This window comes from Arachidicoccus rhizosphaerae (assembly GCF_900107765.1).
In the GTDB taxonomy this organism is placed as follows: domain Bacteria; phylum Bacteroidota; class Bacteroidia; order Chitinophagales; family Chitinophagaceae; genus Arachidicoccus; species Arachidicoccus rhizosphaerae.
The window spans coordinates 1-115,343 of the sequence record NZ_FNQY01000013.1 but is presented as its reverse complement, the minus strand read 5'-3'; the positions used below and the strand labels follow the sequence as shown (position 1 = coordinate 115,343).

Here is a 115,343-nt window from a genome sequence, read left to right as displayed (position 1 = left end):
CATAATCATAAACGGCACTCAGGCCATCATAGATTTCTGAACTCGAGAAAACAAAACCATATTCTTTTGCATGCGAAATGATCGCCTGGAATTTTCCTTCTTGTTGGGTACTCATAAGGCAAATATAAATAAGAGTTTAATTACTATTCATCTTTTGTGTAAAATTTCGGAGGCCGGTTAAAAAATTCCCTTAAGAAAAGCTGAAGGACAGTAAACAGACCTGCTTAAAAGCCAAAAGCGAAGACGTTTAAATGAACATCTTCGCTTTTGGCTTTTAAGGTTGTATGAAAGTAACGAAACCGTGTCAAAATTACTGTTTACCGTACCCCGTTATTAATGGACTTTTGAATATACATGATGATCATCATGATAATCCTGTTCTGTCTTACTGAGTGTGGAGGATAAGTATTCGTCCAGAGAGACCTTCTGCAATTTTTCTATTTTGGCGTTTTCCTTGGCCAGTTGCGCCATTTTAACCTGTTCCAGCTTTTTATTCCGGATTTTAACCGCCAAATACAGTAAGCCGGTAGCAATAACCAGGATAATAAATATAGCCAGTGTAACATTCAGGCCTACTGATACCATGCAAGTGGCGGCAGCGATGAAAAATACGGTAACCCCCACCAGGGTACCTGCCACCTGAGTAGCATTCAGCCCGATATCCAGCAGTACATGGTGGACATGGGTTCTGTCAGCATGGAAAGGAGAAAATCCTCTGAGGATTCTGGTAGTAAATACTCTGAAAGTGTCATAAACCGGAACAATAATCGCAGCCAGTGCAATAACGATAGAACCGTTACCGCCTTTAAATAATCCACTCAATGGTGAAGTGGCCGGTAAAAGGCTCATTTTAGAGACAAAAGAGATGGCCATAACGGAGGCCAGAAATCCGAGTATCAGAGATCCGGTATCCCCCATAAATATTTTTGCCGGCGCAATATTATATCTGAGAAAGCCAGCTACAGCACCTGCGATAGAGAAGCAGAGCATGGCAGAACCAATATTTTTATTCACGGCGAACAGTACGCCCAGGAAAGTAAAGAGCAGCATACTTAAAGAACCGGCCAGTCCGTCTACTCCATCAATCAGGTTAAACGCATTGGTTACGAAAGTGATACCTATAACAGATAATAAAAAGCTGAGTAAATAAGGTAATTCATGAATCCCTAAGAAACCCTGGAGGTTCTCCAGGCGAATCCCTGCCAGATACACCACAATAATGGCTGCCACCAACTGAGCCAGAAATTTCTTATACGGATCAATGGCAACCAGATCATCCTTAAGACCGGTCACAAATAACAGAAAGCTAGCCCCTAAAATGCAGTTCCAGCCTGTAAAATAAAAACCCACATTAAAAATACAAGAGACAAATATAAAGGCCGAAAAGATGCCGATGCCCCCAAGATTAGGTGTAACATTCACATGTTTTTTCCGGTGGTCAGGCTTATCCAGCAGCCTTTTTTTCTTGGCTACGAAGATAATATTCGGGATAGAGAATATGGTAATCCCCATAGCCAGCAGGAACATAGCGATGTATATATAGACTACTGATTGTGATAGGTCAAAATATTTCATTAAGTCTAACTATTAACGTAACTAAGGCAATAATTATATCTATTACTCTTCTATTAAGAATTGATAAAAACACAATTTACGTGCCGTATTTCCCTCTTAATATTTATATAATACCATCGAAAAGGGTCGAAAAATGTTGATATATGCAAAAATATACTAAATAACCCAAACAGTTACAAATTTTTACAGAAATCCCAAATTTCTTCCAACCTAAAGGAACGCAATTTTTTTGAAAGTCGCTACACCATCCTATTAAATTGCTCGAATAATAATCTTATGATCACATTGAGGCCGGAATTCACCGTTGGTTTAGTTCCCTGTATTTGGGTATTGCCCTAGATTGCAATACTTTTGTGAGATAATAATTACGTAGCATGAATTCAACCAAACGTTATCTCATTACAGCGGCATTACCTTATGCCAATGGACTTAAACATATCGGGCATCTGGCTGGCGCCTACCTGCCGGCAGATATCTATGTTCGTTACCTCAGGGCGCAGCAAAGAGAAGTTCTTTTTGTCTGTGGCAGCGATGAACATGGGACCGCCATCCCTATTCAGGCCAAAAAGGAAGGCACTACAGCTCAGGCTATTATAGATAAATACCATCCGATTATCCGGCAGAATTTCCAGGATTTACTCATCAGCTTTGATATCTATCACCGGACTTCAGCTCCTATTCATCATGAGACGGCCAGTCAGTTTTTTAAAGACCTTAATGACAAAGGTGATCTGGAAGTCAAAGAAAGTGAGCAGTATTATGATGAGCAGGCACAGACCTTTTTAGCCGACCGGTTCATTCAGGGTACTTGCCCTAATTGCGGATTTCCACAAGCCTTTGGAGATCAATGCGAAAAATGCGGAACCTCCTTAAGTCCGGAACAACTAATTAATCCTGTTTCCACCCTGAGCGGACACAAGCCCGTTAAAAAAGCGACCAAGCACTGGTACCTGCCGCTAGACAAGCATGAAGCCTGGCTGCGGGAATGGATTTTAGGCGACCATAAAGACGACTGGAAGGGCAATGTTTTAGGTCAGTGCAAAAGCTGGCTGGACGGCGGACTGCAGCCACGGGCTGTCACCAGGGATCTGGACTGGGGCGTAAAAGTACCGGTAGAAGGTGCGGAAGGTAAGGTACTTTATGTATGGTTCGATGCCCCCATCGGTTATATCAGTGCCACCAAGCAATATTGCAAAGACCATGGCATGAATGCAGATATATTATGGAACGACAAGGATACCAAACTTGTACACTTTATCGGAAAAGATAATATTGTATTCCACTGTATTATTTTCCCGGTCATGCTGAAACTTCATAATAATATCCTGCCAGATAATGTCCCTGCCAACGAATTTGTCAACCTGGAAGGTGATAAAATGAGTACCAGCAGAAACTGGAAGCTGGAAATGCAGGATTATATCGATGATTTCATTAATAAGGAAAATGGCGGTCCGGCCATGGCCGATGTATTAAGATACTATCTGACGACCATTTTGCCGGAAAATAAGGACAGCGAGTTTACCTGGAAAGGCTTCCAGGATGCCAACAATAGTGAACTGGTCGCCATATTTGGCAACTTTGTCAACCGTAGTTTCGTGCTGATGCACAAACTCTGCAACGGCAAAGTCCCCCCTTTACATGCCACCCGCCTGGATGCAAAAGATGAGCAGCTCATTAAAGACATTGAGGATGCCAAAATCAAAATCGAACAGGCAATAGAGCACTATAAGTTCCGGGAGGCATTATTTGAAGTCATTGATCTGGCCCGCAAAGGCAATCGCTATATGCAGGAAAAAGAGCCCTGGATCCTGGCCAAAAGCCTGGAATCCAATCCGCTCAATCAACAACTCATCGATAATTGTCTGCACTTATGTCTGCAGTTAACCGCCAATCTGGCTATTTTCATTCATCCGTTTTTGCCGCACACGGCAAAGACCCTGTGTCATATGATGAAAGTAGTAGACAAAATGCTGGAATGGAAAAACGGAGGCCGGATTAAATTACTCAGTGTAGGCTATAGCCTCAGAGCGCCGGAACTCTTATTCCGTAAAATTGAAGACAGTGAAATTGCCACCCAGCTGGATAAACTGAAAGCCGGAGCCAGGGCTGCTGAGGAGGCTAAAGCTAAAACGGCCGCTTTACTGGCCGGTGGAAAGCCGGATGCGGCCCCGGAAAAAGCAGACCAGGACAGCCCGAAAGCAGAAATTCAATTTGATGATTTTGCTAAAATTGATCTCAGGGTGGGTACCATTAAATCCGCCGAACGCATCCCGAAGGCAGACAAGCTGCTCAAGCTGGAAGTAGATATGGGCAGTGAAGTCAGAACCATTTGTTCAGGGATTGCCGCGTATTTTTCTCCCGAAGCTATTATTGGCAAACAGGTGACGGTAGTAGCGAACCTGGCTCCCAGGAAAATGAGAGGCATTGTCAGTAACGGTATGATTTTAATGTCGGAAGACCAGAACGGTCAGCTGGTCTTTGTCAATCCGGATCAGGCAGTTCCTAATGGCAAAACAGTAAATTAGGTATAATCTGAAGCCGCATAAAAAAAGCTAAGTTGTTATTTGGAACAGCTTAGCTTTTTTTATGCTTACTCGTATGATCTTTAAGAATGGGATAAGTGAAGCGCCTTTGATTTAGCCTTATAAAGCGAATAAACCCCGAAAAGTATGGCGGAGAATACCAAGGTAGAAAGCAGGCTATAAGGAAAATAAAAAGGAAATCCAGCGATATAACAACCCTTCAGCCCATCTGCTGTCATTGGATAAAATCCGGCAAAGGCCCAGACACTTAAATTCGATAAAATATAAAAAATGGTAGGAGCAACCAGAGAAGCGATTCCTACAGAGACAATGCCGGGCTTTTTCACCCCGAAGCCTATAACAGTCAGTAAGGCGAACAATATATAATTGATCAACTGCCCCTCATAAAAACCCGGTGTGGACCAGGCTCCCAGTTTAAATAAAACTTCAACCACAACATCACAGATAAAGAAACTCAAAAGCGGCAGCAAAAAGGCGTATTTTTTATCCTTTTTAAATACCACGCCTCCGAAAATTGCCATGGCATACATAGGAGTCACCCCATAGATACCGGCCGGCATGGGAATCAGTCGCATAATAAGCGCAACAGCGATTAACAGGCAAAAACAAACTACAATTTTTGATCTTTTTTCCACAATAATAAATTTAAATAAAGTATCCTTTACAAAATTAGGAACAAAAGCAGGGAATGCCAAGAATTCTTTAAGAGTTACCAAATAATCAATTGAATATCAATCACAAGTACAGAATGTCCAATAAAAAAACCTCCGTTTAATTTAAAAATCAAACGGAGGTTTTTTATGTTATGTCTGCTTGTATTAAGCTTCAGCTGGCGCTTCGGCTTCATTTGCAGCGTCATCTGCTTTAGGTGCTTCAGCGGCTGGAGCTGCTTCAGTAGCTTTTTCTTCCACAACTTCTGCATCCTGGATGGCTGTTTCAGTTGCTTCAGTAGCTTTTTTTGCAGTGCTACGGCTACGACGTGTTCTTTTTGCTGGTTCCTGATTCTCACCGGCTGCAGCTGATTTACCGTACACTTCATTGAAGTCAACCAGTTCAATCATTGCTTTTTCGCCATTATCACCAGGACGGATACCTAATTTGATGATACGGGTGTAACCACCTGGGCGATCACCGATTTTAGGACCCACTACTGTGAAAAGTTCCTTCACCGCTGCTTTATTCTGTAAGAAAGAGAATACCAGACGGTGATTGTGACTGATTTGCGCTTCAGAAGCGTTCTTCTTCGTCTTTGTAATCAAAGGCTCAACGTATTTACGTAATTCCTTTGCTTTTGCCAGCGTAGTTACAATTCTTTTGTGTGTAATCAGCTGAGCGGCCAGATTAGAAAGAAGGGCATCTCTGTGCGCTTTCTTGCGACCTAAATTGTTTTGTTTATCTCCGTGACGCATTTTAATTGAATTTTATACCTACACCGTGTCAAGGAATGTAAGCACCGGCCTTGAGGCCTATTGAATAAATAATTATTATTAATCGTTTACTTCCACACCCATACGGATCAGATCCATACCGAACTGCAGACCTCTTTCATGTAAAACCTGCTCAATTTCAGTTAAAGATTTCTGACCGAAGTTACGGAACTTCATCAGATCTTCCTGTTCGTATTGAACCAGCTCACTTAAAGAATTGATTTTAGCTGCTTTCAGGCAGTTAAAGGCACGTACGGAAAGATCCAGATCTTCCAGTGGAGTCTTTAACACTTTACGCAACTGTAATACAGTTTCATCAACAACGTCTTCTTTTTTATCTTCTTTGCTATCAAAGGTGATATTTTCGTCCGTGATGATCATTAAATGCTGGATCAGAATGCGGGAAGCCTGTTTAACGGCATCTTCAGGATGAATGGTACCGTCAGTAGTAACATCCAGTAACATTTTTTCATAGTCAGTACGCTGTTCAACACGGTAGTTTTCAATAGCGACTTTTACATTCTTGATCGGCGTATGGATAGAGTCAATGGCGATATAACCAAATGGAGCATCTTTCACCTTGTTTTCTTCGGAAGGAACATAACCGCGGCCTTTGGCAATGGTCAGTTCAATATCCAGTTTAGAAGATGGATCCAGAACACATAATACGAGTTCAGGATTCATCACTTCAAAGTTAGGAGTCGCTTCACCGATATTACCGGCAGTAAACTCTGATTTACCTTTAATGGATAAAACGACTTTTTCAGGACCTAAATCCTGTTCCACCGTTTTTTTAAAGCGTACTTGCTTAAGGTTCAGAATCAATTCTGTAACGTCTTCTGTAACACCAGGGATAGTTGCGAACTCGTGATCCACACCATCAATTTTGATTCCGACGATCGCATAACCTTCCAAAGAGCTTAATAAAACTCTGCGCAGTGCGTTACCGATGGTTAAACCAAAACCGGGTTCCAACGGACGAAATTCAAATTTACCATCAAAATCATTGGCCTTCTGCAATACGATTTTATCTGGTTTCTGAAAGTTTAATATTGCCATATTAAAACTTGATTTTATTGAACTTTCGGGCTTTTAGTAAAGCCCGAAAGATATTTGTTTTAGAAAAGATTGTGCGAATATAAAGAAATGGTACCAAAACCATTTCCGCCGATCATTATTTAGAGTACAACTCGACGATCAGCTGTTCTTTGATGTTCTCAGGAACGCTTTCTCTTTCAGGGAAAGTAATGAAAGTACCTTTCTTTTCTGCTTCGTTCCAGTCTAACCAGCTGAATTTAGGGTTTTTACCACGGATCTGACTAGTCAGGGAAGCGTTTGCTTCACTTTTTTCTTTCAGACCAATGCTATCACCTGGTTTCAGACGATAAGAAGGAATATTGACCACTTCACCGTTTACAGTGATGTGTTTGTGGCTTACCAGCTGACGGGCAGCAGGACGAGAAGCAGCCAGACCCAGACGATAAACAGTGTTATCCAGACGGGCTTCCAGTAATTTGATCAGGTTTTCACCAGTGATACCTTTCAAACGGTTGGCATCATCAAATGTATTACGGAACTGACGCTCTAATACACCATAAGTGTATTTTGCTTTTTGTTTTTCTTTTAACTGTGTAGCATACTCACCCAGTTGTTTACGCTTACGGTTAGCACCGTGCTGACCGGGAGGGTTGCTGTTTTTACCTAAATACTTACCATTACCTAAAATGGGTTCACCGAAAATACGGCAGATTTTGGTTTTTGGACCTGTGTAACGAGCCATAAAAATTAAATTGTTTTGCGATTTTTTATTGACGATGTGTTATCTGTAAAAATCTAAAATGAATAGCACACCCTATGTTCAAGTTAAGAAGCAGAAGCCTGCTTTAGCGGGCTTCTGCTTAAAAAATATAATTCGATTATACTCTTCTCTTTTTAGGAGGACGGCAACCATTGTGTGGTAACGGAGTAATATCTTTGATGATATTGATCTCAATACCGCTCTGAGATAAAGAACGAATAGCTCCTTCTCTTCCTGATCCCGGACCTTTTACATATACATCGACTTTTCTTAAACCAGCATCCACTGCAACTTTAGCAGCATCTGCAGCTGCAGTCTGAGCAGCATAGGGTGTGTTCTTTTTAGAACCACGGAAGCCCATTTTACCAGCAGAAGACCAGGAGATGACCTGTCCTTGCTTGTTGGTTAAAGCGATAATAATGTTGTTAAATGTTGCACTGATATGTGCATCACCATGTGCATCCACCTTTACGATTCTTTTCTTCGCGGCGGCCTTTGCACTCTGTTGTTTTCCTTTTGCCATTTTTTTTGTTTGTAGGTAGTCTTCTAAAAATGATGCCCCTCCTTTTCTCTTCTTAGCCTAAGGCTGAAAAAAGAACTATCCGGTGGCTTTTTTATAAACACAAAATTTCAAATCCCAAACAGATGTAAAATCCATTTGAGATTTGAAACAAAGTTTAAGATTATTTCTTAGGCGCCTTTTTCTTACCGGCAACGGTTTTACGCTTACCTTTACGGGTACGACTGTTAGTACGGGTGCGCTGACCACGTAAAGGCAATCCTTTACGGTGACGCAGGCCACGATAACAAGCGATATCCAACAGACGTTTGATGTTCATCTGGACCTCACTACGTAAAGCACCTTCTACTTTGATTTCATTGTTGATGATGTTACGGATAGCAGTCTGCTCATCATCATTCCATTCACTGACTTTTTTGTTAGGATCAATACCTGCAGTGTTCAGAATATATTGAGCTGTTGAACGACCAATACCAAAAATATAGGTCAATCCGATTTCGCCTCTTTTATTTTTTGGTAAATCTATACCGGCAATACGAGCCATAAATTAATTAAGAATTAAAAATTAAAAAAATCTTATCCCTGACGTTGTTTAAATCTGGGATTCTTTTTGTTAATAATGTAAAGACGTCCCTTTCTGCGAACAATTTTGCAGTCGGCGCTACGCTTTTTGACAGATGCTCTAACTTTCATTAGTGTTTTTATTTACAATTTTCTAAAACCCATTTAATATACCGGATACTTTTAATAAAGTGTTCCAGTGTTTGAACAGTGCCCCATGCACTGTTGTTACCGTATTATTTGTACCGGAAAATAATCCGGCCCCGGGACAAATCGTAGGGACTCATTTCTACACCCACTTTATCACCGGGCAGAATACGGATGTAGTGCATTCTCATTTTCCCTGAAATGGTCGCTAATATCTCGTGTCCGTTTTCTAACTTCACTCTAAACATTGCATTGCTTAGCGCTTCGAGAATTACTCCATCCTGTTTTATAAGTGGTTGTTTCGCCATACTATTTTTGGGAGCGCAAAGATACAATTAATAGGTGGAATAATAAAAAATTATTCCTCAAAATATTTATATCCGGCGCAAGTTCTTGAATTTCAAGCGCAAATTTAGGGTAAAATCATTAAAGATTAAAATTAATTTAAGATTAATTTTAGAATTTAGTCATTTAGCCTCCAGCTCGCTTTTTGGACCTTTGATCTGGTTTCAGGGAATCCAGCCAGCTGAATTGCTTTACCGTTACTGACGCCCTGCCTGTAGCCCCATGGCGCTCCCCTGCTTCCTATTTATAGGGAGATGAATTTACGAAGGAGGCCGCGCATGACCTTCCTGGATAGGAGGATTAAGCCGGGTATTTACGGATTCCCTTCTCTCAATTCAACTGGGGTTCAATTAGACCCCGTCATAATGGATAAAATCAAGCCATAACGGTTGATTTTTGAATTTAACCAATTAATTTTGCTCCGGCGTTTCAGTTCTACATCTTTTTGATGTAATTTCACGCCCTCATTATTAAGCAAAAAGATGTGCAACAATATAATGTGCACTATTGAAAAATGATACCATTATGGCCGAAGTAATTAAAATGCCGCGATTAAGCGACACCATGACAGAAGGAGTAATTGCCGCCTGGCATAAAAAAGTGGGTGACCCTGTAAAAAAAGGCGACTTACTCGCTGAAATAGAAACAGATAAAGCCACCATGGAACTGGAAAGCTATAAAGAAGGCACCCTGTTACATGTAGGTGGCGGCGACGGCAGCAAATTACAAGTAGATGATTTACTGGCCATTATAGGCAAAGAAGGTGAAGATATCAGTGGACTGATCGGTGGAGGCAACGCGTCACAGCCTGCTGCATCCCAACCAGCCGCCGAAGCACCAGAGCAGCAGACTGCCAGCCCGGCACCAGCGGCTCAGGCTCAGGCACAGCCCCAACAGGCAGCAGCCCCTGCCCTTGATCTGGCAAATATGGAAGAAGTGGTACTGATGCCACGTCTGAGTGATACCATGACGGAAGGCGTTATTGCTTCCTGGCAGAAAAACGTCGGAGATGACGTTAAAAAAGGCGATGTACTCGCAGAAATTGAAACAGATAAAGCCACCATGGAGCTGGAAAGCTACAAGGATGGTAAATTATTATATCAGGGAGCACCTGCAGGAGAAAAAATTGAAGTGAACCACCTGCTGGCCATCATCGGCGGTGACAATGTAGATGTAGACGCTATCGTAAATGCAGCGAAAGGTGGTACCACCCAAGCAGCCGCACAGCCGGCAGCCCCAGAGACGACCCCTGCAGCACAGCCAGCTACTACCGCTGCACAGCCAGCAGCACCGGCAACAGCCGCTGCAAGCCCTGCTCCACAGCAAGTCGTAAACGAAGGCCGCATTTTTGCTTCTCCGCTGGCCAAAAAACTGGCTGAAGAAAAAGGTGTTGACCTTAAATATGTAAAAGGTTCCGGTGATAATGGCAGAATCATCAGAAGTGATGTTGAAAGCTTTACACCAGGTGCCGCTGCTGCGCCAGGTGCCGCCGCCGCTCCTGCTGCAGCGTCCACTGCTAGCCAACCAGCCGCTCAGGTTTTTGCCGGTCAGGAATCTTTTGAAGAAGTACCGGTATCCCAGATGCGTAAGACCATTGCGCGTCGTCTGGCAGAGAGCAAATACTCCGCACCGCATTTTTATCTGACCATGGCCATCAATATGGACGCAGCTGTTGCAGCCCGCCCTAAACTGAATAAAGAAGGTCAGGCTAAAATCAGCTTTAATGATATCGTACTGAAAGCGGTTGCCGTTGCCCTTAAAAAGCACCCTGCCGTCAACAGCAGCTGGTTAGGTGACAAGATCCGCATCAACCACCACGTCAACATCGGTGTTGCCGTAGCCGTTGAAGATGGTCTGCTGGTACCGGTGGTACGTTTTGCAGATACCAAACCGCTGACCGTTATCTCTCAGGAAGTGAAGACATTCGCTAAAAAGGCCAAGGATAAAAAACTCCAACCTTCTGACTGGGAAGGAAGCACTTTTACAGTGAGCAATCTGGGTATGTTCGGTATTGATCAGTTTACCGGTATTATCAACCCCCCAGACGCCTGTATCCTTGCTGTCGGTGGTATTTCTCAGGAGCCCATCGTTAAGGATGGTCAGATTGTAGTGGGAAATATCATGAAAGTAACCTTAAGCTGTGACCACCGCGTGGTGGACGGCGCTTCCGGTTCTGCTTTCTTACAGACCCTGAAAGAATTATTAGAAGAACCATTGAGAATGCTGCTCTAAAAGCAGCTGACGCTACAAATAACTTTAGGGCATGATTACAAGTTCCTGCCCCAAGTTCAAGAGTAAGTTCATCCCCGCTCAGTTTTGAGTGGGGATGTTTTTTTTATCGATAATTGCTACCTTTAAAAGGAAAAAATTCAGCAGCCGCTAACAGGCGGTTTATCCTGCTGAATAAACGAAAAATAACTCCCGAAACAAATGGGTTTAAACCGAAGTAAATTAAAAACAATTAGAAAATGAAATGCAGGATTACCGAAGGAACGCTAGAACATCTGGATGATATTGCCCTTATTTTTGATCAATACCGCGTATTCTATAACGCAGCCAGTGACATCAGTAGCTGTAAGCAATTCTTGCAGGAAAGATTCAGCCAAAAGGATTCAAAAATATTTATTGCGGTATCTGATACAGCAAACATACTCGGATTTACCCAACTCTATCCTACATTTTCATCTGTCAGCATGAAAAGAGTATGGATTTTAAACGATTTATTTGTGCGGGCCGAAGTAAGAAAATCGGGAATAGGAAAATCCCTGATTGAACATGCCATTGCATTTGCAAAAAAAGATGGCGCCGTTCGCCTTTCCCTGAGTACCGCCCAGGATAACCCTGCTCAGTTTTTATATGAAGCAATTGGATTTAAGCAAAGCGGTTTTAAATTTTACAACTATTCACTCTGACGCCATGTGGAAGGTTGCATCATTTTTACCGGATTAATCAGAACAGGAGGTGTTGTTTTCTTAAACAATAAGCAGGCAATCCTATTAAGGCATAAACACGCCCCACAGCACTCTTAAAGAGCATAAGATCACCAGGATACCAACGCAGATATACATGGTTTTAATGGGCAGCTTTCCGGAAAGCTTGGCGGCAAATGGTGCAGCCAGCATACCTCCGAAAATAAGGCCTGCAATGACCTGAAAATGCATCTGGCCGAAAACAATTATAAAAGTAGCCGTGCTGCCAATAGAAGTAAAAAACTTGGTAAAAGTGGAAGAACCAATGGTGTAAAGCGGATCTCTGCCTCCGGAAATAAGCGTACTGGTTACCAGCGGTCCCCAGCCACCGCCAAAAGCGTCTAAAAAACCTCCTACAAAAGCCACCGGTCTGACATTTACAATCTTGCGATGTCTTTGCAGTTTTAAATTCTTAAAGGCTTTTTTGACAATCTTAAATCCCAGATAAAAGGTATAGACAGCAATGATGGGCCTTAAAATATGACCAAACTCTTTACCCATCGTACCAATAAAGAGTGCACCCAGAATCGCACCGATGGCCCCCGGGATGACCAGGGCTACCCATAGCTTTTTATTGACATGCTTATACTTATAATGGCTGATGCCGGCCGTGCCTACCGAGAACATTTCTGCCATATGTACGCTGCTGCTGATGCCGGCAATAGGTATCGGCAGATTGGAGGAAAGTAAAAAAGTGGTAGATAATACGCCATAGCCCATTCCCATGGCTCCATCCACTAACTGGGCAAAAAACCCTGCAGCAAACATCCAGAAAAACTGCTGATCCAGACTGCCGGACAGGTAATCCAGGCTTTTATTGACCCAGTGCACCGGCAAGACATAGCCAAACAACCAATAGCCGAAAAGCATGGTTGCCAGAAAGCCCAGGGCAAAAAGCCCTGCTTTTTTCCAGAAACTGGCTCTCAGAATCCATGGTTTTTCCTGCTGCGTTTTATGGCTGGGATTGACCAAACCCTGGGTAAGCTGATTTAATGCCTCTACCTTATGCTGAAAATCACCGCTTAGGGTTTTCCTGAATTTCTGCAGATTATCCAAAGAAGTTTCTAGTTCTCCAGGCAATCCATCCTGCAGCACCGTCTTGAGCCTTTTGGCCAAAGTGGGCGATTTGCCATTGGTGGAAATTGCTATTTTGATACTCCCCTTTCTCACGATGGAGCCCAGGTAGAAATCACAAAGACTGGGCTTGTCGGCAACATTGATCAGTTTGCCTTTGGCGCGCGCGTCCAATCTGATCTTTTCATCCAGGACAATATCAGCTGTTGCAATAATTGCAATATCACAATGATCAAGGTCCGAAGGCTCATAAGCCTTTATCTGGATCTGAACATTGGGATGTTTACTTACATAAGCCTTAAATGCGTCACTGACCTCCAGCGCTACCACCTGAATATGGGTAGCCGGCGCATTGGTCAGTACCGCTGTGACCTTTTCCAGCCCAACATTTCCCGCACCCACAAGTAATAGCCTGAGCTGTTCCAGTTTTAAAAAAACCGGGAACAACGGATTGGGGACCGAGTCTGTCGGAACAGGCGGCGTCAGGGTGACGGCAGGATTTTGTTCGGCTAACATAAAGCGAATTTAAGCCAATATTTTTCTGAATGCAAAATCCCCGAAACTTTCATTTTCAAGTTTTTCTACGACAAATCGGCCAAGGAGTTCATCCACCGTTGCCAGCATCTCAGCTTCGTCCAGGTTTTCCTTATATAGTTTATTACAACGGAATCCCAGCGCGTCTGCTCCGATGTGCATATTATAATGACCCAGTGAGGTTCCGATAAAAGCGATCTCCGCGATATAAGGACGGGCACAACCGTTCGGACACCCGGTCATTCTGATGGAAATGGCCTCATTTTCAAGATGATGCTTCTGTAAAATCGGTTCAATTTTATCCAGTAAGGTCGGTAAGTATCTTTGAGACTCGGCGAGGGCCAGGGCGCAGGTGTTCAGGGCCACACAGGCAATGGCGTTTTTACGGATCACGGAGGCGCTATCTGTAAACTGAGCCACCCCGTATTTTTGCAAAATAACTTCAATGAACGCCTTATCCGCTTCAGCCACATCACTGATCACGATATTCTGGTTACACGTGAAACGAAAATCAGCTTTGCCGCTTTCTGCAATTTCATAAAAAGCTGTCTTATAGAGTCTGTTATTCTCCGAATCATCCAGTATACGGCCATTTTCAATAAAGGCGGTATAGAACCACTTATTTAAATGGTTCTTCGCCCAGCCGTAGCTATCGATTCTCTGGGTAAAAACATAGGGTTTTAATGGCTGAAAAGTAACACCGCTTCTTTTCTCCACTTCTGCTTTATACGCATCCACACCCATACGGTCAATGGTATATTTCAGGCGGGCCAGTTTACGGTCCTCTCTGTTCCCAAAATCACGCTGTACCGTAGCGATTTCATATACTACTTTATCCAGATCTTTCTTATCGATATACCCGAATAAAGAAGCTACTCGTGGATAGGTGGACGGATTACCATGGGTGGCTCCCATACCGCCGCCGGCTCCTACATTATATCCGATCAATTGGCCGTTTTCTACTATAGCGATTAAGGCACAGTCATTGGCAAATACATCCACATCATTTTGAGGTGGGATGGCTATGGCGATCTTAAATTTACGGGGCAGGTAACGATCTTCATATAAAGGATCTTCCTCTACCTTTTCCGCTACTTTTTCGCTGCCGACAAAGACCTCATAATAGGCCCTGGTCTTAGGCTTCATAAAATTACTTAAATGGACGGCCGTCTGATAAATCTCTTCATGAATCGGTGACACGTCCGGATGAGCGGAAGCCAGCACGTTACGGTTCACATCGCCGCAGGCGGCAATGGAATCCAGTCCGACGCGGTTAAATTCCTGGTGTGTAGGACGGGCGTGATGCTTTAAAATTCCATGTAACTGCACCGTCTGACGGGTGGTAATCTTAATCGTACCGGTAGAATAGTCACCTGCAACGTGATGCAGACCTTTCCACTGTTCCGCCGTTAATTTACCACCTGGCAGTCTGAGACGCACCATAAAGGACCATAACCTGTCCAGTCTTTTGGCGGCTCTTTCTTCTCTTCTATCCCGGTCATCCTGCAGATACATGCCATGGAATTTCACCAGGGCCTTGTCATCTTCTCTGATGGCCAGCGTATGTTCATCGGCCAGACTCTCCAGTAAGGTTCCTCTAAGTCCTCTGCTGGCCTTTTTTATTTTCTCAACGTGTGATTCTTTATTGCTCATTGCTATGCTTATGCTATCGTGTTTCTAATATTGCTGTAATAATCTTTTTGAACGGGCGGAACATATCCTTAATTCAGGATATGCTCTTTATCCATTCGGATATCCATTAGTAGACATCTTTTAAGAATCTGCCTTCTTCTTTAAGGGCGTCCAGGTATTTGGTGGCCTCTACGAAAGAGAGTTCTTTTTGTGTGGCGATGATCTCTGTCAACGCTTTTTCCACATCAAAGCTCATGGGTTCCTTGGCTCCGCAGATATAGATATAAGCTCCGTTTTCTAACCATTCAAAAAGTTCTGCACCGCGCTCTCTCATCTTATCCTGTACATACACTTTATTTTGCTGATCTCTGGAGAAAGCCCCATTAAACTCAGTCAGGACACCAGTTTCCAAAAACGCCTGAATTTCAGTCTGATACAGAAAATCGCTGGCAATATGCTGATCACCGAAAAACAGCCAGTTTCTGCCTTCTGCTCCGGCGGCGTCCCTTTCGAAAAGAAATGACCTGAAAGGAGCCACACCGGTTCCGGGTCCGATCATGATGACGTCTTTGTCTTCCGGAGGTAATTTGAAGCCTTTATTAGGATGGATATAGAACTGAACTTTGGTTTCTACCGGTACATCTATCAGATAACCGGAGCAAAGTCCCGTTTCCTTTTTATCGCCCACATAAAACTGATCACGGGCGACTGTGATGTGGATTTCATCTCCATGGGCCTCGGGGGAGGAAGAGATGCTATAGAGTCTGGGCGCGATGGGTTCCAGAATCTGTAATACCTGCTGAAAATCTTCCTGGTTGTTTTTAAGCGGATAGATTTTAAGCAGATCCACCAGACTCATGCGGGTATCAGGAATTTCCTGACCGGCAATATCAGCATATTTACGTACCACTCTTTCCGGCAGATATAGTAACTGCGCTTTTAAAGAGAGTAATTCTTCAATGCTGTGCGTCTGATCCCTCCAGGCAATGGTGGACTGCGCGTCCACTTCCGTGAGCGAAAGTATTTCTTCTACGACTGCTTTTGGATTTGGCGGAACAAGACCCAAGGCATCCCCTGGCGCATACAACAAATCCTCAGCCTCTATTTCTATATGATGGGTTCTTTTAGCAGAATCCCGGTCATTTAAATTAAAGTTCGTAATAACTGTTCCTTCATAAATCTTTTTATGACTTCCTGCTGCAGGCGCTTTGGCAAGCGCTTTAGCGCTGGGAGCAGCTGCTCCCCCGTCACTTCCGGCTAGCAGGCCGAGTGCAGCATCCAGCCAGCTGTCTGCATAACTCGCATAATCCGTATCACATTTCTGCAGGGGGACTTTTCTGGTACCACCTCTGAGTTCCAGTTGTTTATCCACATCCTCGCCTGCCTGGCAGAACAGCGGATAGGAACTGTCTCCTAAGGCCATTACCCCAAACTGCAATTTATCGAGTTTTAAATTGGCATCATGTACCGCATTATAAAATTTAACGGCGGTAATAGGGGGTTCCCCATCCCCCTGAGTGCTAATGACCAGCAACAAATATTTCTCTTTGGCCAGGTCAGTTAACTTATATTGTTCTACAGAAACCAATTTGGTTTTAATCCCTCTTTTTTTGGTAGCTGCAGCAAATTTTGTAGCGACAGATTTAGCATTTCCTGTTTCTGAAGCGTATAATAGGGTCAATTTATCTATCTGGGCGGAGCCGGCCACTTCAGCGCTGGAGGATCCCCCCGCCATAGCACCTGCTTTACCTGCAGCCAGACTTCTCTGGTCTAACAGACCGGCTAAAAAGCCGTTCATCCAGACCAATTCATCGTGGGTGGCCTCTTTAATAAGCTGACTAAAAATATCTTTTTTGGCTTCTACTAACATGACTGAAACTTTATAATAATGATGTTGAAATTAAGGTTTAGGCGCTGCGCTTTTTGTTATTAATCACCTCAACTGCGCGGCTGGTGGAGGGTCTGAAAAAGGATTCTAGCTGATCGGCCGGTAAAGGACAACACCATCCATACTGCTGATGGAGTTCGGGGACCCTGCCAATAATTAATAAGGAAGGAGAAATGAAGGATTGTTGGGTCGGACGCCCCGTAAGCGATTTGAACTGATAGCTGGCAACCTGCTGATAAGGCGTGGTGGCCTGCTGAATAATGCAGATATATTTATCTGCATCAATGCCGTTTTCTTTCAGGCGGCTGGCTAACTCGTACCAGTTCTCCCCGGTCATATAAAAAACCAGGGTATCTTCCGTACGGGCCAGTTCCTGCCAATAGCCTTCTGTTACCGGATAGCGTTCAGAATAGGTCTGAAACCGGACGCCTCTTGCATACCCTCTGGCCGTCAGCGGTATCCCCGCATAGGCCGAGGCTCCGGAAGCAGCCGTTATACCTGGTACAATCTGATAAGCAATGCCTGCCTCTTTTAGGCTTTCCAGCTCATCGAGCACGTTTGAGAAAATGGCCACATCCCCACCTTTTAAACGCACCACCCTTCTGCCTTGTAAAGCGTACTTAACGATTAACTGATCAATTTCCTTTTGTGCCACAGAACCGCTTTGGGTTCTGCCTTCCTTTCCTACGAAAATAATTTTAGCCCCTACCCGGACATGCGTATCTAAAATATCCTGGTTGACCAGTCGGTCGGTTATAACCACGTCCGCTGCAGCCAGTAACCTGGCAGCCTTGAGTGTCAGGAGTTCCGCGTCACCAGGACCGGCGCCGACCAGTGCCACCCGGATCTGCGTTTCAGAAGTCCCGTGCACTGCATTTGCCCTTTTCTCTCCTGCGACCCTTAATTTCATTTGAATAGAATGCTAATAATGATGATAATAATGATTTCTTTGGCCCTTGTTTTCCTGATCTGCCTTACTGTAATAAGGCGGCGCCTACGGTAACAAAGCTGGTCTGATCCACAAGGATAGCTCCGCCGGACTCCCTGATTTCGCTGTATGCATCGTAAGCCAAAGGAGAAGCAGTTTTTAGTTTTACCTCAACGACTTCATTGAGATCCGCTTTGCTTACTTCAGTTATCTTTTCTAACTGGTTAACATCCAGCTTATACTTAATTTCTTTCACCATGGCCGGCACTACTTTGCTGCCATGCTGCAGGAAGTATTTCTGCCCTACGGTCAATGGTTTTTCGTCCATCCAGCAGACAATTGCATCAATATCCTGACCTACTTTTAAGCTATCGTCTTTTTTAACGATACTGTCTCCCCTGCTGATATCGACGTCCTGGTCCAAGTGCAGAACAACGCTTTGGGGGGCAAATGCTTCTTCAACTTCTTTACCGCCAAGCTCTATTTTTTCAATCGTTGCCTCAACACCTGAAGGATATACCACTACCTGGTCTCCTTTTTTGTAGATGCCGCTTTCAATCTTCCCTGCGTAACCGCGGTAATCATGTAGATCTTCCGTCTGAGGACGGATGACATACTGTACCGGGAAGCGCGCGTTTGTCAGATTAACCGAACTCTTTACTTCTACATTTTCCAGATAATCCAGCAGTATAGGCCCCTGATACCAGTCCATTTTGGTAGAAGCGTCTACAATATTGTCTCCTACCAGTGCACTGATTGGCACATAGGACACATTATTCAGTTTTAGGACTTCCGCTACTTTTTTATAATCCTCAACGATATGATTATAGGCAGCCTGGTCATAATTCAGTAAATCCATTTTATTAATGGCCACTACCACATGTGGTATATTTAACAGGGAGGCAATCAGTGAATGCCTTCTGGTCTGCTCCACTACCCCGTTACGGGCGTCTACCAGAATTATAATGAGATCCGCGTTTGAGGCGCCCGTCACCATGTTTCTGGTGTATTGGATATGCCCGGGCGTATCAGCGATAATAAATTTTCTTTTGGGTGTTGAAAAGTATTTATAGGCCACATCAATAGTGATGCCCTGTTCCCTTTCCGCCCTGAGACCGTCGGTTAACAGTGCCAGATCGACTGTACCGTCTTTGCGGTTCTTGCTGCTGCGCTCGATGGCATCCAGCTGATCTATCAGTATGTTTTTGCTATCATATAACAGGCGCCCGATCAGGGTACTTTTACCATCATCCACACTGCCTGCCGTTAAAAATCTAAGTAAATCCATTGCTTTTTTTTTGTAAGTTTTAAATGCGTTGAAGCGCTCCTTTTTTGAAAACCGGTTTTAGAAATAACCATTCTTTTTCCTGTCTTCCATAGCTGCTTCAGAGAATCGGTCATCAATTCTTGTTTCTCCGCGTTCACTGGTCCTGGTAGCAATGATTTCACTGATGATATCATCTATGCTATAGGCCTCAGAAGCAACGGCCGCTGTACAGGTCATATCTCCTACTGTACGGTAACGCACTCTTCTGGTTGAGATCTTATCGTTTTCATCTATCTGAATATAAGGAGAAACCGCAATCAGTGCATTTTGATACTCCAGCACTTCTCTTTCATGGGAGAAGTATACGGAAGGCAACTGAATATTCTCCCTTTTAATATAATTCCAGATATCCAGTTCCGTCCAGTTACTAATCGGGAATACCCTTACATTCTCTCCTTTATGGATTTTACCATTATAAGTATGCCAAAGCTCCGGACGCTGCAATTTGGGATTCCACTGACCAAAATCGTCTCTGACAGAGAAGATTCTTTCCTTGGCTCTGGCCTTTTCTTCATCTCTTCTGGCACCTCCGATACAGGCGTCAAATCCAAATTCTTCAATTGTATCTAATAAAGTGAAAGTCTGCAGTTGATTTCTGGAGGCAAACTTGCCCTTTTGTTCCGTTAAGTGCTTAGCCTTAATGGTGTCCTCTACTTTGCGTACGATTAACTTTTCTCCTATTTGTTCAGCGAGTTGATCTCTGAAAGCCAGTGCTTCAGGGAAATTATGTCCGGTATCAATATGTACCAGGGGAAAAGGAAATTTACCGGGTCTGAAAGCTTTCAAGGCTAAATGTACCAGGGTAATGGAATCCTTTCCACCACTAAACAATAAAGCAGGTTTTTCAAACTGTCCTGCTACTTCACGAAAAATATGGATGGACTCTGACTCTAGTTGATCCAAATAATCCAGTTGATATTGACTCATAATATACTTAAAAAAAATGTCGAATTGTTGTTACGTTTATTTAAGAATGGACATGCAGGCCGCATTCTTTTTTGCTGTTATCTTCCCACCACCATCTGCCGGCCCTGAAATCCTCACCCGGACGGATGGCTCTGGTACAAGGTTCACATCCAATGGAAACAAAGCCTTTATCATGCAGGCTGTTATATGGGATATTATGCTCATTGATATACGCCCTGGTCTGATCTGTTGTCCAGTGAAGGATCGGATGAAACTTTAAAAGTTCATGGGTGCCGTCCCATTCCAGCTGCTCCATTGCTTGTCTGTTCTGAGAATGTTCGGCTCTAAGTCCGGTAATCCAGACTTTTTTGCCTTTGAGTGCTCTGCCCAGTGGTTCCACCTTTCGAAGGTAGCAGCATCTTTTACGAAGCTCAGGTGAAATATAAAAAGCATTAGGACCTTCCTTTTCAACGAATGCTTCCAGCTCCTCATGAGCCGGATAATAAGGCTTTATATGGGTGTGGTATCTTTCATTGGTACTGCTCCAGACAGAATAAGTTTCCTTAAACAGTCTGCCGGTATCCAGGGTAAAGATATCAATGGCTAATCCCTCTGACAGGATCATATGGGTGATGGCCTGGTCCTCAAAACTAAAGCTACTGGAGAAAACCACCTCGCCCGGGTAGGTCTCTGCCAGTAGACGCAGTGCCTCTATCTCACTTAGTCCACCAATTTTATAGGCTAATGTATCCCAACTGTTCGCCATTGTATAAACGCGCTTAAAAATTAAATAAATAAACAAAATATCTGGGGACTCCGCAACACCCCGGTAGTACTACATTGCCAAAAGTCTACCATATTTGTGGACAAAATTAGAGATAAAACGAACAGCGGCAAAATAAATATTACAAATTTATACGCAAACCTTTGCGTAGAATTATGTATTAAATTGATTTGCAAAATGTTATCTATAATAAAAAATAAATTAAGTGAACATTTGTAAGTAGAAAATGCTAGCTTAACAGTGGCAAAATAATCCTGAACGTCGTCCCTTTCCCGATTTCACTGTGCCGGACAAAGATGCTGCCATGATGATACTGCTCTACAATACGCTTCGTTAAGGCAAGCCCCAAGCCCCAGCCTCTTTTTTTAGTGGTAAACCCTGGATTGAATACCTTTTTGAACTGGTTATGGGCGATGCCTTTGCCGCTATCCTGGATATCCATCAGTATCTGGCGTTCATTTTTTTGAAGCGTTATATGAATCTGTCCTTTACCGCCCATGGCATCCAGCGCATTTTTTAATAAATTTTCTATGACCCAGTCCATGAGCGGCCCGGATATATCTGCCATATAGGGCGGTTCGGTTGCCTGCAGACTAAACTGCACGCCTGCCCCGGCCCTTTTCTTGATATAATTCATCATCTTATCTGCCTGCCGGGCCAGATCGGCCGGTTCCAGTTTAGGCGTGCTGCCGATTTTTGCAAAACGGTCGCTGATTAACTTCAGCCGGTTAATGTCGGTAGTCATTTCAGACAGTATCCCCAATTGCTGATCTACTCCCGCCGGGCGCCTTGCAGCAGGCTGTGTATTTTGTCCATTTTCTGCATGCTGCTCCTCATAATTGGCTTTAAGAATTTCTGACCAGCCTTCCAGGCTAGTGAGCGGCGTACCTAACTGGTGCGCCGTTTCTTTGGCCATGCCCACCCAGAGCCTGTTTTGTGCACTCTTATTGGAGACCCTTTGAATGATAATCAAAACAAGAATGAACAATCCTACAATAATCAGCTGGATAACCGGAAAATAGCGCAATTCTTGTTGCAGCCTGCTCTCCCCGTAATAATATTTAAGTGAAGCGCTGCTGTCCTGATCCAGGGTCAGCACAATAGGCGGATGCATTTTTTTAAACCCGGCAAGCTTGCTTTTAAGATAATCACTGCCGGCAGCCACACGATGGGTATCCAGGTTTAAATAGTTACCGGTTATACTGTCCCCAGCCGTTGTTTCTATAATGGGAATATCTTTATTTTCTGAAGAAATCTTTACTGCGAGGTTCAGATTTGTCTCCTCGGAAGCGTTCGCAATGGTTCTTTGTGCTTCTACCCAGGTTTCGACTCTCTGCTTTTCTATTTTCCCCAGTTTAAGGGACAGGTATCTGGAATAGACCAGGCTGCCTGATACGATCACCAGAGCAATCAACACCAGCAGTATTTTCCAATTTAAACCAAGGGTCATCTTCATCCCCCGAAATTAAGGCAAATCAACAGAACCTAAAAAAGTTACGTATGTAGAAAAAAGGCGACCGCTTATTATTATCCAGGTGACCAAAAACGATAACAAACTGATAATCAAAGGCCATCAATCCCTTCTTTTAAGTTTTCCCGATTGCGTAATCCTTTTTCCCGATTTGATAAACAGCCAGGGTGCATGCCCCCCTATCTTTGTGTTCACAACACAAGTAACATATCACAATTTCGAATAGAGGTGGCGACCTAGTCTTAGAACGCCACTAAAAAAAATCTAAAATCAGACTTTATGGTCTGATTTTTTAATTTATACAACAGTCTGTTTTTTTGTTAGCATGATTTTGAAATTCCTTATAGCGTAAACCATTTTCCGGATTTGATAAATAATTGATTTACAATTATCTCATCTTTGTGTCCACGAGAACAACATATCACACAATTTGAATAGAGGTGGCGCGCTATTCCTAGCGCGCCACTAAAAAAAATCTAAATCATCACTTTTAGTGGCGTTTTCCCAATTTTTCAATTTTAAATTTTATTCTTAAAAAGTACCAGTTCTGGCACTATATCGACATTATTGAAAAGAATGTCATTAACTAACGAAGATGTCAATTCTATTTCCCCTCAGGATCAGATTCTGTCTCAAAATCTATGATTTCAAACAATGAGCCAGCCACAACAAGACTATCCCTGCCAACTTTATAAGTACGATAAAATAGCCAACCAATGCATAAAAAGAATGTAATAATGGATGATGACAATGTTTTTTAAACTCCCGGGCAAAAGCCGTTGCTCACAGGTAATTGAGCTTCGTGGTGATGACTGGTAAAGGCAAAAAAACGGTTTAGGTTAGGTAGGATTATTAGTAAAAACTTTTTCTGTTATTCATCCGGCAGACCAAAATGCTGGGGGTTTTACTTTCCTCAAAACAAGTTTTCATGGCGGAGGCGAAACCAAATGACACCATCGCATTTGTGATCAGGTCAACAGCGATCTTAATTAATTGATACTAAGATATAAGTACTTAATATAAATAATTAACATATATTATAGCGACGGATTTATTCTAAAAAACATGTATCTTTGTTGTATCATTTTGGGAGGATACTATGACTATAAAAAGACAAGAAAACAATAAAATCAGTGCCTCAATGCGGAGCCTGAACCGTCGCCTTGAAAAGACACTTCATGAGGCGCTTAAAGTCCAGGCAAACCTTAACGTTCCATTCGTTTTTAGAGACAGCCGTTGTGTTCGGAAAAACCAATTTATTCATCGGTACCCAGATGGTAAAATATTTTTGATTCAACAAGACAGGCGTACTTCCAAAGAAGTTGTTCTAAAACAACTATAACGCCTATTAATGAAACCTAATCTATATGTTATCGCAGGTCCCAACGGAGCGGGCAAAAGCCTATTTTCTGCCACTCTTGTGGACACAGACTTCGAAGTATTCGATGGCGATAAATATATTAGCCGGCTACAGCACCAGTTTCCAGAAATCGGTAGCGATGTTCTCAATAACCGGGTAAACGAAATAGATTTCCAGGAAGCCAAGGAAAACGCCATTCACGCTCAGGGGAATTTTGCATTTGAAACCAATTTCAGTTCAGAGAATCCAACCTTTTCCGTTAGACAGTTCAAAGCGGCAGGCTATAATGTACACCTAGTATTTATGGGTGTTGACACGCTGGAAGAGTGCATTCAAAGAGTCGACATCAGGGTCAGATCGGGCGGACACAAAGTCACTGAAGGCTCCATTGAATACAACTTCAAACATGGATATAAAAATCTATACGCTTATTATGCCGTATTCGACACGGTCACCTTATACGAAAATTCTATTGCAGCTCGCGATGCTCAGACCGTACCTCAAAAATTACTTTTCTTAAAGAAAACGACCGTTAAGGTCTATCACAAGGAATTACCTTCATGGGCACAAAAATTCCTTCAGGTTATCCTACCTAAAAGCAAAAAAATCTCTTAGTTTAATTTTATTGCAAATCAAACATACAACCTTACGTTGCCTGAGTTTATAGTTTCTCTGATTACATTGAACCCACTACATTTGGGCATCTATTCTGGCATGTTGACTCACCCTCAAAACCGGGTTGTAGCCTTCTGTGCATAAAATTCCTTTTTACATTGTTGGCAGATTCTTATAATGGGAATTTTCGAACTCATTTTAGTAGTATTTAGTTGTACTTATGTGCAATTAAGTGTATTTAAGCGACATTATTTCACCCCTATTTTTGCTCTGTTAACAAAAAATACGGACCGAGGGACATATAGGGGACAAACCGGACATAAACTACAATAAAAATTAATATATTTCACAAAATGCCGAACGCCAGTAAAACTTAATTTACAGGCGTTTACTTATTAATGCTTATATTTATTTCTTAATTTTTTCGGTTTTTATTTTCCGATACAGAATTTAAGCAGCAGCGAACTATTTCCTATCTCGTAATCCTTTTTCCTGAATTGATAAATCCAGCAAAAAATTACCTCCTACTTTTGCTCAAGCGACGTTTAATAATCACAATTTGAATAGAGGTGGCGACCTAGTCTTAGAACGCCACTAAAAAAAATCTAAAATCAAACGCTTCACCTGCCCATTATCGGTAGCATAAAGCGTTTGATTTTTTAATTAGATCCAGAAAATATCAACCTAAAAAGTGTAGGTTGGTGATTTTACATCATGGTAGAAAAGAAAAGTCCATTTTCCGGCTTCTCCCTCTGCCCACCACTGCTTTCTGAGTTCCATGCATTTTCTTCCGTCATAATCATATTTGGCTACAAATCGATTGCGCATCTGTCCGAGCTGCGGTGCATCATCCGCCCCGAAGAAAATGGTCTGACCTGCTTCTTTAAACCAGAATACCTGGTGGTATTTACTATGAGCTCCTGTTACCTGATAAGTAATATAATCATCCAGTATGCCATCTCCATCAAGCAGCACTACCTTTGGGTGATTCTTTAGGATTTCAAACTGGGCTGCATGATAAGAAGGATTCTCACCGCTTAATCCATATTCCAGCTCTTTGGCCTGTAAATAATAGGTAGCCTCCGGAAAAGCTAAAGATTCCCTGCCGTCTGCCGCTGTCATTTTAATGCCGCCTGCATGGTCTTTATGTAGATGAGACAGTAGGACCTTGGTCACTTCTGATGCTCCGATGCCATGGGACTGCAGGATCTGATGAATCTGCATCTGTCCGTCTTTTGAAAACCCTAGGCCGGTATCCAGTAGCAATATGTCCTTGTCGGTTATGATTAAAAAAGGCTGAATTTCAACGAGTAAGCTACCAACTGGTCTTTTTTGCAAATCATCTTTTGCAGGATCAAAGGCAATAAATTTTTTACTGCTGTCAATGGTAAAAGCTCCTTCTGATAAGGGTATTATTCTCATGGGGCAAAAATAAATCAATAATACCAACCACTGCTTAGTTTTAGGACCGGATTTACAATTTAAGACGGAGCTTTTCCTTGGAATTTCGGACGAACCGTTAACTTTCGGTAAATGGTGGCTACCCTTAGGTAAATACACCGTGTTTTAGCTGCTTAGTTCGTAACTTCGTCATATGCCTTTTGAATTACATGCAGACTATAAACCCTCAGGGGATCAGCCCACGGCCATTCGTCAGTTGACGGAAGGAATCCAGGCGGGAGAACAATTTCAGACACTTCTCGGCGTAACGGGTTCGGGTAAAACCTTTACCATGGCTAATGTGATCCAGAATATCCAGCGCCCGACCCTGGTATTAACCCATAACAAGACCCTGGTGGCGCAGTTATATGGAGAATTCAAACAGTTTTTCCCACATAATGCGGTGGGTTATTTTGTCAGTTATTACGATTATTATCAGCCGGAGGCCTTTATGCCCGTCAGTAATACTTATATAGAAAAGGATTTAAGTATTAATGAGGAGCTCGACAAGCTTCGGTTACAGGCCACAGCCCAGCTTTTGAGCGGTCGCCGGGATATTGTCATTGTAGCCAGCGTCAGCTGTATTTATGGTATCGGTAATCCGGCGGAATTTGAAAAAGGTATTATCCGCCTGCATGTAGGCCAGGTTATTCCCAGACAGGCTTTCTTACATGCGCTGGTCAACTCCTTATATGTCCGCACCCAGGTAGATTTTACCAGGGGCAGTTTCAGAGTCAAAGGCGACACGGTAGATATTAATTTGCCCTATGTGGATTATGGTTACCGAGTTACATTTTTCGATGATGAAATTGAATCCATTGAGACCATCGATGTGATTACCAACCAGAGGATGCTCAAAATGGATAATGCCGCGATTTTCCCGGCCAACTTATATCTGGCTCCAAAAGAGATGATGCAGCAGATTACCTATGAGATCCAGGATGAACTCAAAGCTCAGGTTGAATACTTTGAAGGTATTGGCAAATTAGTAGAAGCTCAACGCATCCGGGAGAGAGTAGAATATGACCTTGAAATGATGCAGGAACTGGGTTATTGCAACGGCATTGAAAACTATTCCCGCTTTTTTGACCGCAGGGAGCCTGGAAGCAGGCCGTTTTGTCTTTTAGATTATTTCCCGGATGACTTTTTATGTATCCTGGATGAATCGCATCAGACTATCCCGCAAATATCCGGCATGCACGGCGGAGACAGAAGCAGAAAACTGACACTGGTGGAATACGGCTTCAGGCTGCCCAGTGCCATTGACAACCGCCCTCTTAGTTTTAGTGAATTTGAATCCATGATCGGACAGACCGTATTTGTATCCGCTACCCCCGGTAATTATGAACTGGAGAAAACCGGTGGCGTTGTTGTGGAACAGGTAGTCAGGCCAACGGGTTTACTGGACCCTCCAATTGAGATTCGCCCCAGCCATGACCAGGTGGATGACTTGCTGGATGAGATTGACCAGCAGGTTAAAAAAGGCGGGCGTGTATTAGTAACGACGCTTACCAAAAGGATGGCGGAAGAAATGGACAAATACCTTAAAAAAATCAATATCAATTCTAAATATATCCATAGTGATGTGGATACGCTGGACCGCGTTGAGATACTGCGTCAACTAAGGCTGGGAGAAATAGATGTTCTGGTAGGTGTCAACCTGCTTAGAGAAGGCCTAGATCTGCCGGAGGTCACGCTGGTCGCCATACTGGACGCCGACAAAGAAGGTTTTCTGAGAAATGAGCGGTCATTAACACAGACCTCGGGCCGCGCCGCCCGTAATGCGGAGGGCAGGGTTATCTTCTATGCCGATAAAATGACCATGAGCATGCAAAGAACCATTGATGAGACCAACCGCAGACGGGAAAAACAAATAGCCTATAATCTGGAGCATCATATAACCCCAACAACCGTTGCCAAAAGCAAGGAACAGGTATTTGCCCAGACAGCGGTACTCGATATTAAAGGTTTTGATGAGCACAGGGCTGGTGCCATCGGCTATAATGAGGATATTATAGAACATAAGGTTTCTGACTACGCTGTCGACCCGACTAAGCGCACCATTCCCTTTTTGGAAAAGGCCATCAAGAAGGTCAAAAAAGATATGGAGAAAGCAGCCAAGGAACTTGATTTTATTGAAGCTGCCAGACTAAGAGATGAAATGTTTGCGCTGCAAAAGGAATTAAAGGCCAAGAAATAACAGGTGCCCCGTCCCATTCCATCTGGTAAAATTATATGGAGTTGTCTTTACATTCATTTTTTAAAATCTCCTCCAACTCCACCATAGAAATATGTTTTTTCAGAATATTCCCATTTTCATCAATTAAAAAATTGAACGGGAAAGTATTAATATTTAAATCTTTTGCAATAGCTCCGTTTATATCCAGATATTGATCCCAAGGCAGGGCATATTTAGAAACAACCGATTTCCAGGCCCCTATTTTAGCTGAAGCGTCGGTAGAAATACTATTGATATCGAAACCTTTGTCATGATACTTTTTGAACAATTGCTTGAGTTTTCCAAATTGTGCGATACAAGGTCCGCAGTTGCTATACCAGAAATCTATCAGCAGGAGTTTAGGATGAACTTCTGTTAGCCGGGACAAATCATAGGAGACTATTTTATTATTACCGTCCGATAGTTGTATTTTTGGAAAAGAGCTACCGATCGCCACCCGTTTAGCCTTGTCAAATATATTTTTTGTTTTTATTCCTAGATCAGACTGTTGAAGGTTGCTGTTCAAACTTTTTAAAGCGCTGTTCAGCTCCGGGGAATAACCCCGGATTCTGACTCTTTGATTCAAGTATAAAAGTCCAACATAAGAATCCGGATATTGAACAATAAAGTTTTTTATAGTGGAGTCCTTTTTAAAACTAATTTTATCTAATGCGATTTTCAAGCTATCTAATACGCTTTGAGGCGGGTGGCCCTGATAGACATTTTTAATCAATTTACTTCTCCGGGAAAAATAGACTGCCGTTTCATGTTGGTCAATAAAAGCTAGTTTCTCATTTAATATTTTATTTTGCCGGCCCAGTATACTTGTATCCAGCGGAAGGGCTCCGAATTGCAATTCGTTTAATTGCAGTTCCTGGTCATGCCCGGGTAATAACACGAAATTGCCTGTTAACATACTATCGTTTACCCAGATAAAAGCCAGATATGGATGTAACTGAGGCACTACTCCCTGAACGGTAGCCTCTGCTTTTTCTATTGCCCAATGCCTAGCTGAATCTTTATTCGAATAAACACCGATTATCATCAATTTGGCATATCCGGACTGAGTATCAGATAATCGTATTTTCAAGGAATAACGACCTGGTTGTGAAAAACATAGGGAATGAACGCAAAAAATAAAAATCAGGCTAAATAAAAAATTCTTCTGCATCTTAAAAAGTTTTCCGTTTAATCGTCCCCTGGCCAGTACCCATAATTTCGATAATATCCTAAATATGCCTTCGGGTCGGCGATAATAGCTAATCGCTTAATAGCATCAATCCACCCGCTTACACATCAAATCCTTTATGAGGTGCCCTCTCTCCCATCATGGTGACCTCAAAGGTATTGCTAGGAGTTGGGATATTATTTAGCACAAATGCGTCATATACCGCTTTTCTGACTCCAAAGTAAACACTGTAATAGTCCGCCTCCATCTGTCGCGGATTTTTAGGATCATAGGGTTTGATTTTAATTCTGGGCCAGACCACAAGGACCGGACCGTCCCCGGTTAATTCGGTGACCTTTACATCAGGAGCCGGGTCACTAATCACAGTAGCAATAGTTTTCATGGCTTCTATCGCGACCTGCCTTGCTTTATCAACATTCGTATAATCAGCCACCGGCACTTTAATATCAATACGCAAATTATCCTGGTCTGTATAGTTATTGATCACACCGGTACTTAATGCGCCATTTGGCAGTCGTATGGTCTTATTTTGAGACGTCAATACGGAGGTATAGACAATCCCGATCTCTATTACCAGTCCGAACTGACCTTGCGCCTCTATTAAATCCCCTACTTTAAAAGGTTTTAAAATCAGAATCATAACACCGCCCGCAAAGTTCCCTAAAGTTCCGTTTAAGGTACTGCCCAGTGCGATTCCTGCTCCTGCTAAAAGCGCTGCAAAACCAGTTATACTTATGCCAAGAATGCTGATAACGGTGAGGATCAAAAATACCATCATACTGATTCTGACAATAGAAGTCAGAAAAGTCTGCAGCGAGCTGTCTATGTTTCTCTTCTGTAATAGCTTTATAAAAAGGCGGCCGACCCATTTAATGAGCCAGTATCCTACAAATCCAATGATCAGAGCCGCGATGATTTTAGGCAAATACAACATACTCATATCTTCCCAAACCCGCAGATCCTTAAATCCACCAACGACCTCCTTCGTAGTTGATTTCCCCAGTTCACTTACGCTTTGCAATAAGAGTGTATTTATCATGTTGCTTATGGTCTTTTCCGGTGAAATGTTACCAGGCCCCCTTATATGGATCAAAGACTTCTAAAAGGGAAGTCTCGTATTTTACAAATATAAAGATATTTTTTTACCTCACATAAGCACGGGACATATAACCCCCTACTAACCAGGCAGCTGCTGTATATCCCAACATTAGGCTAACCAAAAGAGGCTGTAAGAATACAGCCCCGGTTGTTGGTTTTATACATGAGAATTTAATTCCATTTGATTAAAAAGGCCTTATCAGGCCACTTCTTCTTGCTATCCTGCCTACCTTAATTTTAGGCAGTTAAATCAGACCCTTGCTAATTAACAGGAGCTAAAGGCCGCCTTTCACCCATACTTTTACTGTTTATCAAAATTGGCTTTAACCTGATCCAGATGATGAATAAATTTCTGAATATCCGGATCATACCCGTACCGCTCCTCGCTGAGTGGCTTACCCTCCAGGTCCAGGAACATATATAAGGGTTGAGAAATAAGCCCGAAGGCGGACTGTTCATAATCCAGATTTTTACTGCCGACATCGGCAATCACCTTGCCCGACCTGCTGGTATAAACCTGATCTGGCGGCAAAGCCGTTTTTTCATCCGTATATAAACTGATAATCACAAAATCATGCTTTAACCTTTTAAGCACATCGGGGTTACTCCAGACCTCATTCTCCATTTTGCGGCAATTGGTACAGGAATGCCCCGTAAAGTCAAGCATGACCGGTTTATGCAGAGCTTTGGCCGCTGCCATGCCTTCCTGCAGATCAAAATAGGCAGTAAGACCTAAAGGCATGTGCAGTCTGTCGATATATAACTTAGGAGGTGTTGCCTGCAGGTTATCTTTACTACTGGCGACAGCACCACTAGTTCCTATATCTTCCAACTTATATTGTAGTTGATTCAGATCAAAATCCTGAGTAGACGGCGGAGGTAATAAACCACTCATGGTTTTAAGTGGAGCGCCCCACATACCGGGAATCAGATACATACCAAAGGTCAGAAAGCAAATAGCAAAAAACAGTCTGGGTATACTGATAAATTTAAGATCACTGTCATGCGAAAACTTCAGTTTTCCCAACAGATAAAAACCGGTGAGCAGCGCCAGCACGATCCAGAGGGCGAGGAAGATTTCCCGGTCCAGCAGATGCCAGCCATAAATCAGATCCACCATGGATAGAAATTTCATGGCCATGGCCAACTCAATAAAACCAAAGACTACTTTTACACTATTCAGCCAGCCACCGCTCTTAGGCAAAGCATGGAGCATGGATGGGAAAAAGGCAAATAGGGAAAAAGGAATGGCCAACCCAACACTCAGGCCCAGTATACCCATGACAGCAGAAATACCTGCTGCAGCAGAATTAGCGGTTGCTACCTGCGGCAACAAACTTCCTATGAAAGGACCTGTACAGGAAAAAGAGACAATCACCAGGGTAAGCGCCATAAAGAAAGTGCCGATCATCCCTCCTTTTGAAGCCTTCGCATCCGCCTTGGTCGCCCAGCTGCTGGGAAGGGTCAGTTCAAAACCGCCAAAAAATGAAATGGCAAAAATGACAAATATGGCAAAGAAAATCAAATTGGCCACTGCACTGGTGGCAATCGTATACATAACACTATCCCCGAATATCTTTGTCAGTACAAAGGTCGGAATGGTATAGATTAAAATAATAGAAATGGAATAACTCAGGGCATTACGGATTCCTTCTGCTCTTGACTTACTTCTTTTTAAAAAGAAACTGACGGTCACAGGAATCAAAGGAAAGACGCAAGGGGTAAATACAGCCACCAGACCGAATAGAAGGCCTAGCCAGAAAATCTTAAGCATTGACGTATGCGCTGGGGTGCCCGCCGCACTTTGATCATTCGTTTTTTGACCGACAGCCATACCGGCAACGACGGGGCCGCTACCTTTTTTAAGCGGCAGTAAAATTTCCTGTTCCCCGGACGGGAAATTATCTCCGGACTTCCCAAGCCAGGTAAAGACACCTTTGATGGTGGCGGATTCCGAGGCCGGAATATGCAACCTGACACTGAAAGTTACGCTGTCTTTAAAATAGTGCAATTCCGCTCCAAGATTACTATCCTTTAAGGCTTCCAGCTTCCCCTCTTCTGTCAGATCTTCACCAGGAACAATATATTTCGTAATGGAACTGTCAGGCGTAAAAGCGGAGATAAACGCATCCTCAGCGTTGGTCTTATGGGTGGAGAACAGCATTACCCCCGGATCTAACTTGGCCTGGATCATCAGCTCCGCTACCGAATCATTTAACCGGAGAACCGTATCTTTTAAATGCACTCCGTCCTGACTAAGGGCGGTCCCAAAAGCAGCTATAACAGCTAAAATAGCTAAGGTGAATTTGCGCATAAAATAATTTTACTTGCGTTTATCTTTAAGAATCTTAATTAAGTTTTACAGAGAAATCCCAGCCACTTGGCGGCAGACACTCCTGATCATTGCAGACCATAAAATTGACGGTACCGGTAACATTGGTTTTAACACCGGCTTTCACCTTTAACTTTTGTACAAACTGAACTTTTCCCGCGTAATATTTCACGTCTACCCCAAAATTCTTGTCATGGGTTGTTTTAAGCACCCCTTTTTCTGCAGCTTTTCCATCAACTGTTATAAGTGGATTTTTATTAAAGCTGATGGAAGTAGGAACCGGCCCACCATCAGGGGTAGATTGCGAATAAATGTGCCAGGGAGCCGGGACAGTTGCCGTAAGGGTGAGGGTGTAATTTCCATTTGCTGATTTTTCAGCGGCTGCGGTCCATTTGACCGGGCTCTGCGGCTGTGCATTTAAGGCAAGTGTCAATCCTAAGACCATCACCGCCATACATAATAGTTTTTTCATTTTTTGTAGTTTTTGAGTAAATCTTTATTTGATTTTTTATTAGCTCAAAACTGGCGATGCCAGTCTGGCTATGGGCTGATAATCTATAAATTCTGTATCGGTTGACAAATACCCTTCTTTTACAGGCTCCACTCTCATCAAATCCGTACTGAGGTATTTTTTATTACTATCCGGAAGTACCGTAACCACTACGCTATTTTTTCCCAGTTTTTCAGCGAGCTTAATGGCGCCTATTACATTGGCACCCGAAGAAATGCCCACTGCCAGTCCCAACTGTGCAGAAAGCTTCTGGGCCATGATTATAGCATCTCCGTCACCTGACTGGATAATCTCATCTAACTGATCCAAACGTACAATGGAAGGGATAAATTCATCAGAGATTCCTTGAATCCTATGGGTCCCCGTTTTATATCCTGTGGTAAGCGTGGGAGACTCCATGGGTTCCAATGGATGTATCGTAATATTTGGGTTCTCTCCTCTCAAGTAATTACCGATACCCATGACAGTTCCACCGGTACCTACACCTGCCACAAATGCATCCGGCAACAGATTCAACTGTTGAAGCTGCAGATAAATTTCCGGAGCGGTTGTTTTTTCATGGGCCTCCGCATTATAACAGTTGCTGAACTGTTTGGGTAAAAATACACCGCCCGCTTCAGCCATCTGTTCACTGAGTCGAATACTGCCCAGAAATCCGCCTTCTTCTTTAGTAACCGTAATGATTTTGGCGCCAAATCCACGGATAATATCCATACGCTCCTTACTTAACCAATTAGGCATAATAATATTCACCTCATGGCCCATGGCCTTGCCAATAGCTGAAAAGGATATACCGGTATTTCCGCTGGTTGCCTCTACAATAGTATCTGTGGATCTGATATGCCCCGCCTCATAGGCTTTGTGCATAATATAGAGTGCCATCCGGTCTTTGATGCTGCCTGTCAGGTTATAATGTTCACATTTGACAAAAATCCGCCCAGGTTTTCCTTTATAGGTATAATGCAATTCCAGCATCGGGGTATTACCTACAAGTTGCCAGAGGCTTTTCAGCCTCGCCTGCACTGTATTATCTTTTTGGGTGATAACTTCCATTTGAATACTATTTTAATTGATTTGACAAAGCTATCTTCCACAATAAAAACAAACAATACCTATACTATATTCAATAAATATTATTGAATATAGTATATTATACAATAATTTTTATTGTTACCTTGCATTCAAATTTATGCAGAAATTCATTTTTTATTGTCTACTAAAACAGTGATACAATGACAGAACAATCTTTTTTAGATGAAACCGACCAACAGATTCTCAAAATCCTACAGAAAGATGCCTCGCTTACCAGTAAAGAGGTAGCGGTACAGGTCAATAAATCCACCGCAGCAGTCCATGAACGTATACGAAAATTAAAAAAGGAAGGCTTCATCAAAAAAATAATAGCGATTCTGGACCGAAAAAAGATTAATAAGAACCTGGTCGCCTTTTGTCACGTGTTACTCCATAATCACTCCACCAATACCTTACAAGAATTTGAGAGCTCGGTCGTCCAGCTCCCCGAAGTGCTGGAATGTTTACAAATGACAGGTGCCTTTGATTTTATTTTACGGGTAGCAGTAAAAGATATGGACGATTATCAGGATTTTTACCGCAATAAGCTGGCGGCACTAGCCAACGTTACGACCGTGCAAAGTTTTTTCATCCTATCCGAAGCCAAAAGTGATTTTGGGTATCAATTGTAGGTTAGACAATAACAATAAGATGCTCATATTCAGGCAACAAGAAATATTTAGATCAAAAGTATCCAGCCAAAACCACCTAAAAAGACATCGTTTTGGCTGGGTAAAAAAATCAAACCCAGCCAATTTAACATATTTTAACAACTGTATTTAGCTACAAAAAAGAACATATGTCTAATATTATAGGAAGGAAAGAAGAACTTTTTGAATTAAACCGTGCCCTTGAATCAAAAGAAGCAGAACTAATTGCTATTTATGGCAACATAAAATATACCGATTTTATATCGACCACTGAGAAAATTAAAAAGTATATATGAATGAGTCTGCACAATTGAAGCGTATTTTCAAATAAATTGTTTCTAGACAATGAAAAACAAATTGTAATCATAAGGTAAAGTAAGCTAAATGGACACCTCTAATTAAAATTAGCATGGTTTCCCTAAATAGCAGATTTCTGAAGGTATTTGGCTGAAACCCAGCCGTAAATATTATAAATAAAACTATTTTTACAGAAATGCTGGTTAAGATGGCTTGTTATCAACATTATATAACATACTAATAATCATTTTGTTACATTCCGGTGTGATTTTTTACTAAATTTTGGTAACTTCCTGACTTTGACATCATCCTTTATCAACGATTTATAACTCGTTTATTTTCAATAAATTGAAATTTCTGGGACACCCATTTGGGTGTCCCAGGTTTATTTAAGTTGTATTTTCGTAATATGTATGCTCGAAAAAAGGCGAATAAAAGCGGGATAATTAGTGTCCAGGTAATTGACAAAAGCCGGGGAAGTTACCGTGTGATTAAAACAATCGGCAGTAGTGCTGACTTAAGTGTCCTAGACGAATTGGTGTCAGAAGCAGAACAATGGATTATCACTAGCCAAGGCCTACAAGATATGTTCTCGATTGCTGCCCAAAATTTAGATGAACGCCAATCTAACGAAAGTTAACCCAAGAGATACCTTTATTCAACAAACCCGTCTTTTTCCATTTCCATGTAAATTTGATTGGCCTTCTCAACAATCTCTGTTGGGAATCCTTCAATTTTAATCAGTTCAAGTGCATTACGGGTAACCTTTTTACCCACTTTTAAACGGTAATCAAAGGACAATTTACCATCTGGGTGCACCTGCTCATTAAAATAATACATTTTGTAAGATGATTCCAATAACTCAAGTAAAGCAAAATCATGGCTGGCCACGATAATCATAGGTCCACCACCAAAGGGCCTTGTTGACTGCTTTGCAAAATATTCCAGTACTGAGGCAGCTATGGCGACCCTCTCTCTGCTATTGGTACCGTTAAACGGTTCATCAAATAGTAAAAGGCAGGGATGGTGACTAGAAAAATTAAAAATCTCCACCATGTCTTTCACCTCGCGTTGGTAATGACTGATCCCCTCGCTTATCGCATCCATATGGTGCATTGCCGCCAAGGTAATAAGCAAAGGGCAGGCAAAGGAATCGGCAAAACAGGTATGTATAGATCCGGCCAGTAAATTATTCAACGCCATGGATCTTAAAAATGTGCTTTTACCGGCAGCATTCGATCCGGTAATAAGTACCGCCCCGCCTTTAGGCGAAAAATCATTTTTTACACAGTTTTCAATGACCGGATGATATAATCCTTTTATATCAACCTGAGCCACGCTGTCTACCAGTTCAGGCACACAACATCCCTCAGCCCTTCTGAGTTTTACAATGGATAATAAAAAATCTGCCTTTCCGACTGCTTTAAAAAGCGTATGAATCCTATCTTTTTTCAGGTTCACTTCTCTTACTATAAATCGGGACGCACCGACCTCAATTAGCGTAAAAGCCTTTATCAACTCATATAGCAGCCAGGGCAACATATAAAGTTCCGAAGAGGTAAAAAGTTGCAAGGACTGGTTAATACTAAGTTTTTTCCGTACTTGTTTCAGGCTGTTAAAAGCTTCGATAGTTTGCTCATTTTCCATCATGCTACCCTTAGCCTTTTTTTGAATGGTGCTACAGAAATCATACAAGGTAATCACCGAATTCAAACTCTTCCGGTATGTATCCAGCACCATTTTATTATGAAAATGTAAATACAGATGAAATCCAAATAAAGCAATCAGCACCACAAATCCCCAGTGAAAAAATAAAGAAAGGATAACACCAATTACAAGTAGCGCCTGCAAACAGGGAATCCATTTATAATACCAGAGGGTTTTTAGATGGCTGCTAAAAATAAGATAGGGAAGATCGGAACTATCCTGATGCGACAGTACTTTCGCCTCCTTTTCAAACACAAGCCTGAAAGGCTCATCTGAGGCCATCCTCTGCAATTGATCTTCCAGTTCTGCTAATCTGCTGTAGTCATTAAATGGATATTTCAATCTATAATACAAATACTGCTTCCCAATTACGGAGCTCGTAAAATCCAACAAGTCAAAAGTATTATCCAGGTCTATATCCTGATCAGATTTTTCAAGGATCATCTCTTTAGCCTGAGGTTGCTGATTGTAATACAGTCTTATATAATCTTCCATATATTTTTATATTAAACAATAGGTACTTCCAGACCCAGCTTTTCTACACCCATTACAATAATGGTTCTGAACCTGCGCACATTTTTGGAGCCGAAGAATAATTTTCTGGTTAACTTTTCATACTCCGTCATACTAGCCACAACTATTACCAACATAAAATCGGACTCTCCGGTCACATAATAACATTGCTGCACCTCACTGGCACTTAAAAACAATTTTTTTACAGCGTCGATTTCTTCTATCTTCTCGCTATCCAAAAATACCTCTACCATGAGCGTAATCGGGCTACCCATGCTCTCTCTGTTAAGCACCGCTATATCTGCCTGTATGACACCGTCGGCACGCATTCTTTTTATCCTTCTTTGCACGGCAGCGGCAGACAGTCCCACCCTTTCGCCAATATCCCTTTGAGGGGTCTGATTGTCTTTTTGGAGTATCGCTAATATCTGTTTATCAAACTGATCCATTGTAAGTTGATTTTAAAAGAAGGCAACCCAAAATCTCAAACCTAGGGTAAGCTGTTTAAAATTGAAGACCCGGTGCAATTTTGTTGCACAAACACCCTTAAAATTAAGCAAAAAACATCATCTATATAATAGAAATTTGCACCCGAACTCTTAATCATCATTATATTTCATGAAAAAACCAACTTTACAGGGCTTTATAATGGCCATCTCAGCGGCTATTTGCTGGGGCTTTTCCGGAACCTTCTGTCAGTATCTATTTCAAAAAAGGGGCATTAGTGTTGAGTGGATGATAACCGTCCGGATGCTGGGTGCAGGGGTACTGTTACTGTTATATGCGGGTTTTATTCAAAAGCTGCCGCTACTATCCATATTTAAAAGGAAAAACGACAGTATTGCTCTCATTACATTTACCATTTTTGGTATGGTTGCCGTACAATATACCTACTTTGCTGCTATCAGGCATTCAAATGCGGGAACAGCCACTGTATTGCAATATGCAGGGCCAGTCCTTATTGCCATCTATCTGGCCATTAAAAGCAGAAAGCTACCAGGTATCGCCACAGGCATTGCAATTATACTGGCAACACTCGGCACCATTTTGTTAGTCACCCATGGTCATTTTGGGACGCTGGCGATCTCAAAAACAGCTTTAGTATTAGGTTTAAGTTCGGCCGTTGCTCTGGCTATTTATACCCTCCAGCCATTAAGATTACTATCTGCCTACAAATCGTCTATTATCATAGGCTGGTCCATGCTCATTGGTGGAATCTTATTCAGCTGTATTCATGCTCCCTGGCAGGCAACTGGCAGCTGGGACATGTTAGCGATTGGAGCAGTCGGATTTATCATCCTATTTGGCACACTGATCGCTTTTAGTCTTTACATGACAGCCGTTCAATTAATCGGTGGTCAGATGACCAGTTTACTGGCCTCTGCAGAACCGCTATCAGCTACCATACTGGCCGTCGTCTGGCTGCATACCTCCTTTCAGTTAATGGACTGGATAGGCAGCCTGATGATAATATCCACTATATTTTTCTTAAGTAGTGCAGACAAAAAAACTAAAAAGCTACCTGTTGCGTCCGGTGAAATCCAAAAAGACCCAACGCTCCTTTCCGCTCAATTAAAGGAGGTCCTTGATGCACCGGAAATATTAGAAAAAGCAGGGTAAGGTAATTTATACGATGAATGATTTACAATTAATCTGCTGCTTAAAAATACCCTTAATTTTGAAGTCAGTCTTTATGGACGATTTAAACTGTCAAGTTTTTTCCAAATGGAGCTGTTCCAAAACCGGATATCATTTAAGTTAAATCTGTAATCATCTTTTTTATTTTCAGAGATAAACTTTTCAAAGCGGTCTTTTCTTATTTCTTTTGATAAGGAATGCAAATCTCTTGAATTTGTAAAAGAGGAGCCTATCAATTGCAATAAAAAATCGCCGCTGTCCCTAATACCTATAAAAGTGGCTGCATCAAAATACCATTCATAATCCCTATCTGGAATCAATTGTCTGGCAGTTGGGTTTTTTGTAATAACATTAAAAGCGAGTTTGTTTTTCATCGGGCTATAGACGATGGTGTCAATCATGAGAATTGTTGAATCTGAATAAAAGGAATCATGGAAGAATCCAATTCTATTGGATAATAAAACTTTTAATTGCCGGATTAATTGAAGACTGTCCTTAGTATAAACACTATTGGCAACCGTAGTCTCATTCAAAAATTCTTTTGGTGTTTTTGCGTCATTTTTAAATACGTACCATCCTTTGATGAAAAAATTATAAAAGCCAATCATTAGAATTCCTACAATCAAACCCAATATCAATACTCTCTTAAACATATTTACCGTTTTAACTTATCTATGGCCTGAATAAAGTACGATGCATCCCTCCTAATAATAGATTTTCCTAACAATATACAAATAAGTTTTCCCATTTAAATGGGCATAGCATTTCTCCCAGTTTCCCTTCCTGTCCGTTTTATAACTCAGTCGATAACTTACTTTTCTAACATCTCTTAAAATAGTATATTGAAGTTCTTCATATACACTATCCACAAATCCATTTTTATCATCGGAATATCTATAGATTGAAGAGTCGCCATTTCCAGGCAATATTTTATAAATCTTTTGTCCAAATTCATCATAACCAAACAATACCTTTGAAGGAGATTTATCTTGATTACTATTTGGGTATGAAAAATTTAAAGAAATTACATGATTTTTTAAATCATATACGAAGCTATCCTTTACACTTATTAACTTTTTATAGAGACTATCTTCAAACATTTTTTCAACCTTAACTCTACCTTTCTCATCATAATCATATTGGTAATAATAATTGTATTGTATATTCCTCGTCAAATTGGGGTAAATTTGATTTTGTTCAATAAGAAGTCCTTGGTCATTATAAAAGTATCTAAAGATTTGAATTAATTTGCCATAAGAGCAACTCCTAACCGAATCTACCTTACCCAATTTGTTAAGAAAATAAATACTACTCCACCCCTTGCCATTAACCAATGGGCATTCGTGTTTATAGTAAACCATTCTCTCCGGAAAACTTTTAACCCTGTCCACATCATCCTTTATATACTCTTGTGTAAATGAGGTAACAGAGTAGAGTAAAAATAATATCAAAAATAGCATTTGACGCATCGTATCAAAGTTTATTCTTACCTAATAAAAAATATCTTGTAGACTACTTCAGCGGTTAACAATTTCCGGTTCGTATTAAATACACCGTAAGCATCACTGCCACATTGCCCCTTGTTATTGAGTCAGCGAACACACTTTAATCAAAAAAAGATTTACGCTTGCGTCTCCTCCTATTGCTTTAAGTCTCCCTTCGTTTAGGCCGCTTGTCGAACATCAACTACGGCGTTATTTTTCAATATCGGCTCCATTAAGGCCTAAAACCCGCAATAACATTCCACCCTAACCATTCGAGACTGCTTTGGCACCCCCGTATTAGCAGATTATTTTATTGATTCTCAAGTTCTCGTTTGATGATTTGTTTTTCTCTTTTTCGGTCAGATTTTCGTCTATCTGACTTAACCTGTTGCTGATATCTGTTAATGTCACCGTTAAAGTGCATTGAGTTTTCGGCAAACCAGGAACCTTGTCTGATCATTAAACCGTTCCAAAAGCAATCATCAAAACCGCAATTATGCTTGGAATAATTGCCAAAATTTCTATGTTTTATTTTTTTTTCTTTCAAAATCCTTTGTTGATTCCGCTCGACCTTTTCCCAGTTTTTATATTCGTCAGCTTTTGTCAGTTCTTGGCCCAAATATTCCACCGCCATAAAGGTCTGTGGATCTTTTAGTTGAAGAAAGTCAAAGCTTTTTTTGAAAAATTTATGTGCGTAATCTCTAACGACTATTTTGTCCTCAACAGACAGCTTTTTATTTTCTAAAATAGACCGGTACAGGCCCAGCGTATTAAAGTCTTTATACTTCTTATGATTGTCCATGTAAAAGAAGTATTCCTTTAAGGTTAAGGTATTGAATTTTTGTCCTATTTCCATGTTGTTATTATTAATTGCCTTATAAACTGGCAACGATGATTCAAATATACCCAATAAAAGTAAATCTCGTACGTACCCTCTTGAATCTATTGCAAAGACAACCTGATCTGTACACCAGCCGAGGTCATGACAATAGGCGGCGTGGTGGACACATAAGGTATATTTCTGGTCTGGTTAAAATAAAACTTCAGGTTGAGCCGACTATTGAGAATATAGTTAATAGAAGGAGCAATGGAGATCACCTTCTGTCCTCCGGTGCTATAGTTACTGGTCTGATCAAGTGTTGTGCTGGAATTCAGCTGATCGCTCATGGCCAGATCCAGACCAAAGGTGAGATCATTCCCTACCCCATCCTGGGACTTTTTAGGCTTTGGTAAAAAAGGCAGCTTGGCATTATGCCTGGTATAATTAAATCCTAAAGAGTACTCCGTCGAGCTTACTTCACTGACCTGATAATCCACCAGGCTTAGCGACAGCTGCTTGGTCCTTGCATAATCAAAGCGAAAATTGCTCTGGTTTAAAAAAGTAATATCGATGCCTACCAAAGGCGAGAAACTCTCAGAAACAGTAATATTGGGTATCAAGAAATAAGGGACGTAGTTACCGGAAGTAGAATCAATAAAGGAAGGCATGCCCTGCATGAGCCTGTCCTGAAAATTAAGAGAACTGGTAAAGCTGTTCATGGACAGCGTACCGTTATAACCGCTTCTGAGGGTGACATTTGATAAGATACTTGCAAGGCTACCCAGATGGCTTAAACCGGAATAGGTGATATTCCAGTTGGGCATCGGGAAAATACTGCCTAATGGATTGGTCTTAATATCTTTATTCTCTTCTGTTATCAGCCCGATAGACTGAGGAGATTTCCCGGTATAGGCCGCTAAAAATGCGGGTATCAGCACATTTTGCGCATACCTGCCATAGCCGGTGGCATAACCGTCGGCGTCCATGCCGCCTGAATAATAGGGATTAGATTTCGCGAGCCTGCCAGAAATGATCTGCCTAAAATCTGAAAACTGCTGGAAGCTCTTGGAAATCTGACCAGATTTAGGTTTTTCAAATAGTCCGTGAAGCACGACATACGACACCGTAAAGCCACCAGCACTATAAGGGCTCAGATGTTCAAAACTTCCTGTACCCGCCGTATCTTTAAAGAGCTCTGAATAGTCCTTATTGAAGGATTTCATAAGCGACAGATCCACTACCAGGTCCCTTACCGGTTCCAGCTGTGCGTTGATCGTATAATTCTGATTATAGGTCTGACGGTACAAATCATTAAAATAAGGATCAGTTGATAATACATGATCTCTGGCCTTGGCTTCCAGCCACTCTTTGGTGGGCTGCTTCCCGAAGATATAGGCCAGGCCCGGCTGGCCGCTCTTCCAGTTCTCTCCAAGCGCTTTTGTGCTATCCATATATCCAGGCAGCCTGCTTGTATAACCGCTGGAATAAGTCACAGAAACACTCTTTATCATGGTAAGCAGCCTCACCGCTGCAGAAACAGCTTTGCTGGTTCTGACGACCTGTTTTTTATGTAAGGCCAGTTTAGCTTCCTTAATAGCGGCTTTCATGGCTCGCCAGTTTCTGAGTGCCAGTTTGCGCTCACTGCCTTTGAGCCCCTTAACGACCATCTTGCGGCTCGGCAGATTCTTAATCAAAGAATCCAGTCTTTTTTGATCCTCCGGTCTTAAGGAATCGGCCAGCGAAGGGATGCTCGATGTATCCAGCGCAGCTCTTATAAACTTGGATTTATCATAGAGTTTTCTAAAGTCGAACTGCCCATTCAGATTAGAACTATTCCCGTTTTCAATAATATTGCCCAGGGATGCTGCCAGCAGGCTGGAAGCCACCCAATCATAATTGACGCTATAACTGTATTGCATGGAGATCCAGTCCGCAAAAGGCAGCTTATCCAAAGGCAGATTATAGGAAAGCGATGCCTTTTGAGCGTACTGCGTATTGCGGCCGCCGCTCCAGAAATTATGCCACATGGAATCTCGTTTGGCCTTGGTATCCAGATAACCGTAAGGCTCATCCACATAAGACAGATTATTTGCGGTAAAATCCAGGTTCAGGCTGCGCGTAAGATTCCAGTTCAGATTATAATCACGCGTCATTCTAAAATACTTATCAAAGGTCGTCTCTGCGGTATCGACTTCCGTTCCGCTCGCATATAAGTTAACGGACCTGGGCGTATAGATGCCCATCTGCCTGTCCACCGTGGTTCTGAAACTGAGCAGTGAAGGCGTCGGGTTGATATTAAAAGAGCGAATAAATTCCAGCCACGGGCTCTTGGATTTGATCAGCCTTTTAAAGGGCTCGATAAAATGGGCCTTTCCGTTAAAAGTGTAACCCAGTCCGGCGTAATATTTATTGATCGTATTCTGAGCGATCAAAGGACTGCTTTGATCAATATTGGAAAAGGTATAAGAAAAATCAAAATTGCTGATATCCCATAAATGAGGTTTCATACCCGGTCTTCCAAACCGGACATTGGATAAACTGATGGTCTTACTGGTTGTCTGATCCAGTGACATTCTTTTTACGGAATCCCGTTCCCGCTGCGTATGATAAAGCTTCAGTTTATCTTTCATTTTAACGTCCAGATCATAGGGGTCAAACTCCGGCGTGAGCACCGTCTTATTAAAACTGGCATAAACGGGGATAGAAAAACCGGCTTTCTCTGGGAATAACTTACCGGCATCGATGGTGGCCGACGCATCAAACTGCACCATGGAGTTCTTATATCTGTCATTGACGCCCTGCTCAAGGGTTCCAAACCCCGCCGAGTAGGTATTTGCAGATAGGCTTAAAGAACCCAGGTCAGCCAGCTGCAGGTCTACCCTGCCCAGCGCAGCCCATCCGCCATGTTCATTGAGTTTAGAAAGGCCCAGTTCATCTGTCCAGACCTCAAAATTGGCCGCCTGTGTACTGTTCGTATTTTCAACTCCGATCAGTAAACTAGTCACTTCCCCTAAATTGGGATTTCCTTTTACAGAATAGGTTTTCCCTCCGGTGCTTTCTCTGTAGATTTCGTTCATGGGAGCACCGGAGCTATTTCTTCTGAGTTTTAAAGCCACCAGATCCTGCAAGGCGAGTTGCAGGTGATTCAGGTCCGGCCAGATTTCCAGGGCAGTGGCCGTGGCACTGGGCATGGTCACCTGTAAGGGGATCCTGACTTCATAATAATTATCCAGATAATCCTGGCCGATTCTGATGACAGCCGTCAGATCATTGTTACTGACCGGATGCATTCCTGTAATAGACTCCGCATGTAAATACATGGAAAGTTCCCCATAGGACCGTAAATCCAGCTGAATACTTTTAAACACCGCCCTGGCATCTCCTTTAGCCAGATTGGTCACCCTAAGACTCATGGATTGTTCTTTTTCCAGATAAACGGAACCGTTGGAAGTCCCCCCGGCGGCCATAATGGACTGCAGTTGCTGTACCCCGGGGGGCATTTTATAAGGGATCGGTAACCTTTCGCTGTTATCTTCCGTATTGACAGACAGTACCGTAAGAGCCGTCGTGCTGTTTTGAGGTAGCGCCGTATAGGACCCCGTCGTATCCAGGTTATAGGCAAAAGCACGCCAGTTGTTGCGCACCAGTCCTAGTCTCGCAAAACGCATCGTCACTGAATCCTGGAATCCGGTTAAATACATACGCATAAAACGGATGGATTTAAAATCTGAAATACCCCCTACCTTTCCGGTAAACTCACTGATGGGGATTCTGAACAGATACCACTTTTCTTTGGCCGTACTGTCATTGGCCAGTTTAGGGGTAACGGTTCTGACGTCTGCAATATAAGGATCTGTCAGGGTCATCCCCGGTTTCAGATTCAGATCATACTCATAATACTGCTCCGTTTCATTGATGGTATTATCCCCGTTTAAATCCTCATTATCCGGATAGGTGGTGGCGGCAGAGGCGCCACTGCCATTGGTTCCGGCCACAGGAGAATTGCCTTCTGTATTATTATAATATTTATAACGGGCCAATATACCGTCACTGGAAGTAAAAGAAGCATCCCGGTACCATTTATAATCATCGGCCGAAGGGTCCTTCAGTGCCTTTTGATATATCGGAGAGCTGGTGCCGAAGTTCTCCGCCAGACTTTGTAAATATAAACTATGCTTTCTTTGCTCGGCCTGGTCATTCATCCCATCAAATCCCACGTCCTGTAAGACACGGTCGGAAGCCACATTATTAAATGCATTGGTCAGTTGAATGGGATTGACCGGAGAGACGCCCCAGACGGAGCTACTATCTACAGAGGTGGGCGTTCCGGGCGTTGACAATCCGTTTTCATAAAACCGTTTGCCATCTTTTAATACATCTTCACTGACATCTCCCAGATTGAATACCAGCTTCCCACCGCTGCTATTGGGCTCTTTTATAAAAGGATCCTGCATCCAGAATTCAATATACTCAACGTTGCTGGTCACAAAATCCGTCTGATCCAACGCCCGCATGATTCCACCCCACCGGTCCTGAGGTCGGCTGAGTTTGCCGTTTCTGTCAATATCCCCGGCCTGACTGGTGAAATTATAGGGCCCCCGCTCAGTGGGATAAAAAGACAGATCAAAGGTAGTGGACTGCAAGGCCGAAGACATGACGCTTTGTTTTGGGAACAGCTCTCCTTCATAAACAGGCCTTACCCTTGGATCACTTAGTTCGGAGAGATTTTTATGTAGCGGGTTACTGGCATTACTTCTATCCTGTAAAGTAGGTTCAATATTATACCAGGCTAACAGTGCTCTGTTTTTTCCATAATCCAAATTATCATTTAAGGTGGCTTCCGGAAATAAACCATTGCCGGCAGGCGTGGAGGCCAGCGTCCAGGCAGTCAGCGGATAGCGCAGATCAAAAGAATTATCTGAACTCTCAAAATCATCGATATATACTTTACCGCTCGTGCCGGAGCCTATCTGAGCCGCGTGACCGGGTTTTAAGACAGCGGCCTCACCGTAGGCGCTGATAGAGCTGGGGGCTGTCGTAGCATAAAAGGGTAATTTATCAAGCCATTTGGTCAGACCGGGGAATTCAGAATGATAGTTAAAGTCCATTCCAAACATGGTATTATTAATCGGGTCTTCCCCATAACTGGTTTTATAGGTATAAGGCTGCTCTGTTAATTTCTCCATGGTAGCCCCGATGGAGAATTTATCGCTGGCCATATAGTCCAGCCTGAATCCCATAAAATTCCGCTGCGCTGTTCCCAGATTGGCATTGTTCTCAAATTGCACATTGACCGCGGTACCGGAAGTTAAAATGCTTTGATTGATAATCTGAATCATACCCAGATTATAATCAATCGTATAATCTGTTCCCTCGGTCAGCGTCCTGCCGCCCGCGGTTACCGTAACGGATCCTGCAGGGATATTCATGGCCCCTAAGCTGATCTGCGAGCTGGAACTGCCCTTCACCGTCCCCTGCAGGCTATAACGATCAAGATTGGCATAGGTCTGGGCAATCGCCTTGATACTGTCATACAAAGCATAATAGATCACCTTATCCTTTGTGGCCTGATCTACCCCCTGATAGCCGAGCGAATCCAGATCCTTTCCAAAGGGTTCCAGAACCGGAAAGATGATTTTGCCCTGACTGGGCAACACGGTAAACCCATCCACATAATCAAACTGCCCGTCCGGAGCAGGATCATTTTGGCTATTCAGCCGGTCAGCCCCTAATACGGAGATAATAGATTTCCCTTTGACGCCGGTAGCGGCGTCCGGCAGATATCTTTTAACCCCTCCGCTGGGCTCACTGTAATAAACATTTAAATTAAACTGATCCGACTGGAGTCCTGTTACACTTAAGCTATATACATTTTTCATCATCCAGCCCCAGGTAGGCAGCTGAACCTGCTGCGAGCTCCCTTTTAAAAGTTTTAAGAACAACACTTTTTGGACCCCTTGCGTTGAATCCAGGGCCACATCCTGCGAGAACTCTCCCACCTGATAGGTCCTGCCGTTATAGGTATACTGATAGGCAACGGCCAGCACAGCGTCGGGAGAAAGCTGCTGATTTAAAGCGATAAAGCCTGCCTGCGGATTATAGGTATATTCCGTAGAATCCAGCTTACGGGCATAGGTCTTTTCAAAATCCTGACCGGAGACCATGCCTCTTGCCTGCAATAAGGAAGTGACCATGGAGGGATTGCGCGTATTCCCCCCTGCGAGTATGGAAGAATACAAATCATTGGCACCGTTATCCGGAAGACCGTTATAAGAATGCAGTGACTGAATGTTGCCATTATACGGGGTATTTTCACCCAGGTCCATCAGCCCCACGACACTTCTGACATTGGTGGTCGCCCCCGTTTTATTGGTAACCCAAACCTCCATTCTTAAGATTCTGACCTGACTTTTTACAACCGGCAAATCCGCCATCACCTCATTAAAATGATCTTCAAAATAATTCCCCAGCAGGAAATTTCGGTTTTCGTCGTAATCACTCAGGGATAGATCAATTTTCTGGGACAGGCCTCCTCCCTGTAGCGTAATGGACTTTCTTTCAGAGCGGTTGTTGGCAAAAGCCCCGGTAATATAAAGTTTACCTAACTGGATCTGTGCTTTAACCCCAAACAGGTTTTGAATACTGGGCATTAAGGTCGCCTTGCTATCAAAGGAGATATTGCCGGCTTCTACCAGCTTCAACAGCTCATCATCCCGGCCCTGGTATTTTAGTTTGAACTGATTATTAAATTCAAAGGTACTTTGGGTATTATAGGTGATAGGCAGCGATAGCTTGCTACCAATCTGAGCCAGCAGGTTCAGATTGGCACTGGCATTCACATCAAAGTTCCCTGTTTTACGCGCTCTCTCAGAAAGCGTAGGGTTTTGAATATTCTGCCCCTCATAGCCAAGCGAAAGATCTACATTCCCCTGCGGGGTCACATCCACCTTCTTCCCGTCTTTGGTCAGACCAAATATCCGGTTAAACAAACTCGAGTCAACCCTGTTTCTGGGTCTTTTCTGTTTAAAGTTCAAAAGATCCAGTGACCTGGACATTTCATAAAAATGTTGCCGGTCCTGCTGGCTGCCTTTAAGTTTTAAATAGTCCTGCTGACTGATCTCGATATCACCTCTGTAATGTTGATCCAGGGAATCTGCTTTTTTAAAATAGCGATACTGGTGCGTGAGGCTGTCATAAATGACATACGCTTTTAAAAAACTACTGTCAGCTTGTCTGTCCTGATCAAATGCGTTCAGTGGCCTGGAGGGGTCTGTAAACTGATAGCCGTAATAGTCATGGATTGGATAAGGATAATAGGGCCTTCCGGCGGAATCCTGCAGTGATTGAGCACTCAAACCTGCGGCGGCTAGCAATAAAATACCGGCCACCCATAAAAATCGATAAAGAAGTTTATGATATGTATTACTCAAAGCTGAATTCTCACTATAGTCCGGCAGTTCCTACTACCAGACTATTAAAACGGAATTTTAGACTTTAAAGTATAATTTAACTTGAAAATAAGGGAGTTATTTTTTAATGGATAAGTCCTTTAAAAACAGGTGCTCGCAGCCGACTAGAGGTTCTTTAGTGATAATTTAATGAGGGTCTCCAGGTTCGGGGTTTCTTCCGAGGTGGCCTTTAATGTTTTGCGGATGGCATTTTCTGCCATTTGTTTACTGATACCCAGGGCTATAAGCGCATCCTGCGCGTCGGCTTCCAGTGTTCTGCCAACAGGGGTGACGCCGGCGGTCACCTGATTATCATGCATCTTACTTAATTTATCTTTCAGTTCCAGGGTAAGTCGCTGGGCTGTTTTTTTGCCAATGCCTTTAATTTTCTCCAATTCAACGGCACTGTTTTGTACAATTGCCCGGATAATTTCCTCAGGTTTCATGCCGGAAAGCATCATTCTGGCGGTAGAGGCGCCCACTCCGGACACGGATATCAATTGTAAAAAAAGCATTTTCTCATTGATATCCGCAAAACCGTATAACGTATGTGCTGTTTCCGTAATCTGTAAATGCGTATATAAGAGTCCTTCGTCTAATTGACTGATGGCCGAATAGGTATTTAAGCTGATTTGTAAATCATATCCTACTCCTTGAACATCTAAAATCAAACTAGCGGGGGTCTTATTAACGAATTTGCCCTTCAGATATGCGATCATTACACTTATTTTATTATGTTTTGTCTATTAATGTTGTCCAAAATTAATACAAAAGAAAGATTTTAATCATATGATATTTTTCACACATATCAAAGTCCTCTCTCGCAGATTTTCACATATCAGGATTTTGAGATACTTTTGACCATTCATTTTTAAAGATTTTAGAAAAATTTATTCGAAATAAGCAACATTCATGAGTACACTACGCGCCGCAATTACCGCTGTAGGAGGGTATGTCCCCGAGGATAAACTCACCAATCAGGATCTGGAAAAGATCATAGACACAACAGATGAATGGATAACCACCAGAACCGGCATCAAAGAAAGAAGAATCCTTAAAGACCCCACCAAAGCCAGCAGCGATATGGCTGTTGAAGCGATCCGGGAAATTCTTAATAAAAAACAACTGGATCCGAAAGATATTGACTGTATTATCTGTGCGACCGTAACGCCGGATATGATTTTCCCTTCTACCGCCAATCTGATTGGGGATAAAATCGGCGCTGTCAATGCCTATGGTTTTGATATCAGTGCCGCCTGCAGCGGATTCTTATACGCTTTGAACCTGGGTGCTTCTTTGGTTGAGAGTGGTAAAAACAAGAAAGTCATCGTAGTCGGCGTAGATAAAATGAGCGCGATTGTAGATTATACGGACAGAACCACCTGTATCATCTTTGGTGATGGAGCAGGCGCCGTACTGCTGGAACCCACTACAGAAGAGGTGGGTGTAATGGATAGCCTGCTTCGCTCTGATGGCTCCGGCGCCAAACACCTGCACATGAAAGCCGGCGGCTCACTTCGCCCTGCCTCCATTGAGACTGTCGCTGCCAAAGAACATTATATTTACCAGGAAGGCAAGCATGTATTTAAGTTTGCGGTGACCGGGATGGCAGATATCAGTCAGGAACTGCTGGAAAAAAATCACCTGACAGGCGACGATATTGCCTGGCTGGTACCTCATCAGGCTAATTTAAGAATCATTGATGCTACCAGGGAAAGGATAAACCTGCCTAAGGAAAAAGTGATGATTAATATCCACAAATATGGCAATACCACAGCAGGTACCATTCCTATTTGTCTCTGGGAGTACGAAAAACAGCTGAAAAAAGGTGATAAACTGGTTCTTGCCGCCTTTGGCGGTGGATTCACCTGGGGAGCCACCTATATTAAATGGGCCTACTAATCAACAACTTGAAAGAAAGCATAAAAAACAGCCGTTCCCTTAAAAGAACGGCTGTTTTAATTTTGCCATCTGACAGAATGTAAGTAAATTCACAATTGGTATGAAACTTGTTTTATACTGAATGCCAATTACTTAAAAACATATTACTTTATGAAGAATAATCAGAAATTTTTGTCAGGTTTTTTATTAGGCGCTGCAGCCGGCGCTATCGTTACTAGCTTTTTAAATGGCGACAAAGGGCAGACGGTTATTCAGAATTTTAAAAATGTTGTCAGAGAGGCAACCGACGATCTGAAAACAGGTCTGGAAAATTTTGATGAAAAACTGGAGAAATGGACCAATAAAGGACGGGATTTTATTGCTGATTTAAAAAGCAGCAATAAAAAAGATGAAGACCTATATGATCTGGAGGAGATATTCTCCTAAAAAAACGCATCTATGGAACAACAAAACCCTAATTTTTTTAAGGAGTACAGAAATAAGGTAGAGGGCTATATTGATGACCGGTTACTGCTGCTCAGGCTTAAATCGGTCAAAAAAATATCGACCCTTATCGTTCAGATGGTCGGCATGGCCTTTCTTGCTCTTCTTTCCGGTTTTATTGTACTTTTTTTAAGTATCATGCTGGGGTTCTATCTGGGCCACCTGCTTGATTCTTATTATGCTGGTTTTGGTATTGTGACCCTGCTGTTTATCCTGACCTTTATTTTTTCTATCGTATTTAGAAAAAAATTAATGAGAAAGGTAATCAGTGGTATTATCGACATCATACTAGACAAAAAGGAAGACGATGATTAATTTACGCAATCAAAAAGTGGATTTGTCGCATATCAATAGCCTGGAGGACATTGACCAGGAAATTCGTACCTTAAAAAGAAGGATCCGGGAACGGGAACATGAATTGGGGGAAGATTTTAAAAAAATACCGAAAGAGGCCGTAAAAGCTTCCCTGGGTTCCTTTATCCCCTTATTTAAAAAAGACACACCCGCGCAAAAGGCATTCGAGACCGCTCAGACTATTGTCAGCGGACTGATTGCCGCCTTTGTCGCAGGTAAAAAAGGCGGAGGATTTAAAAAGGGACTGGCTGCGGTTTTGAGTCAGTTAAGTTTTGCCGGCACGGCCAGAGCGGTTGCCAGTTATTTTGCCAATCGCAAAAGCAAAGCCGGCAAAACGGCTAAAAAGCAAAACGGTACCTCAACCACAAAAGGCAGCGAAAAAATCAAAACAGACATGCCTGCTGACGCCAATAAACAGACCGTTGTTACAGTAGAAACGGACGCTACGCCATAAACCGGTCTTCCCGCTGTTGATCAGCAAAGCCCATAAGCCTTTATTTAACTTAATAGTTGATGCTGCACAGCTGCCCGGATCAGCTCTGCAGCATTTTTTACTTCCAGCTTCTGCATCAGGTTCTTGCGGTGCGTATCCACCGTCAGCACGCTCAGATATAATTCTGCCGCAATCTGCCCGCTGGTTTTACCCTCTGCAATGAACTGCAGAATCTCCATTTCCCTTTTGGTTAACTTAGGGATCCCCTGTAACTGCTTTTGGGAAGGTTGACTTAGAATCTGACTCACTTCCTCACTGTATACAATCTGGCCGGCAATGGCTTTAAAAATAGCTTCTTTTAATTTAGGCAAGGAGGCATTTTTAAGCAAATAGCCATTGGCCCCGTTTTGCATGGTCTGCAAAATAATGCTACGCTCCGTATGATTACTCAATAAAATAATGACAACACCGGGATTCTCTGTTTTAATCTGTTTACACAGTTCCATTCCGTTTATATCGGGCAGGCCTATATCCAGCAGCACTACATCGACTTCATGACCAACTATAAATTCCAGAAAGGATGCGCCGTTGTCAAAAAGACCTACAATATCCAACTGATCATCTCTTTCAAGAAGTGTCTTCAGCCCCTGTGTAATCAGGGGATGATCATCTACAAATGCAATCTTTATCCGGTTATCCTGTATAGCCATTGAGTTCAATATTTACGGTGGTTCCTTGTCCCATTTCTGAGTGAATATCCAATTTACCTTTCAAAAAGGCGACCCTGGTTTGGATATTATGCCAGCCAAGACCTTTTTGTTGCGCTAAAATCCCTGTATCAAATCCCTTGCCGTCATCCTCTACGGTAATTAAAAAAAGTTCGTTATTTTGACTACACTGTACAAATATGGATTTTGCAGCGCCGTGTCTGACTGCGTTGGAAACCAATTCCTGGATAATCCGGTAGATATATACCTGATTCACAATAGGCATATCCTTAGCGATATCCATTCCCTGGAAATGCACCTGACATTTCGGGCTGCAGTAATAATCACACAGATCTTTAAGCGCCTTCTCAAGACCTAATCTAAGTAAAGATTCCGGCATCATATTGCGGGCAATGCGCCTGAGCTCCGAAATAGAACTATCCAGTTGCCCGATCACTTTATTTAAGGTCTGTTCCATATTCTCTTCCATATGCACCTGATTCTCATTTTTGGATTCTAACCCTTCATTTCCCATTTCCATTACCGATAAATTTAATTTTACACCGGCAAGCATCCCTCCTAGTCCGTCATGCAACTCCCTGGCTACTCTGTTACGCTCCCTTTCTTCCGCCTCCAGCATCGCCTGCGCCACGCCTAACTCATGCAGCTGTTCAATTTCTTTTAGTTTCTGTGCATGGTTTATCTCTTTTTGACCAGTAAGCTTTCGGTAATAAAAAACAGCGCCTCCCACGACAGCCAGCAAAAAAAGACAACCCAGCAATAATAACCGATTAGCAGCCTGTTGTTTTTCCTGGATTAAAGCAGCTTTGCTCTGCTGGCTCTTTAATGCAAAAATCTTCTTTTCTTTTTCTGAACTCTGATATTTAGCCTCCAGTTCATTGATATTATTAGTGACGTTGGCCTCAGAAAGACTATCACTTAACTCAGCCATCTTTCTTAACCAGATCATTCCATTTTTATAGTCTCCCAGTTTCTCATAGGTATTGGCAATTTCTTTAAAAAGAATGACCCGGTTGCCAGCCAGGGATACATCTGTAAATTTTAAAATCTCCAACAGCAAAGCCAGTGCCTTCTTATAATCCTTCTGGAAGGCATAGACCCGGTACTTTTGAAACTGGATGCTGATTTTCAAAAATCCCTGACCGAGCTTATCCGCCAGCCGGATCCCCTTATCCAACAAGTGTATCGCAGTATCATAGTCTTTTATGTCGCAATAATACGCTCCGGCCAATTCATAATAATCCAGAAAGTTAATATTATCCGGATAGGGAGCTACCACCTTATATAAGCTGTTCAGTATTTGTTTTGCCCCGGGTAAGTCCCCCTGAAACAAGCGGTTTCGGATCACATTGCGTAAAATACCTACGCTATTAATATTGGCTTTGCGCTTTACATCCTGCAGGGCAGTAAGCGCTAAGGAGTCATAGTGTTGGGCCTTTTTAAATTCGTCCAGATTATTAAACATCAACCCTATGTTTGAGTAAACCAGCGCCAGCTGTAATGGATTTTTTGACAATTTGGCGTAAGGCAGCGATTTATTTAACTGAAGATCCATATACCCCTGCTTATCATCCTGGTATTGTTTCAGCACTGCGATATTGCTCCAGAGTCTGGAACGAAAAGTGTAAGCTTCCGTGGTGGTATATCCTGCCAACAGACTATCCGTTCGCAGATAAAGAGACTGGCTTAACTGAATATCTTTATCAAAAATAAGGCCTGCCCGGTAAAATTGATAAAGCGCTGATAAAAACCGGTTACTTCCCATTAACTTTCTGCCAGCCTGCAAATAATTTTTGGATTTAAGTGTATCTTTTTCCGACCAATAATTAGATAAATAAAAATTAACAACGGCTCTTTCGCTATCAGACAATGGCTGGCCAAGCTTTGCGCTGAGACTATCTTCATATCCCTTTTGATCCAGATCAATTACCTGCGCGCTTGCTTTAAACAAGAAAATCACCAGCAAGGAAAACAAAGGAGTAAGGTATTTCATCCAGGTCAACTTTTAAAAGCAATTTACCGCTTATCATTAAAATTTTCTGATGCCCTGCCCAAAATACCTAAAACTAGGTAGAAATAATCCCTCATTTCTTGGCATTGTGAATCTATAGTAGGCAAAATATCTTTGTATGGAAAATTACAACAAAACCTTATTTTATGAAAAACAAAACACAAAATCTTTTCTCTTTTAAAACCTTAGTACTGGCAAGTTTACTGCTTATGAGTACTGCTCTTCTATTCTCCTGCAGTAAAGACAAAGATAATAGTTCTCCTTCAAAATCACATAAACTGGTTTTTAAAGCCATTGGCTCTTCGGATGTGGAACTGGAGAGTGTCACCTATGGATATGGGCCAGATAATAACATGACCAGTAAAACAAGTTTAAGTGGCACCACCTGGACCAGTGAAGAAATAACAGCTCCAGCAGGTACCATTGTAGCCGTCATCGGGGCAACCGCTGACGGCCTTAGCGCTTCTTCTGAACTCACGGTTCAGATTTATGTAGATGGAGCGCTTAAAAAAGAAGGTAAGGGAACCGGCAAGACACTAACGGCAGCTGCCACCTATAATTTCTGATCAGACTTGTTCATTCCGGTATCTACTACGCTCACATAAGATTATCCAACAAAAATTCAAAATATGAAAAACATTATCATTGCCGTTATGGTTTTTGGCTGTTTTTTTCTGGGTCTCGCGGCGGCCCATGCACAAAGTGCCATTGATAAAGCCAATTATAAAGTCAATCACGCCAGCACCTCCGTTGACAATGCAGTGGAGTCTGCTTCTGCTGCCGGGGCGACCATTAAAAAAATAGGCGGCCTTTTTAAGAAGAAAAAAGGTGCCAAGGCGACAAAGAAAGAAGATCTGGGTGACTTCAATACTTTATTTAGCATCGAGGGCATCACGCTGGCTAAACTCAAAACCCTGAACGAAAACGTAAAGGCCTGTAAGGACGTCACTGAAACCAAAATAAAATATAGTGGTGAAGGCGTCTCTAAAATTTATGTAGCCCATAAAGGCAGCACAGAAAATCTGCTCACAGCGGTAGAGAAATCCTCCAAGAGCATATTTACGGATAAAAATATTGAAAACATGGATGACGGCATCGTTGAGATTTCCCTTAAAGCAAGTACTGATGAAAGTGATGAGTAAAAATGGATGCCCGCTTCCCACACGACTGTGTGGGAAGCATTTTTCAATTTAAAACAGCCGTAAAAATGAATAAAAGAAGATTTTTATTTTGTTTATTGACTTTAAGCACCCTGACTGCCATTGCGCAATCTACTGACAGCGAAGCTTCGGGGAAGGCCGTTAAGATCCCAAAGCACCATTATCTGGCACCAGGCTCTTTTATGGGCTATCCTGCCATTAATAAAACAACGATTCATGTGGCTGCTGATGGAACGGGCATTCCGGTATATTTTTGGGTACTCAGGTATAAAGGGAAAACCATCGGACTATACCCGGCCAATTATGCCTTTTACACAGCCATGTATAAAATAACGGAGGTAGCAGAATTCCCCATCTATAAAGATGTTTTTACGCCTGAAGAGATCGTTGAGCTGATCTCAACGTATAAATATGAATTAAAGGATCATGTCATTCACATCAGAGCGAGCCAATCAAAATCCAAAGATGGCAAAGTATCCACAACGCGTCTTCCCGAGTATCTTAAATTTACCGTAGAAAAACTTTCTTTCAACTAAGACGCTTACCATCCGCCAGCAGTTATTATGACTTTACGCTTTTTCAGTTTTACAAAAACGGCCTGCCTTTAACGGGGAAACGTCCTTACCCGGGCAGGCTTTTTAAAACGCCAGCCATGCAGGTGCCGCTCTGACTTACCTGCATCACGGATTGGCGGGAGATTAAAACCCGTAAATTCCCGGTAGAAATCCAATAAGATGGTTCCTATTAAAATTCACCGCTATTTGACGATTGCTTAAAACCGGCCTATAATAAACTTCAATTTTAATAAATACATAGTTTACTGATTTTAAATAATATAAGACAACCCTTTCCTCCTTTCTGACTTCCAGACAAAGCAGTATTTATCATTTTTTTTCATGTGTATAAATATTGGCCGGATTGCGTGTGTGAACCCACTGCGGTTCAAGGCAGGCTGCCGATCTTTTTGTATCTTGCACGCCCTATGCAAGATTATTTAAAAGGACTCAACGACAGACAATACGAAGCAGCCACACACATTAACGGGCCTCTGATGATTGTAGCCGGTGCCGGTAGCGGTAAGACCAAAGTACTGACTACCCGGATTGCTCATTTAATGGCAAAAGGTGTGGACGCTTTTAATATACTCGCCCTGACCTTTACCAATAAGGCAGCCGCCGAAATGAAAGAGCGTATCGAAAAAATGCTGGGCAATAATGAAGCCCGCAACCTGTATATCGGAACCTTTCACAGTGTATTTGCCAGAATACTGAGAGGCGAAGCCCATAGACTGGGCTACCCGAACAGTTTTACCATTTACGACTCGGACGATTCTAAAAGCGTTATCAAATCCATCGTTAAAGAAATGGAGCTGGACGAAAAACAGTATAAGCCCAATGTCGTCCTGGGCAGGATTTCCCAGGCAAAAAGCTCACTGATCGGACCACTACAGTATCAGGAGGATTATTACCTGCAGCAGGAAGACCAGCGTACCAACCGGCCGGCTATCGGCAAAATCTACAAACGCTATGCAGATCAGTGCTTTAAGAACGGCGCCATGGATTTTGACGATCTACTACTGAAAATGTATGAGCTCCTGAATACTTTTCCCGAGGTGCTGCTGAAGTACCAGCATAAATTCCGATATGTACTCATTGACGAATATCAGGATACCAATGCGGTCCAGTATCAGATTACCAAATTACTGGCAGCCGCACATGAGAATATTTGCGTGGTGGGTGATGACGCTCAGAGTATTTATAGCTTTCGGGGAGCTACTATTGAAAATATCCTCCAATTCCAAAAGGATTATGACGATGTCAAAGTGGTAAAACTGGAGCAGAACTACCGCAGTTCCAAAAACATCATTGAAGTGGCCAATACGGTCATCCGCCAAAATAAAGGCCAGATACCGAAGGATCTGTGGACAGATAAGGATCAGGGGGATAAGATTAAGGTGGTGGCGACCATGACAGATAACGAGGAAGGGAAATATGTGTCGACCATGATTCAGGAGCTGAAACTCCGTGACCACTATCACAACCATGACTTTGCTATCTTATACCGGACCAATGCCCAAAGCAGGGCCTATGAAGAAAACTTAAGAAGGGGTGGCATCGCCTATAAAATATACGGCGGCCTTAGCTTCTATCAGCGTAAAGAGGTAAAGGATTATATAGCCTACTTACGGGTCATTGCCAATACCCGGGACGAGGAAGCTTTAAAAAGAATTATCAATTATCCCGTCAGAGGCATCGGCAAGACGTCCATGGAAAGACTCCAGACGATTGCCAATCAACACAATATGACGCTCTGGGATGTCATTTTGCGGGCACCGGAAACAGGACTTAAAGGTGCCGCATTGGAGGCCATCCGCAAGTTCATCACGATGATGCAGTACTTCCAGAGTCTGCAGACTCATAAAAATGCCTATGAAATTGCCTTTGAAGTAGGTAAACATACCGGTCTGGTCAAAGAGCTCTTTAATGACAAAACCGTGGAAGGTCTGGCGCGTTATGAAAACGTGCAGGAACTGCTCAACTCCATTAAGGAATGGACAGACCAGCAGGAAAATCTTTCTCAGATTGACGAAGAAGGCACCGTTCAGGAGGGTATCACCGATCAGACACTGCAAAATGCCACCACCCTCGGACTGTATTTACAACAAATTACGCTGTTAACGGACGCCGATAATGACAAGGAAGACGCCGACGTGGTCAAATTAATGACCATCCATGCGGCCAAAGGCCTGGAGTTCCCGGTTGTATTTGTGGGAGGCGTGGAAGAAACGATATTCCCCAGCGGTCTTAGCATCAATACCAGGGAGGAGCTGGAAGAAGAACGCCGGCTTTTTTATGTGGCCATTACCAGAGCCAAAGAAAAACTATGGCTGACGCATGCCAACAGCAGATACCGCTTCGGCAATGTGGTGGCCAATGATGCCAGTCGTTTTTTGGAGGAGTTGCCTAAAGATTATATCGACCGTAGTTTTTCGGGAGGCACAGGTAGCGGATTTGGCCGAGGTGATCAACATTTTGGCGGCGGATTTGGCGCAGGCGGCTTTTCCAGGGGTTCCGGCTTCGGCTCCCAAAATGACGCCGCGGCAGCCGCCAGAAAATACGGCCCCCCTCCTGCTAAAAAACAACAGCCTTATAAAAGTACCGTACTGCCTACGCAGGCACCTCCCCAGCAAAAAGTTCAGGTGCATGTGCCCAAAGGCGATTTTGTGCCCAGCGATACCACCGGACTTACAGAAGGCATGGAAGTGGAACATCTAAAATTCGGGTTCGGAACGGTCATTAAGATGGAAGGCGCTGCCCATAACCGCATCGCCACTGTTGACTTTAAAACAAACGGCGAAAAGAAAATCATGCTGAACTATGCCAAACTAAGAATCCTGTAAGACTCAACGGATTGACAATCAGCATAAATGAATATCATTTATGGAAACCGGATTAAAGGGCACTTTTTAAGTGTCCTTTTTATATTTATATCTACATTTGCTGACTCATTTGGCATACATATTGTAAAAATACAGATATTTCAAAAGAAAAAGCCCTTTATGAATATAACGGATGCTTAATAGCTGGATTTAATTTAAATGACGACAAGAACCGACCCTGCCTGCGGCTTCCTTTTTATTGAATAAGGAAAAGCAGACATAGGCGTCATTACAAACAGCCTTCACGCACCGTTTTACCAGGATCCATTCACTCAGCAAATAACCACCTTAATAACCCATCATGTCTTTCATAGTAACCAAACGCTATATGCGGGCGTTGTCTCTTATGGCCTTGTCGTTTATGGTACTGCTCTGTAACACACAGGCCCAGAAAAAAGGCAATCTGCAATTTAAAAAGGTAAAAATCCAATCGCTCAGCGATACGATCGTTCCCTATCTGGTCAATAAGGTAGAAACCTACAATTTTATGGTGGATCGCAGCAGTTTCTCCATGAAGATGAACTATGACCTGGGGCCAGTTCAGGAACAAATCCCGCCCATCGAGGAGAAATTAGGCGCTTTTAAAAAGAAATTCGAAAAAACCAGTAAAACACTCAATCTCAATAGCCTCAATACGATGGTCATTTTGCTGGGCGAAGTGTCTGGTAAGCTGAAGACCTATCAGGAGCTGATGACAGAATATGGCGACCGGCTGACCAAAAGCAATAAAGAAATACAGAAAATACTGAACGATCCTGCCCTGACCATTAAAGTGCCGGATTCTGCTTTAAATAACCAGGTAAACGAACTATTGTCTGAGGCCAAATCATTAAACAACCTCCAGGAAAGGACAATGGCTACCGTTAATTTATGGAGAAGCAGAATTTCTCTTTGTATTTTACAGGCAAAGGATCTTAGTTCAGATATGACTTTTTTAGCCATTAATAAAAAAGTAAATATCTGGACCGCAGAAGAAAAGCCTCTTTTTAAAACAAGCCCTGATACATTCACTAAGGGCTATTTTGAGGCGGTGTCCAGTGCCCTTTCCAGGACAACGCTGACGTTAAAGATATTTTTCAGTTCTAAAGTCAATATGATTACCTTAAGTTTTCTGATATTAATTATACTGACCAGCTGGGCGCTGCTGAACCTGCGCCGCATTAAAAAGAGCCCGGACAAGGACCGCATCTTAAATAATGCTCCTTATTTAAAAAGAAGTGTGATTGCGGCGAACCTGCTCGCCTACTTCGTCTATGCCCCCTTATTATTTGGTGATCCCACTACGCAGGCACTCCATTTCTTTGAATTGTTGCGGCTGATTACCCTGACTTATTTAATCATTCCCTTTATCACCAAAAAGGGTAAATGGCTCTGGGCTGGCTTTTGCCTGTTATGGCTATTTTATGCGCTGGAAGATTTATTAATAGATTCCACCTATGCGGAAAGATGGTTATTACTGGCAGCAGGTCTTTTTTTAGTCCTTATCTGTCTTTTGATGCTGATCAGAGCTCAATGGCTGGCTGGGGATTTAAGCAATTCCGGCATTCTTAAAACACTTAGCATATTTTCCATCGCCCTGAGTATACTATCGCTGTTTTTTAATCTCACCGGCCGGGTGAATATCACCAAAATATTTGGCGGTGCCGCCTTGGAGAGTATGTATTTAGGCATTTCTCTTATCATTCTTTGTTCAATCTTTTTACAGTGTATTTACCTTCAATCAGAAGCCTATCATGCAAGCCGGTTTTCCGCATTTATTAACTTTGAAAAGCAGCATACACGCTATAAACGGAATTTTCTTTTTGTGGCCATCCTTATCTGGCTGGTAGCTATTTCAAGAAACTTCATGGTCAATGATTTATTGTTTGGAGGCCTGGGACATTTTCTTAATCATCCAAGGGTTATCGGCCAATACAGTTTTACCCTTGGAAGCGTGATCATCTTTTTCTTTATCATATTTATCTCTTCCATCATATCCAGGGCCATTAAATTCTTCTTTGACAGTGAGAAGGTACTCTCCAGTGGAGAACGGAGTTCCGTGAATTCCATGGTCTTACTGTTCAGGTTAATCATCTGGGTATTTGGTTTTCTGATTGCAGTGGCCATCGCCGGCATTCCGCTGGATAAGCTCTCCGTAATGCTCGGCGCCCTGGGTGTGGGTATCGGCTTTGGCCTTCAAAACATTGCCAACAACCTGGTATCCGGTATTATCCTGGCTTTTGAACGTCCTATTCAGGTGGGAGACCAGATAGAAATCAGTGGCCGTTCCGGTACGGTTAAAGAGATCGGTGTCCGCTCCAGTAAACTAAGTAATTCCGAAGGTGCTGATATCATTATCCCTAATGGTAATCTTTTAAGTGAACAGCTGATCAACTGGACCCTGCAGGACAGACGCAAGCGCGCGGAATTTACCATAGGAGTCGCTTATGCCGCGGATTTGGATGAAGTGTTTGCAATTATTGAAAACGTCCTGACAGCAAATAAAAATGTACAGCAACAGCCCAAGCCCTCTATTTCCATTGAACAGTTCGGAGATTATTCCGTTATCATTAAAATCCAGTTCTGGATCGCAGATCTGAGCCAGGCCGGTTCCGTCCGTTCAGGGGTTATGGCGGACACCAAACGATCTCTGGCAGGCGCAGGCATTGCGCTTCAGAACCGTCCACTATCCTGACAGGTATTATTAGACAAATTAGGGGGCCTTTGGGGGCCCCCTGTTTATTTAATATTTTGAAAGTTCAGCCGGCTATTCCTCGGTAAGAGCGATCAACTCACCATCCAGGACAATTTGCCGGTTCTCTAATTCTTCTCCATTTAAAATAGCCATCAGCATTTCTGTGGCTTTGCGCCCCTGTTCATAAGGAAATTGTTCAATGGATACCAAAGGTGGTGTGTCCAGGTAGGTACGCATCGGCAGATTTGAATAACTGACAAAGCAGATATCCTTATTGATCACCAAATCCGTATGTCGTTTCACATATTGCATGGCATCCAGAGCCACATAATCATTAAAGGCGATGACAGCGGTGGGCCTGTTCTTCTGACTTAGAATATCTTTCATGGCACCCCAGCTGCTTTCTTTGGTCAGATCCGAAGATGAAAATAAAGACGGATCTGTTTTTGCACGCTTACGGCTCAGCCCTTCCATGAAACCACGCATTCTTTCATTGGTCGCCGTTAAAGTCTGAGGGCCCTTTAACAAGGCAATATGGCGATGCCCCTGCTCCCACAGGAAATCTACAATTTTTACCGAACTCTTAAACAGATCACAGGAAACCGTATAACAATCCTCTTCCTTGGGGACACGATCAAAAAATACGACCGGAATATTAAAATTGGCCAGTTTCTGAAAATGCTCGATGTTTCTGGTAGATTTTGACAAGGAGACCAACAGCCCGTCAATTCTGTTTTTAATAAAAGTGGCCACTATCTGCTTCTCTTTTTCAACATCATCATGGCTCTGACCAAACAGGACGTTATAATTATTCTCAAAGGCAACATCCTCTATCCCACTGATAGCCTGAGAGAAAAAATTCTCTGTCAGCTCAGGCAAAATAACGCCGAGGGTAAATGTTTTGCCCATTTTAAACTGAATCGCCGCCTGGTTAGGCTCATAATTTAACTCTTTGGCAACTTCCTGGACCCGCATTTTTGTTCTGAGCCCTATACTGGGGTGATCATGCAGGGCCCTGGAGACCGTTGATATGGAGACGCCAAGTTTTTTGGCGATTTCTTTAATAGTAGCTTGTTTACTCATTATTAATACTAGAAAATTTGGAGTTCTCAGTTGGATGGCGAAAGATACGCAAATTTGCGTAAATGCATTTTAAATTAAAACAAACATTTGTAAGAATAAATACTTAAAGACCACTTTGCATTGATAATTAATCTTTTATCAAGTATAGGCAAGCGCTCATTTATATTTTCACTACCTTCACTTCCTGAGTGCAATACATTTAATATCATGATTCATTATGGATAGATCGAAATTTATCAAGACGGCGGGGGCCTTACTGCCGCTGTCCTTACTTAATAATAAGGCAGTACTGGCAGGCAGGCCCTCGAATATGGATCAACCAGATAAGTGGCTAAGCGCTGACTCAAAAATCCCGCCTTATCTGCAAAAAGGAGACTGTATAGGTATCGCCAGCCCCTCCGGACATATTCAGTATAAAGAATTACTGCCTGCCATAAATCAGATCAAATCCTGGGGCTTAACCTTTAAAACCGGCCAGACCATAGGTCTTAAAGACGGCACCTTTGGAGGAACCGACCAGCAACGGGCGGCAGATTTTCAACAGATGCTGGATGACCCTTCTATCAAGGCTATTTTATGTGCCCGGGGCGGATATGGCGCCGTTCGGATCATTGACCAGATTGACTTTTCCAGCCTGAACCATCATCCTAAATGGATCATCGGCTTCAGTGATGCCACCGTTTTTCATATCCACATTGCTCATAATTACCATTTGGCCACCCTGCATTCCAAAATGTGTAATAGCTTTCCCGATAACTGGTCCAGCGCAACACCCGAGCAGCAGGCGACCATTAATTCCATCAGGGACGCCCTGATGAATACAAAAAAAATGAGTTACCAGAGCCTTAAAAATCCGATGAACCGAACCGGACGGGCGGAAGGGGAATTAATTGGCGGTAATATGCGCACTATTGAAAACTTATCAGGGACGCGCTCTGCGCTGCAGGCTGCCGGCAAGATTCTCTTTTTGGAAGAGACACATGAATATCTGTATAATATGGACAGAATGCTTTGGAATCTTGCCAGAACCGATCAGCTCAGACATTTAAAAGGATTAATCATTGGCGCTATGATTCGTACCCCTCAGCGTGACCCGAATGATGAAATGAATAAATCTATTTACGAACTGGTCATGGAAAAAGTAAAGGCATATGATTATCCGGTAACGTTTGACTTTCCGGTGGGCCATATCGTAGAGAATTATGCCCTTAAATGTGGGGTCCCCCACCGCCTGGAAGTCACCACTGTGGGCACCACCTTAATTGAATCCTGATGCATCTATCAAATTCCAATAGCAAAATCTTTGACACCATCAACACTATAACTCATGCCTAGCAAACCTGTTCAACCGGCCGCACTAAAAAAAAATGACCTTATTGCCATGATAGGCCCTTCCGGTTATTTGGATCCGGGGAAAATCACGGATTGTTTGCAGACGCTGCAACAGTGGGGCTATCAGGTGATGGTTGATCCCGAGACGGTAGGAGTATACAGAGGTAATTATTTTGCAGGCTCTGACCTGGAGCGTACAGAGGCCATGCAGCGGGCCCTGGACAACCCGGATGTAAAAGCCATCCTCTGTGCCAGAGGCGGATACGGCATGAGTAGAATTATCGACCAACTGGATTTTAAAAAATTCAAAAAACACCCCAAGTGGATTATCGGATTTAGTGACATCACCTTACTACATCTGCATTTAAACCGCCGCGTCAAAATTTCCTCTCTGCACGCTCCCATGGCGGCTGCTTTTATGAAAAGCGAAGACACCAGCTATTTACTTTACTTACAAAAGGCGCTAAAAGGCAGCCTTAGCCAGTATAAATTTTCTCCCCAGCCGGACAATAATACAGGTCATGTAACCGGTGAGTTAATCGGGGGCAATCTTTGCCTATTGGCGCATAGCGTCGGCAGTCCGTCCGAACCTGACGTAAAAGGTAAAATCCTCTTTATTGAAGATGTAGGAGAACATTTTTATACCATCGACCGTTTTTTATGGCAGCTAAAAAGAGCCGGCTGGATGGACAAAATAGCAGCACTATTAGTGGGCGATTTCTCCACCACCAAAGATACCACCCAACCCTTCGGCAAATCAATGGAACAGATTATAAAAGATGTTATCCCCCAGGGACTGCCTGTTGCCTTCCATATCCCCGTAGGGCATCAGCCAGCCAATATAACCTTAAAATGCGGCGTTCAGTACGATCTGAATATCGGGAAAAAATCGGTTATCTTGAAGGAAAAGTGAGCTTCAACCCGGTCCATTAAATAACAAACGCGCACTTAAAGCAAGGGCTGTCGCATCAAGAAATTATCCTTAATCCTTGCGGATATTATCTATTTTATGCCTTAATTATTGTCTTTTTAAAAATTATACCCCTGCAGACATAAAAAGGTTTAAATTAGATAGATCAGCTTTTCAATTATTCTAACAATCATAAGTCCGCTAGTTGTTTCAGGCGGTTATTATAAACAAGGGGATCATGTTCATAAAAGCAGACCAGCAACAAAGTTATCTGTCCGGATATTGCAGGAAGTCTATCTCGTTAAGGCGCCTGATACAGCTCCCGGTTTCTCTACCCGTCATTTTACTTTCCATTATAAATAGCTGTACTGCTCAACCGCTCCGCTTAAAAGACACCACTCAGCCAGGACAGCATATAGAATGGCTGACCGGTACTACTGACACTTCCTACAACAGCTTATCTGATTATAAGAAGAACTTAAAGCATTACCCGTTTATCGAGCTGGTACCCGACTCCAGTTTTAAAAATGTAATAGAAAAGCGCAATCTGGTCTATGCGACGGCCAATCAAAGGAATCTACATATAGATGCATTTTTACCACAACCGAAAAAGACCTCAGCTTTAAAGAAGACTCCGGCCATTTTAATTATTCATGGCGGCGGATGGAGATCCGGCAGCCCTTCTCAGCATATACCGCTTGCCCAACATCTGGCAGCCAGGGGGTACGCCTGTTTTACCGTTCAATACCGTTTATCTACTGAAGCCTTTTTCCCGGCGGCCATTTACGACCTCAAAGCAGCTATCCGGTGGCTCCGTGCTCAAAACAGGCAATTTAATATTGACACCAATAAAATCAGTGTCATGGGTTTTTCCGCAGGTGGTGAGCTGGCAGCCTTTATCGGCATGACCAATGGAATCCAAAAATTTGAAGGCGATGAGGGTAATGAGGGACACTCAAGCCGAGTAAACGCCGTCCTGGACATTGATGGTACTTTATCTTTTGTACATCCTGAGGCCTCTGAGACGCAGCATCCGGATAAAATAGGCGCTTCTGCCTGGTGGCTGGGATATCCAAGAACAGAAAGACTGGATCTGTGGAAAGCCGCCTCTCCCCTCACCTATGCAAACAATAACAGCGTGCCTTTTTTATTTTTAAACAGTTCACTTGCCAGAATGCATGCCGGAAGGGATGATTTTAAAAAGCTGATGGATCAGCAAAAGGTTAAAGTGAAAATAATAGAGTTCCCTAATACACCACATTCTTTTTGCCTGTACCGCCCCTGGTTCCCTGATGTAGTGAATGCCGTGAACACATTTCTGAATGATCTTTATTCAGACAAATAACAGATTCTGTTTAATCATTTATAAATCATTTACGATGGCATCCAAGCTCCCTATTAATACATTTATAGTTTTCAGTCTTTTTGCCTTATCCTTTATTTTTTCCAGTGCCAGCGCACAGGATTTTTTACCCATATGGCCGAAAACAAGCGTTCCCAACTCCAGACACCTTCCCATAAAGGATAGCCTCTATAATGAACGTTATTACCGGGTAATGACTCCTGGTATTTTTGCCTTTTTCCCAGGGGCAGCGGAAAATAAACAGGCCGGGGTCGTCATCTGTCCTGGAGGCGGATACAACCACTTATCTTACGTAAGCAGCGGACTCCAACTGGCAAAATGGTTTAACACGATGGGCATTTCAGCCTTTGTATTGAATTACAGATTACCCAATTCCCCGGATCTAATACACAGGGAAATAGCGCCCCTCATGGATGCCCAAAGAGCCATTCGTCATATAAGGTCACACGCCGCTGAATGGCATCTTAATCCGGAAAAGATTGGAATCATGGGATGCTCTGCAGGTGGTCATCTAGCCGCCTGTGCCAGCGTACTTAGCCTGGATGTCTCCCGGTGCAAGGATTCACTAGACCGCTATTCATTCAGGCCTAATTTTACCATCCTGGTCTCAGCTGTCATAGACATGTTTACCTCCTATGCGCATTTGGGAAGTAAAAAAAATCTATTAGGAGAAAACCCAACTGATAGCCTGAAACGTTTATTCTCTCCAGAATTACAAGTAACAGACCAGACGCCCCCCTGTTTTATTACAGATGCGGTGAATGATAAAACCGTAAATCCCATGAACAGCCTTTTATACTATGAGGCACTACTGAAACATAAAATACCGGTCAGTTTCCATGCCTTTCCACAAGGCGGGCATAGTATTGGACTTAGAAATAATCCGGGTTCCACCAATCTATGGACCGTGCTGTGTGAGCAGTGGCTTACAGAAATGAATATTATCAAATAAAGATAAATGATTAACTTTGTTATGATGCTATTTATTGAATGAAGTCAAACATTCATTTCCCTAAATGAGAAAAATATTATTCTTAATACTTGCAATAATCATTGTATTACTTGGGGTCTTTTTGATTTGGAATGAGACCACATATGATCCGCTAACATCCGGCCAGGCAAAAGAAATTTTTAAAGGATTTAATGGAAAATATCATAAAACCAAAAGTGAAGACTTAATTGGCCTCTCAACACACGGCGATTATTATGACATTTATCTTTATCATTTTGATGATGTCATAATAAGTAGCGCCTTTCCGCGAATCCATCAAAAATGGGAAAAACACCAAATTGACTCGAATACAATAATTGGCAAATGGACTAAATGCCCCACAGATTCACTATCCGCGAAATTAAATAAATCATTATTGGAAGTGCTTTCAAAGTCTAAAGAACAATGGCTCAAAAAATTTACCACTGAATTATCCAATCAAGATAACTACTATAGTTATTTATATTTTGATGAAGGAAATCAATATTTCTTCTTATTCTGCCCAAAGAATAAGCGTCTTTATTATATAAGAAAAAATGGCCTTTATTAAATGAGACCTAGTCTTTCAAAGGAAAAATGGCCAAAACAGTAATTATTTCATTACTTAATCAAATTCCTTTTATCAAACCAACCTTCATCCCCAATTACTGGGTCTAACGAGTAAGGTAAAGGGGTGGTTATTGAAGTTATCAATAACCACCCCTTTACCTTTTTAAGATATCCTGATGAATTCGACCGGATATCCCTATTTACCTTTCTGAATTAACGGATAATGGTCAATTGTTTCAAAGACATAATCAGGATTCTGTTTCAAAATCTGAATAAATTTACGCAGGCTATCTTTATATTGATCTCTGAACATTCTGTCATGAGCCAGAATAACTACAGAGTTGGCCGCATAAGTATTTTGATTGGCGAACATATCATTTACTTCCTGTGCCATTTGTTCGGCCCCTTGAATAGGTACAGAACGTTTACCAAAACGCCATTCCAAATCCCAGCCGACAGCGTTGTAACCGGCACTGCCTAAACGTTTACAGACTTCCAATGAAGATTGCGGGCCTTTGATTTTTCCATTTTCCACCCAGGAATTCATCCCCGGCAGTCGCACAATCTTGACCGGTACCTTCAGCTCTTTTTCTGCCTGATAAATATCCTGCATTGCACTGTCCGGATGTGCGTAGAATTCTTTATAATGATCTCTAAAACCATGAGAATGACTATGGTTAGCTAACAGAAACTGGGGATAGCTATTGCGGATGGTATCTACAATTCTTTCTCTGGATGGACTAAACTGATGCATGCCCACCATAAAAAAAGTAGCCTTAATCCCTTCTTCTCTGAAGACCTCTTCGCAATTTGTGGTTCCGGGAGGCTGAGGACCATCATCCCAGGTTATATATATATACTTCTTGGCTGGATCCAGTTTGATAGAGGATCCTGGTGTTAATACTTGGGCTACACTGTCTTTGGCTGGCTTATCTGCCTTTTTATCTTTTGCCCCCTCTCCTTTACAGCTGGCTAAAAGTGCTACTACAGATAAACTAAGTGCAGCTTTTGCCAACAGATTATTCATTGCCATGCGCATGTTGATTTTTATTAGATGTTTTATTATTGGCCTTAAAGCTATAAGGAATTTTACAAATCAACTAAATTTAGCGTAAAAATTTTATTAGATGGACTAGGCACTGTCATATTAAAAAAATTCGGCAAGTGTATAGCGACTACTAATTAATCGCCATTCGCCTTGCCGAAACAGTATTTTTGGTTCGTATATTTGAAAACGATAAAAATTATGCCCCGAACATACCTTTTAATTTGTCTAAAATTCCACCGCCACTTTGTTGCTGACCGGTAGCATTGCTGTCTCCCCCTGTAAACATGGAAACGGCATCTCCCAGATTAATTTCTCCATCTCCGTTGCGGTCAAGGATGCTTTTTAGATCAATTCCGGCTGTTTTACCACCTGTCAATTGGTTAATAACTCCCTGTAAGTCCAGGCTATTATCGCTAGGGTCATTTACTTTACCAGTTAATTTACTTAACACTGTCGGGATAATTGAAGCCCCTAGAGCGCTGGCTGCTGCAGGACTGATCCCAAGCTTTTCCGTTAATTTGCTGGCCAGATTCCCGGTCATGGATTGCGTCGTGCTGTTACCGGCAATATCTGATTTTTTACCCGTCAACATACCAAGGATATCAGAGATACCACAACCTTTCAACCCATTTTCCAAATCTCCTAAAATGGAATGTGAAGCTTCTTCAGCGACAGCACTTGCCTGTTCGTTAGGTACATCAGGGTGTGCCTGAACAGCTTCCCCAGCGGCATTTTTAATCAGGTTTACAATTTCATCTAACATTGTTTTAAAGAATTAAAAGTGAACAATTAAAATTCTACCTTTCAAAGTACAATAAATTTTACTAATTGCCTTTATTTTTTTCTGCAAAAATCAATGCCACTGGCTTAGGTAATGTAATTGACTGCATGGTTTCTGTAAGCAACCCCGTCTTTATATCTCTTTTAAAAACGCTCACTTTATTGTTATCCCTGGTTGCCACCAGTAAAAAATGGCCGGTAGGGTCCAGGATAAAATCTCTTGGATGTGGACCGGTAGGCTGATGGCCCACTTCTTTTAAAAGACCATCTGACTGAACTTCGAAAATGGCCAAATCATTGGCCTTTCCTCTATTGGAGGTATAAACGAATTTTCCATCAGGAGAAACCCGGATGGCAGACGCCCCTTTATCCGCATTTGCCGTATCTTCTACTGCAGTAGAAACCAGCGTCTGTAAATAGGTCAGAGAATCATTTTGCCAACGGTAAACCATTAGTTGAGCATCCAGTTCATTTAATAAGTAGGCGTATTTATGATCCGGAGAAAATGTAATATGACGTGGTCCATAACCGGCAGGTACTTTATACTTAATGGCGCCGGCTATATCTACCGGTAATAAATTATTGATTTTAAAGGGATATTGATAAAGCGTATCATTACCTAAATCACATACAAATAAGAACTGTTGGTCAGGAGAAAACACAGTGGAGTGAACATGTGACTGCGTCTGAATTTTCTTATTGGCACTAGTTCCCGTATGTGCTATAATCTGTGTCGCAGGCCAGAGTTTACCGCTGGTGTCTGTCTTGTAGATCGAAAAATTAGCACCATTATAGTTGGCTTCTGCTACATTTTTCCCCAAAGAATCAATGGCCACATAACAAGGCGCATCGCCATTTGTTGGCTGCGTATTTAAAAAGTCCATTTGCCCTGTTTTATTATCGAAGGCAAAAGCAGAAATCATTCCCTTGGTTTTATCGTCTGTATTCTCATTTACGGCATACAGATACTTGCCATTTTTTGATAATGCCAGATAAGACGGATTGACGACATGATTTGTATGAGCTACTTCGGTCATTTGGCCACTGGTATCCTCAAAATCGTATACATAAATTCCTTCACTGGCATTACCATCAGTATATGTACCCACGAGTAAAAAGTATTTATTCTCTATCATCTTTTTGGATTGACAGTGTTGCATCGTCATGGAGACAATCAGGCCAACACCCAATATTTTTAAAAGCTTACGCATACATGAAATGATTTACAATAGGCATCAAAATTATCCTTTTTAAACTGTATTTGCGCCGGAAACTTTGTATTTATTTATAAAACTATTTTGCTCCTGTAAAAATAATCAATTGATAATCAATATTTTTATTCGCAACATTCCTAATCCTTCCTTTTCACATTAGACAAACAATAACAGATTGTAGCTGTTTTTATGGGCAGGAAGAAGGATATTTGCCACATTTGAAAGTATAACCAAATTTATTCATGAAAGGAGTTCTATCTAGTTTATTTGCAGCCTCATTCGTTGTAGCCTTGTTGTCTGGTTGCGGGTCGGGTAATAACAAAGGCAATCAGCCAAATTCTGGCATAGATAAAGCCAATGTCCAAATCAAAGACGATACGTTAAAAGGCTTTATGCTGGCAGGCGTATATTTTGTCCAGGGCTATGGCGGTGCCGATAAATTTGAAAGTAAGCTAAAATCCTTAATAAATCAGGACAGATCTCAATCACCATTTTTGACATTATTGGACAGCGCCTATCACAAAACCATGGTTTTTCCTTTTGGACGGTCAGCCGGCGAAAAAGTGGATTCCAGAAATACGCTTTCAAACTGGTTTCAAATCGCAAACCAACACGACTTTTTTCTCTTTTTGAATAATTTGAAAGACAGCGGATTCCAGGCACATTATGAAGCTTGCCGCAAAGTACTGGATGCAAACGGCGGCAAAAATGCCAATATCAGCTCCATCAACCTACAAACCAATAACTTACCCGAAGGTTCTGACATTTTACTTAAGTTTGTAAAAGATAATTACGATAAGTTTTCTCCTGCGGGCATAAAAGCATGGAACATAGGACTTTATGTTTATATCGTCAACCTCGGTTATAGCGCGGAATATATTGACCCCATTAATGCTAAATCCCTTGTAATAGAACAACTTAAAACAGCCCAGGAAAAATATAACGACTGGTCCACTTATTTTAGCGATTTTATGTTAGGCAGAGAATTCTCCGGCGTTGAAAAATCTCAAAATGAAGTCTACAAAGCAGCGATAAAGGGAATGCTGTCAGGCCATTATAGTATGTATACTTATATGCCAATGTAAAACGGATGTCAGCACAAAAAAACTTTTTTTACGTTTGCGCCTCTTCCTTATTTTTTCAATCAGATAACAGTTTAAGGCCTTATTCATTTAATTAAGTGATTAAGCAACTTTTAAGTTAACAGCTTATGAGGTATTTCAGCCCTTTTTCAATAAAGACCATTGTAGAAACAATCAACGCATCCTGGCTGTTAATAATAATGACTGGAATCCTACTTTTGGCAGGAGTTCAAAGAATCAGTGCTCAGATTACTCCTCCGGGACTCAGTAATACCAAAATTATCTCCTGGATGGCAGTAGGCCTGGAACAATCCATAGATTCAGCTCAAAACTGGCAGTCCAACTCTTTTATCGGATACGGCCGCATGAGTAATCCCGAAGGCTCTTACGACCTTTTTAAAAAACCTTCTATCTGGGTTCTAAATGAAGAGATTAAAAGAAAATTATCCAAGCATTTCAATGTAACAGGTGGTTTAAGTCTCAGAAAACAATATATATACGAAAAAACGGCTCCATATCATAAAGCCGCCTCTGATATAAAAAAGGAGCTGATGCTCTATGGAATCCTTTCTTATGGATGGAGCCGCTCTCCCATTAAATGGAACCTGGATTTCAGACCTGAATACAGAACATTTTATATGCCGGAGTTTTCCTCTACTGATACCCGAAAGGCATTCAGAGCCAGGTTCAAGTTAAGATCCATGATCCCTTTAACGGCAAACCGGGAGCACACGTTGATTTTTTATGCCGAAAGTCTTTTCCAGAATAAAATGACCAAAATAAAACCAAAGGATGATGCTGGTAATAATACCCAACAGCCGGATGCAATCAACTCAAAGAATAATTGGTCAGGGTTCGGCTATGAAGATAGTTATTTCTGCGGCTTCTACAGATACGCCCCTGCCGCCCTGCCTTTTTATGCAGAAATTGGTTACATGAACAACCTTGTTGGTAGTAACCCAAGTTATACCATGCACCATATCGCACTGGACATAATCTTTAAAGATATTTTTTAGGGCCATGCTCTTTGATAGATGTCAATTCTATTAAAACCAATGCTCGTTGGCTTTTGGTGTATTTTTTGTATTTTCACAGCATAAACAAAACAATGTAAGCTGATGAAAACAATTAAAATGCTTTCTTTACTTCCGGTTGCAGCGGCAATTGTATTAAGCAGCAGTTGTGGCAATAACAAACAGCAAACAAAAAATAATAACAAAGTGGATACTTTAGCAAGTGATAACCCTTTTTTAAAGACGAGTACCTTGCCCTATGAGGCGCCGGATTTCACCAAAATCAAAGACGAGGACTTCAAACCAGCCATTATTGAAGGCATGCGTTTACAGCTGGATGAAATAAAAAAAATAACGGATAATCCCGATTCAGCCACTTTTCTTAACACCCTGGTGCCACTTGAGCAAAGTGGTTCGGTACTAAAAAGAGCTGCTGCTGTATTTAACTTATTAACAGGAGCCAATACCAATGAATATTTACAAAAGGTCCAGGAAGAACTAGCACCGCTCCAGGCAGCCCACAGTGATGCTATTCATTTAAATAAGGCATTGTTCGACAGAATTACAACAGTATATAATCACTTGGATAAATCCAATCTGGACAGTGAATCCAAAAGACTGGTCGCATATTATTACCAGGAATTTATGCTCGCCGGGGCCAAACTATCTGATCAGAATAAAATATTGCTGAAACAATACAATGAACAGGAAGCCTCACTGAGCGCCAAATTTACCAACCAGTTACTGGCAGCAGCTAAAGCAGGAGCCTATATCGCTAACAGTAAAGAAGAACTTGCCGGTTTATCAGAAGGTGCCTTGGAGGCAGCTGCAGAAGATGCCAAAACAGCGAACCTTTCCGGAAAATGGTTGCTCCCCTTGCAAAACACCACTCAGCAGCCTGCTTTGGGCTCACTTACTAATCGTACTACCAGAGAAAAATTATTTGAACTTTCATGGAACCGAGCAGAAAAAAATGACAGTAATGATACCCGAAAGACGATTAAGGCAATCGCACAAATCAGAGCACAAAAAGCCGCATTAATGGGCTATGCTAATTATGCCGCCTGGAAGCTGCAAGACCAGATGGCCAAAACGCCTGAGGCAGTAGATAAATTCTTTGCCGATCTGGTTCCCGCTGCAGTAAAAAAAGCAAGGCAGGAAGCGTCCGATATTCAGGCAGTCATCGACTCCAGTCATGCAGGATTTCAGTTAGCACCTTATGATTGGGATTATTATGCCGATAAAGTCAGAAAAGCCAGGTATAATCTGGATGAAAATGAGATCAAGCCTTACTTTGAGCTAAATAAGGTACTGGAAGACGGCGTATTTTATGCAGCCACACAACTTTACGGGATTACTTTTAAAGAAAGAAAAGATATACCTGTCTATCAAAAAGATGTAAGAGTATTTGAAGTATTTGATCAGGATAAAACCTCTATCGGGCTTTTTTATTTCGATTACTTCAAGCGGGACAATAAATCAGGGGGTGCCTGGATGGACAATCTCGTAACTCAATCCAAACTATTAGGCACAAAACCCGTCATTTATAATGTTTGTAATTTTACGAAACCGGCCCCCGGCCAGCCTGCACTAATCAGTTTCGATGATGTAACCACTATGTTTCATGAATTTGGTCATGCATTACACGGCTTTTTTGCCAGTCAACAATATCCTAGCTTATCAGGGACAAATGTGGCCAGGGATTTTGTTGAATTCCCTTCACAATTCAACGAGCACTGGGCACTTGACCCCGCCATCCTGAAGCATTATGCCATTCATTACAAAACAGGGCAGCCAATAAGTGTGGAGCTGGTGGATAAAATTAAAAAAGCCAGCACTTTTAATCAAGGGTATATGTTAACCGAACTTCTGGCAGCAGCAGCATTGGATATGAAGTGGCACAAATTAAAGCCAGAAGATCCCATAAAAGATGTTGATAGTTTTGAATTGCACGCTCTTGAACAAACCGGGTTATATTTAAATACCGTACCTCCTCGTTACCGTTCAAGTTATTTTCTGCATATATGGTCCAACGGATACGCTGCAGGTTATTATGCCTACCTCTGGACAGAGATGCTAGACGATGACGCGTTTGAGTGGTTTAAGGAACATGGCGGTCTGAGCAGAGCAAATGGACAAAGATTCAGAGATATGATTCTTTCAAAAGGCAATACTGAAGATCTCGAAAAAATCTATGAAGATTTCAGGGGACAAAAACCTAGCATTAAACCCATGGAAGAAAACAGAGGATTATTGAATTAAAAATTGAGGTTCTTTATCAGGATTTAACCATACCAAATAGGGGCACGTTATTCTGTCCCTATTTTTTTATGCAATTAGCGACTCAGTGAATATAATATCTGAGCAATACATCTGGCAGTTCAAAATAAGATTTAGTTGATTTTAAAAGCAAAACTGATTGCACCAACAGACCTGGCTTGAATATAAAAAGACTTGCAATTATTGTGACCTGAATATTATTATGGAATTCCTTTGTGCAGTTCACTAAAAATAAAATAACTTTATGTCCAACTTATTTTTCCACCATAATTTTTTAAATATGCATTTTCCTAGCTGGGATATCAAGCTGAAAACAAAAGCTTTTTTAATGGCGGCCGCCCTTTGTTTTACAGGCATTACTGGTTTTAGTCAAAGAAGTCATCTAGCACCTACACCTCCAATGGGATATATGACCTGGAACTTTTATGCTGATCACATTACAGAACAGGATGTGAAAAGTATTGCTGACGCAATGGTGACCAATGGACTGGTTAGGTTGGGTTATGATTATATCTTCATTGATGACGGCTGGCAGGGCGGTCGCGATAACAGAAATAATATAATTCCGGACCCCATTAAATTCCCTTCCGGGATAAAAGCATTAGCGGACTACGTACATAGTAAAGGTATTAAATTGGGTATTTATTCCGATGCCGCCCCGTTAACCTGTGCAGGTTATACCGCTAGCCTTCATTTTGAGCAACAGGACGCCAAAACGTTTGCATCCTGGGGAATAGATTATTTAAAATATGATTATTGCGGGGCTCCCTCTGATAAAGAAACGGCCATGAAGCGCTATAAAACAATGGCCGATGCCCTTTCTAACTCAGGCAGAGACATCGTTTTTGGAATTTGTGAGTGGGGCGGAAGACAACCCTGGACTTGGGGCAGCGAAGTAGGTGGTAATCTTTGGCGTATTGACGGGGATATCAGGGATAAATGGTCTGCCAGTTTTGACGCCCCAGGTACACCTACAGGAGGTATCGGCATTCTGGATGCAGTCAATAGGAATGCAGACCTGGTAGCTTATGCCAAGCCAGGGGCGTGGAATGACCCAGATATGCTGGTGGTGGGATTATATGGCAAAAAAGGACCATCCGGAGATCTGGGAGGCATAGGTTGCAATGATATTGAATACCAATCTCAAATGTCCTTATGGTGTTTACAGGCAGCTCCTTTGATGATTACCTGTGATGTGGCCAATATGAATGCAGCAACAAAGCGCATTTTAACCAACAAAGAAATTCTGGCGATAGATCAGGATCCGCTGGGCAAACAAGCTGAAAGAAAAATTAATGACAATAACTGGCAGGTCTATTTAAAGACGCTGTCAGATGGCTCATACGCAATCGGCATATTAAATACGGATTCAACCGCTAGAAAATACAACCTGGCACTTAGCCAAATCGGATTATCAGGAAAATATACTACGCTGAATGTCTGGACCGGCGAGCAAAAAAAGAATCAATCAAAATTAATGTATGAAGTCAAAGCGCATGAAACAATCGTTTTGAAACTGAAGCAATAGATTGCGGCTCCATTGAGTGTTGTAGTATAATAAAAATCCGGTAAGCCAATTTTCAACTTACCGGATTTTTATTTTCAATATTTTCTACCACCTAATCAATTGCAGAGGCTATCAATACGACACTTGTCCTTCCTGCATTTACCACCGGATTAAATCCTACCTGCATTAAAAATGCACCTGAATAACGATTGGCGGCATTCAGTTGTAATTTAGAAGTTGCCCCATTATACAGATTCACCTCCTGGATACGATAATGTTTTTCGGGATCCAGTCCCTTAAGCTTCACAGGTAAAGTGCTTCCGGCAGCATATCTATTGGATACCAGATAATTAAAAATAACGGCTTTGGTCTTTTCGGGTGCCACATACATAATGGAAGCAAAATCATGATTCCATGGGCTCACTAAACGATATTGATCACCATGCCAGATTACATCTTTAATTTGGTCATATAATTTAATGGCAGACTGACAAAAGCTTAATTCTTCGGGTTTGAGCTTATTTACAGCGATATCAAATCCCAGCTTGCCCATCATTGCGACATCAACTTTATATTTTAAAGGCTGCCGGCCCCAATTGGTTACATGCGCAGCGGTAGCAATGGCCGGATAAAAGTAGGAATACTCCCATTGCAAAAAGACCCGCTCTAACGGATCCGTATTGTCGCTAGGCCAGAATTCTGTGAAATATTGCAAGGCAGCATAATCGACCCTGCCCCCGCCTCCAGAACATAACATCATCGGAACCTTAGGATATTTAGCCCGAATCCTTTCAAGTACTTTATATAAGCCTCTGACATATTCAATATAAAGTTCAGACTGGTGGGTCAAATAAGAAGAATAGGCATTGTATATTACAGCATTACAATCCCATTTAATGTAGGCAAGTGTTGGATTCTTAATAAAAAGGCTATCCACGATATTAAATACAAAATCCTGTACCTTAGGATTGCTCAAGTCCAAAACCAGCTGGTTTCTAAAATAGTATTCAGGACGATTGGGTTGTTTTATTACCCAATCAGGATGTTTTTCATATAATTCACTTTTAGGATTAACCATTTCAGGTTCAAGCCAGATTCCGAATTTGGTTCCCACCTTATCAGCCTGTTGGACGACAGCTTCTATTCCATTAGGCAGTTTTTTCTTATTGGCCTGCCAATCTCCGAGTCCTGCGTGATCATCATTTCTAGGATATTTATTACCGAACCAGCCATCATCTAATAAAAACAGGTCCACCCCCAGATTTTTAGTATCTTCCAAAAGGCTTTTCAATTTCTCTTCATTGAAATTAAAATAAGTAGACTCCCAGTTATTAAGTAGGGTCAGCCTTTCTCCCTGACCATCTAGAATCCTATATTTTCTGGCCCATGCCTGCAAATTTCGGCTTGCTGCCCCTGTCCCATTCTCTGATAAGGTATATAAAAATTTTGGCGTCGTAAATGACTTATCGGGCGCGAGTTCATAGCTATCCGCAAAATTATTAACCCCAGCAATAATGCGCAGGTTATTTTGATTATCAACCTCCAAATCAATGCGGTAATTTCCGCTCCACTCAATAGACCCCAACATCACTTCTCCAAAATCCTCCTCAGGAGAACGGTTTGCACCAACCACAAAAATAGGCGGCTGAAATAAATCAGCCCTGGTGCCGAGTTTTGAATCTAATGTTTTAATTCCGTGTGTTAATTCAGTTACTTCCGGTTGCATTTCTCTAGCCCAGTCTCCATGATATTGTTTAAGCCAAAAATTGGATCTATTCCAATATAAATTAGCCGAAGCAAATTTATTAAGCCTGACATTTCCTTTTTCATGATGTTCCATCTCCGCCCATTGCTCCACTACATCAAAATTCTGATAAGCCTTATAAAAAAGCCGGACATTAAAGTCATAAACCGGATCTTTTAGCAAGACTTCAGTTAGTATTACACCATCCGCTTCTTTGCTGACCTTACTGGAAATATATCTTAAAGCCAGTGAGGTATTTCCATCAGCATGGATGACACTGATAGCGGGTTCAAAAAGGTTCCTGGATCCGGAAGATGAATACGCACTATTGGCAACCCCGCTGGGATCTCCATTTTGTTGCAGTTGATTATCAAATTGTCCATATTCTTTAGGGTCCTTTAATCTCACTCCAAAATAACCTACATGTATCATCTTGTTTTTATCCACCTGCAAAACCATAGCTGAATTATTTGTTTCAATCGGGATGTCCTGCGCAAATACAGAACTGGTCAGCAAGCAAAAGCAAGAAATGGTTCCTGCAAATGCTTTTAAAAGCATTTTTTGTTTTAGAATTGAATATTGTGACATTATAACCCTTTTATATTATAAAAAAAATGATTTCACTAAAATAGCAGAATATAGCCATTTAACCTAAGCACACTGCATTAAATTTAGAAATCTAATTCCGTATTTGTTCCGTTATTAATTTACAGGAATATTTCATTATTTTTTTCAGCAATGAAATGAGAAGACGAATAATAAGTCTGAAGAAACTAAATAATATATTCATTTTTAATATTTTTTAATAAAATAACACTCATTTATTATTGTTTATTTCTAAAGCATAATCAACCGAATAGCTCAACATATTAAAAAATAAAAATTTTTAAGTCAATCTGACGAATTTAAATAAATTGCTATACATTTGCCAACCAATGAATCTTTAGCTCAGTTGGTTAGAGCGCTACCTTGACATGGTAGAGGTCACTGGTTCGAGTCCAGTAAGGTTCACAGTAAAGACCCTAAGAGCAACTTAGGGTCTTTTTTACCCCATCCTTTTCAACTATTGAGTTGCTTTCCCTTCGACATTTTGTATATAATGTTTACCCTTAAAAAGTTTAAGTAACTTCACCAACAAAAATGTCATTAAACTTACCAGGCTAACTGCGATGATCGTACTTCCTATCCCTAGATCCATAAACCCGAATAACGGCAAACAGTAAATAACAATAATCCATTGAACCAGATAAATCAATGTTATATTACTGCTATACCAGGACATTAAATTTATCCCTTGATTAAAGTAGTTTTCTTTAAACCTTACAACCAATAAATGGCATAAGCATAGCCATAATAACACTAAACCTGCATGAAAGAATGTGCCTCCTGGCCCTAAACGATAGAAATTAGATTTAAAAACAACGGGCTCAAACCACATAATCCCCATCCCAATGGCAAAAAACAACAGGCCAACTTTAAAACACAATTTATAAAACTCTTCCTCCAATAGCGCGTTATAGAGAAATCCAAAACTAAGCCCCATTAAAGGATACGCCAACCAGGGAAAAACAGGAAAAAATACCGCGGGTGGTGCGCCATTCAGGAATTTTAGTAAATAATCAAAAAAGATATTAGTCACTCTATTTCCCCAGATAAACGGCGACACAATTGCGGTTAAAATGGAAACAGCGAGCGGCAACCACCATTTCAATTTGAAATGATAAATAACCCCACAGGTTAAATATGCCAAAGCGGCAAATTGGAAAATATCGCCCACCATTAATAAATCTACGGTTCCCCAGAAATCTGATGATAAATGATAATAGGAAAAAAAAGTTGAAGGAATCCACCCCAGAATCGAAGGAATCACGAATTTTATGAAGTTTAATAAATAGGCTAACAGGAAAATGGAAAGTGATCGTTTTAAAATAGATTCCAAGGATTTCTTGCGCCCCAAATAAAAGGAAAACCCCAATAAAAACATAAATACCTGAGCACCTGCACCCTCCGCAAAAATTCTTAAAAAAATCCCCCAAGCGCTTTTTTGTACATCCATCTGGCTATAATAGAGTGTAGCATGAGTAGCTGGCATAATAAACACAATAAATCCTCTAGCCAAATCAATAGTCAAATCCCTTGATTTCATATTTTCAGACTTTAAATAATTATTTAATTTATAATATATACATTGTTAATAAATTATATACCATGCGCTTGCTAATAGGACTTCTTATCAATAGCGTTTCATTGTCACCTCCTTTTGTATTTATTGAAAAAATAATTATCTTAGTTCTATCCTATGATAAACACAAATGCAAAATGCATTTATTACATATTTGCAAACTTGACATCCAGTACATTTGTTTTATCCTAATATATATGAATCTAATTGTCTTGACCAGTTAATCATTTTATCTGGTAATTATTTCATTAATGGCAATAATGCTTTAATTAGAAACGATATGAATAATTCAAAAATGTATTTTCAGTCATCCATTCTTGGATTACAGATTATATATTGTAATACCCATAATGAAAAACAGATTATTAGAATTGGCAGCGAATTGCGGTATGATTATGAGCTCCATATTAATACGAAGCATATTCATTTGGATGCCCCTGGTATTAGTGAACATACTCCCTTTGTCCTGTTTTATATAAAGAATTCAAATTTACTATTTGAAAGGCATTTAAATGATATCCCTCCAGATACACTTGTATTGCAGTACCCCAAGAACCTATTTAATGTTTTTACAATAAAAGAACAGTTTGAAGCCATCAATTCTCTACGTGAGGTATTCAAAAATGACCTATACCTTCAGAAAGGCAAGATCTGTGGCTATATACACACTCAGGACGTTTATTTACTTGAGAATATTGTATTTATCCTTTCTAATAAATTCATTATTCCGGAAGTTGTATACAAATGCATATGTCTTATTTCAAGGATTATTTTAAAGAAAACTTTTAATACTAATTATCAAATAGCAACAATTCATCCAACCTTGACTGGTCTCGAAAAATTAATTGAATCCATGATTAATGATAATTTTAATTATCCAACAAAAAAGGATATTAGAAAATTTACCAATTCAACAAAAAGAAATTTCGAAGCGCAAATTAGGTCAGTTGCTCCTTCAAGCCTTAAAGTTTTCCAGACCGAATTACAGTTTAAGAGTTGTCTTTATAAAATAATGTACACAAATGACAGTTTACAAGACATTGCGATGGATCATGGGTTTTCAGAATTTACAGCATTTACCCGAAGCATAAAATTAAGAACTGGATTTTCAGCAAACCAATTACGTCTGAAAAGTAAAGATGGATTATTAACCCTACTTCCAAATCTTTCCCTTTATAAAATAATAACGATAACGACTTTAGAGGTTACTGACACGATTGCACAGAACAACATCGTCAATGAATAATTTCTTTTCAAAATTGGCAATCTTTTGAATATTGCTTAACTTAGAATATCTATTCACTTCAAAATAATAAACAGATGGGAAAGTTTGTTGTTAAAACCGGTAAGGACGGTCAATTCCGTTTTAACCTTAAAGCAGGTAATGGACAAATTATTTTAACCAGCGAAGGTTATACCACCAAGCCGGCCTGCCAAAATGGGATTTCTTCTGTCAAGACCAATTCACAAGATGATAGCAGGTATGAACGAAAAACTTCCACTAACGGAAAGCCTTATTTTAACCTTAGGGCTGGAAATGGACAGGTTATAGGCAACAGTGAATTATATGAAAGTGCCGCCGCTATGGAAAATGGCATTGAGTCTGTCAAGAAAAATGCACCGGATGCAGAAGTCACTGAAGAATAGTACATCACACACCTAACAAGCAGAAGTCTGTGATCATATAAAATCACAGACTTCTACTTTTATTGCTGATGACTTAGAGCAAAGGATTCATTGCTAATCTTTATAAGCAATAACACTAATTTCTACATTCACATTTTTAGGCAATGTTTTAACTGCCACGCACTCCCTGGCAGGAGGATTTGTATGAAAATATGTTCCATAAATTTCATTAATCTGCCCAAATAATCCCATATCGCTTAAAAAGACACTGGCTTTGACAACATCGTCAAAACCATATCCAGCTTCTTTTAAGACTGCTTCCAGATTTTTAAAAACCAGATGCGTTTCCCCTGCTAAATCACCAGAGTATAACTGATTACTTGCCGGATCAATGGCAATCTGGCCACTAACATAAAGCACACCACCAGCTTTTATCGCTTGATTATATGGACCTACTGGTGCTGGTGCATTACTGGTATTAATAATTTCTTTCCCCATTTTTATACGTTATTTTAAAATTATTGACGATAATCATTCAGGGGCAAGTTAGCCCAATTCCAATAATCTGCCAATATCCACTTTTCTAAACTTTTAATCAAACAAATGTCCGATCTTAAAAAGACCGGACATTTAAAATAAGAATAGCAGCTTAAGCTGCTATAATCTCCATTAATATAAGTTCTAACTATTTTTGTTATCATTCAAATCAGGAGCCCCATCCAATACGCTACTAGCCGTATTATTAAGAGGCGCCAATAATTCCTTAAACTTACCATCTTTCTTTAAAACCGGCCATTGAAAGGCGGCATTTAAAATTCTAGAGGAAACCTGGTAATGATTATCAGGGGCCCAGATAAATAAGCAACTACCTTCTTTTATTTTATTGATGATGGCATATTGCTGTCCGTAAGGAACTGCTGGACAGCCGAAACTGCGTCCAGTTTCATTTTCATCAGCTCTACGTGCATTCACATAGTGACTGCCATGCATAACAATATATCTGCTGTAAACATTATCGTTAATCCCTGGCTCTACTCCATTTAAATGCATGCTGTAACCAGATCCTCCGCTATATGATTTACCGGTAACGATAAAACCCAATGAACTTTTATGAGAATCCTCTACATTAGAAAAAGAAGTGGCATATTCACCGCCAGACCGTTTTCCATGGGATACATAAGTATTAAATAAAACTTTTCCCGCTTTAAGATCTATCACATACAAGCGCTTTTGAGAACTGCTCTGACTATAATCCACAATCGTTAGCAAATCTGGCTTATCTAACATTCCTTTACTTTCCAGGTATTGATACCCTTTAAAGGCTTTAAAAAAGACCTCTTTTTTTAGACCGACATTCGCCAGGTTAATTCTGTTATACACAGAATCAACATATTTATTTGCCATTGTCTGACCTACGGGCTTATTCGGAAGTAAAGAAGGAAAATCCTTATCTACTGGATGCACGATATTTGCGCTGGAGATTTTGGTCATGGGTGTGGTGAATGCGCACATTACTAACCCCACAACACTTAGGAATAAGAATTTTTTCACTATTTCTAACTTGTTTTATGTCCGCAGTATTGATTTTCTGCAAAGACTAGAAAAACGAATAATTTTATCTGAAGACCTGTTGAAACTCCGTTAGCATTCAACAAATCACTAAATTATAAATGTAATTTTCGGAATAAAATTGCTTTAATCCAAAAAATTCATGAATATTTTTCAAGAATTGAGGCAAATTTAGCCTAATTTGATGGGCAGGAAGGCTAAAGGTTAAATAAAATTCGAGGCAAAACTGTTAAAATATTCTATAATCCATATTTTTTCTGAAGGGCTTTGCAGGTTCTGGAAATTGTATTTTCAATACTTGTATAATGAAATTCAGGTAGTGCATTTTTCAACTTTGAGCTATCATACTCACAGATAATTAGTGCAGTACGAGCTGTACTTTTATTTAATATAGAAGATTTACCTGTCAGTTTGCTTTTTAAATATTTTAATCTCCAAACAAATTCTGCCATAAGCGGGGTCACTTTTTTCTTTGGTTCAGGCACATTAAAACCAGCAGCCATTAAATCAAATAACATTTTATAGGAAATATTTGCCCCATTCACAATAAACCGCTCCCCGCTAATGGGACTATTCATTAATAAAACAGCTGCTTGGGCAACATCCTTTACATCTACAAACCCATGTATTCCTTCTGTATACCATGGGAATCTATCATAAACAGATTTAAACATGGCTGTTGATCCCCTATTCCAATCACCAGCTCCAATAATAATAGATGGATTTATAATAACAGCGTCCAAACCTTCACATAGACCACGCCATACCTCAATTTCCCCTAAATACTTTGATTTTCCATAATCAGAAGCTCCTTTTTCATGCCATTCCACTTTTTCATCTATGGTACGCTTTGCTCCCTTGGCCTCTCCTATTGCGGCAACAGAACTGACATGCAGGAGTTTTTTGACGCCATTTTTAATACAGCAGTTGACCAGATTAGCCGTTCCTTCTATATTTATTTTTAGAACTTGATCTTTTAATTTCGGGTCAAAGGAAACGAAACCAGCACAATGATAAACCTGGGTAACGCCTTTTAAGGCCTCTTCCAAGGCAACTACATCCAAAATATCACAGGATACCCACTTAATACCCTTGGGTGCATTTTCAGGTATATTTCTGGCCATGCCAATAATATGATACCTGGAGCAGTCCAACTGATTAATTATCTCGCTGCCTACCAGACCAGTAGCTCCTGTAATTAAAATAGTTTCTTTTGGATTTAAATTCACCTCTATCCTGCTAAAGTTTGCACAAATTAAAGCTATTCAAGCCGCAAATCGGCATAAATTTAGGGTAAAATTGTTCAGGATTATTATTTTTACAATATGCAGCAGTTGTCCCTATTTGATTTTGGGGAAGAAGCACCCAAACCAGAAAAGAAAAAGAAAGCTTCTAAAGAGGTGACGGAAAAATCCATGGAAGTCACAAATAATGAAAAAACTCCTGATGGCGATCCCGAGCAGAAGCCTTCTGATGCCCCTATCCAATTAAAAGAGCCTGCTACCAATGAGCCAAAGGAAGACTCCGGTTCATTAGAGGAAATAACTCCCATTGTTTCAGCAGAGGCAACAATACCTGACGGGAACCTTCCTGCTGTTCCTCAGCCCGAGGCCAATGCTCAACAGCCACAGACGGCAGTGCACGCCTTTGAAGAAGATACAACCGTTGCGTCTAATTCATCTGCACCTGTAACAGCCTCTGAAATTCAAATTCAGGGCTTGAACCAGGATGTTCATTCCGAAATAGATTCGTTTGAATACGAACAAGCGGAGGCACTCCATACACCTTCCTCTTTTTCTGAAACAGAACTGAAGCCTGAAACACCATCCTCTCCCCTAACCGATCCTTCCGAGGATCCTCAGGACGTAGCAACAACAAAAGAGGTCGTATTTGCCAATGAGCAGTTTGGGGTAAAGGTGGTTATGCGCAATACTTCCAATCCAAATAACAGCTTAACTGATAACCAGGCAGCGTCCAATGAAATTGTAGAAGATCCGGGCAACCAATCATCAACCGGGCAGAATAATCCCTTTCATGAAGGGACAGAAGCAGCATCCATGGATACCTCCTTCTCCCCAGAAGACTTGGAAGACTTTGGGTCACCTGGATCTCTTGTTGAAAAGACAGCTTCTGAAAAAGAAATAACCAATAATGAAGTTTCAGAGGATAATATTCAGCAAAATGAAAGCCAATCTCCGGAGTCCATTCCATCTCAAGTATCTGAAAACAAAGAAGTTACAAATAACGAAGGCGCTGAACAACCAATAAATGCGATTGAAAAAGAAGAGCCTCAAAAGGGTCAACACGCTAATGGTCAATCAATTGAATCTGAAAATGATCCCAAAAAGCCTTATTATATAGAAGACCAAACGGTACCAATTAGAAAAAGAGGCAGGATGTCTTTTAAGCAGATTGATGCAGAAGTTGACCTTATCCAAGTACCACCAGATGAAGAACTCTTCCAAAAACAATATTACCCGATCAGCGTAGTGGCTAAATGGTTCCGGGTTAATAACTCACTGCTGCGATTCTGGGAAAATGAATTCAAAATCTTAAAGCCCAAAAAGAATAAAAAAGGAGATAGATATTTCAGGCCGGAAGACGTCAAAAATCTTCAACTGATTTATTACCTGCTGAGACAAAAAAAATTAACCATCAATGGCGCCATTAAACATTTAAACTCCTACAGAGAGCAAACAGAAGTGAATATGCACTTAATTCAATCCCTCACGGAATTCAAAGGCTTTCTGTTGGAGCTAAAACACTCCATTGAAAAATAATTTTTAAAATAATTCTTCAAGAATTTTGTTTTTAATTATTTGCAGTTTACATTTGCACTCCCTTACAGAGGTGCGGTAGCTCAGTCGGTAGAGCAAAGGACTGAAAATCCTTGTGTCGCCGGTTCGATCCCGGCCCACACCACAAAGGTTTAACGCCTGAAACGCCCACGTTTCGGGCGTTTTTCGTTGTATAGACCTTTGCTTTTGCCAAAACCCCGGTTACTTGTCCCTACTTTTAATTACATTTGACCTCCCAAAGTTGACATATATTTGACATGGCAACTTTAAAGCAGAAGTACAAAATAAACGGGCAGACGGCACCTACAATGTGCGCATACGGATAACCCGGATCAAGTTGATCCCCAATGGATCAATACAAAACGGGATCAACGCAAAAACTTCTGGAACGAGCATAAATTTTTAAATTTGTCGAATATTTAAAAATCATATGCAAGACAGCTACCTAGCACTCATAAAATTTATGGGACCAACGTATATTGGATCATTTTGAACTCTACTACCGTAGGCCTGATGACCGGATTACAGCCAAAGAGGATTTTAGAGGGGTGCTAACGGTATGAATATCCTTAGCGCACTCCGTGAACATCTCCCCAATGCAGACGGCTGAGATTGAAGCCACAGCCATGGTATCGGCGGCTCCTTTTACATTTCCCTTGAACATAACCAGCAGGCAGCCACAGATATGATAGACATTATTATCTATCTCCAGCGGCATGATGATCTAAAACGATGTACTTAAACTTCTCCTGCCGTTCTTCTCACTTCCACATGCCACAGGGGCATTATTGCCTATCCTAGCGATTAATATCTAGTTCCAGTTATAATTTAATTAAGCATAATCCCATTCTCCTACTTCAAAACAATGATTTTTCAAATAAAGTACTTAAGGTTTCTAATTTAGAGGATGCATAATTTTTACACCATAGTACATTGTATACAAGGAAAAATTGCAACAAATTTATATTGGTTTTGAATAATTACTTATTTTTGGAAAAATCTTGTCAGTATTAGCAATCAGGTTGCCTGCAAATAAACTGAATTAAGATTCATTTTTCGACGCTTCGGACTTAAGGGTACATTATAACAATATATACATAACATATTGAACGCTATGAGGTGAAACCTCTAGTTGGCCAAGTTATGTTATTCATTCAAAAACCAATTAAAAACGTCAAAAATGGAAATGATTAATTTAACATCAAATCGTGGGCATTTATTTGAATGGTTCAAAGGCCCGTCACAAAATTTCAATGGAATTATTATCCCGCAGGCTAATTTTCATTCGGTCCAAGGAGGATTCGGGGACTTTTCCTTCCAGGAACTGGTAAGACCACGGTATGCTCTTTGGCTAAGTCATTATCAATGTTTGGAGAGGCTAAAAACACATGCAACCGCAGATAGCTCTTTTCTAGAACTCAGTATTTTTCTTGAGCAAAATGCGGCCTATATTTTCCCAAACAATCTAGGAAGAACATATCAGAATAGAGGTCAATTCAATATTTTTAATACCATTGACCTGGATTGCTACGTACAGTTCGAAAGAGGAGCCATATATAGCACCCTAGACATCCATCCCAAAATAGAATTAGTTGAAAACCTTTTTCATCTTTACCCAGAAATCATAGAACCCTTGCTAAATGCGGTTTATGGACACAAGGTGTATAGGTACTTTAAAAAGCCCTTAACGCTTACATACCCAATGATACAATTAAGTGAACTAATCCTGGAATTAATCAAAGAATCACCAATCAATACATTCCTGTTGGATTTAGCAGTAGTTACACTTTTTGGTTTCGCAATAATTTGCAAACTTGAAACCAATATTGACAAGATCAGTTATAACCGCAAATTAGAAATAAGAGAAGATTTAAGAGGACTTGCAAATCTGCTGATTTCAGAAAAGAAATATATGAAAACTGCATACTATGCAGAAAAAATAAACATGAGCCCCACATCATTAAAGAAGCAATTCCACAACCTTTACGGCATGGGCACCAAACAGTATTGGCTGGATCACAAAATGAGAAGCGTTTTTATCGAAGTTGTTTTTTCTCAAAAAACCATGGATGAAATAGCTTTAGAGTTTAATTTTCCTGATTCCCCAACTTTTTATAAAAGCTTCAAGAAATACTTCCATAATACTCCATTCTTTCTTAGAAAATTAATAAATCATGGATAAATAACCCCACTCACGTTTTATATAACCATTTAAAACTAACGACAATACACATTAACCTTTTCTCTAGTTCTAAAGTACGTCCACTTGGCTATTGATAGTGAATTAAAATCAATCCATCTTTGAGTTAGGAATGAACAAATGAGGGCCTTTAGATTTTAAATAAATCTAATTAAAACGAATACAGAATTTATCGCCCTTAAAAATTATACCTAATAAAAGATCAAAAATTGGGCAATGAAAAGGGAAATTATCATAACAATTATTTGTGTACTTCTAATCGCTCTTTGGAGTTATGCTGCAATTAGTAAGGTTATAGAATTCGCCACATTCGGATCTCAGTTAAAACGACAGCCTCTGCCAATTTGGTCACTCAAATGGTTGCAATGGGGTTTGCCACCACTCGAAATAACTATTGCAATTTTAATTAATATTCAAAAAACACGTAAAGCAGGGTTGATTCTTTCATCCATTTTGATGACCATCTTTACCTTATATGTATTATTTGCTCTCACAGGGGCATTTGGCGAGATCCCATGCTCATGTGCAGGATTAATTTCTAAACTTGGATGGACGGGGCATCTTGTATTCAATACTCTGTTCACACTATTAAGTTACCTAGGAATTGTCCTCCTAAAATATCAAAAACAGAAAAATTATTCTAAACAAACAATTTCAATTTAAAGATATTTTTTATCTGGCCGGATAGAATCAGGTATGTAGCCGAACACCTGTACAAAAAAGTAGGTTCCATTTTTCTAACCCAGTACCTGCGCCGCTATAAAATCGAGCGACGGGCGAAAGCATGGAATTTAATTTTTAATAACAAAATTGTAAATTTATGACACAGTTATCTAAAATGCTACCGGCTTGCGGATTCGTAATTGCGGTAGCCCTGATAGGCATCACCAGCGCTTTTAAAGATGCACCTAAAAATGGTAACGGAAGGGAAATGTATGTATTTGAATACAACCCACCGGAGAGTGATCCGGAACCGTACAGCGTAGCTAACGTACAGGATGTTTCACATTGGACATCTACTACAGATGCAACTCCCTGTACGAATACAAATTTCAAAGCATGCAAGATTTATGCATCAGCTGGAAATGTTGATGCCTCTGGGTCAGAACCCGTATTGTTATCTTCAGAAGCGATATCAGCTACTCTGAATACAACAACAAACTCAGCATATGTATCATCTACAGATGATGGCTCTTTGTCAAACCCTTCAACATCAGAAAATATTTCAAATCGAAATAATTAATATTGGAGGCCATGGAGGGCGAAATTCTTAAATTTCGCCCTCTTAATTATTTAAGGTTCATTTGGGGGAATGCCAGATATCGTAATTAAATCATCTGGTAATGGCAATGCATAAAAATTACTATTTGGCTCCAAAGAAAACGTATTGTGATCAATAACTCTTTTCAAATTAATACTTCGGCCTTCTTTATTGAGTCGTTTAATATCCATCCACCGCGTACCTCGCATAATTAGTTCTTTTCTTCTCTCCTGCAAAACCCTATCTAACGCCTCCGATGCACTTAAATCTTTTAAATCTGTAAAGGTTCCTGTTTTATATCGTTTAACCAGTAAAGTATTGATGTCATTTAAGCCCTTTTGAATTTCACCCGTCCTAATGCAACATTCTGCTCTAATAAGAAGGACTTCGTCTGTAGCAATCCCTGTAAAATTTGAATAAATGTTATTTGAATAACTAGCCTTAAAAAATTTATATCCATAGCCATTATCAGAAAAGTAAGCTGTGAGGCGTAAATCCCCGGGTTCATACAATTTTAATATAGTGGTATCAATGAACCCAACTTGTGTAAATATATCGTAGTTTGAATTCATAGAAGAATAAAAGATGGTTTCTTTATTATATTGAATAAACGGCGCACTATTTTCAATACTTCCAACTATGTCTTCATCTTCATTAAAGTCAATTAATCGATTGTATAATTGTAGGCAAGAATCTGCATATAGTTTAGCACTGTTGTAATCTCTCATCGACAGATAACACCGAGCTAATAGTCCATAAGCTGCTCCTTTTGAAGGCCTTAAAGAAATGAGTGGATAATCTGGTAATAACGGTATTGCCTCTTTAGCATCTCTTATAACCTGCATATATGAATCATAATTTGTCGCCCTCACAGATTTCTCATTAAAATTCGAGGTCATTCTTAAAACGATGCCATAGTCATTACTACCATCATTACTATCATAAGCCTTTGCATAATTCCATAATAAATTTAAGAAGTCATAAGCTCTATATAGCAAAGCACTTCCTTTAATATTATCCCACTCGCCTTCGTTTTGTTCATTTCTATTAATATCTTTTATTAAATCAAGTACAAGATTTGCATAATATACGCCATTGTATACTGTACCCCAATCATTTGCGCTTCCCTCCTGAGATAAAAACTTAGCCCATGTGTATATTTTCTGGGCATTGATATAAAAGGAATTATATAGATCATCGCTTAAGAAATATTCGTCCGATGAAGCTTCCATATATGAGGGAGTGACCGAATAAACAGAGTAGCCATTATCCATCAAGGCCTGTAAATCGCTAAGTTTAGAAGGTACAACCGAAGAAGCATTTTGTTTTTTTGACAAAAACTTTTTGCATGAACTCGATATAACACAACTGAGTATCACAAAAAGAATAAAAAAGTTGTTCAATTTCATAAAAATCACTTTAAAAATTTGCTTTAATTCCAATAGTGTATGTTTTTGGGGCTGGTATTCCATTTGTTACATCGGGGTCCACCTCATATTTATTACTCCTCCAAATTATTCCAATATTTGAAGCGTTAAAATATAGTTGAAGTCCATTAAATGGCAGCCTTAAGGCCTTGTCATTAAGAAATGAATATGACAGATTAATAAATTGTAGTCGAATATGATCCCCTTTTATCACATTTATATCTGAGCCATTATAAAAGGCATCTCGTTTTTGATCTAATGGATAGCTAAATGAAGGAATTGAGGTGGTGGCTTCATCACCTGGATTTTGCCATCGGTTCTTATAGTCAGGATTCCCTATACCATTTACTGCTAGAGCATAGTAATTAATAGTGGGCTTCCATAAATAATAACCAAATTTATATACTATATTAAAAGACAGTGAAAAACCTTTGTAAGCAAAAGAATTCATGATTGAGCCATAAGTTGTCGGTGTTGCCGAACCGATGTAGGTAATTGTTCCTCCCTTAAGTCCCTCGCCTATTGCATTTTTTGCAAGTGAATTATAGTCGGAGGTTAGAGTGTCATCTATATAACCCATTGGGTTACCGGAGGCATCTAAACCTCCAAACCTATAAGCTGCGATAGCATATAGGGGCTTTCCAATAACAGGTGTAATAATATTACCACCCCCTAAAAATGACGAAACCGACGTTGCAGTCGTTGCAAAATATTTAGTTGTAGTCGATTTATTATAATTATAAATAAAGTCTGTAGTCCATGAAAATGCTCGATTTATATTTTTGGTATGTATGGATATATCAATACCACGACCTTTCATATCAGCTGCGTTAGAGGTAATCGTAGAGCTCGCGCCCCAAGCAGTGTAATCGTAAGGTGTTGGCGCATAAAGATTTGTCCCCTTTTTTAAATAATATTCTAAAGAACCGTTTATTATATTCTTTTTGGAAGAAAAAGCAATTTTGAAGTTTGTTTGATAAGAACGTTCCCAGCTTAGTTCGGGATTATTTATTTTGGTTATTGTCATCGTTGGCATCCTTAACGTTCCAAGCATTCCCTGGTAATAAATGCCTACAGGAAGTGCTGATTTGCTTAAATCTACATTTCCACTTACACCATAAGTTGCAGATACCCTAACAAACGGCAGCCAATCAAGGCTATAAAATTTCTCCTTTGAAAGATTCCATCCTATCCCCGTAGACCATAGTGGCTTCCACTTATCATTTTCTTTAGCTCCAAAGATATTAGAACCATCTCGACGTAAACTTCCAGAAATCGTGTACTTATTTTGGTAAGAATATGAGAAATTAGCAAATAATGAGACAAATCGGTTATCCGTGGAACCAATTCCGCTGCTAAAGGGTATCATAGAATTACCTTTTGTAACCAAATTAGGATAGTAAGTAGCATAGTTTAAATTACTTACTGCCGTTAGGGGGTCGCCATTATAACCATAAAGTGTCATTGCAGAATTGTTTGACCAAGAATCCCTAATTTCATACCCGCCAATTGCAGAGAACCTATGACGTTTAAATGAGCGGTCGTAATTTAGCTGCCCCCTAAAGGTGTAAGAGTTTAATGAAGATTGGCTTTTATTCAATATACCACCTAGTGGGACAATATAATTTATAATACCAGTATTTCTGTCAATTTGACTAAAGGAATTTATCAAATTTCTAGCAAAATAGCTCGAGGTGTCGGAAATTCTATTTACTTCGGAGTTCTGCTTCTCATATTGGTACATTATACTTAAATTCAGTCCTTGACATATTTTATACTCAAGCTTGATATGCGCCAAAATATCCTCAGTATTTGTTGTACTATAAGAATGTTTATACTCCTCTAGAGGATAATAATTCCAACTCAATAACCGATTTTGTCCTAAAGTATCCAAAAATCGTTGATTATAGTAAGACGGAACAGCGATGGATTGGCCATTCTCTCCAATCAAGCTTAAATATGGAATAATTTGCTTTGAATTAATTTGAGAGGTTGAGTTATAATCAGCTAAACCAGATTTACTATTTGAATTTGTATAATAAACACCTACATCAATGCTTAACTGGCTAATCGGTTTATATCTGTTATCAAATCTAAGGTTAGCTTTTTTATATTCATTTCTTAAATTTGAAATACTTTCATCAAATGTGCCAGATAACAGCCATGCTAGATTTGAACTACCACCTCTAAGATTTATAGCATATTGTTTAGTTAGCCCTCTTTTGTAATAATATTTATTATACTGTTCACGGTTGTCTATTTTCTTTAATGCATTAATTTTAGTTGCCGAATCTTCAGCTGAAATTATCCCATCCTTTTTATCCTGGAAAATCTGAACCGCAGGAGAAATAGCTGGATGCGATCGGTTAGTAAATTGAGAATTATAGTAACCCTTATTAAATAGCATTTGTTCAAAGTCTATATAATCAGAGGAAGAGATTTGGGGATTATAATATAAATCTGGCTTATTCGTTATAATGATATTTGAATTAAAATCTATTTGCAATTTTGAATTAAAGTTCCCTTTTTTAGTGGTTATGACTATCACTCCATTTCCCGCTCTGGCGCCCCAAATACTTGCCGCCGCAGCGTCTTTTAATATAGTAATGCTTTGCACGTCATTTGGGTTAATATTGTTTAAATCACCATCATAGATAAAGTTATCTATGACAATTAGCGGATCTAAGGGACCGTTAATTGTACTTAATCCCCTAATAGTTATTCCTGTTGTATTCTGAGAATTGTTATTATGTTTCCCAACATTAAACAGTAGACTGTTGGTTACACCATTAAGTCTGTCTAAAATTTTCATTCCTGTCTGCTGATTAAGTTTGTTATTGTCTATAACTTCATATGAACCATTTACTTCATTAGGTTTCAATTGTTGGTAGCCGGTATTAATAGTAACATCTTCCAAGGAGTTATTTTTAGGAACTAAACCAATTTGAAGAAACGGTGTATTCGGGTATGTAATAATTTTTTTTGTTTGAAATCCAATATGTGACAATAAAAGTGTATCTGTTCTTTTAACCTTTATGCTGAAATTACCAAGAGAATCAGAATTAACCGTACTCCCGTTTTCAATTGAATGTATTGATACATTTTCTATAGGTTTATCAGAAACGGTGTTTGTCACATTTCCTTTAAATACAAAACTATTTTGTGCGGTTATTGATTTACTTAAAATCAATGCTAGTATTAGTAAAGTGATATTCCTCATTTTGATTAGTTAGTTTTTTTTGAAGTGTCGTCTATGTACCCTGTTTGGTATAACTCTTCAGGTAACTGTTTAAGATATGCCCCAATTAGTTCTTTATTCATAAAGAAAAATGAGCATTTGGCTACAAGTCTGTTCTCAGGATCTAGTATAGCATAATTTGGTTCATAAAGATGTCTAAAATACTTATGTAAAATGGTGTCTTCTACTATACATGGAATACTCCATTTGATATTATGTTTTGTTTCATAACTTTTTAGAAATTGTGTCACAGCACTATCCGATTCGTGTGCTACCATTATAATTTGTAACTTATCCCCATACATTTTTTGCATTGAATCTAATTCGGGCATTGCTTCTATGCATGTTCCGCAATGGGTAAACCAAAAATCAAGTAGAATTGATTTGCCTTTAAAATCTTTAAGAGAAGCAGTTGAGCATTTATAATTGATTATTTTTCCAAAAGAAATATTTGGAAAAGGATCATCTATATATAAAGGTTTAATTTCTTGACTGAATGCGCTTAACATGAGCATAGCTCCGCCCGTTAAGCATAACAGCTTTTTCATACTAATTGATTTTTAAATGATTATAAAGACTTCGAATCAAAACGCGGAGGAGCAGTTGCATCCTATTATAAAAAATCAAGAATACACTACCCTTCCTTTTTAATATTAAATAGGACTCTTGGGCTTTATAGCAAACAGGTTACGGGAATTTTCATTTAAAGCAAATCGTGGGGGAATGGCTATAAGCCATATAACAGCACCCTTCAGCTCCTTGATTTCAAAAGAATTTAATTCAGTTATTTTCATTGTGATAATATTACCAAAAACACATGCAATCAAAATAAAATATAATTAGTCCATAGCATACAACATTTCAATCAATAAATCCAGTTATCCTGGCAAAATAGAGATGTTTTCTGGCTTGATTTTTTCATTCAATACGGCTAAACTTTCAATACGGCATTACAAAATAACGAAAAACAATTATTTTGTCTTTAAATTCTATACAAATGTATAATATTTAAATCTATTTTCCAAAAAATATTTTTTACATGAAGAAAGTAGCCTAGTTTCATGTCTTAATCATATAAACAAAACAAATGACTAGATTAGGTGAATATTTGTATGGTAAGTCTATAAACCAATCAGAGCTTGCTCGTAAAATAGGCTGTAAAAGAGATAAAATAAATAAACTTTGCCTTCATGAATCCATACATCTTGAGGCAGTCGTTTTGTATAAAATTTTTCTGGCAATTGGCCTGAACCCAGGTGAGGAATTCAATAAGTTTTTTGTTGATATCAAACTGGATCCAAACAAAGGGAATGATCCAGAAACTAAAAGCGATAGTTAGAGGTCTTTGTTCTAAAATAAGCGGGTTAGGATATGTTGTTTTTTCAGATTTCCACTTTCCAGTGGAAATCTATTTCAGTTTCCGTATTTATTTTGGATAAATATCTATCCTCCTAAATTTAAATGATTCAATGTTGCTTTTTCAAACATTGAATCATTTAATCATATTCATAAATCAACGCAAATAATCACTAGAGCTACTTTCTTGGCCAAAACCCCAATAGCACTACCTGACTTGGACAAGTCATTTAATCTGAAGACTACTTTATTTTCAAAAAAATCGTGAATTCTCTTCTTATTAAAGAAGAGGGTTGCGGGGGGAGATTATGCATCATTTAGCTAATTCTTCTCTACATTGTACAACAATGAATTAATTCGGAGAATCACCGAAAATAAAATTCACGTTTTTACAATAAAAAGAGCATTAACTTACTGCAACACCATAGCCGGAACAAGATTTTGGAATTGACTCACACCACTCGGCATACAGATAGTCTTTTGCTGTAAAATTGAATAATCCTTTCATTTGTAGATTTTTTTTGCTCCCTAAATAAAAATCTCCATTAGGGCCAGGGCCCTTTTGAGGGCCAACCCTACCTACCTATGGGTCGCCATCAAATTTTCACAAATGCCTATTTTAAATATCTATCATTCCTTTTTTCTTCACCAGGAGGCTTGCCTGCTCAGTAGACTCTGACATTTTTATCCAGATAGATTCCACTATTTGATGAACCTCCGTTTGAATCTGAAGAAAACTTCTTTCTATATCCGCCTCACTTACCTTTCTTATTTCCGGGATGGGCACAAAACCCGCCTCCTCCCTTTCAATCATCTGCCTATCTATTTGAATTTTCGCATGAAACCCTTTGAGTTCAATTGGCTGATCCGGAGTGTCTGCAATGATGCCAACCATTTCCCCGGAAGATAACCGGGAAATTTTAGCAGCTGGAACAGCTGCATCCAATTGAAAGGACTGCGTTATTGACCTATCTGAGGAATTAACAGACACACTACTTCTGTCTTGTTGTATTCTGCCAAAACGATCAGAAAGTAACCTGGCGGTCTCGCCCACCACCTGACCAGAAATTATATTACCGGCGATCCCTGTAATAACATCCGCCTGATTCTTACCATAATCCCTTTGCAACTGCGAAAAGTCCTGCACACAGATAGTACAGGATACCAGGTTGCTACGGCCCGTAGCCATCAGGCTATCCATGCCACTAAAATAAATCGTCGGAAATTCATCAAAAATTAAACTAGACGGTAACTGCCCCCGTCTGTTCACCAGTTTTACCATTCTTGCGGCAAATAAGGACAAAACGGCTCCATACACGGAGAGTTTCATCGGGTTATTGCCTATGCAGACAATTTTAGGTTCCTCAGGATTATTAATATCCAGACTAAAATCGTTACCTGAAAGCACATAATACAATCTGGGGGAGCTGAGCCTGGCAAGGGCGATCTTGGCAGAGCCGATCTGCCCTTCCAGCTGTTTCACGGCCCCATTGACAAAAGCGCTGACAAATGGATTAATTAATACGCTGATCTCGGGCTCTGTTTTCAATACCGAAAACAGTTTTTCGTACTCCTCATTCATCAGTTCCATTACATGCGGCAACGTGCAATATCTGCCCTGTGCATATTTTTTTAAAAACCAGATAATGGCCGTCAGAAAATTAATAGGAGATTCTACAAAAAACTCTCCTTGCTTCTGGATCCATTCCCTGTTCAGCCCTAACATGATGGTACGGGCTGCTTCCAAAGCGTCGGTAATATCGGTCATCAGATCCGGGTCCAGTGGATTACATCTGCTACTGACGTTCAAATGATCAAAATCAATCACATAAAACTTGGGAACAACAGGGTATTTGCCTTTATTGCGTAAAAAAGCATTGTAGGCGATCTTTGATAAATCATCAAACTTAAAATCATACACAAACATAGTAAGGCCCTTACGGATATGCTGACCGATAATATGCCGGATGACAAAATAACTCTTCCCGGAACCGGGGGATCCTGCTACCAGGATCCCCCTAAACGGGTTGATAATATTAATCCAGCATTGACGTGTTTTCCCTCTGAGTTTATACAGGGCCGGCAGATTGATGCTATAAGGATTATCCACCAGCTGCTCTTGTTGTGGAAAAGACTCATTTAACTGATTAAATACATCTCTACCGATCTTTGACCAAATAATCCTGGAAACCTTCGCCATACCGATCATCATCAGCCAATAACCCAATAAAGAAAGTGCTATGTACACACATTCAGCATTGAACATCCCCATCCAGCCCATGAGGAAGTTCCCATTGATAAAATAAAGGCATAGACCGGATATGATAAGCCCCATTACCCAGCCTGCCCTCAACTTCTCATTTTTCCTGCCTCTGATGGCCAGTTGCGCCACTATCAAAAGCACCAGGGGCCAAATTCGGGGCTTATACTGTCCGATAAAAAAATCAATAAAGAACCTTCTGTTGAAAATCCTAAAGAGGAAGGGATGTGTCCAATGCAACACCTGGAACAGGTTATAGCAACTCATATAAAAATGCAGCAGCAACAGCACAAAGCCAGCCCTTAGCATCCAGTCATGGATACGTCGAAGGCTTTGTAAATTTTCACCGGTATTCATAATTTCAAGCGTTTTATAACCGAATTAATAAAAACGCAGCCATTTTCCATGCCTTCTTCTCTCAGTTTCAATCACCTCCATACTGCCCAACCCCATACCACCCAACCCCCTCCGCCCTCCGCCCTCCTCTCCCCCCTTGCAGATCCTACCAATTACAGCCATTCTCCATTACTACTCAACCCTATTACAAGTCCAAGTCCACGTCTAATTCCAGTCCCTTTTGCCGATGCTGCCCCTGGGTCAATTTCTTTATCTGCGCTTCATGAATTTCTGCCAGTTGCTGATAGGAGGCATATTTATACGGTCTGCTATCCTTTATAATGTCAACTACAGGAAGCTCACTGCCCACGTATTGTTCGTAAATTGGTTTATTCAGTTCTTTTCTGAGTAAATCTAATTTGAAATTGTCTACCGTATCTCGTTCATTTAATTTTCCCAGTTCACCACCCACTTGTATTTCAGAACCTATTATGGCAGGCAGGCCCTCAATAATTGTCAGTATTTCCGCTGCTTTATAGTTTTCGCCCAGATTAAAATCATGCCAGGCAACCTTGGTACCGTTATCAATATAAACAGCTCCATATACCTTACCTTCCGGATTCTTGTTAAACACCAGACGAATCCCCCGCCTTTGCAAATAATCCTCAAATTCTTTTCTATTGCCCAGCAAAAAGGCATTTTCAAGTAATGCCATCATTCTGGGCATATAAGACCTTCTGGAATCTATACTTGCGGTAAAACGCTTCTCCACCTCTCTAAGCAAAGGCCGGCCACTCAAATGATAAGCCTTTATGGGACAGCAAGTACTATTTCCGTCCTCTTTAATGACTCCATAACTTAAGCCTTTAAAGGCCTTCATCCGGGAGCCTTCCCTGCCATACACCACCTTAATTCCGAATTGATTCAAAATAGCATCATATTCCATTATATCCCCAAACCTATAACTCATTAAAGTGGTATTTACCCATCTGGAGATACCACGAATGGCATCATCATCCCCATAATGGAACCGGCCTGGAACTAAATGATTGTGTAAGGGACGCTCTTGCACACTATAATCTGCCGCCTTCTGTAGTCCAAATTCAACTTCAATTTCTTTACTGGCTTTTGTAAATCCATGTCCCAGATACAAATTCTGTAAGAGCTTAGATCCATCTATCGGCTTCACTGAAACAATATGTAAATGGGCATGCATCGTATCATAATGCTGATAAACTAAATAGGGCTGTTTATCCAATCCGACTTTAGACAGGTAACGATGAGCAATCCTTTTTAGCTTAAGCTCATCCAATATATCATAGGAGGAAAAATTCAGGGTAAGATGAAGCGTATGATATCTGGATTTACTGTTTTGATCTGTCAGCATCTTAAAAACCATTAATTTAGAGGCTATATCCAAATTTTCCGGATAAACGGGAAATCCTGCAGCCAGTAAGAGCTTGCCCAGTCCGAGCTCAACCTTCTTTTCATTATACATTAATGTCCCTCTGGTTGATTTAGAGGAATTTACTTTTGTAACCATAGCATACCTAATTCGTTTATAAAATAGCCCGCCTTATCTAGGGTAGATTTATAATCTTCCAGTAGTTTAATGATTTTCTGTTCAAGGTAATCTATCTGCTCTAAATCACAGAGTTCCATTACTTTTTGCGTAATCTGCTCCATCTGAAGGATTAACTGCTGTAAACCCTTCAAATATTCTCCAAACGCCATCATGACCATGTCAATGGATTTATCCCGATAAACCACCTTTATTCTTTTATTGCCCAGGATATCCCGAATCAAATCACTTTTGTATTGGTATTCCGAGTGGGCCATCAATTGCAGCAATTCTTCATGCATGGATGCCGTAAGTCCTAAATATATTCTATGCGAATATTGTTTCCCTCTATGCTTTTTTTTACCAGAGATCATCGTTATTTATTTAAAATTTAATTAGAGTAAAGCCCACCATCCAGGACTCAAGTCTCCATAAGGTACCCGACCCTTTTATTTATTCTCAGAAAAAGGTGGTAGAGAACTTTTTACAATTGTCCTATTTTAACTGCAGATGTCATTGGCCAGGATATTACCCTGTACCAATTAAAAAAATCAGGACGTCTATCTTTTATATATACCTGCTATCATTGCTATTTAAGCGACTTAACACCTACCTTGGTGTATTCGTATAACCACGCAATCAAGCCACAACGACAAAATCTACATAAAAGCTGGAAATATGTCACCTGGCATCAAATCTCTCACTAAGCAAAATAATATGACTACTAAAAAACGAATAATATAAAATACCATATATAAACTACAATCAATAAGCAATTTTCTATACCTATGGTAAATATAAGGCTGCAGCAAGCTCGTGCATGAAGCTTCGATATCGCTCCGGTGTATACTCATACACCTCCCGAAAAGCAGGATATAAATGATTGGGATTATTATAACCTGCCAGTATAGCAATTTCCTTAACAGGCAAGTCAGTCGTTAAAAGTAATTCAAGGGCCTTATCCAGTCGCCTTTGGGTGATAAATTGATTAATCCCCATATTATGCAGGTACTTAATCCCATCTGCAAAATATTTTTGATTAGTCTCTGCACTTCGGGCCAGTTCTTTTAGGGAATGTCCTTGTCTATCTATTTCCCGTAATAAAAGATTGGATACCGCCTCAATAAGCCTAAGCCGCTTTTGTAATTTTGGGTCCAGATTTTTAAGACCAAATTGTTCTTCCTGTAAGGCAAGTATTTTTAATAATAAACTAAAGGCCAGATTATTCATTATCGCAGGCTCCATGTATGGATTCAACAAGTACCGTTCAATTTTAGCTGCCACCTTTAAAATGTCCGCTGTCGGCTTAAAATCTGAATGTAAAAAACTGGACTGTCTGCCTGCCCCGTAAGCATTCATTACCCTTTCCAACTGGCAGGGCTGCTTTTCTAAAAGCAGCTCCAGGCCTTTTGGATTAAAATGAAGATCAAGGGTCTGATAGCAACTGTCTTTTTCAAAAGTTGTCTTATTATCTATTGCCAGACTGTGGGTTAAACTAAGGGAGTCTGTTTTCAATGGACGACGCAAAAACGGCCACCTGTGATGAATGCATCTGCCGGATCTGACAAATAAGAGTTCTATAGAGCGGTAAGGAGCTCTGGCATGTATGGTACAATGGTCGTGGAATTTATAGGTATTACTTCATATAGTCACGTATTCTAAAGGCAAATGAATAAACTGCCCACTGCTTGGCCCCATTTGCAATATATACGGATTGGCTGATGTACCCCCTGGTGTTTTATAGGTAAAAGGAGTTCCGTGCTGCCAAATTTTCTCACTAATCTCGGCGCTCTGTATGTCAAACAATGCCTGCATAATATTCCCTTTTAAGCCCCTAACGGGAGCGGTAAAAATAACCAGTGATGTAATCATGAAATGAGGAGGCACAATCAATTGACCTCTCGATGACGACAGCTTTCAATAGCAAAAATTATTCCAATAAAGCATTTTAACCGGACACCATTTCCCGGGTAAAAGATTTACTCCGTCTATTTGATGGATATCTCAGTAAAAAACATACAGTAATCTCTAATCGTTAGCTTTCAACTTATATCTTAGGCACGGAATCCTGCCAGAAAAATCAATAGAAAATGCCTATACCTTTATAGATAATATCTATAGATTAATATCCTTACATTAATTATCTTTATTATAGTTATTATTGAAATCAATAATCCGGATGATTCCATTCTATTTGGAAAAAAGTAACGGTCGTCTGGAAGAACCTAAGCAAAAAAATATCTTCTCACTTTTAAACTTGTTCAAAATGGAAAATCAGTCAAACGACATCGGTAAATGTCCCTTTCACCAGGAGGCTCCTAAGCATAATGTAGCGGGAGGAGGCACTCAAAATCATGATTGGTGGCCAGGACGACTCAATCTGAATGTACTGCGCCAACATTCAAACTTATCTAATCCTTTAGATCCGGATTTTAATTATGAAAAAGCATTTAATAGTCTGGACCTGGCTGCTATTAAAAGTGATTTAAAGGCATTAATGACAGACTCTCAAGACTGGTGGCCCGCGGATTTTGGCCATTACGGAGGCCTTATAATAAGAATGGCCTGGCATAGCGCCGGGACCTACCGTGTGGGTGACGGTCGTGGAGGCGCCGGACAGGGACAACAAAGATTTGCTCCCCTTAATAGCTGGCCTGACAATGTCGGCCTTGACAAGGCACGCAGATTACTCTGGCCAGTCAAGCAAAAATATGGACAGAATATTTCCTGGGCAGATTTATTAATACTGGCAGGAAATGTAGCACTGGAGTCTATGGGTTTTAAACCATTTGGTTTTGCCGGAGGCAGAGAAGATGTGTGGGAAGCAAGTGACGATGTTTACTGGGGCTCCGAAAAGACCTGGCTGGGCGGCGACATCCGTTATGCACACGGCTCCCCGGGAGTTGTCGAAGATCATGCTGTTTTACCTTCTGATGATGATGCAGACGGAGACATCCATTCCCGTAATCTGGAGAAGCCATTGGCTGCAGTACAGATGGGATTGATCTATGTTAATCCGGAAGGTCCAGATGGCAATCCGGATCCCATTAAGGCAGCTAAGGACATCCGGGACACATTCGGTCGCATGGCCATGAATGATGAAGAAACGGTAGCCTTAATTGCCGGAGGCCACACCTTTGGTAAAACACATGGTGCGGGTCCTGCCACCCATGTAGGAAAAGAACCCGAAGGCGCCGAGCTGGAAATGCAGGGACTCGGCTGGAAAAGCTCCTATAAATCAGGCAGCGGCACGGATGCGATTTCCAGCGGACTGGAAGTTACCTGGTCTAAAAACCCTACGCAATGGAGCAATAGTTTTTGGGAGAACCTGTTTAATTATGAATATGAACTCACTAAAAGCCCGGCGGGTGCCCATCAATGGGTTGCTAAAGATGCGCCGGATATTATTCCAGATGCGTTTGACCCCAACAAAAAGCATAAACCCACCATGCTTACCACGGACCTGTCCTTAAGATTTGATCCTATTTATGGAAAAATTTCAAAGCATTTTATGGACAACCCTGATGCTTTTGCAGATGCCTTTGCCAGGGCTTGGTTTAAACTGACCCATAGAGATATGGGTCCACGCACCAGATATCTTGGCACTGAGGTTCCAACCGAAGAATTATTATGGCAGGATCCTATCCCTGAAGTCAATCACCCGTTAATAAATGCAGATGATACCAATTCCCTGAAACAGCGCATTCTTAATGCAGGACTCAGCACGGCCGAACTTATAGCAACGGCATGGGGATCTGCCTCTTCTTTCAGGTCTTCTGATAAAAGGGGCGGCGCTAATGGTGCACGCATTAGACTGGCACCACAAAAAGACTGGGCCGTTAACAATCCACAGCAACTTCAAAAGGTCTTAGGCAAACTGGAAGCTATAAAATCCGAATTTGATCAACAGCAAACAGACGGCAAAAAAGTCTCTATTGCGGATTTAATCGTGCTGGGTGGTTGCGCGGCGATAGAAAAGGCGGCCTATGAAGCAGGTCATAACATAACCGTTCCCTTTACTGCCGGGCGTATGGATGCCAGCCAGGAACAAACGGATATTGATTCCATGGCCTATTTAGAACCACTGGCAGACGGGTTCAGAAATTACAGACGAAGTGGCATCCAGGTTTCTCAGGAGGAGCTTTTAATTGATAAAGCACAATTATTAAGTTTAACCCCGCCAGAAGTTACTGTCCTTATTGGTGGCTTAAGGGTACTGGGCATAAATTATGACAACTCCGACAAAGGGATGCTTACGGAGAATCCAGGCAAACTCACCAATGAATACTTTAAAAATATCCTGGATATGCGCACCTCCTGGAAGCGCACTTCAGATGCGGCTGAAGAATTTGTTGGTAGTGACCGCGCTACCGGTCAGAAAAAATGGACAGCAACCAGGGTAGATTTAATTTTCGGTTCACACGCTGAACTTCGGGCCCTCGCTGAAGTATATGCAAGTGATGATGCGAAGGAAAAATTCGTCAAAGACTTTATTGCCGCCTGGGATAAAGTCATGAACCTGGACAGATTTGATTTACACAGATAGTCAAATGCAATAGCATATTAAACCGGCATAAAGACAGGATACTCACGGATATCAAAAGTGAATATCCTGTCTTTTATTATATCCAGCCTTCTTTTTTCTGGCAGGTTACTCTCCTCTATACTTTTATGTTTAACGTCTTTCCCTTATTGCTGTCCCCTATTCCATTACCCAACCTGATGTACACAGTTAAGTTTCCCAGACACGGGAGCAGGAAGCCGCCTTTAAGCAGTCGTTAATCAACAAAACTCACAATCTATCTTTCGAATCATCAGATTCCAGCCTTTCCTGTTTCTTGTTTTCAACGGTTTGTTTCCCGAATTTCCAAACGAAGCTCAGGCCAAATTGCCTGCTGTCCATATACCCCGATTCTAAATAATGTATATGATATAATGCCATTTCTTTGTATTGGTCATTTTTGAATACATCATTACCAGATATGCTCAAGGAAATATTGGTATTTTTTAATTTTTGAGTGATCGCAAAATTAATATTCCCCTGACCGTAATGGGTAAAATAACCGTCAGAATAGGTCGGTTTAAAGTACAGGCTGAATCCTATTTGAGTCGAAGGTGTAACAGTGAAATCGTTCGTCAAATTGGCACTAATAATTGGTGAAAATTTACCGGGCTTGACCTTTTTATACCTGGTTTTAAAAAATAAGCCATAGCCATCAAAGGGGTTCTCCATCAGTTCCTCAAATCTTGATTTTTTTTCCAAAATAAATTTTATCAAAAATCCAATTTGACCATGGAAATGCTCAATAAAGATAGAAAAATAAATCTGTTCCTTCTTTAATCAAAGGTTGCCCCGTTAATCACCCCGTCCAGCCACGCTATTCTTTTCACTAAAAAATCCCGAACAAAATCAACATAGGCCTGATGCGTACTGGCAGTAAACCAGCTCTGGTTAATATTAGTCCCAAGTACAGCCCAGCGTTTAAAATTAGGTATCTGACTGTATTTGATTAAATCATTTTTCTCATCCAGATAATCAGGCAGGGATTGCAGACTGGCTTTCACCTTATTCCATTTACTGCGTACCATTTGCTTAAATGCCGGATCCTGTTTAATCTGATCCATCCAGGCTCTTGGGTCATGGGCATAATCCAGCATCAGTTTTTCCTGGGCATCTTCTCTGCCAATGCGAACATCATTATTAAATCCTAAATCAAAGTCCCATACCGGACCTACATATATTTTAGGATCTTGACTGCTTTTTTTATACATACGCATGCTCCATAACATATCCGGATTGTCACAAATTTCATTGACCAAATAATAATCAACAAAGCTCTTCAGATCAAAGTACTTCTGGTAATCGCCTGCATCACTCCCTCTGGCACTGAAAAGACTGGTCTCAAAGGAAGTTACATAGTCTTTGATATAATTATACTGATCTGTTGTGATATCATCCTCATCCGGGAATTTTATGGTAATGGGTATTCCCTTAGATGTAAAGAAATGAGACGGTTCCTGACTTGCATAACCGTCTTCTTCTATGATATAACCACCGTTATCCTCATCAATGGGCACCCTGTCTTTTCCCTCCTTGACATGTTCTGTCAGGGTATAATTCCCCATATACTCTCCATTTAAAAACATTTCTACAAATTGCTGTCTGGGCGTGTATTCCAATTCGATGCGTCTGCTCACTTCAAAGGCGACTTCATTACGAAGTAATGACTGATCCCCGTAATTAGCCAGCAGGGTCCAGTTCTTATCAGAAGGCATACCCAGAAGGTCCGATTTTTTATCCAACTTGATGCGGTAGGGTTTTTTAGGCATTCCCCAGGTAGAGTTCCCCCTGCCTTTAATTTTCATAACGCCTTCATACTGTAATTTTCCGTCCAGCCCCTCGGTAATTTTAATGTCTCCATCTACGTAATCATCTTTACTATTAATAGGCTGACCATTCGTATTGACATATACTGCCGGTATACCTGTATCAAAAAATTTAATGACATAGGTGTGCTGGTCCCCATTTTCTGCCGTGACGGTATATTTGACCAGGTTGGAAAAGTCCTGCCGGGTATCGCCACTTTTTTGTTCCACCCCATTGACGCTTACAGAAGTACCTTCTGACTCAAAATCCGCCACAAGTCCGGTAATATCGGTTCCTACCAGCGTATGGGCATAAACCGTGTCATTTTTTATTTCGGTTTCAATATCGTTCCACAACCCCGGGTTCTGTGATTTTTTAAAGGTAAAACCAATCAGATCATTGTCAGAGGATTGTTCTACCGGAGTAGTTGTATCCGTATGGCTTTTAGAGCAAGCTAAGGAACAGCCCATTACAACCATTAAAAGCCACGCATAACCAATAGAGAGATTCTTCCGCATTGATTTTTATTTTACTAAATCCGAACAAATTAATTTTTGTAACCTAATAAAAAGGCCAATAAACTAGATATGATTTGAACCCGGCAGCCAGGAAAAAGATGTAAACAATTCCAGACTGAATATCAATAATTTATAAAAAAATACCTGACCGTTTAGCAAAATAAAGATTTAAATTCATTTGACAAAGAACCCGTGGAACAATTTAATCATTTACTTAAAAAACCCGTAACTCCTACTGCTCAAAAGCATAGGGGTTACGGGTTATCTTTTCCGTGTTACTGGCATCACTTTAAAATAGCCTCCCAATTATTGGCCTATTTCACGTACAATAATAATAGCAAAACAGTTAAGGATTGCGATCAGAACCACTACCTTCATATGCCTTTATGGAAATTCCCAAGTATAGCTTTTCAATTTTTCAGTATACTAAAACTGTGCGTTTCCGGTATCTGGCACTCAATGCCCATTTACTACCTTATTCTGATATTGTTCCAAGGACTGCTTTCAATGATGCTGTTATTCAAGTTCAAGTAGCCAGCCCCTGCCGGGAGCTACTTCTATAGTTGATGTGTCCTCAAAAACGGCTTCCTTTTGAAAATCCTGAATTGGCCTTGCGATAAGCTTTACCTGTCTTGGTGTCACTGCTAAAGTCTTCCAGTTGATTTTCAAAGACACATGCTGAGTGGTACTGTCCCAGCTGGCCAGTGCAATCAGCACCTTTTGGCCATGACTGTAAGCGGTGGCCAGCACTTTTTTATTATCCGTAATCACCGCCGCATCAGGTTCCCAATAGCCATGCATGGCCGCATTTTTTATTCCGAAACGGTCCAGTTCCTCCCATATAGGTTTCGGATTACACAATTTGCCGTCCGTCGGCCAGCCGTCCCTGCTGGTCATACCATATACCAGGCCACGCCATGGGTTGCCTCCGCTGAACAGCATATCGCCCATCAAGCCAAAGGGTATGCCGGAAGTCTCCACCATCCAGTTGTCCGGTTGCATGTCCTCATAATGAAAATTCTCTCCGAACCATAATTTATTAATATAGGGAAAAAATTCAGTGTATTGAGTAGCAGGCCCTTTAGAAAAGTCCGTATTAGAATGCAGATCAATCATGCAACCGGGCTTTACCATATCCATTACTTTACGCATTCTTTTTAGCATGTCCCGATCGTAGGCTACATCATCCAGGTATAGCCCATCTATTCCCACATTTTGCACCAGCCACCTTAAGCCTTCCACATAATAGTTATACCACCTGGAGTTCTCACTGGTTTTAATAGCCGCATCACAGGCCTCATACCCATCAATAGGCGTAAACCACTGAACATCATAATGATTGACCAAATGCTCCCTAAGCCAGGGGTATCCGCCCCCTTGACCATCGCTGAATATTTCAGTGCCCAGACTGCGCAGGGCCCAGATTTCTGTACACTGGTCAGAAAGCTCCCGTATCGTATAATAGATCTTCGTTTTAACGCCTTGCTGATGATACAGATCCACAAAAGCACGCATGCTATCCGCTCTTACAAATGGATAATTGATATAAGGATTAACCCGGTTAGCATGATGAACATTGATCACCCCCACTCCCGCCTTGATGTCTTCAGCCGGTGGATAAGGGTTGCCGTAATTCTGGTAATACCTGTTGGCGAACTGGCTTTCCGTATTTAACTTTTTAACGGGGGTAAGTAGTAAGCAGAAGGAGAAGGTGAGCGTACTGTCTTTTTGTAAATGAAAAGCAGAGGTAAAGGCCGAGGCAATGACCGCTGTTTGCCCCGCTTGCGTTGCTACCGTACGAATTTTAAAACCTCCTTTGTTATTATTATACCAACTGGGCGGTGGCGCCGGATGATACAGATTCAGCATGGGGCCATCATAGCTGGCTCCCAGCAATTTGCAATAAATACCAGCATTATAGTCCCCGATCCAATAAGCATTCTGCGGCCCCGACCATTTCCAGTCATAAGATTTTGGCAGATAACCGCCGTTTCTGCCAAAAGGCTTCCCACTGCCCATACCCATAAAATACTTCGCATGCTGCTTATCCACCGGGATATCCAGACTTATATCTTTGAAGTGAACCTCTTTTTTGGCCTTCAGCACAATTTTATACCGCAGGTATCCATCCGATTCCATGCTACCTTCATAGCCAATACGCAGTGCCTCGTTTTCTCTGGTATTTTCCCAACTTATAAGGCCCGGTTTCACAGTAGTAAAATGTAGCTTACCCACCTCGGGCAACCGCTGGGATGCGTCTGCCCCCAGCTCTTGGGCAAGGTTAAAAGCGATGGGTGCGGTCAGCAGCTGTTGGTTTCCGATAAGGATTTGCTTCGGGAATCCGTAAGTATCCAGCTTTACCGTTGCACTGCCGGCTTTGACGGTTCCGCTTTTTTGATCCGCTACTAACGGCGCGGTTTCCCGGGTATTCAGGCTATCAATACCTATTCTAGAATTTAGCCACCTTAGCCTGGATAAGCGCCAGGGTTCACTGTCGCCCCTGTCTTGTAACAGATGACCATTAATTTTTAACTGAATTCTTACTTCCTGCGTGTGACCGTCCCCATCAGTTATCTGAACAATAAAGGGATAAGTGCCTGGTTTTGCAGATTTGGGTATATCAATACCAAACCACAAAGGCTGGATATGACCCAGCGAGACATCTACCTGTTTAAAAAATGGCTGGCCCTTACTGTCGATACCTCCGGTATTAAAACAGTTCAGTTTAAAGGGGGCATTTTTGTAATTTATGCGTAAATCCCGCACCTTTTCTCTGCTTGCATATACGCCAACCTGAAACACATAATATTCGTTTTGATCGGCGGAGATATTAAAAGCGGTGTTTTGTGCCCCATCAGTCCTGTAAGGACCTTTTTTAATCCATCGAAAGGGTAAATCATCCAGCATCTTGATGGGATGACTACGGTCTTCCGGAAAAAGTAAAAAAGCGCTCTTGTATTTATGAGTCAGCTCGCCGGACTCCTTTTGAGTCGCTATGACTTCCATCGGGTAAAAACTATCAAAAGCTGTTCTAGCCTCGATAGCCAGATTGCTGGCCATCATCATTTGCTTGCGGACGCTATCCTTGCCCAGTTGCGCTAGCCACCGCTGATCTGCCATGGGCTGATGACGCAAATAATCTCCCTCAAAACCACCTTCCCATTTATGACCCGACCAGGGCATATAATAAACATAATATTTTCCCTGCCCGCTGATCGGCTCAAACAAAAAGCTTCCGTCTTCCCGGTCAATATGATTGACAAAAATGTTTTTAATCTGCCTGCCAGCACTGTCTGTAACGATCAGGACTTTCTTGTCAGCGTTTTGGTCCCTTCGGCGCCACCTTACCCGTACAGCCACAGCGTCGCTTGATCCACCTTTACGGTCTACTAGCAGCACCAGACGGTGGTTGCCCAGGCTATCTGTCCATGGCCGCTCTGCGACTTTAAAGTCGGGCGTCAAAGTCGACTGTGACGACGCCGACTTACCTGACAGCTGCGCCTTACCCATATCTGCAAATAACAACAGCAAAATTAAAATCCCCAAACAATAGCCTCGCCTACAACCCGTCCAATGCATATTTAACGAACATTTGTTTACATAAAAACCGGTAAAGTCTTTTTTTCTACTCATAAATAAATACTGATAAATTATATTTGAAACGAATCGATTGCCTGATAAATAAAATCCCGCTTTATACCTTATTCATAATACTCCTGTCAGGATAAAACAGTACATAAGCCACTGGTCCGGCAATTATACCTCATCATACTTAAATTCCTGTACTTCAAATATATATTTAAAACCAGCAATTCTGTCAGTCAAACGTTTGCCCAATAAAACGCCACTTGTTCTATTTATTCAGGTAAGTAGTATTCAGCAGGATGCTAAACAAATCTCCAATAAAACAGGATCAAACATAAGATACACTACATTTGTCCTATCCACATGGAACATCTATCATCAAATATTGCATTACCTTTAATAAAACAATCATGGAATCATCCATATCTCCCGATCTATTACAACAAATTGCGTTCATCAAGGAAATTGATAAACTCAAATATATTGAACGCAGAACAAAACTATTCAATAGTAACCGAAGAGAAAATGATGCGGAACACAGCTGGCATTTAGCTGTAATGGCTCTTATTTTATCCAATCATGCCGATCAGCCTATAGACATCCTTAAAGTCCTTAAAATGCTGCTGATTCATGACCTGGTAGAGATCGATGCAGGTGACACTTTTATTTTTGATGCCGCTAAAAACCATACCAATACAGCCGAGGAATCCTTAGCTGCCGACCGTATATTCGGCATGCTTCCTGACGAGCAGGCGGAGGAATTGAAAGCTATCTGGGAAGAATTTGAGGCCAGGCAGACCTATGAAGCCAAATTTGCCCGGTCCATGGACCGGTTGGAACCGCTCTTACAAAACGCATCCAACCAGGGCGGCACCTGGCAGGAATATAACGTTCAACACCAAAAGGTGCTGGAAATACAAAATGTGCATGCCTGCTGTTCCACTACCATTGATCACTACGTCCAATCCGTAATCGAACAAAGTGTTCAGTCAGGCATCCTGAAAAAATAACATCCAAAAAATAAACAACTCTCAGAACACTTCTTATGGTATAAAGACGCTTCTCACAGCAGGGAGCGGCACTGGTCATTCAAAAAACCGCTGCCACTATCCGCTATCTGAAACCGGTCATTGTTATCCTTCTTTTAATATCACCTTAGGTTCCAAAAGGGCTTCCAGCCCGAATACGCCGCCTTCTCTGCCCACACCGGATTGTTTAAAGCCACCGAAAGGAGCCTCTGCATCATGCCAAAGGGTATTTATCGAGACGCGTCCGGCATTAATTTGTCGCGCCACTTTCTCAGCTCTCAGGGTATCTGAAGCACTTACATAGGCCTGTAACCCATAATCCGTATCATTGGCCAGTGCAATGGCCTCCTGCTGCGTTTCATAGGACAATACAGTCAGTACCGGTCCGAATATTTCTTCTTTTACAATAACCATTTCCGGGGTGGCGTGGATAAAAACCGTCGGCTTCACAAAAAAACCCGCTTCAAGGCCATCCGGTTTTCCTTCACCGCCTACTAACAATGTAGCGCCCTGCTGTATGCCTGTTCGTATATACTGCTGAATGCGGTCGTATTGCTTTTGGCTCGCCATGGGACCAATAAAAGTCCCGGGATGGGTAGGTAAACCAACCTGCAAGGCGGATACTTTATCCTTCAGCATCGACGCCACCTTTGTCATCAGCCGGGCCGGAACCAATAATCTTGAACCCGCAATACAAGCCTGTCCGCTATTCATAAAACAGGCATTTATTGCAAGGGTGGTCGCTTTATCAAGATCAGCATCATCCAAAATGATATGCGGAGACTTGCCGCTTAATTCAAGTGTCATTCGTTTCATGGTCTCTACGGCATTCCTAGCGATTATTTTACCCACCGCCGTAGAACCGGTAAAACTAAGTGTTGCAATATCGGGATGCGTAGATAAGATTTCACCCATCATCTCGCCACGACCATTGATAACATTAATCACACCTGGCGGTAACCCTGCTTTATCAAACGCCTCGGTGAGTATCCTGGTCTGTAGGCAGCTCCATTCACTGGGCTTTATAACTACCGTGCAACCCGCTGCAATAGAAGCTGCCAGTTTTACACATATAGAGCCTGCATTAGAATTCCAGGAGGTCATAATAGCGTTCACGCCAATGGGCGTCATGACTAATTTAGATTTGCCTATTTCCCGTTCAAATTGAAAATGATCAACAAGACGTTTGAACTGAAGGAAAATATCCGCGGCGTAACGGTTGGACCACTCAGCTCTTGTGGTCGTAGCGCCGTATTCTTCAATGGTAGCTGCTTTCAATTCCTCTATTCTTTCAATAAGGGCATCATGTAAATTTTGTAGGTACCTCTTCCGTTCTGCAACCGAAGTCCCAGAAAATGCAGCAAACGCATTTTTTGCAGCGCCTATAGCTGCTATCACATCACATTCGGTTCCCATTAAGGCTTCCCCAAATACTTCACTCGTAGCGGGATTTACCATTTTTATCCATTCCGTACCGGTGGAAGGGGTCCATGCACCACCGATGTACTGTTGATTGATCTTTTCCATTTTATTTACATTTATAAATGCAAAATTAAAACGCAGCAAATGAATCAACTTGTCTTAAAAGCTCAAATTTACTTGCCTGAAAAGCTCAGTCTTTCTCTTGGAGGAAGCCAAATATTCCTAACCATCCAGCATTAACGATTAGCAAGCCACTTAATCTGAATATCTTAATGAGCCGGGGAATGAATGGATTTTTGGAAATGCGTGGGTGCCACGCCATACTTTGTTTTGAACGCATGGGAAAAATGAGACAGATCTTCAAAACCCAGATCCATATAAATATCTGAAACCGACAACTCCGGAGTTGATAATAATTTATAGGCCTGTTCCAGTCTTCTTTGTGTCAGCCATCTGCGTGGGGACATCCCGAATTCCAATTGAAAATCTCTTTTAAACGCAGCCAGACTTCTTCCTGTTAAATAAGCAAAGCGGTCAATTTTTACATTAAAAACGTAATTTTCTTCCATAAATTCACGAAGACCAATTTTATAAGGCGTTGAAAAGTCAAATAATACAGCGGTTAGTTCCGGATTGCTTTTCAATATCAATAATAGTCCTTCCCGGAGCTTGGCTTCTGCCATCACCGGATCTTTTAATGCGTCTGTCTTTTCAAAGTCCAGGATAGAATTTAGGTACCCCTCCATCAGGGGGTTTGTCTTCAGATCAATAACAGGATCCTGCGTCTTACCATATACGGCACTGGCAACAGGATACTCCAGGGCAAAGGTCTTCAGAAAATCCAAGTCAAAATGGATAGACAGAGACTCAAAAGGAAGATTTTTTTCGGGCTCCTTAAAATATTTCATCAGCCGGTTTCTTCTCACCAGCCTCAGGCCTCCTGTAGTGCTGGGATAGGCCTTCTTGCCGTCATAAAGAATAAGAGACCCAGACAGTTGAAGTTGCAGGATATCATCCGCCACATAATTTTCTCCTTCACGACTACTTTTATAATAACAGGAAAGCGCTATAGGACTCTGTTTGTGCATTTTTACCTTTTTTCGATCCGTATACCCTATGATCTATTCCCAAAAGTATCTGCCTCAAAGAAACATCATCTACTAGAAATAGTTATCCTTAATCCGTAAATAAACGAAGTTATCCATTTAAAGCTAACAATTTTCGGTATTTCGGTTCAAAATAGATTCCGGTAAAAGGATTCTGCCTGGTAAAAACCAGTGCCTTAGTATTTTCCTCAGCTGATTCTCAGATGGTTCGGTTCCATCAAAAGCTGTTATTCAGCCTTGATCTATGTGCATAAAAAAAGTCTCAATAATTGCTTATTGAGACTTTTAAAATAAATATGGCAGCTACCTACTCTCCCAGGGATAATACCCAAGTACCATCGGCCATGAGGGGTTTAACTACTCTGTTCGGTATGGGAAGAGGTGAAGACCCTCGGAATAACCACCATAAAAAGGTCGTGTGCTGTCTTCGGATACTTCTTGGTATCACACACTTAAATAAGGTCATATTGGAAAAGCTCATAAGAGCAACTATACCTACCATTTCAGAAGTAAATATAGATTTAAAAAATAAAGCTTACGGGCAATTAGTACTACTCGACTTTGATGTTACCACCTTTACATCTATAGCCTATCAACGTCATC

General features: G+C 41.1%; 89 protein-coding genes, 2 tRNA genes and 1 rRNA gene (1 of these 92 running past the window's edge). 37 read left to right on the top strand and 55 right to left on the bottom strand.

What is annotated here, in order from left to right; genetic code table 11:
* Both BLU80_RS12255 and BLU80_RS12250 read right to left on the bottom strand, forming a co-directional pair.
* On the bottom strand, nucleotides 1–115 hold the start of the coding sequence (locus BLU80_RS12255; protein WP_091398721.1) for a glycine--tRNA ligase. The gene continues 1,328 nt to the left of window position 1, outside the view; the window shows 115 of its 1,443 coding nt (coding positions 1–115); it begins with the start codon at nucleotides 113–115; its stop codon lies off the left edge, out of view.
* A 218-nt stretch (nucleotides 116–333) separates the two neighbouring features.
* Nucleotides 334–1,575 carry an MraY family glycosyltransferase gene (locus BLU80_RS12250; protein WP_091398717.1) on the bottom strand — a complete coding sequence of 414 codons (1,242 nt, stop codon included), beginning with the start codon at nucleotides 1,573–1,575 and terminating at the stop codon, nucleotides 334–336.
* A 374-nt stretch (nucleotides 1,576–1,949) separates the two neighbouring features.
* Between BLU80_RS12250 and metG the strand changes: the two genes are divergently transcribed.
* Complete coding sequence (metG, locus tag BLU80_RS12245) at nucleotides 1,950–4,100, top strand: methionine--tRNA ligase (protein WP_091398713.1); 2,151 nt, start codon at nucleotides 1,950–1,952, stop codon at nucleotides 4,098–4,100.
* A gap of 80 nt (nucleotides 4,101–4,180) precedes the next feature.
* Here the strand turns inward: metG and BLU80_RS12240 are convergent, their stop codons facing one another.
* From BLU80_RS12240 to infA, 8 genes are all read right to left on the bottom strand, one after another.
* Nucleotides 4,181–4,753, bottom strand: coding sequence for a DUF6580 family putative transport protein (locus BLU80_RS12240; protein WP_139188146.1), 573 nt, complete (start codon nucleotides 4,751–4,753; stop codon nucleotides 4,181–4,183).
* Nucleotides 4,754–4,936: 183 nt separating this feature from the next.
* Entirely contained in the window at nucleotides 4,937–5,527 is a 591-nt protein-coding gene (gene rplQ / locus BLU80_RS20130; RefSeq protein WP_091398707.1) for a 50S ribosomal protein L17, read from the bottom strand.
* A 78-nt stretch (nucleotides 5,528–5,605) separates the two neighbouring features.
* The gene (locus BLU80_RS12230) at nucleotides 5,606–6,604 is read right to left on the bottom strand and encodes a DNA-directed RNA polymerase subunit alpha (RefSeq protein WP_091398704.1); all 999 of its coding nucleotides are present in this window, start codon (nucleotides 6,602–6,604) and stop codon (nucleotides 5,606–5,608) included.
* A gap of 115 nt (nucleotides 6,605–6,719) precedes the next feature.
* Nucleotides 6,720–7,325 (bottom strand): 30S ribosomal protein S4, encoded by a 606-nt coding sequence (gene rpsD, locus BLU80_RS12225; protein WP_091398701.1) that lies wholly within the window; start codon nucleotides 7,323–7,325, stop codon nucleotides 6,720–6,722.
* 136 nt (nucleotides 7,326–7,461) lie between these two features.
* Entirely contained in the window at nucleotides 7,462–7,866 is a 405-nt protein-coding gene (rpsK, locus tag BLU80_RS12220) for a 30S ribosomal protein S11 (RefSeq protein ID WP_091398698.1), read from the bottom strand.
* A 160-nt stretch (nucleotides 7,867–8,026) separates the two neighbouring features.
* Nucleotides 8,027–8,407: a 30S ribosomal protein S13 gene (rpsM, locus tag BLU80_RS12215; RefSeq protein WP_091398695.1), complete on the bottom strand. Its 381-nt coding sequence runs from the start codon at nucleotides 8,405–8,407 to the stop codon at nucleotides 8,027–8,029.
* A 32-nt stretch (nucleotides 8,408–8,439) separates the two neighbouring features.
* Complete coding sequence (gene ykgO, locus BLU80_RS12210) at nucleotides 8,440–8,556, bottom strand: type B 50S ribosomal protein L36 (RefSeq protein ID WP_091398692.1); 117 nt, start codon at nucleotides 8,554–8,556, stop codon at nucleotides 8,440–8,442.
* A 104-nt stretch (nucleotides 8,557–8,660) separates the two neighbouring features.
* Nucleotides 8,661–8,879, bottom strand: a complete 219-nt coding sequence (gene infA / locus BLU80_RS12205) for a translation initiation factor IF-1 (protein ID WP_066208999.1) — start codon at nucleotides 8,877–8,879, stop codon at nucleotides 8,661–8,663.
* A 562-nt stretch (nucleotides 8,880–9,441) separates the two neighbouring features.
* On the opposite strand from infA, the gene BLU80_RS12200 reads away from it, so the two are divergent.
* On the top strand, nucleotides 9,442–11,148 hold the full coding sequence (locus BLU80_RS12200; RefSeq protein ID WP_091398689.1) for a pyruvate dehydrogenase complex dihydrolipoamide acetyltransferase: 1,707 nt from the start codon (nucleotides 9,442–9,444) through the stop codon (nucleotides 11,146–11,148).
* 236 nt (nucleotides 11,149–11,384) lie between these two features.
* Nucleotides 11,385–11,828: a GNAT family N-acetyltransferase gene (locus BLU80_RS12195; protein WP_091398688.1), complete on the top strand. Its 444-nt coding sequence runs from the start codon at nucleotides 11,385–11,387 to the stop codon at nucleotides 11,826–11,828.
* 84 nt (nucleotides 11,829–11,912) lie between these two features.
* Here the strand turns inward: BLU80_RS12195 and BLU80_RS12190 are convergent, their stop codons facing one another.
* The 8 genes from BLU80_RS12190 to BLU80_RS12155 all read right to left on the bottom strand — a co-directional run bounded on the left by BLU80_RS12190 (nucleotide 11,913) and on the right by BLU80_RS12155 (nucleotide 22,414).
* Entirely contained in the window at nucleotides 11,913–13,475 is a 1,563-nt protein-coding gene (locus BLU80_RS12190; RefSeq protein ID WP_091398685.1) for a TSUP family transporter, read from the bottom strand.
* 9 nt (nucleotides 13,476–13,484) lie between these two features.
* Nucleotides 13,485–15,146 (bottom strand): NADPH-dependent assimilatory sulfite reductase hemoprotein subunit, encoded by a 1,662-nt coding sequence (locus BLU80_RS12185; protein ID WP_211481828.1) that lies wholly within the window; start codon nucleotides 15,144–15,146, stop codon nucleotides 13,485–13,487.
* 106 nt (nucleotides 15,147–15,252) lie between these two features.
* Nucleotides 15,253–16,995 carry a diflavin oxidoreductase gene (locus BLU80_RS12180; protein WP_091398680.1) on the bottom strand — a complete coding sequence of 581 codons (1,743 nt, stop codon included), beginning with the start codon at nucleotides 16,993–16,995 and terminating at the stop codon, nucleotides 15,253–15,255.
* Between the two features lie 37 nt (nucleotides 16,996–17,032).
* Nucleotides 17,033–17,923 carry a uroporphyrinogen-III C-methyltransferase gene (gene cobA / locus BLU80_RS12175; RefSeq protein ID WP_091398678.1) on the bottom strand — a complete coding sequence of 297 codons (891 nt, stop codon included), beginning with the start codon at nucleotides 17,921–17,923 and terminating at the stop codon, nucleotides 17,033–17,035.
* Nucleotides 17,924–17,987: 64 nt separating this feature from the next.
* Nucleotides 17,988–19,229 carry a sulfate adenylyltransferase subunit 1 gene (locus BLU80_RS12170; protein WP_091398676.1) on the bottom strand — a complete coding sequence of 414 codons (1,242 nt, stop codon included), beginning with the start codon at nucleotides 19,227–19,229 and terminating at the stop codon, nucleotides 17,988–17,990.
* A 57-nt stretch (nucleotides 19,230–19,286) separates the two neighbouring features.
* On the bottom strand, nucleotides 19,287–20,195 hold the full coding sequence (gene cysD / locus BLU80_RS12165) for a sulfate adenylyltransferase subunit CysD (RefSeq protein WP_091398673.1): 909 nt from the start codon (nucleotides 20,193–20,195) through the stop codon (nucleotides 19,287–19,289).
* 40 nt (nucleotides 20,196–20,235) lie between these two features.
* The gene (locus BLU80_RS12160; protein WP_091398670.1) at nucleotides 20,236–20,940 is read right to left on the bottom strand and encodes a phosphoadenylyl-sulfate reductase; all 705 of its coding nucleotides are present in this window, start codon (nucleotides 20,938–20,940) and stop codon (nucleotides 20,236–20,238) included.
* Between the two features lie 247 nt (nucleotides 20,941–21,187).
* Complete coding sequence (locus BLU80_RS12155) at nucleotides 21,188–22,414, bottom strand: sensor histidine kinase (protein WP_244518890.1); 1,227 nt, start codon at nucleotides 22,412–22,414, stop codon at nucleotides 21,188–21,190.
* Between the two features lie 1,366 nt (nucleotides 22,415–23,780).
* Here BLU80_RS12155 and BLU80_RS12145 point away from each other — a divergent pair.
* On the top strand, nucleotides 23,781–24,404 hold the full coding sequence (locus BLU80_RS12145) for an ATPase (RefSeq protein WP_091398666.1): 624 nt from the start codon (nucleotides 23,781–23,783) through the stop codon (nucleotides 24,402–24,404).
* A gap of 684 nt (nucleotides 24,405–25,088) precedes the next feature.
* On the opposite strand, the gene BLU80_RS12140 is transcribed toward BLU80_RS12145, so the two are convergent.
* Nucleotides 25,089–25,826 carry an MBL fold metallo-hydrolase gene (locus tag BLU80_RS12140; protein ID WP_091398663.1) on the bottom strand — a complete coding sequence of 246 codons (738 nt, stop codon included), beginning with the start codon at nucleotides 25,824–25,826 and terminating at the stop codon, nucleotides 25,089–25,091.
* A 172-nt stretch (nucleotides 25,827–25,998) separates the two neighbouring features.
* Between BLU80_RS12140 and uvrB the strand changes: the two genes are divergently transcribed.
* A complete protein-coding gene (gene uvrB, locus BLU80_RS12135; RefSeq protein ID WP_091398660.1) occupies nucleotides 25,999–28,044 on the top strand; it encodes an excinuclease ABC subunit UvrB in 2,046 nt (681 codons plus the stop codon).
* Nucleotides 28,045–28,075: 31 nt separating this feature from the next.
* Here the strand turns inward: uvrB and BLU80_RS12130 are convergent, their stop codons facing one another.
* The 5 genes from BLU80_RS12130 to BLU80_RS12110 form a co-directional block, all read right to left on the bottom strand.
* The gene (locus tag BLU80_RS12130) at nucleotides 28,076–29,233 is read right to left on the bottom strand and encodes a TlpA family protein disulfide reductase (RefSeq protein ID WP_091398657.1); all 1,158 of its coding nucleotides are present in this window, start codon (nucleotides 29,231–29,233) and stop codon (nucleotides 28,076–28,078) included.
* Between the two features lie 118 nt (nucleotides 29,234–29,351).
* Nucleotides 29,352–30,290: a mechanosensitive ion channel family protein gene (locus tag BLU80_RS12125; RefSeq protein ID WP_139188145.1), complete on the bottom strand. Its 939-nt coding sequence runs from the start codon at nucleotides 30,288–30,290 to the stop codon at nucleotides 29,352–29,354.
* Nucleotides 30,291–30,650: 360 nt separating this feature from the next.
* On the bottom strand, nucleotides 30,651–32,663 hold the full coding sequence (locus tag BLU80_RS12120; RefSeq protein ID WP_091398654.1) for a protein-disulfide reductase DsbD family protein: 2,013 nt from the start codon (nucleotides 32,661–32,663) through the stop codon (nucleotides 30,651–30,653).
* Between the two features lie 34 nt (nucleotides 32,664–32,697).
* Nucleotides 32,698–33,153, bottom strand: a complete 456-nt coding sequence (locus BLU80_RS12115; RefSeq protein WP_091398652.1) for a protein-disulfide reductase DsbD domain-containing protein — start codon at nucleotides 33,151–33,153, stop codon at nucleotides 32,698–32,700.
* Nucleotides 33,154–33,192: 39 nt separating this feature from the next.
* Nucleotides 33,193–34,245: a PLP-dependent cysteine synthase family protein gene (locus BLU80_RS12110; RefSeq protein ID WP_170831229.1), complete on the bottom strand. Its 1,053-nt coding sequence runs from the start codon at nucleotides 34,243–34,245 to the stop codon at nucleotides 33,193–33,195.
* A gap of 179 nt (nucleotides 34,246–34,424) precedes the next feature.
* On the opposite strand from BLU80_RS12110, the gene BLU80_RS12105 reads away from it, so the two are divergent.
* Nucleotides 34,425–34,895, top strand: coding sequence for an Lrp/AsnC family transcriptional regulator (locus tag BLU80_RS12105; RefSeq protein ID WP_091398638.1), 471 nt, complete (start codon nucleotides 34,425–34,427; stop codon nucleotides 34,893–34,895).
* A gap of 167 nt (nucleotides 34,896–35,062) precedes the next feature.
* Nucleotides 35,063–35,209 (top strand): hypothetical protein, encoded by a 147-nt coding sequence (locus tag BLU80_RS19560; RefSeq protein WP_170831228.1) that lies wholly within the window; start codon nucleotides 35,063–35,065, stop codon nucleotides 35,207–35,209.
* A gap of 655 nt (nucleotides 35,210–35,864) precedes the next feature.
* On the opposite strand, the gene BLU80_RS12095 is transcribed toward BLU80_RS19560, so the two are convergent.
* On the bottom strand, nucleotides 35,865–37,412 hold the full coding sequence (locus BLU80_RS12095) for a MutS-related protein (protein ID WP_091398634.1): 1,548 nt from the start codon (nucleotides 37,410–37,412) through the stop codon (nucleotides 35,865–35,867).
* Between the two features lie 11 nt (nucleotides 37,413–37,423).
* On the bottom strand, nucleotides 37,424–37,879 hold the full coding sequence (locus tag BLU80_RS12090; protein WP_091398630.1) for an Lrp/AsnC family transcriptional regulator: 456 nt from the start codon (nucleotides 37,877–37,879) through the stop codon (nucleotides 37,424–37,426).
* Between the two features lie 169 nt (nucleotides 37,880–38,048).
* Here BLU80_RS12090 and BLU80_RS12085 point away from each other — a divergent pair, with 169 nt between their 5' ends.
* Nucleotides 38,049–39,050 carry a DMT family transporter gene (locus BLU80_RS12085; RefSeq protein ID WP_091398626.1) on the top strand — a complete coding sequence of 334 codons (1,002 nt, stop codon included), beginning with the start codon at nucleotides 38,049–38,051 and terminating at the stop codon, nucleotides 39,048–39,050.
* Nucleotides 39,051–39,121: 71 nt separating this feature from the next.
* Here BLU80_RS12085 and BLU80_RS12080 read toward each other — a convergent pair whose 3' ends face one another.
* The 5 genes from BLU80_RS12080 to ruvA form a co-directional block, all read right to left on the bottom strand.
* Entirely contained in the window at nucleotides 39,122–39,721 is a 600-nt protein-coding gene (locus tag BLU80_RS12080; RefSeq protein ID WP_091398623.1) for a hypothetical protein, read from the bottom strand.
* Between the two features lie 51 nt (nucleotides 39,722–39,772).
* Nucleotides 39,773–40,537, bottom strand: a complete 765-nt coding sequence (locus BLU80_RS12075; RefSeq protein WP_091398619.1) for a hypothetical protein — start codon at nucleotides 40,535–40,537, stop codon at nucleotides 39,773–39,775.
* Nucleotides 40,538–40,862: 325 nt separating this feature from the next.
* Entirely contained in the window at nucleotides 40,863–41,462 is a 600-nt protein-coding gene (locus BLU80_RS12070) for a hypothetical protein (protein WP_244518889.1), read from the bottom strand.
* 32 nt (nucleotides 41,463–41,494) lie between these two features.
* Complete coding sequence (sov, locus tag BLU80_RS12065; protein ID WP_170831227.1) at nucleotides 41,495–48,802, bottom strand: T9SS outer membrane translocon Sov/SprA; 7,308 nt, start codon at nucleotides 48,800–48,802, stop codon at nucleotides 41,495–41,497.
* Nucleotides 48,803–48,945: 143 nt separating this feature from the next.
* On the bottom strand, nucleotides 48,946–49,539 hold the full coding sequence (gene ruvA / locus BLU80_RS12060) for a Holliday junction branch migration protein RuvA (RefSeq protein ID WP_091398609.1): 594 nt from the start codon (nucleotides 49,537–49,539) through the stop codon (nucleotides 48,946–48,948).
* 193 nt (nucleotides 49,540–49,732) lie between these two features.
* Here ruvA and BLU80_RS12055 point away from each other — a divergent pair, with 193 nt between their 5' ends.
* The 4 genes from BLU80_RS12055 to BLU80_RS12040 all read left to right on the top strand — a co-directional run bounded on the left by BLU80_RS12055 (nucleotide 49,733) and on the right by BLU80_RS12040 (nucleotide 52,013).
* Nucleotides 49,733–50,722 (top strand): beta-ketoacyl-ACP synthase III, encoded by a 990-nt coding sequence (locus tag BLU80_RS12055; protein ID WP_091398606.1) that lies wholly within the window; start codon nucleotides 49,733–49,735, stop codon nucleotides 50,720–50,722.
* A gap of 150 nt (nucleotides 50,723–50,872) precedes the next feature.
* Nucleotides 50,873–51,148: a YtxH domain-containing protein gene (locus BLU80_RS12050; RefSeq protein WP_091398602.1), complete on the top strand. Its 276-nt coding sequence runs from the start codon at nucleotides 50,873–50,875 to the stop codon at nucleotides 51,146–51,148.
* A 12-nt stretch (nucleotides 51,149–51,160) separates the two neighbouring features.
* Complete coding sequence (locus tag BLU80_RS12045; RefSeq protein WP_091398598.1) at nucleotides 51,161–51,520, top strand: hypothetical protein; 360 nt, start codon at nucleotides 51,161–51,163, stop codon at nucleotides 51,518–51,520.
* Complete coding sequence (locus BLU80_RS12040) at nucleotides 51,513–52,013, top strand: hypothetical protein (protein WP_091398593.1); 501 nt, start codon at nucleotides 51,513–51,515, stop codon at nucleotides 52,011–52,013. Before BLU80_RS12045 ends, BLU80_RS12040 begins: the two co-directional genes overlap by 8 nt.
* Before the next feature lie 44 nt (nucleotides 52,014–52,057).
* On the opposite strand, the gene BLU80_RS12035 is transcribed toward BLU80_RS12040, so the two are convergent.
* Together BLU80_RS12035 and BLU80_RS12030 are read right to left on the bottom strand one after the other, a co-directional pair.
* On the bottom strand, nucleotides 52,058–52,702 hold the full coding sequence (locus BLU80_RS12035) for a response regulator (protein WP_170831226.1): 645 nt from the start codon (nucleotides 52,700–52,702) through the stop codon (nucleotides 52,058–52,060).
* The gene (locus BLU80_RS12030) at nucleotides 52,686–54,713 is read right to left on the bottom strand and encodes a tetratricopeptide repeat-containing sensor histidine kinase (protein ID WP_091398590.1); all 2,028 of its coding nucleotides are present in this window, start codon (nucleotides 54,711–54,713) and stop codon (nucleotides 52,686–52,688) included. Before BLU80_RS12030 ends, BLU80_RS12035 begins: the two co-directional genes overlap by 17 nt.
* 164 nt (nucleotides 54,714–54,877) lie before the next feature.
* Between BLU80_RS12030 and BLU80_RS12025 the strand changes: the two genes are divergently transcribed.
* The 5 genes from BLU80_RS12025 (at nucleotide 54,878) to BLU80_RS12005 (ending at nucleotide 62,004) form a co-directional block, all read left to right on the top strand.
* Nucleotides 54,878–55,297, top strand: coding sequence for a hypothetical protein (locus tag BLU80_RS12025; RefSeq protein ID WP_091398586.1), 420 nt, complete (start codon nucleotides 54,878–54,880; stop codon nucleotides 55,295–55,297).
* Between the two features lie 63 nt (nucleotides 55,298–55,360).
* Complete coding sequence (locus BLU80_RS12020; protein WP_091398583.1) at nucleotides 55,361–55,873, top strand: hypothetical protein; 513 nt, start codon at nucleotides 55,361–55,363, stop codon at nucleotides 55,871–55,873.
* Nucleotides 55,874–55,938: 65 nt separating this feature from the next.
* Nucleotides 55,939–56,427 carry a hypothetical protein gene (locus tag BLU80_RS12015; protein ID WP_139188143.1) on the top strand — a complete coding sequence of 163 codons (489 nt, stop codon included), beginning with the start codon at nucleotides 55,939–55,941 and terminating at the stop codon, nucleotides 56,425–56,427.
* 446 nt (nucleotides 56,428–56,873) lie between these two features.
* Nucleotides 56,874–59,291: an ATP-dependent helicase gene (locus tag BLU80_RS12010; protein WP_091398784.1), complete on the top strand. Its 2,418-nt coding sequence runs from the start codon at nucleotides 56,874–56,876 to the stop codon at nucleotides 59,289–59,291.
* 340 nt (nucleotides 59,292–59,631) lie between these two features.
* The gene (locus BLU80_RS12005; RefSeq protein ID WP_091398576.1) at nucleotides 59,632–62,004 is read left to right on the top strand and encodes a mechanosensitive ion channel family protein; all 2,373 of its coding nucleotides are present in this window, start codon (nucleotides 59,632–59,634) and stop codon (nucleotides 62,002–62,004) included.
* A 72-nt stretch (nucleotides 62,005–62,076) separates the two neighbouring features.
* Here BLU80_RS12005 and BLU80_RS12000 read toward each other — a convergent pair whose 3' ends face one another.
* On the bottom strand, nucleotides 62,077–63,087 hold the full coding sequence (locus BLU80_RS12000) for a LacI family DNA-binding transcriptional regulator (RefSeq protein WP_091398572.1): 1,011 nt from the start codon (nucleotides 63,085–63,087) through the stop codon (nucleotides 62,077–62,079).
* Between the two features lie 217 nt (nucleotides 63,088–63,304).
* Here BLU80_RS12000 and BLU80_RS11995 point away from each other — a divergent pair, with 217 nt between their 5' ends.
* The 5 genes from BLU80_RS11995 to BLU80_RS11975 all read left to right on the top strand — a co-directional run bounded on the left by BLU80_RS11995 (nucleotide 63,305) and on the right by BLU80_RS11975 (nucleotide 68,233).
* The gene (locus tag BLU80_RS11995) at nucleotides 63,305–64,360 is read left to right on the top strand and encodes a S66 peptidase family protein (RefSeq protein WP_091398569.1); all 1,056 of its coding nucleotides are present in this window, start codon (nucleotides 63,305–63,307) and stop codon (nucleotides 64,358–64,360) included.
* A 54-nt stretch (nucleotides 64,361–64,414) separates the two neighbouring features.
* Nucleotides 64,415–65,332, top strand: coding sequence for a S66 peptidase family protein (locus BLU80_RS11990; RefSeq protein WP_091398565.1), 918 nt, complete (start codon nucleotides 64,415–64,417; stop codon nucleotides 65,330–65,332).
* A gap of 235 nt (nucleotides 65,333–65,567) precedes the next feature.
* Nucleotides 65,568–66,674 carry an alpha/beta hydrolase gene (locus BLU80_RS11985; RefSeq protein ID WP_091398561.1) on the top strand — a complete coding sequence of 369 codons (1,107 nt, stop codon included), beginning with the start codon at nucleotides 65,568–65,570 and terminating at the stop codon, nucleotides 66,672–66,674.
* A gap of 34 nt (nucleotides 66,675–66,708) precedes the next feature.
* Complete coding sequence (locus BLU80_RS11980; protein ID WP_091398558.1) at nucleotides 66,709–67,644, top strand: alpha/beta hydrolase; 936 nt, start codon at nucleotides 66,709–66,711, stop codon at nucleotides 67,642–67,644.
* 64 nt (nucleotides 67,645–67,708) lie between these two features.
* Entirely contained in the window at nucleotides 67,709–68,233 is a 525-nt protein-coding gene (locus BLU80_RS11975) for a hypothetical protein (protein WP_091398555.1), read from the top strand.
* 195 nt (nucleotides 68,234–68,428) lie between these two features.
* On the opposite strand, the gene BLU80_RS11970 is transcribed toward BLU80_RS11975, so the two are convergent.
* The 3 genes from BLU80_RS11970 to BLU80_RS11960 form a co-directional block, all read right to left on the bottom strand.
* A complete protein-coding gene (locus BLU80_RS11970) occupies nucleotides 68,429–69,265 on the bottom strand; it encodes a polysaccharide deacetylase family protein (RefSeq protein WP_170831225.1) in 837 nt (278 codons plus the stop codon).
* A 211-nt stretch (nucleotides 69,266–69,476) separates the two neighbouring features.
* Entirely contained in the window at nucleotides 69,477–70,043 is a 567-nt protein-coding gene (locus BLU80_RS11965; RefSeq protein ID WP_091398551.1) for a hypothetical protein, read from the bottom strand.
* A gap of 61 nt (nucleotides 70,044–70,104) precedes the next feature.
* Nucleotides 70,105–71,271 carry a lactonase family protein gene (locus BLU80_RS11960; protein ID WP_091398548.1) on the bottom strand — a complete coding sequence of 389 codons (1,167 nt, stop codon included), beginning with the start codon at nucleotides 71,269–71,271 and terminating at the stop codon, nucleotides 70,105–70,107.
* 245 nt (nucleotides 71,272–71,516) lie between these two features.
* On the opposite strand from BLU80_RS11960, the gene BLU80_RS11955 reads away from it, so the two are divergent.
* The 4 genes from BLU80_RS11955 (at nucleotide 71,517) to BLU80_RS11940 (ending at nucleotide 77,177) form a co-directional block, all read left to right on the top strand.
* Nucleotides 71,517–72,359, top strand: a complete 843-nt coding sequence (locus BLU80_RS11955; protein WP_091398545.1) for a DUF1266 domain-containing protein — start codon at nucleotides 71,517–71,519, stop codon at nucleotides 72,357–72,359.
* A gap of 197 nt (nucleotides 72,360–72,556) precedes the next feature.
* Nucleotides 72,557–73,372 (top strand): DUF2490 domain-containing protein, encoded by an 816-nt coding sequence (locus BLU80_RS11950; protein WP_170831224.1) that lies wholly within the window; start codon nucleotides 72,557–72,559, stop codon nucleotides 73,370–73,372.
* Between the two features lie 102 nt (nucleotides 73,373–73,474).
* The gene (dcp, locus tag BLU80_RS11945) at nucleotides 73,475–75,631 is read left to right on the top strand and encodes a peptidyl-dipeptidase Dcp (protein ID WP_091398541.1); all 2,157 of its coding nucleotides are present in this window, start codon (nucleotides 73,475–73,477) and stop codon (nucleotides 75,629–75,631) included.
* Between the two features lie 262 nt (nucleotides 75,632–75,893).
* Nucleotides 75,894–77,177, top strand: a complete 1,284-nt coding sequence (locus BLU80_RS11940) for a glycoside hydrolase family 27 protein (RefSeq protein WP_211481827.1) — start codon at nucleotides 75,894–75,896, stop codon at nucleotides 77,175–77,177.
* A 91-nt stretch (nucleotides 77,178–77,268) separates the two neighbouring features.
* Here the strand turns inward: BLU80_RS11940 and BLU80_RS11935 are convergent, their stop codons facing one another.
* Nucleotides 77,269–79,488: an alpha-galactosidase gene (locus BLU80_RS11935; RefSeq protein ID WP_244518888.1), complete on the bottom strand. Its 2,220-nt coding sequence runs from the start codon at nucleotides 79,486–79,488 to the stop codon at nucleotides 77,269–77,271.
* Between the two features lie 349 nt (nucleotides 79,489–79,837).
* Between BLU80_RS11935 and BLU80_RS11930 the strand changes: the two genes are divergently transcribed.
* A tRNA-Val gene (locus tag BLU80_RS11930) sits at nucleotides 79,838–79,911 on the top strand.
* Between the two features lie 52 nt (nucleotides 79,912–79,963).
* Here BLU80_RS11930 and BLU80_RS11925 read toward each other — a convergent pair.
* A complete protein-coding gene (locus BLU80_RS11925) occupies nucleotides 79,964–81,046 on the bottom strand; it encodes a heparan-alpha-glucosaminide N-acetyltransferase domain-containing protein (protein ID WP_091398539.1) in 1,083 nt (360 codons plus the stop codon).
* Between the two features lie 316 nt (nucleotides 81,047–81,362).
* On the opposite strand from BLU80_RS11925, the gene BLU80_RS11920 reads away from it, so the two are divergent.
* Together BLU80_RS11920 and BLU80_RS11915 are read left to right on the top strand one after the other, a co-directional pair.
* The gene (locus BLU80_RS11920; RefSeq protein ID WP_091398536.1) at nucleotides 81,363–82,328 is read left to right on the top strand and encodes a helix-turn-helix transcriptional regulator; all 966 of its coding nucleotides are present in this window, start codon (nucleotides 81,363–81,365) and stop codon (nucleotides 82,326–82,328) included.
* Between the two features lie 74 nt (nucleotides 82,329–82,402).
* Nucleotides 82,403–82,729: a YegP family protein gene (locus BLU80_RS11915; protein ID WP_091398533.1), complete on the top strand. Its 327-nt coding sequence runs from the start codon at nucleotides 82,403–82,405 to the stop codon at nucleotides 82,727–82,729.
* Nucleotides 82,730–82,822: 93 nt separating this feature from the next.
* Here the strand turns inward: BLU80_RS11915 and BLU80_RS11910 are convergent, their stop codons facing one another.
* The 3 genes from BLU80_RS11910 to BLU80_RS11900 form a co-directional block, all read right to left on the bottom strand.
* Nucleotides 82,823–83,206 carry a RidA family protein gene (locus tag BLU80_RS11910; protein WP_091398530.1) on the bottom strand — a complete coding sequence of 128 codons (384 nt, stop codon included), beginning with the start codon at nucleotides 83,204–83,206 and terminating at the stop codon, nucleotides 82,823–82,825.
* Nucleotides 83,207–83,389: 183 nt separating this feature from the next.
* Nucleotides 83,390–84,259, bottom strand: a complete 870-nt coding sequence (locus BLU80_RS11905; protein ID WP_139188142.1) for a murein L,D-transpeptidase catalytic domain family protein — start codon at nucleotides 84,257–84,259, stop codon at nucleotides 83,390–83,392.
* 257 nt (nucleotides 84,260–84,516) lie between these two features.
* The gene (locus BLU80_RS11900) at nucleotides 84,517–85,506 is read right to left on the bottom strand and encodes an NAD-dependent epimerase/dehydratase family protein (RefSeq protein ID WP_170831223.1); all 990 of its coding nucleotides are present in this window, start codon (nucleotides 85,504–85,506) and stop codon (nucleotides 84,517–84,519) included.
* Between the two features lie 96 nt (nucleotides 85,507–85,602).
* Between BLU80_RS11900 and BLU80_RS19880 the strand changes: the two genes are divergently transcribed.
* From BLU80_RS19880 to BLU80_RS11870, 5 genes are all read left to right on the top strand, one after another.
* Nucleotides 85,603–87,057 carry a MerR family transcriptional regulator gene (locus BLU80_RS19880; protein WP_091398523.1) on the top strand — a complete coding sequence of 485 codons (1,455 nt, stop codon included), beginning with the start codon at nucleotides 85,603–85,605 and terminating at the stop codon, nucleotides 87,055–87,057.
* Nucleotides 87,058–87,126: 69 nt separating this feature from the next.
* Nucleotides 87,127–87,199: transfer RNA gene (locus BLU80_RS11890), tRNA-Phe, on the top strand.
* Between the two features lie 1,056 nt (nucleotides 87,200–88,255).
* Complete coding sequence (locus BLU80_RS11880) at nucleotides 88,256–89,257, top strand: helix-turn-helix domain-containing protein (RefSeq protein ID WP_091398513.1); 1,002 nt, start codon at nucleotides 88,256–88,258, stop codon at nucleotides 89,255–89,257.
* Nucleotides 89,258–89,491: 234 nt separating this feature from the next.
* Complete coding sequence (locus BLU80_RS11875; protein WP_091398510.1) at nucleotides 89,492–89,938, top strand: MauE/DoxX family redox-associated membrane protein; 447 nt, start codon at nucleotides 89,492–89,494, stop codon at nucleotides 89,936–89,938.
* 157 nt (nucleotides 89,939–90,095) lie between these two features.
* Nucleotides 90,096–90,518, top strand: a complete 423-nt coding sequence (locus tag BLU80_RS11870; protein WP_091398508.1) for a hypothetical protein — start codon at nucleotides 90,096–90,098, stop codon at nucleotides 90,516–90,518.
* Between the two features lie 50 nt (nucleotides 90,519–90,568).
* Here the strand turns inward: BLU80_RS11870 and BLU80_RS11865 are convergent, their stop codons facing one another.
* The 3 genes from BLU80_RS11865 to BLU80_RS11855 are packed head-to-tail and all read right to left on the bottom strand — an operon-like array spanning nucleotide 90,569 to nucleotide 95,749.
* On the bottom strand, nucleotides 90,569–91,978 hold the full coding sequence (locus BLU80_RS11865; RefSeq protein WP_211481826.1) for a RagB/SusD family nutrient uptake outer membrane protein: 1,410 nt from the start codon (nucleotides 91,976–91,978) through the stop codon (nucleotides 90,569–90,571).
* Complete coding sequence (locus tag BLU80_RS11860) at nucleotides 91,956–95,183, bottom strand: SusC/RagA family TonB-linked outer membrane protein (RefSeq protein ID WP_091398503.1); 3,228 nt, start codon at nucleotides 95,181–95,183, stop codon at nucleotides 91,956–91,958. The genes BLU80_RS11865 and BLU80_RS11860 overlap by 23 nt, the downstream gene beginning before the upstream one ends.
* Before the next feature lie 5 nt (nucleotides 95,184–95,188).
* Nucleotides 95,189–95,749, bottom strand: a complete 561-nt coding sequence (locus BLU80_RS11855; RefSeq protein ID WP_091398500.1) for a TlpA family protein disulfide reductase — start codon at nucleotides 95,747–95,749, stop codon at nucleotides 95,189–95,191.
* 539 nt (nucleotides 95,750–96,288) lie between these two features.
* Between BLU80_RS11855 and BLU80_RS11850 the strand changes: the two genes are divergently transcribed.
* Nucleotides 96,289–96,540 carry a helix-turn-helix domain-containing protein gene (locus BLU80_RS11850; RefSeq protein WP_091398497.1) on the top strand — a complete coding sequence of 84 codons (252 nt, stop codon included), beginning with the start codon at nucleotides 96,289–96,291 and terminating at the stop codon, nucleotides 96,538–96,540.
* 636 nt (nucleotides 96,541–97,176) lie between these two features.
* Here the strand turns inward: BLU80_RS11850 and mobC are convergent.
* The 4 genes from mobC to BLU80_RS11830 form a co-directional block, all read right to left on the bottom strand.
* Nucleotides 97,177–99,174 (bottom strand): conjugal transfer protein MobC, encoded by a 1,998-nt coding sequence (gene mobC, locus BLU80_RS11845; RefSeq protein WP_091398494.1) that lies wholly within the window; start codon nucleotides 99,172–99,174, stop codon nucleotides 97,177–97,179.
* A gap of 184 nt (nucleotides 99,175–99,358) precedes the next feature.
* Complete coding sequence (locus BLU80_RS11840; protein WP_091398491.1) at nucleotides 99,359–100,696, bottom strand: relaxase/mobilization nuclease domain-containing protein; 1,338 nt, start codon at nucleotides 100,694–100,696, stop codon at nucleotides 99,359–99,361.
* On the bottom strand, nucleotides 100,681–101,088 hold the full coding sequence (locus BLU80_RS11835; RefSeq protein WP_091398489.1) for a hypothetical protein: 408 nt from the start codon (nucleotides 101,086–101,088) through the stop codon (nucleotides 100,681–100,683). The genes BLU80_RS11840 and BLU80_RS11835 overlap by 16 nt, the downstream gene beginning before the upstream one ends.
* A 412-nt stretch (nucleotides 101,089–101,500) precedes the next feature.
* On the bottom strand, nucleotides 101,501–102,241 hold the full coding sequence (locus BLU80_RS11830) for a helix-turn-helix domain-containing protein (RefSeq protein WP_139188141.1): 741 nt from the start codon (nucleotides 102,239–102,241) through the stop codon (nucleotides 101,501–101,503).
* 739 nt (nucleotides 102,242–102,980) lie between these two features.
* On the opposite strand from BLU80_RS11830, the gene katG reads away from it, so the two are divergent.
* Entirely contained in the window at nucleotides 102,981–105,260 is a 2,280-nt protein-coding gene (gene katG / locus BLU80_RS11825) for a catalase/peroxidase HPI (protein WP_091398777.1), read from the top strand.
* Nucleotides 105,261–105,506: 246 nt separating this feature from the next.
* Here the strand turns inward: katG and BLU80_RS11820 are convergent, their stop codons facing one another.
* From BLU80_RS11820 to BLU80_RS11805, 3 genes are all read right to left on the bottom strand, one after another.
* Entirely contained in the window at nucleotides 105,507–105,977 is a 471-nt protein-coding gene (locus BLU80_RS11820) for an outer membrane beta-barrel protein (RefSeq protein ID WP_139188140.1), read from the bottom strand.
* A 74-nt stretch (nucleotides 105,978–106,051) separates the two neighbouring features.
* Nucleotides 106,052–107,599, bottom strand: coding sequence for a CotH kinase family protein (locus BLU80_RS11815; protein WP_091398480.1), 1,548 nt, complete (start codon nucleotides 107,597–107,599; stop codon nucleotides 106,052–106,054).
* A 516-nt stretch (nucleotides 107,600–108,115) separates the two neighbouring features.
* Nucleotides 108,116–111,232: a glycoside hydrolase domain-containing protein gene (locus BLU80_RS11805; RefSeq protein ID WP_091398474.1), complete on the bottom strand. Its 3,117-nt coding sequence runs from the start codon at nucleotides 111,230–111,232 to the stop codon at nucleotides 108,116–108,118.
* 362 nt (nucleotides 111,233–111,594) lie between these two features.
* On the opposite strand from BLU80_RS11805, the gene BLU80_RS11800 reads away from it, so the two are divergent.
* Nucleotides 111,595–112,194, top strand: coding sequence for an HD domain-containing protein (locus BLU80_RS11800; protein ID WP_091398472.1), 600 nt, complete (start codon nucleotides 111,595–111,597; stop codon nucleotides 112,192–112,194).
* A gap of 123 nt (nucleotides 112,195–112,317) precedes the next feature.
* Here BLU80_RS11800 and BLU80_RS11795 read toward each other — a convergent pair whose 3' ends face one another.
* From BLU80_RS11795 to rrf, 3 genes are all read right to left on the bottom strand, one after another.
* Nucleotides 112,318–113,739: an aldehyde dehydrogenase family protein gene (locus BLU80_RS11795; protein ID WP_091398776.1), complete on the bottom strand. Its 1,422-nt coding sequence runs from the start codon at nucleotides 113,737–113,739 to the stop codon at nucleotides 112,318–112,320.
* Nucleotides 113,740–113,903: 164 nt separating this feature from the next.
* Nucleotides 113,904–114,722, bottom strand: a complete 819-nt coding sequence (locus BLU80_RS11790; protein ID WP_091398469.1) for a helix-turn-helix domain-containing protein — start codon at nucleotides 114,720–114,722, stop codon at nucleotides 113,904–113,906.
* A gap of 312 nt (nucleotides 114,723–115,034) precedes the next feature.
* Nucleotides 115,035–115,148 (bottom strand): 5S ribosomal RNA (gene rrf / locus BLU80_RS11785).
* Nucleotides 115,149–115,343 lie beyond the last annotated feature (195 nt).

Coding starts and splice junctions, on each gene's coding strand:
- BLU80_RS12250 (WP_091398717.1), bottom strand. CDS start 1,575: ATGAAATATTTTGACCTATCACAATCAGTAGTCTATATATACATCGCT.
- metG (WP_091398713.1), top strand. CDS start 1,950: ATGAATTCAACCAAACGTTATCTCATTACAGCGGCATTACCTTATGCC.
- rplQ (WP_091398707.1), bottom strand. CDS start 5,527: ATGCGTCACGGAGATAAACAAAACAATTTAGGTCGCAAGAAAGCGCAC.
- BLU80_RS12230 (WP_091398704.1), bottom strand. CDS start 6,604: ATGGCAATATTAAACTTTCAGAAACCAGATAAAATCGTATTGCAGAAG.
- rpsD (WP_091398701.1), bottom strand. CDS start 7,325: ATGGCTCGTTACACAGGTCCAAAAACCAAAATCTGCCGTATTTTCGGT.
- rpsK (WP_091398698.1), bottom strand. CDS start 7,866: ATGGCAAAAGGAAAACAACAGAGTGCAAAGGCCGCCGCGAAGAAAAGA.
- rpsM (WP_091398695.1), bottom strand. CDS start 8,407: ATGGCTCGTATTGCCGGTATAGATTTACCAAAAAATAAAAGAGGCGAA.
- ykgO (WP_091398692.1), bottom strand. CDS start 8,556: ATGAAAGTTAGAGCATCTGTCAAAAAGCGTAGCGCCGACTGCAAAATT.
- infA (WP_066208999.1), bottom strand. CDS start 8,879: ATGGCGAAACAACCACTTATAAAACAGGATGGAGTAATTCTCGAAGCG.
- BLU80_RS12200 (WP_091398689.1), top strand. CDS start 9,442: ATGGCCGAAGTAATTAAAATGCCGCGATTAAGCGACACCATGACAGAA.
- BLU80_RS12195 (WP_091398688.1), top strand. CDS start 11,385: ATGAAATGCAGGATTACCGAAGGAACGCTAGAACATCTGGATGATATT.
- BLU80_RS12190 (WP_091398685.1), bottom strand. CDS start 13,475: ATGTTAGCCGAACAAAATCCTGCCGTCACCCTGACGCCGCCTGTTCCG.
- BLU80_RS12185 (WP_211481828.1), bottom strand. CDS start 15,146: ATGAGCAATAAAGAATCACACGTTGAGAAAATAAAAAAGGCCAGCAGA.
- BLU80_RS12180 (WP_091398680.1), bottom strand. CDS start 16,995: ATGTTAGTAGAAGCCAAAAAAGATATTTTTAGTCAGCTTATTAAAGAG.
- cobA (WP_091398678.1), bottom strand. CDS start 17,923: ATGAAATTAAGGGTCGCAGGAGAGAAAAGGGCAAATGCAGTGCACGGG.
- BLU80_RS12170 (WP_091398676.1), bottom strand. CDS start 19,229: ATGGATTTACTTAGATTTTTAACGGCAGGCAGTGTGGATGATGGTAAA.
- cysD (WP_091398673.1), bottom strand. CDS start 20,195: ATGAGTCAATATCAACTGGATTATTTGGATCAACTAGAGTCAGAGTCC.
- BLU80_RS12160 (WP_091398670.1), bottom strand. CDS start 20,940: ATGGCGAACAGTTGGGATACATTAGCCTATAAAATTGGTGGACTAAGT.
- BLU80_RS12155 (WP_244518890.1), bottom strand. CDS start 22,414: ATGAAGATGACCCTTGGTTTAAATTGGAAAATACTGCTGGTGTTGATT.
- BLU80_RS12145 (WP_091398666.1), top strand. CDS start 23,781: ATGAAACCTAATCTATATGTTATCGCAGGTCCCAACGGAGCGGGCAAA.
- BLU80_RS12140 (WP_091398663.1), bottom strand. CDS start 25,826: ATGAGAATAATACCCTTATCAGAAGGAGCTTTTACCATTGACAGCAGT.
- uvrB (WP_091398660.1), top strand. CDS start 25,999: ATGCCTTTTGAATTACATGCAGACTATAAACCCTCAGGGGATCAGCCC.
- BLU80_RS12130 (WP_091398657.1), bottom strand. CDS start 29,233: ATGCAGAAGAATTTTTTATTTAGCCTGATTTTTATTTTTTGCGTTCAT.
- BLU80_RS12125 (WP_139188145.1), bottom strand. CDS start 30,290: ATGATAAATACACTCTTATTGCAAAGCGTAAGTGAACTGGGGAAATCA.
- BLU80_RS12120 (WP_091398654.1), bottom strand. CDS start 32,663: ATGCGCAAATTCACCTTAGCTATTTTAGCTGTTATAGCTGCTTTTGGG.
- BLU80_RS12115 (WP_091398652.1), bottom strand. CDS start 33,153: ATGAAAAAACTATTATGTATGGCGGTGATGGTCTTAGGATTGACACTT.
- BLU80_RS12110 (WP_170831229.1), bottom strand. CDS start 34,245: ATGGAAGTTATCACCCAAAAAGATAATACAGTGCAGGCGAGGCTGAAA.
- BLU80_RS12105 (WP_091398638.1), top strand. CDS start 34,425: ATGACAGAACAATCTTTTTTAGATGAAACCGACCAACAGATTCTCAAA.
- BLU80_RS19560 (WP_170831228.1), top strand. CDS start 35,063: ATGTCTAATATTATAGGAAGGAAAGAAGAACTTTTTGAATTAAACCGT.
- BLU80_RS12095 (WP_091398634.1), bottom strand. CDS start 37,412: ATGGAAGATTATATAAGACTGTATTACAATCAGCAACCTCAGGCTAAA.
- BLU80_RS12090 (WP_091398630.1), bottom strand. CDS start 37,879: ATGGATCAGTTTGATAAACAGATATTAGCGATACTCCAAAAAGACAAT.
- BLU80_RS12085 (WP_091398626.1), top strand. CDS start 38,049: ATGAAAAAACCAACTTTACAGGGCTTTATAATGGCCATCTCAGCGGCT.
- BLU80_RS12080 (WP_091398623.1), bottom strand. CDS start 39,721: ATGTTTAAGAGAGTATTGATATTGGGTTTGATTGTAGGAATTCTAATG.
- BLU80_RS12075 (WP_091398619.1), bottom strand. CDS start 40,537: ATGCGTCAAATGCTATTTTTGATATTATTTTTACTCTACTCTGTTACC.
- ruvA (WP_091398609.1), bottom strand. CDS start 49,539: ATGATCGCATATCTGAAGGGCAAATTCGTTAATAAGACCCCCGCTAGT.
- BLU80_RS12055 (WP_091398606.1), top strand. CDS start 49,733: ATGAGTACACTACGCGCCGCAATTACCGCTGTAGGAGGGTATGTCCCC.
- BLU80_RS12050 (WP_091398602.1), top strand. CDS start 50,873: ATGAAGAATAATCAGAAATTTTTGTCAGGTTTTTTATTAGGCGCTGCA.
- BLU80_RS12045 (WP_091398598.1), top strand. CDS start 51,161: ATGGAACAACAAAACCCTAATTTTTTTAAGGAGTACAGAAATAAGGTA.
- BLU80_RS12040 (WP_091398593.1), top strand. CDS start 51,513: ATGATTAATTTACGCAATCAAAAAGTGGATTTGTCGCATATCAATAGC.
- BLU80_RS12035 (WP_170831226.1), bottom strand. CDS start 52,702: ATGGCTATACAGGATAACCGGATAAAGATTGCATTTGTAGATGATCAT.
- BLU80_RS12030 (WP_091398590.1), bottom strand. CDS start 54,713: ATGAAATACCTTACTCCTTTGTTTTCCTTGCTGGTGATTTTCTTGTTT.
- BLU80_RS12025 (WP_091398586.1), top strand. CDS start 54,878: ATGAAAAACAAAACACAAAATCTTTTCTCTTTTAAAACCTTAGTACTG.
- BLU80_RS12020 (WP_091398583.1), top strand. CDS start 55,361: ATGAAAAACATTATCATTGCCGTTATGGTTTTTGGCTGTTTTTTTCTG.
- BLU80_RS12015 (WP_139188143.1), top strand. CDS start 55,939: ATGAATAAAAGAAGATTTTTATTTTGTTTATTGACTTTAAGCACCCTG.
- BLU80_RS12010 (WP_091398784.1), top strand. CDS start 56,874: ATGCAAGATTATTTAAAAGGACTCAACGACAGACAATACGAAGCAGCC.
- BLU80_RS12005 (WP_091398576.1), top strand. CDS start 59,632: ATGTCTTTCATAGTAACCAAACGCTATATGCGGGCGTTGTCTCTTATG.
- BLU80_RS12000 (WP_091398572.1), bottom strand. CDS start 63,087: ATGAGTAAACAAGCTACTATTAAAGAAATCGCCAAAAAACTTGGCGTC.
- BLU80_RS11995 (WP_091398569.1), top strand. CDS start 63,305: ATGGATAGATCGAAATTTATCAAGACGGCGGGGGCCTTACTGCCGCTG.
- BLU80_RS11990 (WP_091398565.1), top strand. CDS start 64,415: ATGCCTAGCAAACCTGTTCAACCGGCCGCACTAAAAAAAAATGACCTT.
- BLU80_RS11985 (WP_091398561.1), top strand. CDS start 65,568: ATGTTCATAAAAGCAGACCAGCAACAAAGTTATCTGTCCGGATATTGC.
- BLU80_RS11980 (WP_091398558.1), top strand. CDS start 66,709: ATGGCATCCAAGCTCCCTATTAATACATTTATAGTTTTCAGTCTTTTT.
- BLU80_RS11975 (WP_091398555.1), top strand. CDS start 67,709: ATGAGAAAAATATTATTCTTAATACTTGCAATAATCATTGTATTACTT.
- BLU80_RS11970 (WP_170831225.1), bottom strand. CDS start 69,265: ATGGCAATGAATAATCTGTTGGCAAAAGCTGCACTTAGTTTATCTGTA.
- BLU80_RS11965 (WP_091398551.1), bottom strand. CDS start 70,043: ATGTTAGATGAAATTGTAAACCTGATTAAAAATGCCGCTGGGGAAGCT.
- BLU80_RS11960 (WP_091398548.1), bottom strand. CDS start 71,271: ATGCGTAAGCTTTTAAAAATATTGGGTGTTGGCCTGATTGTCTCCATG.
- BLU80_RS11955 (WP_091398545.1), top strand. CDS start 71,517: ATGAAAGGAGTTCTATCTAGTTTATTTGCAGCCTCATTCGTTGTAGCC.
- BLU80_RS11950 (WP_170831224.1), top strand. CDS start 72,557: ATGACTGGAATCCTACTTTTGGCAGGAGTTCAAAGAATCAGTGCTCAG.
- dcp (WP_091398541.1), top strand. CDS start 73,475: ATGAAAACAATTAAAATGCTTTCTTTACTTCCGGTTGCAGCGGCAATT.
- BLU80_RS11940 (WP_211481827.1), top strand. CDS start 75,894: ATGTCCAACTTATTTTTCCACCATAATTTTTTAAATATGCATTTTCCT.
- BLU80_RS11935 (WP_244518888.1), bottom strand. CDS start 79,488: ATGTCACAATATTCAATTCTAAAACAAAAAATGCTTTTAAAAGCATTT.
- BLU80_RS11925 (WP_091398539.1), bottom strand. CDS start 81,046: ATGAAATCAAGGGATTTGACTATTGATTTGGCTAGAGGATTTATTGTG.
- BLU80_RS11920 (WP_091398536.1), top strand. CDS start 81,363: ATGAATAATTCAAAAATGTATTTTCAGTCATCCATTCTTGGATTACAG.
- BLU80_RS11915 (WP_091398533.1), top strand. CDS start 82,403: ATGGGAAAGTTTGTTGTTAAAACCGGTAAGGACGGTCAATTCCGTTTT.
- BLU80_RS11910 (WP_091398530.1), bottom strand. CDS start 83,206: ATGGGGAAAGAAATTATTAATACCAGTAATGCACCAGCACCAGTAGGT.
- BLU80_RS19880 (WP_091398523.1), top strand. CDS start 85,603: ATGCAGCAGTTGTCCCTATTTGATTTTGGGGAAGAAGCACCCAAACCA.
- BLU80_RS11880 (WP_091398513.1), top strand. CDS start 88,256: ATGGAAATGATTAATTTAACATCAAATCGTGGGCATTTATTTGAATGG.
- BLU80_RS11875 (WP_091398510.1), top strand. CDS start 89,492: ATGAAAAGGGAAATTATCATAACAATTATTTGTGTACTTCTAATCGCT.
- BLU80_RS11870 (WP_091398508.1), top strand. CDS start 90,096: ATGACACAGTTATCTAAAATGCTACCGGCTTGCGGATTCGTAATTGCG.
- BLU80_RS11860 (WP_091398503.1), bottom strand. CDS start 95,183: ATGAGGAATATCACTTTACTAATACTAGCATTGATTTTAAGTAAATCA.
- BLU80_RS11855 (WP_091398500.1), bottom strand. CDS start 95,749: ATGAAAAAGCTGTTATGCTTAACGGGCGGAGCTATGCTCATGTTAAGC.
- BLU80_RS11850 (WP_091398497.1), top strand. CDS start 96,289: ATGACTAGATTAGGTGAATATTTGTATGGTAAGTCTATAAACCAATCA.
- mobC (WP_091398494.1), bottom strand. CDS start 99,174: ATGAATACCGGTGAAAATTTACAAAGCCTTCGACGTATCCATGACTGG.
- BLU80_RS11840 (WP_091398491.1), bottom strand. CDS start 100,696: ATGGTTACAAAAGTAAATTCCTCTAAATCAACCAGAGGGACATTAATG.
- BLU80_RS11835 (WP_091398489.1), bottom strand. CDS start 101,088: ATGATCTCTGGTAAAAAAAAGCATAGAGGGAAACAATATTCGCATAGA.
- katG (WP_091398777.1), top strand. CDS start 102,981: ATGGAAAATCAGTCAAACGACATCGGTAAATGTCCCTTTCACCAGGAG.
- BLU80_RS11815 (WP_091398480.1), bottom strand. CDS start 107,599: ATGCGGAAGAATCTCTCTATTGGTTATGCGTGGCTTTTAATGGTTGTA.
- BLU80_RS11805 (WP_091398474.1), bottom strand. CDS start 111,232: ATGAGTAGAAAAAAAGACTTTACCGGTTTTTATGTAAACAAATGTTCG.
- BLU80_RS11800 (WP_091398472.1), top strand. CDS start 111,595: ATGGAATCATCCATATCTCCCGATCTATTACAACAAATTGCGTTCATC.
- BLU80_RS11795 (WP_091398776.1), bottom strand. CDS start 113,739: ATGGAAAAGATCAATCAACAGTACATCGGTGGTGCATGGACCCCTTCC.
- BLU80_RS11790 (WP_091398469.1), bottom strand. CDS start 114,722: ATGCACAAACAGAGTCCTATAGCGCTTTCCTGTTATTATAAAAGTAGT.